General features: G+C 44.9%; 107 protein-coding genes (1 of these 107 running past the window's edge). 48 read left to right on the forward strand and 59 right to left on the reverse strand.

Annotated features, from left to right (window positions below):
* Nucleotides 1-167: 167 nt before the first annotated feature.
* Nucleotides 168-2204, reverse strand: coding sequence for a recombinase family protein (locus tag EX191_RS05475; RefSeq protein ID WP_193447308.1), 2037 nt, complete (start codon nt 2202-2204; stop codon nt 168-170).
* Entirely contained in the window at nt 2188-2415 is a 228-nt protein-coding gene (locus EX191_RS05480; RefSeq protein WP_029812086.1) for a DUF3820 family protein, read from the reverse strand. Before EX191_RS05480 ends, EX191_RS05475 begins: the two co-directional genes overlap by 17 nt.
* Before the next feature lie 143 nt (nt 2416-2558).
* Between EX191_RS05480 and EX191_RS05485 the strand changes: the two genes are divergently transcribed.
* A complete protein-coding gene (locus EX191_RS05485) occupies nt 2559-2867 on the forward strand; it encodes a cysteine-rich CWC family protein (protein ID WP_080955956.1) in 309 nt (102 codons plus the stop codon).
* 38 nt (nt 2868-2905) lie between these two features.
* On the opposite strand, the gene EX191_RS05490 is transcribed toward EX191_RS05485, so the two are convergent.
* Entirely contained in the window at nt 2906-3250 is a 345-nt protein-coding gene (locus tag EX191_RS05490) for a HopJ type III effector protein (protein WP_193447309.1), read from the reverse strand.
* A 199-nt stretch (nt 3251-3449) separates the two neighbouring features.
* On the opposite strand from EX191_RS05490, the gene EX191_RS05495 reads away from it, so the two are divergent.
* Nucleotides 3450-5219: a choice-of-anchor I family protein gene (locus EX191_RS05495; protein ID WP_193447310.1), complete on the forward strand. Its 1770-nt coding sequence runs from the start codon at nt 3450-3452 to the stop codon at nt 5217-5219.
* 69 nt (nt 5220-5288) lie between these two features.
* Here EX191_RS05495 and EX191_RS05500 read toward each other — a convergent pair whose 3' ends face one another.
* Nucleotides 5289-5627, reverse strand: a complete 339-nt coding sequence (locus tag EX191_RS05500) for a 4a-hydroxytetrahydrobiopterin dehydratase (RefSeq protein WP_054867569.1) — start codon at nt 5625-5627, stop codon at nt 5289-5291.
* Nucleotides 5617-6411 carry a phenylalanine 4-monooxygenase gene (gene phhA, locus EX191_RS05505; protein ID WP_193447311.1) on the reverse strand — a complete coding sequence of 265 codons (795 nt, stop codon included), beginning with the start codon at nt 6409-6411 and terminating at the stop codon, nt 5617-5619. Before phhA ends, EX191_RS05500 begins: the two co-directional genes overlap by 11 nt.
* A 222-nt stretch (nt 6412-6633) precedes the next feature.
* Between phhA and EX191_RS05510 the strand changes: the two genes are divergently transcribed.
* Nucleotides 6634-8628: an acetoacetate--CoA ligase gene (locus tag EX191_RS05510; RefSeq protein ID WP_193447312.1), complete on the forward strand. Its 1995-nt coding sequence runs from the start codon at nt 6634-6636 to the stop codon at nt 8626-8628.
* Nucleotides 8629-8781: 153 nt separating this feature from the next.
* On the opposite strand, the gene EX191_RS05515 is transcribed toward EX191_RS05510, so the two are convergent.
* On the reverse strand, nt 8782-9357 hold the full coding sequence (locus tag EX191_RS05515) for a class I SAM-dependent DNA methyltransferase (protein WP_006742039.1): 576 nt from the start codon (nt 9355-9357) through the stop codon (nt 8782-8784).
* Nucleotides 9358-9528: 171 nt separating this feature from the next.
* Here EX191_RS05515 and EX191_RS05520 point away from each other — a divergent pair, with 171 nt between their 5' ends.
* Nucleotides 9529-10407 carry a LysR family transcriptional regulator gene (locus EX191_RS05520; protein ID WP_006742040.1) on the forward strand — a complete coding sequence of 293 codons (879 nt, stop codon included), beginning with the start codon at nt 9529-9531 and terminating at the stop codon, nt 10405-10407.
* Between the two features lie 176 nt (nt 10408-10583).
* The gene (locus tag EX191_RS05525) at nt 10584-11480 is read left to right on the forward strand and encodes a cation diffusion facilitator family transporter (RefSeq protein ID WP_005391129.1); all 897 of its coding nucleotides are present in this window, start codon (nt 10584-10586) and stop codon (nt 11478-11480) included.
* 91 nt (nt 11481-11571) lie between these two features.
* Here the strand turns inward: EX191_RS05525 and yddG are convergent, their stop codons facing one another.
* A complete protein-coding gene (gene yddG, locus EX191_RS05530) occupies nt 11572-12474 on the reverse strand; it encodes an aromatic amino acid DMT transporter YddG (protein ID WP_048625236.1) in 903 nt (300 codons plus the stop codon).
* A 120-nt stretch (nt 12475-12594) separates the two neighbouring features.
* Here yddG and EX191_RS05535 point away from each other — a divergent pair, with 120 nt between their 5' ends.
* The 5 genes from EX191_RS05535 to EX191_RS05555 all read left to right on the forward strand — a co-directional run bounded on the left by EX191_RS05535 (nt 12595) and on the right by EX191_RS05555 (nt 16867).
* Nucleotides 12595-12744, forward strand: coding sequence for a hypothetical protein (locus EX191_RS05535; RefSeq protein WP_193447313.1), 150 nt, complete (start codon nt 12595-12597; stop codon nt 12742-12744).
* Between the two features lie 12 nt (nt 12745-12756).
* Nucleotides 12757-13407, forward strand: coding sequence for an isoprenoid biosynthesis glyoxalase ElbB (gene elbB / locus EX191_RS05540; RefSeq protein ID WP_046873691.1), 651 nt, complete (start codon nt 12757-12759; stop codon nt 13405-13407).
* 333 nt (nt 13408-13740) lie between these two features.
* Nucleotides 13741-14889 carry an L-threonine dehydrogenase gene (yiaY, locus tag EX191_RS05545; protein ID WP_005391135.1) on the forward strand — a complete coding sequence of 383 codons (1149 nt, stop codon included), beginning with the start codon at nt 13741-13743 and terminating at the stop codon, nt 14887-14889.
* 138 nt (nt 14890-15027) lie between these two features.
* Complete coding sequence (locus EX191_RS05550) at nt 15028-16104, forward strand: PQQ-dependent sugar dehydrogenase (RefSeq protein ID WP_012842470.1); 1077 nt, start codon at nt 15028-15030, stop codon at nt 16102-16104.
* A 142-nt stretch (nt 16105-16246) separates the two neighbouring features.
* Nucleotides 16247-16867, forward strand: coding sequence for an HAD family hydrolase (locus tag EX191_RS05555; RefSeq protein WP_074189932.1), 621 nt, complete (start codon nt 16247-16249; stop codon nt 16865-16867).
* Between the two features lie 99 nt (nt 16868-16966).
* Here EX191_RS05555 and EX191_RS05560 read toward each other — a convergent pair whose 3' ends face one another.
* The 9 genes from EX191_RS05560 to EX191_RS05600 form a co-directional block, all read right to left on the reverse strand.
* Nucleotides 16967-17446, reverse strand: a complete 480-nt coding sequence (locus EX191_RS05560; RefSeq protein WP_193447314.1) for a Dps family protein — start codon at nt 17444-17446, stop codon at nt 16967-16969.
* A 299-nt stretch (nt 17447-17745) separates the two neighbouring features.
* Nucleotides 17746-19746, reverse strand: coding sequence for a HAMP domain-containing methyl-accepting chemotaxis protein (locus EX191_RS05565; RefSeq protein ID WP_193447315.1), 2001 nt, complete (start codon nt 19744-19746; stop codon nt 17746-17748).
* A gap of 144 nt (nt 19747-19890) precedes the next feature.
* On the reverse strand, nt 19891-21099 hold the full coding sequence (locus EX191_RS05570) for a hypothetical protein (protein ID WP_193447316.1): 1209 nt from the start codon (nt 21097-21099) through the stop codon (nt 19891-19893).
* On the reverse strand, nt 21089-21805 hold the full coding sequence (locus EX191_RS05575; RefSeq protein ID WP_005391145.1) for an ABC transporter ATP-binding protein: 717 nt from the start codon (nt 21803-21805) through the stop codon (nt 21089-21091). Before EX191_RS05575 ends, EX191_RS05570 begins: the two co-directional genes overlap by 11 nt.
* Nucleotides 21805-23040 carry an ABC transporter permease gene (locus EX191_RS05580; protein ID WP_193447317.1) on the reverse strand — a complete coding sequence of 412 codons (1236 nt, stop codon included), beginning with the start codon at nt 23038-23040 and terminating at the stop codon, nt 21805-21807. Before EX191_RS05580 ends, EX191_RS05575 begins: the two co-directional genes overlap by 1 nt.
* Nucleotides 23030-24259: an ABC transporter permease gene (locus EX191_RS05585; RefSeq protein WP_005391149.1), complete on the reverse strand. Its 1230-nt coding sequence runs from the start codon at nt 24257-24259 to the stop codon at nt 23030-23032. The genes EX191_RS05580 and EX191_RS05585 overlap by 11 nt, the downstream gene beginning before the upstream one ends.
* 34 nt (nt 24260-24293) lie before the next feature.
* Entirely contained in the window at nt 24294-25040 is a 747-nt protein-coding gene (locus EX191_RS05590; protein WP_193447318.1) for an outer membrane lipoprotein-sorting protein, read from the reverse strand.
* A gap of 117 nt (nt 25041-25157) precedes the next feature.
* On the reverse strand, nt 25158-26600 hold the full coding sequence (locus EX191_RS05595) for a transporter substrate-binding domain-containing diguanylate cyclase (protein ID WP_193447319.1): 1443 nt from the start codon (nt 26598-26600) through the stop codon (nt 25158-25160).
* Nucleotides 26601-26787: 187 nt separating this feature from the next.
* Nucleotides 26788-27084, reverse strand: a complete 297-nt coding sequence (locus tag EX191_RS05600) for an alternative ribosome-rescue factor A (protein WP_193447320.1) — start codon at nt 27082-27084, stop codon at nt 26788-26790.
* A 365-nt stretch (nt 27085-27449) separates the two neighbouring features.
* On the opposite strand from EX191_RS05600, the gene EX191_RS05605 reads away from it, so the two are divergent.
* The 4 genes from EX191_RS05605 (at nt 27450) to EX191_RS05620 (ending at nt 29296) form a co-directional block, all read left to right on the forward strand.
* Nucleotides 27450-27659, forward strand: coding sequence for a cold-shock protein (locus EX191_RS05605; protein WP_005375625.1), 210 nt, complete (start codon nt 27450-27452; stop codon nt 27657-27659).
* 91 nt (nt 27660-27750) lie between these two features.
* Nucleotides 27751-28296 (forward strand): YaeQ family protein, encoded by a 546-nt coding sequence (locus tag EX191_RS05610; protein WP_005391156.1) that lies wholly within the window; start codon nt 27751-27753, stop codon nt 28294-28296.
* Nucleotides 28283-28825, forward strand: coding sequence for a hypothetical protein (locus tag EX191_RS05615; RefSeq protein ID WP_124007598.1), 543 nt, complete (start codon nt 28283-28285; stop codon nt 28823-28825). The genes EX191_RS05610 and EX191_RS05615 overlap by 14 nt, the downstream gene beginning before the upstream one ends.
* Before the next feature lie 111 nt (nt 28826-28936).
* Nucleotides 28937-29296, forward strand: coding sequence for a glutaredoxin family protein (locus EX191_RS05620; RefSeq protein ID WP_193447321.1), 360 nt, complete (start codon nt 28937-28939; stop codon nt 29294-29296).
* Nucleotides 29297-29487: 191 nt separating this feature from the next.
* Here the strand turns inward: EX191_RS05620 and EX191_RS05625 are convergent, their stop codons facing one another.
* Nucleotides 29488-30114 carry an OmpA family protein gene (locus tag EX191_RS05625; RefSeq protein ID WP_048625248.1) on the reverse strand — a complete coding sequence of 209 codons (627 nt, stop codon included), beginning with the start codon at nt 30112-30114 and terminating at the stop codon, nt 29488-29490.
* Nucleotides 30115-30393: 279 nt separating this feature from the next.
* On the opposite strand from EX191_RS05625, the gene EX191_RS05630 reads away from it, so the two are divergent.
* Together EX191_RS05630 and EX191_RS05635 are read left to right on the forward strand one after the other, a co-directional pair.
* Entirely contained in the window at nt 30394-31026 is a 633-nt protein-coding gene (locus tag EX191_RS05630) for a thiol:disulfide interchange protein DsbA/DsbL (protein ID WP_193447322.1), read from the forward strand.
* A gap of 13 nt (nt 31027-31039) precedes the next feature.
* Nucleotides 31040-31513, forward strand: a complete 474-nt coding sequence (locus EX191_RS05635) for a BamJ family beta-barrel-assembly machinery protein (protein WP_005391162.1) — start codon at nt 31040-31042, stop codon at nt 31511-31513.
* 81 nt (nt 31514-31594) lie between these two features.
* Here EX191_RS05635 and cyoE read toward each other — a convergent pair whose 3' ends face one another.
* The 4 genes from cyoE to EX191_RS05655 are packed head-to-tail and all read right to left on the reverse strand — an operon-like array spanning nt 31595 to nt 34842.
* The gene (gene cyoE / locus EX191_RS05640) at nt 31595-32494 is read right to left on the reverse strand and encodes a heme o synthase (protein ID WP_193447323.1); all 900 of its coding nucleotides are present in this window, start codon (nt 32492-32494) and stop codon (nt 31595-31597) included.
* On the reverse strand, nt 32487-33506 hold the full coding sequence (locus EX191_RS05645) for a COX15/CtaA family protein (protein ID WP_193447324.1): 1020 nt from the start codon (nt 33504-33506) through the stop codon (nt 32487-32489). The genes cyoE and EX191_RS05645 overlap by 8 nt, the downstream gene beginning before the upstream one ends.
* 12 nt (nt 33507-33518) lie before the next feature.
* The gene (locus EX191_RS05650; RefSeq protein WP_193447325.1) at nt 33519-34055 is read right to left on the reverse strand and encodes a cytochrome oxidase biogenesis cluster protein; all 537 of its coding nucleotides are present in this window, start codon (nt 34053-34055) and stop codon (nt 33519-33521) included.
* On the reverse strand, nt 34045-34842 hold the full coding sequence (locus EX191_RS05655; RefSeq protein WP_414718283.1) for an SURF1 family protein: 798 nt from the start codon (nt 34840-34842) through the stop codon (nt 34045-34047). The genes EX191_RS05650 and EX191_RS05655 overlap by 11 nt, the downstream gene beginning before the upstream one ends.
* On the opposite strand from EX191_RS05655, the gene EX191_RS05660 reads away from it, so the two are divergent.
* Entirely contained in the window at nt 34835-35071 is a 237-nt protein-coding gene (locus EX191_RS05660) for a DUF2909 family protein (protein ID WP_005391169.1), read from the forward strand. The two genes, EX191_RS05655 and EX191_RS05660, sit on opposite strands and share 8 nt — an antisense overlap.
* A gap of 13 nt (nt 35072-35084) precedes the next feature.
* Here the strand turns inward: EX191_RS05660 and EX191_RS05665 are convergent, their stop codons facing one another.
* Genes EX191_RS05665 through coxB form a run of 4 tightly spaced genes read right to left on the reverse strand, consistent with a single transcriptional unit; the run spans nt 35085 to nt 39372 of the window.
* Nucleotides 35085-35969 carry a cytochrome c oxidase subunit 3 gene (locus EX191_RS05665; protein ID WP_065645780.1) on the reverse strand — a complete coding sequence of 295 codons (885 nt, stop codon included), beginning with the start codon at nt 35967-35969 and terminating at the stop codon, nt 35085-35087.
* Between the two features lie 51 nt (nt 35970-36020).
* Nucleotides 36021-36560, reverse strand: coding sequence for a cytochrome c oxidase assembly protein (locus tag EX191_RS05670; protein WP_005391173.1), 540 nt, complete (start codon nt 36558-36560; stop codon nt 36021-36023).
* Nucleotides 36561-36580: 20 nt separating this feature from the next.
* The gene (gene ctaD, locus EX191_RS05675; protein ID WP_104973835.1) at nt 36581-38212 is read right to left on the reverse strand and encodes a cytochrome c oxidase subunit I; all 1632 of its coding nucleotides are present in this window, start codon (nt 38210-38212) and stop codon (nt 36581-36583) included.
* Entirely contained in the window at nt 38209-39372 is a 1164-nt protein-coding gene (coxB, locus tag EX191_RS05680; RefSeq protein ID WP_085344327.1) for a cytochrome c oxidase subunit II, read from the reverse strand. Before coxB ends, ctaD begins: the two co-directional genes overlap by 4 nt.
* Before the next feature lie 328 nt (nt 39373-39700).
* Here coxB and EX191_RS05685 point away from each other — a divergent pair, with 328 nt between their 5' ends.
* A complete protein-coding gene (locus tag EX191_RS05685; RefSeq protein ID WP_047008374.1) occupies nt 39701-41395 on the forward strand; it encodes a phospho-sugar mutase in 1695 nt (564 codons plus the stop codon).
* 100 nt (nt 41396-41495) lie between these two features.
* Here the strand turns inward: EX191_RS05685 and EX191_RS05690 are convergent, their stop codons facing one another.
* Entirely contained in the window at nt 41496-41918 is a 423-nt protein-coding gene (locus tag EX191_RS05690) for a GNAT family N-acetyltransferase (RefSeq protein WP_193447327.1), read from the reverse strand.
* 79 nt (nt 41919-41997) lie between these two features.
* On the reverse strand, nt 41998-42630 hold the full coding sequence (locus EX191_RS05695; protein ID WP_005375522.1) for a LysE family translocator: 633 nt from the start codon (nt 42628-42630) through the stop codon (nt 41998-42000).
* 230 nt (nt 42631-42860) lie between these two features.
* On the opposite strand from EX191_RS05695, the gene EX191_RS05700 reads away from it, so the two are divergent.
* From EX191_RS05700 to EX191_RS05710, 3 genes are all read left to right on the forward strand, one after another.
* Nucleotides 42861-43688: an AraC family transcriptional regulator gene (locus tag EX191_RS05700; RefSeq protein ID WP_006742070.1), complete on the forward strand. Its 828-nt coding sequence runs from the start codon at nt 42861-42863 to the stop codon at nt 43686-43688.
* A gap of 79 nt (nt 43689-43767) precedes the next feature.
* A complete protein-coding gene (locus EX191_RS05705) occupies nt 43768-44478 on the forward strand; it encodes an AzlC family ABC transporter permease (protein WP_046873712.1) in 711 nt (236 codons plus the stop codon).
* Nucleotides 44478-44789: an AzlD domain-containing protein gene (locus EX191_RS05710; RefSeq protein ID WP_047008376.1), complete on the forward strand. Its 312-nt coding sequence runs from the start codon at nt 44478-44480 to the stop codon at nt 44787-44789. Before EX191_RS05705 ends, EX191_RS05710 begins: the two co-directional genes overlap by 1 nt.
* Here the strand turns inward: EX191_RS05710 and EX191_RS05715 are convergent.
* Together EX191_RS05715 and EX191_RS05720 are read right to left on the reverse strand one after the other, a co-directional pair.
* The gene (locus EX191_RS05715; protein ID WP_065645772.1) at nt 44786-45400 is read right to left on the reverse strand and encodes a fumarylacetoacetate hydrolase family protein; all 615 of its coding nucleotides are present in this window, start codon (nt 45398-45400) and stop codon (nt 44786-44788) included. The genes EX191_RS05710 and EX191_RS05715 overlap by 4 nt on opposite strands.
* Nucleotides 45401-45621: 221 nt before the next feature.
* Nucleotides 45622-46680, reverse strand: a complete 1059-nt coding sequence (locus EX191_RS05720; protein ID WP_046873713.1) for a porin — start codon at nt 46678-46680, stop codon at nt 45622-45624.
* A 609-nt stretch (nt 46681-47289) separates the two neighbouring features.
* On the opposite strand from EX191_RS05720, the gene EX191_RS05725 reads away from it, so the two are divergent.
* The 3 genes from EX191_RS05725 to EX191_RS05735 all read left to right on the forward strand — a co-directional run bounded on the left by EX191_RS05725 (nt 47290) and on the right by EX191_RS05735 (nt 50243).
* On the forward strand, nt 47290-48261 hold the full coding sequence (locus EX191_RS05725) for a porin (protein ID WP_047008380.1): 972 nt from the start codon (nt 47290-47292) through the stop codon (nt 48259-48261).
* A gap of 465 nt (nt 48262-48726) precedes the next feature.
* Nucleotides 48727-49584 carry a DMT family transporter gene (locus EX191_RS05730; protein WP_053809570.1) on the forward strand — a complete coding sequence of 286 codons (858 nt, stop codon included), beginning with the start codon at nt 48727-48729 and terminating at the stop codon, nt 49582-49584.
* 44 nt (nt 49585-49628) lie between these two features.
* On the forward strand, nt 49629-50243 hold the full coding sequence (locus tag EX191_RS05735; protein ID WP_053809571.1) for a glutaredoxin domain-containing protein: 615 nt from the start codon (nt 49629-49631) through the stop codon (nt 50241-50243).
* Between the two features lie 126 nt (nt 50244-50369).
* Here the strand turns inward: EX191_RS05735 and EX191_RS23065 are convergent, their stop codons facing one another.
* The 3 genes from EX191_RS23065 to EX191_RS05745 all read right to left on the reverse strand — a co-directional run bounded on the left by EX191_RS23065 (nt 50370) and on the right by EX191_RS05745 (nt 52356).
* A complete protein-coding gene (locus tag EX191_RS23065; protein WP_005391196.1) occupies nt 50370-50504 on the reverse strand; it encodes a hypothetical protein in 135 nt (44 codons plus the stop codon).
* A 133-nt stretch (nt 50505-50637) separates the two neighbouring features.
* Nucleotides 50638-50985 (reverse strand): hypothetical protein, encoded by a 348-nt coding sequence (locus tag EX191_RS05740; protein ID WP_005391198.1) that lies wholly within the window; start codon nt 50983-50985, stop codon nt 50638-50640.
* 177 nt (nt 50986-51162) lie between these two features.
* On the reverse strand, nt 51163-52356 hold the full coding sequence (locus EX191_RS05745) for a multidrug effflux MFS transporter (protein WP_193447328.1): 1194 nt from the start codon (nt 52354-52356) through the stop codon (nt 51163-51165).
* A 105-nt stretch (nt 52357-52461) separates the two neighbouring features.
* Between EX191_RS05745 and EX191_RS05750 the strand changes: the two genes are divergently transcribed.
* The gene (locus EX191_RS05750; RefSeq protein ID WP_193447329.1) at nt 52462-53349 is read left to right on the forward strand and encodes a LysR family transcriptional regulator; all 888 of its coding nucleotides are present in this window, start codon (nt 52462-52464) and stop codon (nt 53347-53349) included.
* Nucleotides 53350-53532: 183 nt separating this feature from the next.
* Complete coding sequence (locus tag EX191_RS05755) at nt 53533-55353, forward strand: putative bifunctional diguanylate cyclase/phosphodiesterase (protein ID WP_152813991.1); 1821 nt, start codon at nt 53533-53535, stop codon at nt 55351-55353.
* A 107-nt stretch (nt 55354-55460) separates the two neighbouring features.
* Here EX191_RS05755 and EX191_RS05760 read toward each other — a convergent pair whose 3' ends face one another.
* Together EX191_RS05760 and EX191_RS05765 are read right to left on the reverse strand one after the other, a co-directional pair.
* Nucleotides 55461-56744 carry a peptidoglycan DD-endopeptidase ShyA gene (locus EX191_RS05760; RefSeq protein ID WP_145472100.1) on the reverse strand — a complete coding sequence of 428 codons (1284 nt, stop codon included), beginning with the start codon at nt 56742-56744 and terminating at the stop codon, nt 55461-55463.
* Between the two features lie 124 nt (nt 56745-56868).
* On the reverse strand, nt 56869-57498 hold the full coding sequence (locus tag EX191_RS05765; protein WP_193447330.1) for a hypothetical protein: 630 nt from the start codon (nt 57496-57498) through the stop codon (nt 56869-56871).
* A gap of 202 nt (nt 57499-57700) precedes the next feature.
* Between EX191_RS05765 and EX191_RS05770 the strand changes: the two genes are divergently transcribed.
* From EX191_RS05770 to EX191_RS05785, 4 genes are all read left to right on the forward strand, one after another.
* Entirely contained in the window at nt 57701-58102 is a 402-nt protein-coding gene (locus tag EX191_RS05770) for a GFA family protein (RefSeq protein WP_080955925.1), read from the forward strand.
* Between the two features lie 152 nt (nt 58103-58254).
* A complete protein-coding gene (locus tag EX191_RS05775) occupies nt 58255-58926 on the forward strand; it encodes a YoaK family protein (protein ID WP_005391213.1) in 672 nt (223 codons plus the stop codon).
* Between the two features lie 455 nt (nt 58927-59381).
* The gene (locus EX191_RS05780) at nt 59382-60746 is read left to right on the forward strand and encodes a YjiH family protein (protein ID WP_031780191.1); all 1365 of its coding nucleotides are present in this window, start codon (nt 59382-59384) and stop codon (nt 60744-60746) included.
* A 446-nt stretch (nt 60747-61192) separates the two neighbouring features.
* Complete coding sequence (locus EX191_RS05785) at nt 61193-63064, forward strand: methyl-accepting chemotaxis protein (RefSeq protein ID WP_046873719.1); 1872 nt, start codon at nt 61193-61195, stop codon at nt 63062-63064.
* Between the two features lie 153 nt (nt 63065-63217).
* On the opposite strand, the gene EX191_RS05790 is transcribed toward EX191_RS05785, so the two are convergent.
* The 3 genes from EX191_RS05790 to EX191_RS05800 all read right to left on the reverse strand — a co-directional run bounded on the left by EX191_RS05790 (nt 63218) and on the right by EX191_RS05800 (nt 65973).
* Nucleotides 63218-63559, reverse strand: a complete 342-nt coding sequence (locus tag EX191_RS05790; RefSeq protein ID WP_081441257.1) for a VPA0510 family protein — start codon at nt 63557-63559, stop codon at nt 63218-63220.
* A gap of 232 nt (nt 63560-63791) precedes the next feature.
* Nucleotides 63792-64949: an amino acid permease gene (locus EX191_RS05795; protein ID WP_005391218.1), complete on the reverse strand. Its 1158-nt coding sequence runs from the start codon at nt 64947-64949 to the stop codon at nt 63792-63794.
* Between the two features lie 712 nt (nt 64950-65661).
* The gene (locus tag EX191_RS05800; RefSeq protein ID WP_006742087.1) at nt 65662-65973 is read right to left on the reverse strand and encodes a hypothetical protein; all 312 of its coding nucleotides are present in this window, start codon (nt 65971-65973) and stop codon (nt 65662-65664) included.
* Nucleotides 65974-66114: 141 nt separating this feature from the next.
* Here EX191_RS05800 and EX191_RS05805 point away from each other — a divergent pair, with 141 nt between their 5' ends.
* Nucleotides 66115-66450, forward strand: coding sequence for a helix-turn-helix domain-containing protein (locus EX191_RS05805; RefSeq protein WP_005391220.1), 336 nt, complete (start codon nt 66115-66117; stop codon nt 66448-66450).
* A gap of 215 nt (nt 66451-66665) precedes the next feature.
* Here EX191_RS05805 and EX191_RS05810 read toward each other — a convergent pair whose 3' ends face one another.
* The 7 genes from EX191_RS05810 to EX191_RS05840 all read right to left on the reverse strand — a co-directional run bounded on the left by EX191_RS05810 (nt 66666) and on the right by EX191_RS05840 (nt 74148).
* Nucleotides 66666-67412, reverse strand: coding sequence for a phosphatase (locus EX191_RS05810; RefSeq protein WP_006742088.1), 747 nt, complete (start codon nt 67410-67412; stop codon nt 66666-66668).
* A 25-nt stretch (nt 67413-67437) separates the two neighbouring features.
* The gene (locus EX191_RS05815) at nt 67438-68172 is read right to left on the reverse strand and encodes a nucleoside/nucleotide kinase family protein (RefSeq protein ID WP_005391222.1); all 735 of its coding nucleotides are present in this window, start codon (nt 68170-68172) and stop codon (nt 67438-67440) included.
* 9 nt (nt 68173-68181) lie between these two features.
* A complete protein-coding gene (locus EX191_RS05820; RefSeq protein ID WP_193447331.1) occupies nt 68182-68700 on the reverse strand; it encodes an MltR family transcriptional regulator in 519 nt (172 codons plus the stop codon).
* 59 nt (nt 68701-68759) lie between these two features.
* Complete coding sequence (locus EX191_RS05825; RefSeq protein ID WP_193447332.1) at nt 68760-70031, reverse strand: zinc-binding dehydrogenase; 1272 nt, start codon at nt 70029-70031, stop codon at nt 68760-68762.
* 47 nt (nt 70032-70078) lie between these two features.
* The gene (locus EX191_RS05830) at nt 70079-71503 is read right to left on the reverse strand and encodes a PTS mannitol transporter subunit IIBC (RefSeq protein WP_081442488.1); all 1425 of its coding nucleotides are present in this window, start codon (nt 71501-71503) and stop codon (nt 70079-70081) included.
* A gap of 12 nt (nt 71504-71515) precedes the next feature.
* Nucleotides 71516-71959: a PTS sugar transporter subunit IIA gene (locus EX191_RS05835; RefSeq protein WP_005391226.1), complete on the reverse strand. Its 444-nt coding sequence runs from the start codon at nt 71957-71959 to the stop codon at nt 71516-71518.
* Nucleotides 71960-72390: 431 nt separating this feature from the next.
* Nucleotides 72391-74148 (reverse strand): SgrR family transcriptional regulator, encoded by a 1758-nt coding sequence (locus EX191_RS05840; protein WP_005391227.1) that lies wholly within the window; start codon nt 74146-74148, stop codon nt 72391-72393.
* 394 nt (nt 74149-74542) lie between these two features.
* Between EX191_RS05840 and EX191_RS05845 the strand changes: the two genes are divergently transcribed.
* Entirely contained in the window at nt 74543-74884 is a 342-nt protein-coding gene (locus EX191_RS05845; RefSeq protein ID WP_005391232.1) for an ArsR/SmtB family transcription factor, read from the forward strand.
* Between the two features lie 84 nt (nt 74885-74968).
* On the forward strand, nt 74969-76024 hold the full coding sequence (gene arsB, locus EX191_RS05850) for an ACR3 family arsenite efflux transporter (protein ID WP_005391233.1): 1056 nt from the start codon (nt 74969-74971) through the stop codon (nt 76022-76024).
* A 43-nt stretch (nt 76025-76067) separates the two neighbouring features.
* Here the strand turns inward: arsB and EX191_RS05855 are convergent, their stop codons facing one another.
* Together EX191_RS05855 and EX191_RS05860 are read right to left on the reverse strand one after the other, a co-directional pair.
* Nucleotides 76068-76847 (reverse strand): helix-turn-helix transcriptional regulator, encoded by a 780-nt coding sequence (locus EX191_RS05855; protein WP_046873725.1) that lies wholly within the window; start codon nt 76845-76847, stop codon nt 76068-76070.
* Between the two features lie 21 nt (nt 76848-76868).
* Nucleotides 76869-77402, reverse strand: coding sequence for a YbhB/YbcL family Raf kinase inhibitor-like protein (locus tag EX191_RS05860; protein ID WP_005391235.1), 534 nt, complete (start codon nt 77400-77402; stop codon nt 76869-76871).
* 188 nt (nt 77403-77590) lie between these two features.
* Between EX191_RS05860 and EX191_RS05865 the strand changes: the two genes are divergently transcribed.
* Entirely contained in the window at nt 77591-78382 is a 792-nt protein-coding gene (locus EX191_RS05865) for a PhzF family phenazine biosynthesis protein (RefSeq protein ID WP_193447333.1), read from the forward strand.
* Nucleotides 78383-78468: 86 nt separating this feature from the next.
* Here EX191_RS05865 and EX191_RS05870 read toward each other — a convergent pair whose 3' ends face one another.
* The gene (locus EX191_RS05870) at nt 78469-79503 is read right to left on the reverse strand and encodes a lactonase family protein (RefSeq protein WP_193447334.1); all 1035 of its coding nucleotides are present in this window, start codon (nt 79501-79503) and stop codon (nt 78469-78471) included.
* Between the two features lie 406 nt (nt 79504-79909).
* Between EX191_RS05870 and EX191_RS05875 the strand changes: the two genes are divergently transcribed.
* From EX191_RS05875 to EX191_RS05885, 3 genes are read left to right on the forward strand one after another with little or no spacing between them, the layout of a single operon-like run.
* Nucleotides 79910-80857 (forward strand): HlyD family secretion protein, encoded by a 948-nt coding sequence (locus EX191_RS05875; RefSeq protein WP_025442935.1) that lies wholly within the window; start codon nt 79910-79912, stop codon nt 80855-80857.
* Between the two features lie 4 nt (nt 80858-80861).
* Nucleotides 80862-81788: an ABC transporter ATP-binding protein gene (locus EX191_RS05880; RefSeq protein ID WP_193447335.1), complete on the forward strand. Its 927-nt coding sequence runs from the start codon at nt 80862-80864 to the stop codon at nt 81786-81788.
* Nucleotides 81788-82885 (forward strand): ABC transporter permease, encoded by a 1098-nt coding sequence (locus tag EX191_RS05885; protein ID WP_005498311.1) that lies wholly within the window; start codon nt 81788-81790, stop codon nt 82883-82885. The genes EX191_RS05880 and EX191_RS05885 overlap by 1 nt, the downstream gene beginning before the upstream one ends.
* A gap of 108 nt (nt 82886-82993) precedes the next feature.
* On the opposite strand, the gene EX191_RS05890 is transcribed toward EX191_RS05885, so the two are convergent.
* The 3 genes from EX191_RS05890 to fdhF all read right to left on the reverse strand — a co-directional run bounded on the left by EX191_RS05890 (nt 82994) and on the right by fdhF (nt 88839).
* Nucleotides 82994-83365, reverse strand: coding sequence for a hypothetical protein (locus EX191_RS05890; protein WP_005391248.1), 372 nt, complete (start codon nt 83363-83365; stop codon nt 82994-82996).
* A gap of 176 nt (nt 83366-83541) precedes the next feature.
* On the reverse strand, nt 83542-84489 hold the full coding sequence (locus tag EX191_RS05895; RefSeq protein ID WP_193447336.1) for an endonuclease/exonuclease/phosphatase family protein: 948 nt from the start codon (nt 84487-84489) through the stop codon (nt 83542-83544).
* Nucleotides 84490-84570: 81 nt separating this feature from the next.
* Nucleotides 84571-88839 (reverse strand): formate dehydrogenase subunit alpha, encoded by a 4269-nt coding sequence (fdhF, locus tag EX191_RS05900; protein WP_193447337.1) that lies wholly within the window; start codon nt 88837-88839, stop codon nt 84571-84573.
* 243 nt (nt 88840-89082) lie between these two features.
* Between fdhF and EX191_RS05905 the strand changes: the two genes are divergently transcribed.
* From EX191_RS05905 to copI, 5 genes are all read left to right on the forward strand, one after another.
* Nucleotides 89083-89502, forward strand: coding sequence for a hypothetical protein (locus EX191_RS05905; protein WP_005391253.1), 420 nt, complete (start codon nt 89083-89085; stop codon nt 89500-89502).
* 218 nt (nt 89503-89720) lie between these two features.
* Nucleotides 89721-91127: a TolC family protein gene (locus EX191_RS05910; protein WP_193447338.1), complete on the forward strand. Its 1407-nt coding sequence runs from the start codon at nt 89721-89723 to the stop codon at nt 91125-91127.
* A 103-nt stretch (nt 91128-91230) separates the two neighbouring features.
* Entirely contained in the window at nt 91231-92946 is a 1716-nt protein-coding gene (locus EX191_RS05915) for an efflux RND transporter periplasmic adaptor subunit (protein ID WP_193447339.1), read from the forward strand.
* Nucleotides 92947-92948: 2 nt separating this feature from the next.
* Entirely contained in the window at nt 92949-96089 is a 3141-nt protein-coding gene (locus EX191_RS05920; protein WP_139060437.1) for an efflux RND transporter permease subunit, read from the forward strand.
* 63 nt (nt 96090-96152) lie between these two features.
* Nucleotides 96153-96734, forward strand: a complete 582-nt coding sequence (gene copI, locus EX191_RS05925) for a copper-resistant cuproprotein CopI (RefSeq protein WP_193447340.1) — start codon at nt 96153-96155, stop codon at nt 96732-96734.
* A 98-nt stretch (nt 96735-96832) separates the two neighbouring features.
* On the opposite strand, the gene EX191_RS05930 is transcribed toward copI, so the two are convergent.
* Nucleotides 96833-98182: a ferredoxin reductase family protein gene (locus tag EX191_RS05930; RefSeq protein WP_193447341.1), complete on the reverse strand. Its 1350-nt coding sequence runs from the start codon at nt 98180-98182 to the stop codon at nt 96833-96835.
* 239 nt (nt 98183-98421) lie between these two features.
* Here EX191_RS05930 and blaCARB point away from each other — a divergent pair, with 239 nt between their 5' ends.
* Both blaCARB and EX191_RS05940 read left to right on the forward strand, forming a co-directional pair.
* Nucleotides 98422-99273, forward strand: a complete 852-nt coding sequence (gene blaCARB / locus EX191_RS05935; RefSeq protein WP_170891967.1) for a CARB family carbenicillin-hydrolyzing class A beta-lactamase — start codon at nt 98422-98424, stop codon at nt 99271-99273.
* Between the two features lie 292 nt (nt 99274-99565).
* Nucleotides 99566-100615: a sensor domain-containing diguanylate cyclase gene (locus tag EX191_RS05940; protein ID WP_048625291.1), complete on the forward strand. Its 1050-nt coding sequence runs from the start codon at nt 99566-99568 to the stop codon at nt 100613-100615.
* A gap of 118 nt (nt 100616-100733) precedes the next feature.
* On the opposite strand, the gene EX191_RS05945 is transcribed toward EX191_RS05940, so the two are convergent.
* Complete coding sequence (locus EX191_RS05945) at nt 100734-100886, reverse strand: hypothetical protein (protein WP_005375418.1); 153 nt, start codon at nt 100884-100886, stop codon at nt 100734-100736.
* A 245-nt stretch (nt 100887-101131) separates the two neighbouring features.
* On the opposite strand from EX191_RS05945, the gene speG reads away from it, so the two are divergent.
* A complete protein-coding gene (gene speG / locus EX191_RS05950; protein WP_041853120.1) occupies nt 101132-101671 on the forward strand; it encodes a spermidine N1-acetyltransferase in 540 nt (179 codons plus the stop codon).
* A gap of 48 nt (nt 101672-101719) precedes the next feature.
* Here speG and EX191_RS05955 read toward each other — a convergent pair whose 3' ends face one another.
* The 7 genes from EX191_RS05955 to EX191_RS05985 form a co-directional block, all read right to left on the reverse strand.
* A complete protein-coding gene (locus EX191_RS05955) occupies nt 101720-102517 on the reverse strand; it encodes a hypothetical protein (protein WP_046873738.1) in 798 nt (265 codons plus the stop codon).
* 175 nt (nt 102518-102692) lie between these two features.
* Nucleotides 102693-103793 (reverse strand): OmpP1/FadL family transporter, encoded by a 1101-nt coding sequence (locus tag EX191_RS05960; RefSeq protein WP_150917824.1) that lies wholly within the window; start codon nt 103791-103793, stop codon nt 102693-102695.
* A gap of 120 nt (nt 103794-103913) precedes the next feature.
* Entirely contained in the window at nt 103914-107054 is a 3141-nt protein-coding gene (gene vmeQ, locus EX191_RS05965) for an efflux RND transporter permease subunit VmeQ (RefSeq protein WP_193447342.1), read from the reverse strand.
* A 10-nt stretch (nt 107055-107064) separates the two neighbouring features.
* Entirely contained in the window at nt 107065-108207 is a 1143-nt protein-coding gene (gene vmeP, locus EX191_RS05970) for an efflux RND transporter periplasmic adaptor subunit VmeP (protein WP_005391278.1), read from the reverse strand.
* A 90-nt stretch (nt 108208-108297) separates the two neighbouring features.
* On the reverse strand, nt 108298-109089 hold the full coding sequence (locus tag EX191_RS05975) for a hypothetical protein (protein ID WP_193447343.1): 792 nt from the start codon (nt 109087-109089) through the stop codon (nt 108298-108300).
* A 530-nt stretch (nt 109090-109619) separates the two neighbouring features.
* A complete protein-coding gene (locus tag EX191_RS05980; RefSeq protein WP_193447344.1) occupies nt 109620-111779 on the reverse strand; it encodes a prolyl oligopeptidase family serine peptidase in 2160 nt (719 codons plus the stop codon).
* Between the two features lie 206 nt (nt 111780-111985).
* Nucleotides 111986-113557, reverse strand: coding sequence for an ATP-binding cassette domain-containing protein (locus tag EX191_RS05985; RefSeq protein ID WP_193447345.1), 1572 nt, complete (start codon nt 113555-113557; stop codon nt 111986-111988).
* 391 nt (nt 113558-113948) lie between these two features.
* Here EX191_RS05985 and EX191_RS05990 point away from each other — a divergent pair, with 391 nt between their 5' ends.
* The 3 genes from EX191_RS05990 to EX191_RS06000 all read left to right on the forward strand — a co-directional run.
* Complete coding sequence (locus EX191_RS05990) at nt 113949-114374, forward strand: universal stress protein (protein ID WP_005392539.1); 426 nt, start codon at nt 113949-113951, stop codon at nt 114372-114374.
* A 167-nt stretch (nt 114375-114541) separates the two neighbouring features.
* Entirely contained in the window at nt 114542-115159 is a 618-nt protein-coding gene (locus tag EX191_RS05995; RefSeq protein ID WP_005392538.1) for an NAD(P)H-dependent oxidoreductase, read from the forward strand.
* Nucleotides 115156-115343, forward strand: partial view of a monovalent cation:proton antiporter-2 (CPA2) family protein gene (locus EX191_RS06000; RefSeq protein ID WP_104972817.1) — the 5' portion only. 1771 nt of this gene lie beyond the right edge of the window; 188 of the gene's 1959 nt are visible here — the first part of the coding sequence; the start codon lies at nt 115156-115158; its stop codon lies beyond the right edge, outside the window. The genes EX191_RS05995 and EX191_RS06000 overlap by 4 nt, the downstream gene beginning before the upstream one ends.

The raw sequence follows: 115343 nt of genomic DNA on the forward strand, positions 1-115343 counted from the left end.
TGCTAGATGTACCTATAATCACCAATATTTAACAGTAGTGCTCCCATAATCGCCATAGTTAACGGGCTGCAATCTCAGAATCTCCAGCGAACTCTCGTCGAAAGAGTCATGGGTATTACATTTAATACTCCGTCGTACCATGCCCTTTAATTAGAATGAAAAGCTTACTAAGACATCAAAAAGTCGAGTGATGAATAAAGCTCACGATTGAAATTATTGTCTTGTAAGAATAATGAAAAATCACGATCCGCGACAAAACCAAACTTACAAGCTAACTCAACGAAGGTTGAGTCCGGATAGTCATACGAAAACTCTTCGGATGACGGATAGTTAAACATGAGAGAAAGATAGTTTGTAGTGACTCCATCAACTTTATTTGTGCCCCCATTATCTCGAACAGTATCAGCAATAACTTCCATTCCTTTTTCCATAAACATGGCCTTATCAAGTGGCGCCCAATAAGTTTTACCACACTCTAAACTCAATTTACTCCATTGATAACAACCTCTACTCGGATACAAGCACTTTGTTAAATCGAAAGCATGGAGTTTCTCAAAAATGCTTGGTAAGAATTGGCCACCATCATCAACTTTAATGTTACTCTTACTGCCATACATATATACAAAGGGTAGATAAAGGCTTTTCCTACCATCGTCAGCCTTTAAGTACTGATATGGCAACATTGCAAGCCTTCGCTTTTGTCCATTTTTGAAGTGCCAAGTAATATCGATACAGTTAGCGCTCTTGATCTTAGCGTCACTGCAATGCTCGACCACACGATTTAATGTAATTGAAGAAATAAAACGATAGAGATTATTACGGATTGTATACCTTTCTGGATGTAAATAGTCTGTTCGAACGTCGTCAGTAAAAATTTCGGGTAAACTTACCAACTCATCTGCATTTAAGACCACGTCAGCATTGTTAATGGCATCCAGTTTGGCTTCAAGTACGTCAATTTGGTTTTCACTATCTCCAATAAGATCTAAAATCGTATTCGATTTTTTTGCTTTAAAACGAGCTACAAGTTCATCTAGTACTTCTCGTTCTTCTACCAACTCTGTTTCAATTTTTATTTTTTCATTTTCTACAAATGTATTATTAGCCTTATCAGATTCTGCAAGGTAAGCATCCTTACATATTTCCAACGTCAAAAGATCCAGCATGTTTACATTATATACTTCCCTATCATGCTCTCCTTTCATCGCCAAATTACACACGTAGTTAACTCTATTATCACCCTTATCGACGAACACCATCGCCCCGCCGCAAATGCCGCACCGAGCAATACCTTTTAGCAATGGTATTTTGCCACTGCTTGTATTCCTTCCTCGTTTTTCGGATTTACACATTTTAAGCTTACGGAATGTGGCTTCATCAATTATGGGAGGATAGTAATTTTCAAAAACATGACTGACACCTTCTATATGAAAGTTTTTTTCCCCAATCAATGAACGATTAGCCCATAACTGACTGATAGTAGTATAATCCCATGTATTCGATTGTTTTACAGTACCCTTTGTTCGTGTTTGCTTGTACTCGAAATTAGCATCAAGGTACTGTTTAATTTTTAAGTCCCCGTAACCCGCAAGTTTCATTTCAACCGCTTTTTTTACACCTTCGGCATTGATATTAAGTGTATTTGTAGGTTGATCTATCCAGAATGGTGAGCGTCCAAGTGCTCCTTGTGGCTTACCTGTATCTTTCCAACGCTTTAAAGCGATCTTCTGTGCAGCAATTATACGCTTCGATTTAGTTTCAGATTCCTCATTTGCTCTCTGCATCGTAATTAACGAACCAATAAGATCTGCGGTCTGATTTTGGCTCTCTGAATCAAACATTTTGCAATCAATATGTGTATAAACACGTACGCCACGATTAATAATGCTAAGAAATTGCTCCATAGCAACGTTAACCGTTTCTCTTGAGAGGCGGTCTAGGGAGAAGACAACAAGGATACTGCCAGACGCTATTTCACCACTTTCAATTCGAGATAAAACAACTCCAAATGCACCATCCTTGTGTTTACCATGATATGCACTTAACCCCTGATCGACGAAATTCTCATCATGAATAGGAAGGTTATGCTCTTGCGACAGGTTTTCGAGGACGCTCCTCTGCTGCTGGGTTTCTAATCCCACACCTTTTGTTTGTTTAGTGGTGCTGACACGAGCGTAATTATAGATTTTAGGGGTAGTTCTCATACTTAAGGGGCTTCACTACAGAATCTAAGCCCTCAACCTTGAGAGCTAAACATAGCTGCATTAAATCACCCAACTCTCCCGAAGGAAACTGTTTTTTATTGGCGAACCACAGTAAGTATTCTTCAGGTAGGTCGATTAACACTCGCCCTGCATATTTCCCAAATGGCATTTGCATTCTAGCGAGTTTAATGAGGTTTTCTTTTTCTAACATAAGTGACAAAGATTTTAGGTAACTCGTCCAAGAATATCACTGCCGCCCTCTCCTCACCAGCAAATCGCACTCACGTTTATTTTGGCGGCTTTGACTCGCTTTGTGCTAGAGTACGCGGCATAAAAAATGAGAACGAGAAAGCAATGAAGTCACCTTGTCGAGCTGCATGTAAAAATAACGCCGGAATATGCTCTGGTTGTCACCGAACGATGGATGAAATCATCCAATGGAAAGACAAAACCGATCTCCAACGAGATACGATTATCGAGCAAATCGCAGGGAAAGATTCAACGCACAATTGTCCTGAGTGCGGGACTCAAGCCCATTGTGATATCGCCGCAGGCAAAGAAACCTGTTGGTGCTTTACTATTGAAACCCGTGATTTACCCAAGCCAAGCGCCAACCAGTTGTGTTTGTGCCGAAAATGTCTAGAAAAAAAGCCAGTCGCATAATACGACTGGCTTACTGTTCTGCGTTTTCTGACTGGTGTTTATTTAGCGGTTAAAGCGGGTGCTTCAAACTTAATACCATCCCACCCTGTTACCATAAAATTACGAATATTCTGGTGATCGCTATTCTCTGGATGCTGCAATACATCTTCACGATAAAAACGGCCAAAGCAGGCTAGCGTCGCTTCTTTGTCTAGGTTATTTAGCAAGCCGAAAGCGAAGATCTTACACGAACCGTTGTTCTCACCCGCGTTGTTTTGCGTCTCACCATTAACAAAAGCGGTTGGCTCAAACGTATAGCTTTCTTCGATCACCGCCATCGTTGCTTCAAATTCGACCTGCTCTGGTGAAGCTGCCAACAAATCTAAAAACGATTTTAATTCCATTATTCCTCTATCCCTACTTCATCATTTTGATGACACATTAGTTTCATAAAAAGCCAATATAAGAGTCATCAATCATACATATATTCAGAGCCTTACCAAATCACACGTCATTCAGCGTTCCATCATTCCAATTGCGGAAATGGACAGAAGCATAAACCCCATGCTGATTGACAACGTATCGGATTGATAAGGAGATATCATGATCACCCCTTTAAAGGCAATCGGTGCACTCGCATTGTCATCACTTGCCATCGCGTGTTCATCACAACCCGAAGATACCGTGGCTTCATTCGCTACACAATGCAAACCTACCACTGCGCCCGTTGCTGGGGAAACTTCAATTCAAGGGTTAACGTTTATCGGGACATCCGTTGCTGATGCCCCATTCGACACATCGGCAGCTGAAATCGTCAGTTATGACGCCTGTACGGATAAGCTCTATGTGATCAATGCTGAAGCAAAACGTGTCGATGTACTTTCTATGGATGACAACGGCGTACCAACGCAAACCGCATTCATTGATCTCAACAGCGCTGGCGAAGCAGCTAGCGTTGAAATTGGCGCTGCAAACAGTGTCGCTGTATTCAATGGTTTGGTCGCGGTTGCGATTGAAAACAGTAATAAACAAGCGAATGGTATTGTTGGTTTGTACCGCTCCGACGATTTGTCATTAGTCACGACGTTCCCAACAGGCGCATTGCCAGACATGGTGGGCTTCTCGAAAGATGGCCGATACATCGCAACCGCTAATGAGGGCGAACCAAACAGCGATTACAGCGTCGATCCTGAAGGTAGCGTCACTTTGATCGATCTGAGCCTTGGTGTTACTCAAGCAGAAGTGTCACAAATTGGCTTTAACGAGTTTGATGGCTCACGAAAAGCAGAGCTTCCAATGAATGTACGTATTTCGGGGCCAAACGCCACCATCGCACAAGATCTAGAGCCTGAATACCTCACTTTTGCAGATAACGGTAAAATCTATGTCGCGCTACAAGAAAATAACGCCATGGCAATCGTCAATCCAGTGAGCAAATCGGTAGAAAAAATTGTTGGCTTAGGTGAGAAGTCTTGGTCGGACGCTAAACTCGATGCATCTAACAAAGACAAAATTATTGGAAACTTGAAAAGCTACCCACAACTGGTTGGCTTATTTATGCCTGACACCATCGACAGCTACTCAGTGGATGGGACAACTTACATCGTATCTGCAAATGAAGGCGACGGCCGTGAGTACGGATTCAAAACCACTCAAGAACTGTGCGACAAAGCAGGCTTTATGTGGGATGAAGACGATTTCCTTGGAACAGATGAATATACTTCTGAGCAAGGAACCTGTTTAAGTCATGTTGACGAAGTGCGCGGTAAGAAGTTGAAAGTAGCAGCAGAGCACCCACTGGCAGAAGCACTAAAAGACAACAAACAACTCGCGCGTTTAAAAGTGATTAAGCCGGAAAAAACGCTTTCTGCACAAGGTAATGTTCAAGCATTTGGCGCGCGTTCATTCTCGATTTGGGATGAAAACGGCAAGTTGGTCTTCGATAGTGGTGACGATTTCGCGACCATCGCGCTGCTGAATGAAGGTAAAAACTTCAACAGTACCAACGATAACAATCACAGTGGCGATGACCGAAGTGATGATAAAGGCATTGAGCCAGAGGCGATTGAAGTAGCACAAATTAACGGTCGCCATTACGTGTTCATCGGCTTAGAGCGCCAAGGCGGTATTATGATTTATGACATTACCGATCCGAAACAAGTGCAGTTCCTACATTACGTAAACCGTCGTGATTACAATCAGCCAGTGTGTACACAAGTGGAAGATGGAGAATGCACCAACGACACATACAATCCAAAAGCAGGCGATTTAGGCCCAGAATCCATCAATTACTTTACCCGTAATGGTAGTCATTTTATCGCTGTTGGCAATGAGGTATCTGGCACGACATCCGTCTTCCGAATCAATCTATAAAGTAATGTAAAAGTCATTTAGAACCAAAACGCCCGACGTAAGCCGGGCGTTTTTTTATGAGGTAATGTCCTACTCTGCCGATGCTAGCGCGTCACATTTTGATGCGCAGATAAAATCGTTCTTATGCAGACCTTTGATCGAGTGACTCCACCAAGTTACGGTGACCTTACCCCACTCCAACATAATAGAAGGATGGTGGAACTCATCTTCTGCCAGTTCCGCGATTTTGTTACTGAAAGCCCATGCTTGTTTGAAGTTCTTAAATTTATACACCTTTTCTAGTTGAGGTATGTCTTCTCTTTCAATGATCTGCCAATCAGACAATTGCAGCAGCAGAGATTGTTGTTCTTCTTTGCTTAGTGCAATGGCATCGATACTACAAGCTTCGCATTTTTGTTCATTCAACATGAGCAGGTTCCTTTGGTTCAAAAAGTGGAGGAAGCAGTCCAGCTTCAATCGCTAGATCGGCTTGTTTCAATAAATTTAACTGACTGATTTTAAAGAGCTGAGAAAAGTCATCAATCACGTAGTACTTCGGTTGCATGATGTCGATACGATAAGGCGTTCTCAACACAGTTTGTAATTCAAATGGGTCGCGAATTGCTACATCACTCTCTAATGCGTAGAGGGTTTCGCCAGGAGATGAGAGAATACCACCACCGTAAATTTTGGTTTTGTCCCCTTCTTTCACCAAGCCAAATTCTACGGTAAACCAGTAGAGACGAGCGAGATACGCTCTTTGTTTTGGTGTAGCGGCTTGCCCTAGTTGACCATAATGTTCGGTAAATGCAGCAAAATCTGGGTTGGTTAACATCGCACAATGACCAAATATTTCATGGAAGAAATCCGGCTCTTGCAAGTAATCGAACTCTTCTCTGGTACGCAAGAATGTGGCGACGGGAAAGCGCTTATTACCGAGCAGATTAAAAAAACGGTCGAAGTCAATAAGCGCAGGAACGGGCTCCACTTGCCAACCTGTTGTCTCCATCAGGATACGATTAATTTCTGGCAATTGAGGAACGCGGTCTTGAGGTAAATCAAGCAGCGTTAAACCGTGTAAATAAGCCTTACAAGCTCTGTTTTGGATCACACCCATTTGTCGTGTTACCAAATCTCGCCAAATGGCGTCTTCTTCACGGCTCCATTCAACCCTGCCTTCCTGGTTTACGGGTTTAGAACGATACTGAGTCATGGCACATCTCCATTAACAAATCCTTTACATTAAGCCTATCTTCAGTCTTAAGAGCTTCCAATCCCCACACGATTTTCTCAGCATCAATCCGATGTAACATATTGTTTACAACACGTCGTAACTGCATGATTTTTATGACACGATATAATATCTAGCTTGTTTGACTTTATCGTGTATTCCTCTCAAACTAAAATCTGTTACCACTTTGTTATAGAGGGACCTATGCGCGAGAGCAGCAAAGTATGGCAACCGAGCGAAAGTCGTATCGAAGAAGCCAACATCACACAGTTTATTGAACACATTAATCGACTTATTGAACACATTAATCGACAAGGAAATACCATTGAAAACTTCGCCGATCTGCATCAATGGTCGCTCGATCATGTGGAAAAATTTTGGCAAGAAGTCTGGTTATTCTGCGACGTCATTGGTACTCAAGGAGAGACCGTAAAGGAGCAAGCAGAAAGTCGCTGGCAGCAACCCGTCGAAAATAGGGACATGAAATGGTTCCCAAACGCGCAGATTAACTACGCCGAAAACTTGCTAACCTACGCGTGTCACCAACCCGATGATCTCGCGATTTGGTTTGAAAATGAACGTGAAGAAAAGCAAACCTACACATGGAAACAATTGTGTGAAGAAGTTTCGAGTGTCCAGCAATGGTTGAAAGAATGTGGAATCAAGCAAGGTGATGTCGTCGCTGGCTATTTGCCTCACTTACCTCAAACGGTGATAGCCATGTTAGCAACCACCAGTTTAGGGGCAACCTGGACTTCTACCTCACCTGATTTTGGCGTTGAAAGCGTTTTGGAGCGCTTTGGTCAAGTGAAACCTAAAATCCTGTTTACTTGTGATGGCTATACATTCAATGGCAAAACTTTCGATATGTCTGAGAAAAACCAGCACATTGCGGATCATCTTGATGGTCTTAAACAGGTTTGCCAAATTAGCTACCTGAAACCACACATTTTTGAATGCGACGTCTGCACTCAAGATTGGCAAAACGTCCTGAATCAATACACACCCGAAGCGCTAACTTTTACTCGTGTTAATTTTAACGATCCGCTATTTGTGCTCTATTCTTCAGGCACGACAGGCAAACCGAAATGCATAGTGCATTCCGTCGGCGGAACAGTGCTTAACCATTTGAAAGAGCATCAACTGCATTGCGACATCCAACCGAACGACAGAGTGTTTTATTACACGACCTGTGGCTGGATGATGTGGAACTGGCACGTTTCTTCACTCGCGAGCGGCGCATGTTTAGTAATTTTTGATGGTAGCCCTGTTTATCCCACTCATAACGTGCTTTGGGACCTCGCTGAACAAGCCGAAGTGACGCTGTTTGGAACTTCGGCGAAATACCTAGAGGCATTGGAAAAAGTTTCTTTTTCTCCACCGAAAAGTGATGCATTTCCCGCTCTGAAAACCATTTGCTCAACGGGCTCAGTTCTGTATCCAGAGCAGTTTGATTATGTTTATCAGCACATTAAAGAAGATGTACACCTCGCATCAATCTCAGGCGGGACAGACATTTGTGGCTGCTTTGTGTTAGGCAACCCTATTTCTCCCGTTTATCGAGGAGAGTGCCAATCCGCAGGGTTAGGGGTCGATGTCAGAGTCTTTAACCCGCAAGGTAATAGCGTAATCGGAGAGCGCGGTGAGTTGGTTTGTGCCAATTCATTGCCCAACTTCCCTGCTGGCTTTTGGAACGATACCGGGGAAAGATATCATCGTGCTTATTGGGATAAGTTCGACAATATTTGGCACCACGGCGACGATGTTGAACAAACCAGCGTTGGTGGATACGTGTTTTATGGTCGAAGTGATACCACGTTGAATCCCGGTGGCGTAAGAATCGGCACAGCCGAAATCTATCAGCAAGTGAACAGTATAGACGGTATTCTAGATTCCATCGCAGTAGGAAAAGAAGTCGATCGCAACGAACAAATATGGCTGTTTGTCCAATTAATGAAAGGGATAGAGCTCAACGACGAGATGATCGCCTCCATCAAAGCACAGCTAAAATCTGCATGTTCTCCAAGACATGTACCTAGTGCAATTTACGTAATAAGCGATATACCTAAGACCCGTTCGGGAAAATTGGTTGAGTTAGCCGTTAAGCAAGTCGTTAACAATCGGAGCGTAGAAAATTTAGGCGCAATAGCCAACCCTGAAGTATTGGAGGAGATACGCAGGATAGTCGCCCAAAAATAACCTCAGAACACTTGATTGTTAGAGAACCACTTTGCTTGCGCCCGCAGCGATAGGTGAAGAACAAGTGAGGTTAACTTGGGACATCCCCTCAACCGATAAGAAAAAAGCGAGCTAGGTAGCTCGCTTTTATCATGTGGTGTTCTTTATTCAGTATTAACGGCGACCAAGCCCCATTAATACCGACATCGTTTTACCGTCAGATGTAATGTCAAAAACGTGTTGCGATTCAACCTCAGTAAAACCTGCATCTTTCAAAGCACGTTTAGACTTCGCAAGGGTAAAACCGTCTTGTTCAGATTCTGCAATCCAATCAAAATGAACAAAGTAACCGCCGTGGTTAAGTAAAGAATGCGAGATTTTTAATGACGCGTCTAAGTCTTCCACAAACGCTAAGACTGACGATGCAACTACTAGGTCAAACTGTCCACGAAACGCTGGATGCTGAGCGACCAAGCCGCGAGACAATGCATCTACGACAGGTTCTACATTGGCAAGCTCTTTTTTATCGAGTTCTTCAATCATGGCTTCCGATGCGTCTAATGCTACGATGTCTTTAACCATCGGTGACAATCGTTGACTTAACTGCCCGGTTCCGCATCCAAAATCTAGTACTTTAATGCCATCAAGCTGAGTTAGCTGTTGTAACTGCTCAAACACCGACTGCGCAAATTGCTCTGTTGCTGGATTTGATTCCCAGTTTTTTGCTAAGCCGTCCCAATCTTGTGCCATCGTGGCCTCCATGTTCACTTTTTGTAACCCACATAGATTACCGCAAAACCGTTAAAAGACCATAGACTTATCTGGCGGATTCGCGTTTTTTTCGATAATCTTTCACGGCTTTGGGAGCATATCTGCATAATACCCAAATTATTTGAATTCATTTATTGGTTGTGTCAAATCATGAACTTAACTCAAGTAGAAGCCTTCTGCACCATCGCTGAGTGTGGTTCTGTTTCTGAAGCAGCAAGGCAACTCGATTGTAATCGCACCAAACTCAGTATGTCGATTAAGGCTTTAGAGAAAGATCTCAACGTTGAGTTGTTTACCCGAACTGGCAATCAGCTCACTCTCTCTGAAGCTGGGAAAGCCATTTACAAAGATTGCGAACACCTACTTATCATCGCACAGCGGATAAGAAAAACCTGTGCTCAAATATCGGAAGGTTTTAACGCGGAAGTTTGGGTTGCACGTGACGACTCCTTACCTGATGATCTCTGGCAAGAGCTTTCTCATACATTGAATAACCGCTTCCCTTCCACAACCTTCAACTTAATCTTGGCATCCAGTGGTGACTTGGCAAACTTAGTCAGTACCCACCAAGTGGATTTTGCCTTTGGTGTTGATTATGAGCGCGTCGACGACCCTCGTATCGTGTATAACCCACTAGGCAAGATACGTATGATGTCAGTATGCAGTGCAGAACACCGCCTAAGTAAGATGCGCAGAGTCTCAGACGAAGACCTGCGCAGTCAGATGCAAGCGTTGATGGTGTACCTAAATGAGAAAGACAACCCTGAACTGCAGCCTTTCTCGACTCGATACATTGGCTTTTCGAGTTTTGACTACATGCTCAACACCATCTTAGAAGAAGACGCTTGGGGTGTACTGCCAGAACCATTAATCCGCCATTACCTTCGCCAGCAAAAGCTCGCCGTTATCAAGCATACATACGGACTGACACAAGAAGACTACTGTATGTTTTCACCTAACGGTCAAACTGAGCACCCAGCAATGACATGGTTAGCGGATAAATTGAGCGAGTATTTATTTGACTTCTAAACATTTTATCAGTGAGCGCCAATTTTATTGGCACCACAACCATACAGCAAGTCATTGTTTTATAAGAACATAAACAAAAACGCAACTTTTTAGATTAGAACCTGCTCACTTAGTGGTTGCCTAAATTACCTTATGCGAGAAGAATAGTAAGGTATTAAAATTTAAAGGCATCTTTTATGTGTGACAGGACAAGCAAAAACGAAAACCGTATTCTAACCATTTCAGCCCTTTTAGCATCTGGGTTCGCTGCTGGTGGTATGGTACTTGGCTTGCTTGTAGGATCAATTGTCATCGTTTTTGACGGTGTTTACTCTTTGGTCAGCTTACTGTTAACTTTATTGTCACTGGCCGCTTCCTACTATATTAACAAGCCCTCAAAATCTGTATTCCCATTTGGAAAAGCGGTCTTAGAGCCAATCGTTATTGCGATAAAAGCGGCTGTTATTTTAGTGGTTGTAAGCTTTTCTCTTTACTCTGCAATTTCAGCATTGATGTCCGGAGGCCGTGAAGTCGATGCTTCTATTGCCACTCTATTCGGCATCGTAAACGTCATCGGTTGTGGTTACGCTTGGTGGTTTATGGCGAAACGCAGCCGTCGCTTCTCATCAGGCTTGATTGAAGCAGAGAAAAAACAGTGGCAGATGGATACGCTATTAAGTGTAGCGGTGACGGTAGGATTTGTTGCTGCTTGGGTTGTATCACTAACGCCATTCGCTGAATATGCGGTTTATGCCGATCCTATGATGATGGTGCTAATGGGCTTCTACTTTCTGAAAGTTCCTTTTGATATGTTGGTTGGTGCACTACGTGAGCTACTAATGATGACACCAAGCAAAGAGCTATGTCAGGTCGTTGGCAATGATGTACTAGAGATAGAAAAAACATCTGACCACCAGCTAAAGTTAGCGGGTATCACTAAAGTGGGCCAAGAGCTTCGTATTAACATCGATTTGCACGTCGATGACGACACCATTGCATTGGATAAGTTGGAACAAACTCGCACTCAGTTAACGAAACGTCTGTCGAAGCACAGATTCAAACTGCAACTCCATTTAAACGTCGCAAACTGTTAGAACACGAAAGAAAAAAGCTCCCTCGGTCGGGAGCTTTTTTCTTTCTGTCATTTGAGCATACAGCGCAAAGATAAAATCAGATAATTTTGGTTTAACCTGCAGCTTCACGCTTCTCCTTGGTGACAACCCAGCAAAGCAAAGAGCCCACCGTAACCATCACAACCCCCTGCCAAAAACTCGGACTCAACGTCACACCAAGAATAATGGAAGAAAATAGCGCAGAGAAAATGGGCGTAAAGTAAGAAAGTGTCGCGAGAAAGACCATGTTTCCGCCAACAATCGCGATGTTCCACAAACCATAACCACCAGCCATCAACGCCGCTGAAGCAAAAAGGTAGCCCATTGCTTCCCATGAAAAAGTCATCTCTGGCTCATCAGCAAACGCATATTTCACCCATAACGAAACAGCAGTAGCAATGAAAAACAACGTAATCGCGTTATGTTTGGATTGCTGCCTCTGGGTTAAATTACAATAAAAAGCCCATATAACTGCTCCTGCGAAAGCCATAAAGTAAACCAAAGGGTTACTACTGACATTGGACATAATCTGAGTAACGGATAAGCCATTTTCACCACTCACCGTCCACGCGACTCCGATAAACGCCAGCGCAACCGCTGGATAAAGCAGCCAGTTTGTTTTTTTGTTACTGCCTAAAACCGCAAACAAAACGGTGAGTGCTGGCCAAAGGTAATTGACAATCGACACCTCAATAGCCTGCGCACGCGAGTTGGAATATCCCAGAGATAAAGCGAGAAATATTTCATAACAAACGAACATCGCGCCACCAAGCACGAGATATTTTGGAGAAAAGTACGATAACTTCGGAATGCCAACTACGATAAGAAGGAAAATAGAACTGAGAGAGTACAACATGGCTGCCCCGCCCACGGGACCTAGGCTCTCGGTTACCAACCTGGCAATGCCAAGTAAGCAACTCCAAGAGAGGATGGCAATACAACCATAAAGTGTGAAACGAAATTGCACTGATTTCATGTGACCTACCACTCACGAATGCCAAAGGAAACATCAGCTTAACTCAAAAATGATCAGGTTCAACGTACTGTTTTATAAAAATCAGTATAAAAATCACTCCATTACGCAGTTGGAGTCGATATGAAACATTTTCTGCCCTCGAGTGTTATGCTTACACCTTTTGTTGTGCGCTACTATGATGAAGAAGACGACGATAGCGAAACCGCCGAAACTGATTCGAGCACTCAACATCTAAAAGAAACAGAGCAACAAACGGAAACCTCAGACTAAAGGAATTCTCAAATGAAAAAAGTCGCAGTTATCTTCAGTGGTTCAGGTGTTTACGATGGCACAGAACTACATGAAGCCGTATTAGCACTCCATGCCATTGAAAAAGAAGGTGCATCATGGCATTGCTTTGCTCCTAACATCGATCAATTACACGTGATTAATCATCTAACTGGCGAAGAGATGGACGAAACACGAAATGTGTTGGTGGAATCTGCACGCCTTGCACGTGGCAATATTGATGATGTTGCAAGATTAAACCCAGATGAGTTTGATGCCCTACTCTTACCTGGCGGTTTTGGTGCCGCTAAAAACCTCACTGACTTCGCAGTATCAGGAGCTGAGTGCTCGATTAATACACACGTAGCTCAAGCATGTCGCGCATTCGCTCATGCGAAAAAGCCAGCAGGTTATCTGTGTATTTCACCTGTCATTATTCCGATGATTTATGATCAAGGCGTGAAAGGCACCGTAGGCAACGATGAAGCGATCTCGATAGCATTTAATCAAATGGGCGGTGAGCACATCACTTGCTCTGTCGAGGATATCGTTTTTGATGAAACACACCTCGTTCTATCAACCCCAGCTTATATGTTGGCAGAGAATATCTCTCAAGCGGCATCAGGTATCGAAAAGTTAGTATCAAAGCTGATTGATATTGCCTAATTATTGATAGATAACTTATAAACCTACCTCCCATCCCCATTGATAGTTAAGTTATTAATGGGGATTTTTTATACTTTAGTCTAATTTAGAGATATATCCGTATTAGATATCAATTTTTGCCAATCGATTGCGTCACTGGTTTCATATTTGTTCTACTTTATATCTGTGTTGCACCTATACGCTGTGCAACAAGATCACTGTCACAGTTTTTCTCTTGCAAATACCTCTAAATAGGTAAACTTGCTTCAGATCAACTTCAATCTGGAAACGAGTGTGCGACAGTAAATGGCAAATTAAGAAAGATTATTAAAAATAACGACGGAGCTATCCAATATGACAAGTGCATTTTTTATCCCTACGGTAAACCTAATGGGCGCTGGTTGTTTAAAAGACGCAGCAGACAGCATCCAATCTCAAGGCTTTAAAAAAGGTTTGATCGTTACGGATAAGATCCTTAACCAAATCGGTGTAGTCAAACAAGTTCAAGACCTTCTCACTGAACGCGACGTAGCAACCGTTGTGTACGATGGCACTCAACCAAACCCTACTATCACCAACGTTAATGATGGCTTAGCTTTACTAAAAGAAAACGAATGTGACTTCGTTATCTCACTCGGAGGCGGCTCACCGCACGATTGTGCAAAAGGTATCGCTTTAGTGGCGTCAAACGGTGGCAAGATCGGCGATTACGAAGGCGTTGATCAATCCGCAAAACCAATGCTGCCTCTCGTATCAATCAACACAACGGCTGGTACTGCTTCTGAAATGACGCGTTTCTGCATCATCACAGACGAAGAGCGCCACATTAAGATGGCGATTGTGGACAAACACACAACACCATTGATGTCAGTGAATGATCCTGAGTTGATGCTTGCTAAACCTGCGTCTCTTACTGCCGCAACAGGTATGGATGCGCTAACACATGCGATTGAAGCTTACGTATCTATCGCTGCGACACCAATCACTGACGCGGTAGCAATCAAAGCAATTGAACTGATTCAAGCTCACCTTCGCACAGCAGTGAAAAACGGTGAAAACCTTGAAGCTCGCGAGCAAATGGCATACGCACAGTTCATGGCAGGTATGGCATTCAACAACGCATCTCTTGGTTACGTTCACGCAATGGCGCACCAACTAGGCGGCTTCTACGACCTGCCACACGGTGTATGTAACGCGATTCTTCTACCTCACGTACAACGTTACAATGCGCAAGTATGTCCAGAGCGTTTACGTGACGTTGCTAAAGCAATGGGTGTTGATGTTGAAGGTATGTCAGCAGAGCAAGGTGCTGCGGCGGCCATTGATGCTATCGTTGAGCTTGCTAAAGATGTCGGCATCCCATCAGGCATTAAAGAGCTTGGTGCGAAGCTAGAAGATATCCCAACCTTAGCGGACAACGCGCTAAAAGACGCTTGTGGTTTCACCAACCCGAAACAAGCAACGCACGAAGAGATCTCTAAGATCTTCGAAGAAGCGATGTAGGCTCGCTAAGTAAACAATTCTCTAGTCTTAATTCAATCCCCGATCTCGTATTGGGGATTTTTTATGTTCGCATACCCTGCCAAACGTCCTCTTTTAGTGTTAGCTTTTAAGTATCTTGGATTCATATTGGAAGGAACCATGAGAACTATCACTGCGACCCTACTCGCTTGCCTAGCTTTTTCTATTGATGCTGCGGAATATCGTGCCAATGAGGTTGCCAATGGGTTTCAAATCCCATGGGGAATTGAATTTCTCGATAAGCAACAAATGATCGTGAATGAAAAAAACGGCACCGTTTCATTACTTAATATTGCTTCGGGAAAACAGCAAACCCTCTTCAAAGTACCGAATGTGAACACCAGTGGGCAAGCTGGTTTATTAGATGTAGCTCTAGTGCCGAATACCGCTCCACAAAATCCACAACTTTTCTTTACTTACAGCAAACGTACCGATAAAGGAAATACTGTGGCCTTAGCGACCGCACAATTGAAAAACAATCAACTTGTGGATTGGAAAGACGTCTTTGTCGCCGACGCAATCACGGACACCAGCCGTCATTACGGCAGCCGTATTGCGTTTGTCGATGACAAGGTTTACTTCTCAATTGGGGACCGTGGCGAACGTAATAATGGGCAAGACACTCAAACCCATGCAGGCACTATTCTTCGCCTCAACCTTGATGGCTCGGTACCACAAGATAATCCATTCAAGACTTCTGAGGCTCGCCCTGAAATATGGAGTTACGGGCACCGTAACCCACAAGGCATGTTTTACGACAAAGCAACAAAACAGCTTTGGTCGATTGAACATGGCCCTCGTGGTGGTGATGAAATCAACCTGATTAGGAAAGGAGCAAACTACGGCTGGGCAAAGGTCTCTCAGGGTAAAGAGTATTGGGGACCGTTAGACGTTGGAGAAGCGAAAAGCTTACCGAATATGGAAGACCCAAAGTTGGTTTATATTCCGTCTATCGCGCCAAGCAATATGGTGGTGTATCGTGGTGATAAGTACCCAGAGTTGGATGGAAAAATCCTCGCCGGTGCCTTGAAGCTGGCGCACATCAACGTGGTTTCTATTGAGAATGGCAAGCTCACCGAATCAAAAAGATTAATGGAGAATCTTGGCGAGCGAGTCAGAGATATCACCATCAGTCCGGATGGCTATGTCTATTTTTCAACAGATACAGGCAAAATTTTCCGTCTTGAAGAGAAGTAATCAAACACCAACATCATTGAGACTATTTAATTTGTGACGTATCAGTGATTTATTTTCGTACAAGTAACACGTTTGAATCTAAAATTAACAGTAACCTTTTGTTTTTAGAAAGATAGCTTGGTTTAAGTCGTACGAGGTCATCATGGTTCCTTTTCCATTAAAACTTGAAAGAGTCAAAGCCGTTATTTTCGACTTAGACAATACACTCGTCAGCTCCGATATGAACTTCAAAGATCTTCGTCAGCAACTAGGCTGTCCACAAAACGAAGATTTATTGGATTTTGTTGATAAGCTTGACCATCCACATCAGAGAGAGCATGCCCATAATGTCATCTTTGATCATGAAATTTCTGATGCCGAGCAGTCATCTCCGATGTTGGGTTGCCACGAGCTTTTGGCATACTTACATCAGCATAAAGTTAAAACCGCGATAGTAACGCGCAACTGTTTGATCGCTACGCAGCGCAAGTTGGAACATAACCGAATTAATGTTGAACATGTCCTCACTCGTGAATGCTATCCAGCAAAACCTGATCCTTTATCACTCCAAGTCCTAGCTAAAGAGTGGCGATTAATGCCAGATGAAGTACTTTATGTCGGCGATTTCCTTTATGACCTACAAGCCGCATACAACGCCCAAATGCCATCCTGCCTTGTTCACCACAATACGACTGCACAATTCCACGACTCCGCCTCTCTTGCTGTAACAGAACTGACCGATTTACTCGAACATTTTCAGTCTTTTAAGCACATTCACGACTAACTAGGTACTTTCATAAACAAAAGGAGCACTCGCGTGCTCCTTTGACTTATTCCCGATTTATTTATGCGCCCCCAAGTGAGTGCTCGGGTGATGCATCGCTTAGCTTTGTAGGTAAGCGTTAAGCATCCACATTAATTTTTCTTGCTCACGGATGTAGTCACCCATCAATGCCGCGGTACCTTCATCGCCTGCTTCACCCGCGTTTTGTAGAATCTCACGCTGTTTTAGAAGTAGAACGCTAAAGCCTTGAACCAGACCTTGTATACACTCCTCACCAGAAGTCGCGTTTTGATGTTCTTTAATTTCACTTGCTTCCAAGTAGTTGCTGAATGCGTGCGCTGGCGTATGACCCAAAGTTAGAATACGCTCTGCAAGCTCATCGATTTTTGTTTGTAGATCAGTGTAAATCTCTTCAAATTTTACGTGCAGTTCGAAGAATTGCTGACCTTTGATGTTCCAGTGGTAACCGCGTGAGTTCATGTACAACACTTGATAATGCGCTAGTAGTTGATTTAGCTGTTGAGCTAGTTGTGCTGATTGTTCGCTGTCTAGACCAATTAGGTTTACTTGTTTGTTCATAATCTTGCTCCTAGAAGGATGATACCAATCGTAGTAACGAACGATTCTCTTACCGGGATTGGTATAAAGTTTAAAAATTCTTTTGCAGTATTTGCTGCCGATGGAGCCATATTACGACTCCACCTCGGTGAAGAGAATTTGGTTTTAGCTATGATTTAAATAGCCAAATCCAATGAGCAAGTAGACGAATATCGGCGTATCATCCAACAGAAAGCCCCAACCCTTTTTGTGTAAAAAGGATTGGGGCTTTTTTACTATTTGGTTAACGTTCAAAAGTCGATGAACGATGTAAACCTTATCTACGCCGTTTTGAAAGTTGCCATCTGTTGATTCAGCTCGGTAACTTGCTCTTTTACTTGCAATGATGTTTCTGATGCACGTTGGCTGTTATTCGAAACCTCATCCACTGATTGAGTAATACCGGACATCAATCCAGTGATCGAATTGGTTGCATGAGATTGCTGCTCTGCCGCTGCCGCAAGTTCTGCCATTTGTTCATTCAAAGAACCAATTTGTTCAGTAGTGACGAGCAAACGAGTTACCGCTTTTTCAATGTGCTCAGCGCCTTGCTCCGCAAGTGATTGGCTGTGTTCAATTTCCTCAACTACCGAATTAGTCGAGCGTTGAATCGCATTAATGATACCGTTGATTTCTGTCGTCGATTGAGTAGTGCGAGTCGCTAACATACGTACTTCGTCCGCCACAACCGCAAAGCCTCGCCCTTGATCACCCGCACGCGCTGCTTCTATCGCGGCATTCAATGCCAGTAAGTTAGTTTGCTCTGCCAAGCCTTCAATTACTTCCGTCACTCGGCCAATGGCTTCGCTCTCTTTGCTTAACTGCGTCACTTGCGTACTCGCGGTTTCAATGCTGCCATGTAAGCTTTCCATCGTGACTTTGTTTTGCTCTAGCGCATCGCGACCTTGTTCAATCTCGCCTTTTGAATCAGAAAGCTTCTGCACCGATTGATTGGCTTGATCTAGGGTGTTACGCGCGGCTAAAGCGATTTCATCCAATTGGCGTCCCATTTCAACAATGCTGGTCTGTTGCTGTTTAACATTCGATGAGGTGACTTGCGCCGATTCCAACAAAGCTCCCATGCTGGTATCCACTTGGTGCGCTTTTTCACTCACCCCTGACACAATGCTCGCTAACGATTGGTTCATGCGGTTAATCGAATCGGTAAGGTCTGCCAATTCATCTTTCCCAACAACGGTGAGCGGAGGCTGTGAAACGTCCCCTGAAGCGATCGTCTTTGCACGCTCCGATAAGTTTTTCACTCGGCGACCAATGGTGTTGCCCATGTATTTTGAAATCGCTACTGCGGCAAACAAAACCAACGCTGCCGCAATCAGCATGGTGGTGAGTACGTTCTTGATGGACTGATTAATGCCCTGTCCGCTTTGATCAGCACGACTTTGCTGCGCCAATACGATCGTCTCTAAGCTTTGGTCTAGGGCATCTGCTGCTGGCAACAGTTCGTTCGCCATCAGCAAGTTTGATTCGTTCCATTCTGGTGACTGACGTAATGCAATCACCTGCTCTGCTAAGGGAAAGTACAGTTGCTGCATTTCTTTAAACAGTGACCACAGTGATTGATCGTTATCAGTAAGCCTGTCGAGTTTACTGTCGATTTCCGCCACAGACTGATTGTGGTACTTAATCAAGTCGTGGTATTTGTCCAGATGATCTTGTTGCCCGTACAACAGGAAATCTCGCAAGGCGGACAGAGCATTGGCGAGCGAGGTATAGCTGTCGGCGTAGACTTTAAACAGACGCTTTCTGTCTCCACCAAATGGGTTTCCTGACTCTTCGTTGATTAAGCTTTGAAGCTGATCAAGTGCCACTTCTGCAATGGGTGCCGCTTCGTTAATAAAGAGGTTGTGCGCGGGTAAGTTCTCATCACTGTGGCTAAGTTTAATCAGCTTGTTCAAAGAGACTTTTACCGCGTCCCACTGGCTTTGAGTCGCTTGAAAATCCTGTTCAGAGATCAAAGCCTGCAACGTTGGAAGCGACTCGTCTGTAGATGCCATGATATTGCGTACGTCCTCACTCAGACGTGCGCTCGCCTCTTCATCGCCACCTAGCAACATGTAGGCTCGAATAGAAGACAGCGACGCTTGAACGGACTGTTGGATACCGCGACTGGTGTCGACGGTCGGTAAATCGGATTTAAGTAACGAAGAGGCGTATTGCTCTACGGTGGTGACGTTGCGATACGTGAATACCGCTGATGCCATAAAAAGTACGGCTAGCAGCACAAAACTGAGCTGCAACTTCCCTGATATCGTAAGGTTCATCCATAAACTCCTGACAACGATGAGCCTTAAATATAACGATGTTTACAAAAATGTTAAATGCTTGTATCAAAAACAACTTCAGAACAAGGCATTATTTGTGATTGATTGCATTATTTAGGGATAGCAGCTAAATGAAAGGCGTCTCTAGTAACTATACCGGATATTAGCAAACACCAAAGTTGCAGGTGTTTCTCCAAATAAGCTGCCGTCCGTACCGTTAAAATGTTGAACTACAGTTAGCAGTTGCCAATTATCACTGAGTGAATAGCTGCTGGATAATCCAGCAAAGTAAGAGCCATCATCATAGTAACTAGCCGATAAGGTGACGCGGTTGAGCGCCGTTAAGTCGAAGCTAGCATCGGCATAAACAGTATGCTCCGTGAAGCTCAAGGTTTTCGCAGAGAGAGGGAGGTTTAGGTAAGTTAATGCGCTGCTCGCTGGCTTTGGTTCAGAAATAAACAACCAAGCCCCTCTCACCATCCAGTTACGCACACCACCAAAACTGTAATCTGACTCCAAACTAGCGACTGTCGTATCCTCAGTAGGCTGACCTTGACGCTCTGTATCAATAGGATCAAACCAGCTTAACTCGCCTCGAAGCCCGGCTTGATAGATATCAGTCGCGAACCCTGCTCCAAGAACATAGTCTTGCCGAGATCGACCCGCAATGATTTGATAGTCCCAACCAGAAACGTTGGAGAAATATCGTAGTGACGTGCTGTTTTCTTTAGACTGCTTTGACGGAGAGAAAACGAGATCTAACCCATCGGCAAACCCAAGTTTTTTACTCACCATGACAGCGTCGGTGCCCGCCCGCTCTTCGTAATCAAAGTCGTAAATAGAATAGGCGTTGTAGATGTCGTTTGGGTTCCAAATGGTGTTCATTGACCAATTGACCCGGAACCGCCCTAACCTTGCACTCCAATCTTGGTCACTCCAAGAGACGTAGAGTCGATCCAGTTGGGTATTGAGGATTACATTATCTTCTCGCCAGTTTTTGCTTAGATCAAAATACCCATTATCAAGCGCCACGAGTTCTGCATATCGAGGGTTCTCAAGCGCATCGCCCCACAATGCTCTATTCCTGATACCAAGATTTATTCGCCATTCAGGAGAAAAACGATATTCAACGTTAATACGGTTATGGAGTAGATGGTCAAGGGTATTACCCTGCTCGTCAGGTATACTATAGGTCGCCATGTATTTCACATAGCCATTGATATCCCATGCTTTTTCAGGCTCCAAACCCGGTATGCTGGCATTAGTTTTAATGCAAATTACCGCAGGACTTAACGCAAAAAAAAGCCGCAATAACTTGGATAGTAAGCTTACGCCTTCTACTCTACCACGCATGGCTCTTCTCTATGGTGTTATCAATGTTGGCAAAATCTCGTGCCAAACGCCCGTCCTCAAATACTATGATTCGATGTGCGCGCTTAATAACTCTAGGATCATGGGTAGAAAAGATAAATGTCGTGCCTTCTTTTTCACTGAGTTGTTCCATGATATCAAGCAGCTCGGCTGTACTTTTTGCATCTAAGTTGGCGGTAGGCTCATCTGCCATTACAAACCTTGGTTTTGGTGCCAATGCTCTTGCAACCGCAACTCTCTGTTGTTGGCCTCCAGACATTTTACTCGGACGTTTATGCATCTGCTGTGATAATCCAACCTGTTGCAGTAGCGCGCTGGCGCGTTCACGACATTCCCTTTCTGTTTTCCCTTGCAATTGCATAACAAACTCGACGTTTTCAAGAGCTGTCAGTACGGGGAGCAGACTATAATCTTGGAAGATAAAGCCAATGTTATCGCGTCGATAAGCGATCAACTCTTTTTCTGACATATCAGAGATTAAGCATCCATCAATTTCCACGCGTCCTGATGTAGGAGAATCGATCCCGCCCAACATGTTTAGTAGGGTCGTTTTCCCTGAACCAGAAGGTCCCATAATCGCGACAAACTCACCTTGCTTGATCTCCAAATCTACGCTCTGAACCGCATGTACCGGAAAGTCACTCTTTGGGTTGTACGTCTTGGATAAGCCTTCCAATTTAATCGTCATTACGTTTTCTCCGCCATGGCATCCGCAGGTCGATGTTTGAGAATTTGCCTTGCTGGATACAAAGCCGCAAATAAGCTCGCGACAAAAATAGCCACAATAATCAATTGATACTCGTAAAACGATACTCTTGGATAAAGCAAGGTATCGACGCCATAAGCACCTAATCCATCAGCAAGTGCGCCAAGCGATAAGCCAGTAATACTCAGTATTTTCAGCATGACTGCGCTTCCTAATAACCCTAACGCGCAACCACTCAAACCAAGGAATAGCGTTTCCAAAATAATCAGTGTGCGAATTTTATGCTGCTGCATGCCAACCGCCATTAACACCCCAAACTCTCTCGTTCTTTCAAAAACTGACATCAGCATGATGTTGATGATTCCGAGAGTCATGGCAAGTACGAAAACGACCAACATAATTTGGTTAGAGATATCCATTGAGCTCATCATTGTTGCGAGTAAAGGCTGTATTTCTTGCCATTTTCTCACGACCAATTGTTCACGGTTGACTTGTGGCAATATTGATAACGTAAATGCCTCTGCACTTTCTAGCTGTTTAGTCTCGTTGGAGTTCAACAAAACGCCAATTTCATGCGCACCCGACAAGCCTGCGATTGTTTCGAGATCGACTTTACGGACGTAGACATTACCGTCATCAAACGTGGTGGATGGCGTTTTAAAAATACCTCGAACGCGAAAAGCTGCGCCAGATACATCACCCTTGATGTCAGATAATGTTAAAACCACTTTCGATCCAACACGCAGCTTCAACCGATTTGCGGTTTTTTGCGAAACAAGAATGGGGTTTCTTCCCACTTCGTTTAACCATTCTCCGTCTATCACATGGCTTTTAAGCGGTGTGATACTTTGCTCTTGTTCAATATTGATGCCATTGATCCGAACGCCTCTCGTACTACGCGCAGAAGCAATCATGCCATCAGCAAGAAATCGCGCCGATACCGCTTTAGCATCTTGATGTGCAGCCAAAGCGGCCGTTATCGTTTGATAATTCGTTATTGTGTCACTAAGGTCAGGATTATTAAGGTAGGATTTCTGATGCACTTGTAGATGACTGGTTTGCCACGCAATCGCGTTTTTGATCATGCTGTCGACCAAACCGTTCATGAATCCAATCATGGCAACAACGCCCATTAAGCCGAACACCATCGCTCCCAGCATAATGGAAGTTCTGAGCTTGTTCCGCCATAAATTACGCCAAGCCAATTTAATCAACATGCGCGCCTCCTTTTAGCCCACTAGCAATGGGCAAGCGAAGAAGTCGAGCCATCGGATACATCAGACATAACGATAAAATAACGAGAACGACAAGAATTTGATCCATTAACAAATACGGGTCTAGCGAAACAGGTACGATTGGTTCAAAGCCACTCTCCAGCATCACTTGTGCAGCATCGCCTGTAATCTCAATCGGATTGATATAGAAATACGCAAGCACAGGCGCGCTGATCAAGACACCGAGCACAAGACCAATAACGGAGATAAACATCGATTCAATGGCGACGAGCCCCATCAGCTTGCTGCGCAACATACCCGTCGCGAGCATCACCGCAAATTCACGCTGGCGCTCTAACGTCATCATCAAAATCGTGGCAAACAGGCCAAAACCAACAATGCCGTACAAGATATAGATCAAAAAGATCCCACCCGCTTTGTCCAAGGCTATCTGTTGAGAAAGTTCTGGCGACAGCTCCTGCCAGCTTTTTACTGCGACGCCATTCCCGTAGTGGCGCTTTAGTTGTTTAACAATGTCAGGCAACACGCGTAAACTTTGAGTGTTAAGGACCCATGCGGTGACTTGGTTATCAAGCGAATACAACGCTTGTGCGGTATCAAGAGGCATGTAGACCAACTGAGAATCTAACTGCTGCAAAGGAAAGTGCAAAATACCGGACACCTGATACAGTCCAGCCGCCGTTTGACCACGATAACCCGAACCATACAACACCAGTTCATCACCAACGTTCAAATGAAGGTAGTTTGCCAAGCCCTCACCAACAAGCACCGAGTTTTGTCCAGATGCAATAAAGCGCCCTTGTACGATTTTGTCACTAATGCTGGAGTAGCTATCTTCAGCGTCAGGCTCAACGCCGAGCACCATCACGCCTTTGGATCGTTCGTCTTTGGCGGCAAGCGCAAATGACTCAATTCTCGGCAGAACGATGTCGATATCAGGATTATTTTTGGCAGATGCAATGAACGCAGGCGTTTGAGGAAGGACATCATCAATGCTAGAGGAGTCCCCAAAATCGGGATGTTGTAGCTGAATTAATCCCGTATAGAACTTCGCAGCGTTTTTAATATTTGAGGAGTAACTTCCTTCTTGGAACGCTCGAGTCAGTAAGGAGAGAAACAGAACAAGAGCTAACGCAGAAGCGGTTAACAATGTCCGCCGTTTTTGCCGCCATAGATTTCGCCATGCGAGCTTGATGAGCATCCGATCTCACCTCTTATCTAAACCAAAATCCACCCTAATCTCGCAGAGCCTTCATTTGCTGCTGGGAGAAAAAGTCATCATCGATATCAAAATCAAATTGCGCTTCGTGCGTAATTAAAACCGTTTTATTTCCTGGTTTATCTATCGGCTGCATCTCCATGCGAGTCGCAACGTCTCGCCCACCCAACGTTTGCACATCGTAAGTCGTCAAAACATTTACCAGTTCATCAAATTCATCGTAAAACTCGACTTTGCGCTGTAACAAGCTCGTTTGAGAGATCCACAGTCTGACTTTGCTCCAAACCACTGGGGCGTCAGGCTTGGCAAGTGCATCAATTACCCAAACTTTGTCACCATCAAAGGTTTCACTTGGGAGCAGTTGATGTTGATAATCGACAACAATAGAAGATTGGTTAATTAAATCATCATTCGTGAAGTCTGATCCCATCCAAGACTGACTGAGCATGGATGGCGCAATTTTAATCACTCGCTCGATACTCGGCACCCAATTCCACATTTCTCTATGACGTTTTAACGAGGCGCTACCTTTATCTTTCGCCGGAGCAGTCACCAAGACCAAAGATAATTCCGTACCTTTCGTCCAACTCTTCATAGTCATTGAACGTGACCAGTCAGGGCGAACAATTTTCATGGTGGCTTCGCTATAACTGGATTTTCCGCGCATCGCTTGATCAGACTTTTGGACTATATCGAAAGCGCTCTCAGCGTAAGAAAAAGAAGAGAGAAGTACACAAGCGAGAACACAAAACGTTTTATACATACCTTCCCTTTGTACCGACACGACCTAGAATTTGAATCGAAACGGGTATAATAATTTTAAATTCAATTGAGTATAGCAAGTGAGGATTTAGAAATAGCGATTGGTGACTCAAAAACGCTAAGGGACTTGACGAAGCTCAGGTTGAACCTGGCTGTCTGTTATGACTTGAAACACAGCGCGATTTTTACCTTCAGACTTACCTTGATACATCAGTTGATCAGCGTCTTGTAAATTCACGATGTGAGTAAATTCAGGGTAGTATGCGCAGCCTAAGCTAATGCTCAAATGAATCGCTTGCCCGCCAAGGATAATAGGTTGTTCGTACACGGCTTTGCAGAGCATTTGAGCAAAGTTGCGCGCTTCTCGCTCAGAGAGCGATGCCGTCACGAGTGCGAACTCTTCTCCGCCAATTCTCGCCAATGTCATACGTTCATCAGTCATTGATTTTGCTGTTTCAGCCACGGCCACTATCGCTCTATCTCCGACAAGATGACCGTATTGGTCATTAATTGATTTAAAATCATCAATATCAAATACCATTACCGTCAAGCTTCGCTGCAAGTGATTCAAGAGTGCCAATTGTTCAATCAAGTGTCTACGGTTGTAGAGTTTTGTTAGGGAATCCGTTAACGTCATCTCCAGCAATTGCTGGTTGGCAATCGTCAATTGTCTTGTGCGCAGCGCAACCATGCGTTTGAGTGCGAAGATATGATACAGCGTCGCGACCGCCATAATGAAAATCGCAATAGGTAGGAGATAAAGAGGATAGACCGTTTTCACCACACTCCAGCGATTGAGGATCCTTTCTCGATCTGTATCGATAACTTTTTCAAACGCTCGAGAGACATCCAAAATGGAAGCAGAACTATGCGACCCTGCTGCAATCCGAAGGTCTTTACTATATAAATTTATTACAGGAACAAACATGCCTGCTCCCGGCATAGTTGCCATATAAAAGTTAGCTACTTGAAGGTCCGCGACGAAATACAGCACCTTCTTATCGACAGCGGCCTGTATCATCGTGTCGTTATTAATGTACTCTGCAATAGGCGCATTAGGATAATTCGTCTTAATAAACTCAGACTCGTAACTTCCTTTAACGACACCAATTGGCAACGTCATTTCACCAGCTAAAACACTTTTGACATCAATCGAAAGCACGTCTTGATTGACATATAATTTGGTTTGAATGGACATGATAACTGCGCCAAAATCCAGGTAATCGGCTCTTTCCGATGAGTAAACTAATCCCGCGTGAAAGTCAGCACGCCCCTCTTTTACGGCCTGTAAAGAAGCCTCCCAATCAAGAAGCAGAAACTGAACATCAATTTGGTTGTCCGCCGCATACGCTTTCCAGAAGTCGATCAAAATGCCTTTGGGTTCACCGTCTGGGCTAAGGTAAGAGAATGGCTTCCAAGCTTTGGAGTTAGCAACAATTAAAGAATGAGACTCTGACTTGTGCGCATACGTCATCGGGCAAATAGACAGCCATAGTAGTAACAAAGAAGCACACGCTTTTGTACACTTGCAACCATAAGTACCATAACTCGTCGATGACATACCTACTTCTCACCAGTCTTTTTAAACCATAATCTCGGCTGTTTTGTCTGATCTAAAGATATAGCAGAGCGGTGTCGGACAGGAAGTGGCTCCTATTGATATGAATCTAACTTAGTAGGTTTTAGTACTTATTTGGTACTTTTCAGCGTCTAGTTTTAAGAAGAAAGCTAGCCAGTATAAGGTGAGATCAGAGTGATTTAACTAACACTAAACCATTGAATTTGAATAGTTTGATAAAAACCAGCATCATTAAAAAAGCCCTATTCAAAATCCACATCGGGGAGAACTTTGAATAGGGCTCTTTGCCTCTATGCTTCATTTTCCGACTGAAGCTGCCTTTACCTTTTTTCGCTTTTACGACTCGTGTTCTGAACAATTGACTGGTGACAACCGCTTTTAACGCATTGTCCTTGATTTCACCTCTGCCGAAATCGGTCTCGTGTTGTAACTCATTCGGCTGAGGACTGGTTTTAGGTTTTGCCATAAATCCTCCTTAATGGTCGAACCAGATTGGACAATAATTATATAAATAAGTCAAATTTATAGATTTAGTTGAATTTTATGCTAAAAAACTTCACATCACCGTCATTTATTTGAAATTTAATCAAAAACATGCTGGTTAAATAGTGACTAAATACAAATATTTGTCCATAAAGCACTAATATATGTTGACTCTTCGTGGAATTAACCTAGACTCAAACACGGCTAGAAAGAAAGTTCTTTGTTTTCACATTTCGTTGGATTACTTGTAACCCGTCGTCCTGTGGTACGCAATAGCAATTTATTTTTCCACGCTATAAGCGCCGTTGAGGCGAAAGATTACATTATTTAGATATTTAGGAAATAGACATGTCTAACACAGCTACTGGCACAGTTAAGTGGTTCAACGAAACTAAAGGCTTCGGTTTCATTCAACAAGAAAACGGTCCTGACGTATTTGCTCACTTCTCTGCAATCACTGGTGACGGCTTCCGTACTCTAGTTGAAGGCCAGAAAGTAGAATTTGTTATCTCTCAAGGTCAAAAAGGCCCTCAAGCAGAGCAAATCAAAGTACTTTAATTCTTAAAGAATTTGATACGATAGCCAGCTTTTAAAGCTGGCTATTTTTTTGTCTATAACTTATTTTTGCCAACAAAAACGATATAAATCCATGGCTCTTAAACCAACTATTTATAAATTTCGTATCGCCATTTCCGATATGAATAACGACTATTACGATTCTAAAAATCTAACTATCGCCCTTCACCCTTCAGAAAAACCTCAACGAATGCTGGCTCGTGTTTTAGCTTACTGCTTAAACGCTCAAAGTAACTTAGAGTTTACGAAAGGGCTTTCTACAATTGAAGAGCCTGATTTATGGCATGTTGGCGATGATCAAAGCATTACTCACTGGATTGAAATTGGCGAACCAGAACCAGAAAGAATTAAGAAAGCCTCTCGCCTAGCAAAACACGTAAAAGTCTACACTTATAACACTAAAGCGACGGTATGGTGGGATAAAATGTCAGGAAAGTTCTCAATGCTTCCCGTCAACGTAGAAAGCTTTGACTACGACGCTATCGACTTGATTTGTCAGCACCTTGACCGAGGCACTAGCCTTTCTGTTATGATTACCGGCAGCTCTATTTTTGTTGATATCAACGATCAACACGTCGAAGTAACGGTGAAGGAACTAAAAAGCCATGACGTCTCTTAGTGAACTGAGTCAAGAGATGGGATTCAAAGAAATTCCCTTCGTTAAAGAACATAAAGCGGCAAAGCGACGTTGGTTAAAAGAACAGTCACAACTGTTTACAAAAGTTTGTGAGAACAAACCCGCCACGGCGCCTACTCTTCACCTGCTTGGTCTTTTGACTAAGTCGCATATTGAAGCCAGCGCTAACTATGAGCAACATGCGCATTCTGCCCAGCAAATGCAGCAAGTGCTGACTGACTCCTTGGGTGATGAGCACGCGGATAAGTTCACTAACCAGTCCGCAGAAGACCTTATCTTGATAACCCACCTTTGGCTTTATACTCAAGGCTATTTGAATATGGACTTTAGCTTGGCGCACGATCATGCCGAGCAAACTCAGAATACATTGCAACACGAGCTTGTTGTAAAACGCATGGATGTTGATGCATTCAGAACCGAACTGATGCAAAGCTTTTATCTAGGTAGAGAAGCCAGTCCAGCTTCGACTAGCGGTTTTTGGGGCAGGTTAAAACGCTTGTTTTCCGCATAAAATACATGGTTTTATCCATTTCAAACAACTGATAGACTTCACGCTCAATGCAACAAGCATCATGATTGCATTTTTAAAGGACAATTACCCAATGAACATCAAGGGATCATTATGAAGTTTATCCGTTGGATTTTAGGCAAGGTTATCTTATTGCTGAACGCCGTGTTCTCACCTCGTGGTATTAAACGCAGTGCAGAAGAACAACAACGTATTGATGCAAAAGCAAAGCAATACGCACTTTACCAATTTGAAGCTTGCCCTTTTTGCGTAAAAGTCCGCCGTGCAATGAAGCGTCAATCAGTGAACATTGAGCTACGTGATGCAAAAAATAACCCGACTCATCGAGCTGAACTAGAGCAAGGTGGTGGACGAATTAAAGTCCCTTGCCTGCGTATCGAAAAAGATGGCGAAACACAGTGGCTATACGAGTCATCTGACATCGTCGCTTACGTTGAAAAAGAATTTGCCTAAGTTCCCCCTATGAACATTGGCGGATGTAAAAGAGGCACCATACAGGTGCCTCTTTTCTATTCAGTCTAGCTGCTCGTTGCTATGCCTAGCCTTTGGGTTCACTCTTCTTGCTCATTCCCAGGCGGAAACGCCAGTAAACACATAAGGGCTTAGTGAAAACAAACGACGTAGTTTATCGACCAACCATCGCCTTACTCATCAACGATCAGCGTTAGCTCTACGCGTCGATTACAAGCTTTGCCACTGGCTGTCGAATTACTGCACTGCGGCACATACTCGCCAAAACCTCTAGAAAACACGCGTTGACGAGGAATACTCGTCGCCAGCAGTTGCTTTTCCACTTCACGAGCTCGCTTTTCTGACAACGTGTCATTAAAGCTGGCAGCTCCCGTGCTATCGGCATGGCCATCGATCACGACATCCACATCCGTTCTTCCTGCTAGATAGTGACCAATGTTTCGAATCCAGTCTTGAGATTGCGCTGATAACTGAGCAGAGCCAGTTTGAAAATGCACTTGCTCTTTCAAACGTATCATTAAGTGACCGCCACTGAGTGTCTCATGAGGAATATTGTGCCTGTTCAGAAACATTTCCAGAGAGGTCACATTTTGCGACTTTTTTACTGATGCCCTCTCAGTCTGATACGTGCGAGGTGAAGAAGCCACACTTGAGGCGCTCGGATAGCCCCACTCAGGATGTCTCAGCTCGGTGTTTGTTTTAGGAGCTGTATCTAAAATGTTCCCGCCAGGAACCATGTCTTGATCAAGGCTACTGCACCCAGTCAGAATGCCGCAAACAATTAAAAACCACTGCTTCATACCATTACCAACGTAGAAAAACTCTTGTCCATTGTGTCGACAAAACACGCCGAATCTTTAGCGCTTTTATCCACCGATTGGTTTGTATACGCAGCGTTCATGCCACTGGAATCAATATCAAGTATCTCTCAAATTAAAAAGCGATGCCAAAATACCTCCCTGCAGCCTACACATCAGGAAAAGTCTGTTACCAATCGTCTCACTTTATTGTTATTTAATGGTTTTAGTCACTATCGTTAACCGATAAACTAACGCAAATTTCTTACTTAGAGCATTATTATGTTAAAAACCATATCGAAAGGCTTTGCTGTGATTGCCGCCATGATGGCCTTGTCGGCATGCGATAGCGGCAACACTCAGCCTCAGCAAGGCAAACAATACGAAGTTTTGCCTGTATCTCTTCAAGAATATGATTTGGCGCCATTGACAGAAGCTTTTGCCCTAACTTGCGGCCACTGCCGTTCAATGGAAGAGTTTGTCCCTCAAATCGAATCGCTAACTGAGCAAAGCGTTGAAAAAATGCATGTAACTTTCAATGAGAGTGCACAAGTAAGCGCCATCATCTTCTACACTGCAGTCATGCAACTAGAGTCGACACCTGACAAAGCATTTATGGCGGATCTTTTTGCTGCCGTACAAATGGGTCCTGATGCGACTGCTGAGGAACGTCAAATCGCCGTAGAGAAAGCCTTTGAGTCTCGCAACCTTATCAGCCCTTACCATTTAGATGAAGCACAGCAAAAAACGCTGTTTGAGTACATCACTAAGGCAGAAGCGATCACGACTCGCGGCCAAATTAACTCCGTTCCAGCCTTTATCGTTAATGGAAAATACCAAGTCATTACTGGTGGTCATGACAGCGTCGAATCCATGGCAGAAACCATTAACTATTTGCTAAAACAACCTAAATAGACAAGGAGCTTACGTGTCTAAATTTTTGTTTCCTCTCATTATTTTCATTCTGGCGGGCTTTTTCATTTACCGTACTTGGACAAACCATAAAGTAGCGGATGAAAACTTTGCGAAAGGCCAAGCATTCTTGCTCGAGAATGCGAAAAAAGAAGGCGTTATCACAACAGAAAGTGGTCTTCAATATATTGTTCTTGAAAAAGGCGAAGGTGAGGTTCACCCAACCGCGACAAGTAAAGTCAAAGTGCACTACCACGGCACGTTGATTGATGGCACTGTGTTTGATAGCTCCGTTAATCGCGGTGAGCCAATTTCGTTTGGTCTTAACCAAGTCATTAAAGGCTGGCAAGAAGGCCTACAATACATGGTCGAAGGTGAAAAAATCCGCCTTTTCGTACCAAGCACGCTCGGTTATGGCAAAAGTGGCTCAGGCCCAATTCCACCAGCAAGTGTGTTGATCTTTGATGTTGAATTGTTAGAGATTCAATAATTCTAGAAACTTTGCATTAAAGCCAAAGTATCAAAACAAAAAACGCCGCGAACCACGCGGCGTTTTCTGTTTAAAGAGAGGCTACAAGCCAATATAGTGATCCGAAAGCAATGCAATGAACAACGCCAAAAGGTGATAGATAGAAAATTTAAACGTCTCCATCGCGGTATTGGGCTCTGGCGCGTATTTTAGCTTCCATGCATGGTACATAAAGCCAGCGTTAAGTAGTAACGAGGCAAAAAGATAAACTACGCCGACCACTCCAACCAACACCGGCAGCACACAAACCAACGTCAACAACACCGTATACAACAGAATAGAAGTTTTGGTGTACTCGATACCATGTGTCACAGGCAACATTGGAATATCCACCTTACGATAGTCCTCTACGCGATGAATTGCGAGTGCCCAAAAGTGTGGTGGCGTCCAGATAAAAATGATCATCACAAGCAGCCAAGCATTCGCATGCAAGTGCCCTGTTACGGCAGTCCAACCGAGAAGAGGCGGCATCGCACCCGCAATACCTGCAATTACGATATTTTGCGGAGTAGCGCGTTTGAGGTACATGGTGTACACCATCGCATAGCCGAGTAAACTCATCAAAGTCAGCCATGCCGTCAGTGGGTTGACCAGCGCATATAAAAGAACAAACCCTATGACGCCTAACGCTGTCGCAAAGGTTATCACCGATAACGGCTTAGCTTCACCCGATGGCAACGGACGTTTGTGTGTGCGAGCCATTCTCGCATCAATGCGGCGGTCAATCAGGTGATTAAACGCTGCCGCGGAGCCTGCCATCAAACCAATGCCTGTTAGGCCAACCGCCGCCTGCAACCAAGGAAACTCAGTAACAGGCGCTAAACTCATCCCGACAACGGCCGTCACCAGCATTAATGCGACTACTTTAGGCTTCGTTAACTTCAAATAAACGGCACTTAGTCGCTTTCGCTCATTTAACGACAGTGCGATTTCTTTACTCATAGCGAACTCCTTTCGCGGTGTAACTCCAAGCTTTTTTGCCCTGCCACAAATAAAACTGACTCACACAAACAAGACTCAACATAATGGCGGCACCCAAGTTATGTGCCACGGCGACATAAATAGGAAGTTGGAATACAACGTTGCTCACGCCCAACATAACTTGACACGCTAAAGTGAGTAGTAACCATCCTCCAATGCGCTGTGAATGATGGGAATCTTGCCTCATGAGCATAATGCTATAAGCCAATACGACGGTAGCGGTGACCATCGCACCGAGGCGATGCGTAACATGTATGGTCATTCTTGCCGGATACTCCAATACACCAAACTCGTAATTCTCGAATCCGGTTTGCCAGAAAGAAAACGCCTCTTTCCATGAGAGATGACTCATCCAATCTCCCTCACAAATCGGCAGTGAGGTGCACATGAGCGCGGCATAGTTTGACGAAGTCCACCCTCCTAGCAGCACCTGCATAAAAACAACCAGAAAGACCAATAATGAGAAGCCTCGCAGCGAGCTGGAAGATGGAGAAAAATAGAGATTATTTTGCGCTTTTAACTGGCAGTAAAAAATCGCCTGCAGAACCAGTAAAGTAAATCCACCAAGCAGATGAAGCATTACGATGACTGGCATTAATTTGAGCGTCACGGTCCACATCCCCAAAAGTGCTTGCCCGACCACCAGTACACTGAGCAGCATCGGAATAGTAGGATTCACGCGCTCAGATCTCGTTGATATCACTGTCATAACAAAAATGACCAGACCCAGCGTTCCTGCAAAATAGCGATGAATCATTTCAAGCCATGCTTTCTCATGCTCGACAGCCCGTTCAGGGAAATTAAGATTGGCACGTATTACGTCTTCTTCTTGATGAGGCACAGCAAGATGCCCATAGCAGCCGGGCCAATCAGGGCAACCTAACCCTGCATCAGAAAGGCGAGTATACGCGCCTAACATGATCACCACGAAAGTTAGGAGCAAACTGAATTTAACCAACTGAATTAACTTCATATACGCCCCTTTCTAACCAACTCGTGACAATTTTAAGAGCTTGCGTAAATCCGCCAACATACCTTTGTTGAACGAGACTAAATCTTCATTCGGTTTTGGCGAGTAAGACATCACCAATTGCCCCAGAGGATCAACGATCAACATTTGCCCAGGTTTCACTTTAGCGGTAACCAATTCATTCATTTGCATCGCTAACATCGATACTTCTATGGGGTCTGAATGCTCAGTCTGCCAAACGACTGGCACTACTCGCTCTTGATACTTACCTAAAGCAACATGGCTTTGCTGAAGCAGGTAAAGCTGCTGTTTACACTGTTCAGTGCATTCGTTAGGCAATACATAAGCGAGTTGCCAACCATGGTCTTTGAGAGGTGACTCTTGACCAAGCTGCTCTAACGTCGTGTATGGTTCAACTAACACACCTCTATTGGTCACACCGCTTTGATACCACCCTTGGGTGAGAATGACCTTAGCGATGACGGCAGGAAGCGCAAACGTACACACCAACGCAATCAACATTAGCCGCCCTTTGGTTACTTTAGATGTCATGCTTCACCTCCATGTGACGCAACTTTCTTTGCCAACGAACAAAAACAATTAAGGTCAATAATAAGAAAACGCCCGCCATCGAAAACCACTGAATCGAATAACCGAAATGCTTGGCGCTGTTGAGCGGCAATGGGTTCCAAGGAAAGTCGTAAGGCCAATTTTTTAGATTGTCTGGCTGCAAGACTGCGGGCATAAGTTCAATATTAAGTAGCTGATTCAGTTGCACGATATTCAGGTTCTGCACACGAATGACATCGCCAACTTCTGGCATTAATTCAGAGCTCAACGGGTTAGCGGATTTTCGGTACAGACGTCCCGAGATAAAGGTCGACACTTCGAGTGTTGTGACGGTTGGTAATATTGAACGATCTGCTATTCCCTCCACAAAACCAAGCTCTAATAATGCATAGGTTCCTAGTTCATCACTCATAGAGACAATCTGAAATGCTAAATAGCCCACATTGCCCTGATGCGTTTGGTTATCCAGTAAAATCACGGGAAACGCCTGAGGAACAACATTAGCTTCCACTTTTTTCCCGAGAATGCTGCCTTCTCTCCAATCGTTTTCTTCAAGAACTTCGCCTAATGTTTGGTACGCACTATCCGCTCGCGCAAGAATGGCTTGTTCCAAAGCCTGTTTCTCTTGCCCTCTCTCAAGCTGCCAAAAACCCAGTTTGACCAAAAGAGAAAACACAACCACAGTTAAACCAACTGCAACCCAAAACCGTTTCGATAGCCATAATTGTCTTGATAACAACAACGATGAAACCGGAGGTTCTATGTCCACCGTATTTCTATTCAAACTGACGCTTGTCCTTTTGCTGCTTTTCATTATCTTCAACCTCGCAAAAGCGCTTATCGAAATGGTTCGTGAAGACCCAGATAATCCCGAAAAAAGAGACAAACCTATGAGTCATTACTTAGGCCGTCGAGTCATGTTCTCCGCTTTAGTAGTTATCCTTCTACTTATTGCGCTCAGTTCAGGCTGGCTGGCTCCGAATCCCCGTCCTTACTAATCGCCCAATGCACCTACAGCACGTACACAAACACAAACAGACATAACCAAACCACATCCACAAAGTGCCAATACCAACTACCTGCTTGGAAGGCAAAATGGTTCTTAGACGAAAAATGATCTTTAGCGATTCGGAGCAACAATACGATTAAGAAAATCGTCCCAAGACAAACGTGCAAACCGTGAAAACCCGTCAACATAAAAAAGGTGTTTCCGTAGATACCAGATTGCAACGTGAGCCCCATTTCTTGATAAGCATGAGCATACTCGACCGCTTGGTAATATAGGAAAAAGCCCGCAAGCACGATGGTGATTTCCAACCAAACAATCAGTGCCGTTCTTTTGTCTTTTTCAAGGTTGATGTGCGCCATATGTAGCGTAATCGACGACAATAACAGCAAAATAGTATTAGTAAGGGGAATGCCCTGCCACGGCATAGCTTGTGTTGTTTCTCCACCCGGAGTCAGTGTGAGTGGCCACATCGCTTCGAAGGTTGGCCACAAAACCTCGTTGGTCATGAAGTTGTTATCTGCCCCACCTAGCCAAGGCACAGAAATCATCCTGGCGTAAAATAACGCACCAAAAAAGGCACCAAAAAACATCACTTCAGAGAAGATGAACCAGCTCATCCCTTGGCGAAAAGAACGAGTAATTTGCGAGCTGTACTTTCCACTCAGTGACTCAGTAATCACATTACTAAACCAGCCCGCCAACATGTAAAGCAAGAACAGAAAACCTACCGCTAGCACAATACTGCCAATGGTTCCCACAGCCCCTTCACTTTGTGTCCCCTGAACGGTCATTCCTGCACCAACGGCAACTAAAAATAGAGCAAACGCACCGATGATCGGCCAGCTACTTTGAGCGGGAACATAATATGTTCCTGGCTTGTTACTCATAATTTCTCTCCTTACTGACCAGCCTTGGTCTGTATCTCTCTCCTCGAGTGGCTAAGAACCTGTAGGAGGGGGAAGTTTATAGAGTGTGTAAGACAGCGTTAACGTGTGTATCGACTCCGGTAAGTCCGGTTCGATATAAAAAATCAACGGCATTTGAGCTTGTTGTTTGCCATCCAAAGGCTGTTGGTTAAAACAAAAACACTCAATCTTATTGAAATAAGCGGCACCATTCCCGGGAGAAACAGAGGGAACGGCTTGCCCTACCAACTTCTGCCCGCTTTCATTAAATGCAAGGTATTCGGTTTGCACGACTTCTCCGGGATGAACGTCCATCGAAATCACTTTGGGTTTAAACTCCCAAGGCATATCGGGGCTTACATGCGCCATAAACTCCACGCGAATAGTTCGGCTCATATCTGGCTGCATACCAGTTGGTTGAATGGCGGCCACTTCACTTGTTTTTCCATTGATACCCAGTGCGTCGCACATTACGTCATACAATGGGACAAGTGCGTAGCCAAACCCGAACATCAAAAGGGTCGCTAAAAGCAACTTCACTGTGAGCTTTTTGTTTGATGGATTCGGTTTCATCTCACTCACCCTATTCGTATCTAATCGACTTTAGGCGGCGTAGTAAACGTATGATGGGGCGCCGGGCTTGGCACCGTCCATTCTAAGCCCTCCGCACGTTCCCACGGTTTTGCAGCGGCCTTTTCACCGCCACGAATACACTTAATCACCACCCATAAAAAGATCAATTGTGACAACCCAAACGCAAACCCACCAATAGAGACGATTTGATTGACATCAGCAAACTGAATAGCGTAATCCGGGATACGTCTTGGCATACCCGCTAAACCTAGAAAGTGCATCGGGAAAAACAAAACATTAACTGAAATAATCGAGCACCAGAAATGCCACAAACTCAGCTTGTGGTCGTACATATTGCCTGTCCACTTAGGTAGCCAATAGTACGCAGCCGCCATAATCGAGAATACAGCACCAGATACCAACACATAGTGGAAATGCGCAACCACGAAGTAAGTGTCATGATATTGGAAATCCGCCGGCACAATCGCCAGCATCAACCCTGAGAAACCGCCAATCGTAAAGAGCACAATAAAGGCAATGGCAAACAACATTGGCGTTTCAAATGTCAGAGCTCCACGCCACATGGTGGCAACCCAATTAAAGACTTTCACCCCCGTTGGTACCGCAATCAACATAGTGCAATACATAAAGAAGAGCTCTGCAAAAACTGGCATCCCCGTGGTAAACATGTGGTGCGCCCACACAAGGAAAGATAACAATGCAATGCTGCACGTCGCGTAAACCATCGAATGATAACCAAACAGCTTCTTACCACTGAAAGCAGGCAGAATGGCGGAGATGATTCCAAACGACGGTAAAATCATGATGTACACTTCTGGGTGACCAAAGAACCAAAAGATGTGTTGGAACATTACCGGGTCACCACCACCAGCTGCGTCAAAGAAGCTAGTCCCGAAATATTTGTCAGTAAGAACCATCGTCACCGCACCCGCTAGTACCGGCATAACCGCGATCAACAAGAAAGCGGTGATTAACCAAGTCCAAACAAACATTGGTAACTTGAACCAAGTCATTCCCGGAGCTCGCATATTTACGATCGTCACGATAACGTTGATCGCGCCCATAATGGAGCTGATACCCATGATATGCACAGAGAATACAAACAGCGCTGTGCTATCCGGGCCATAAGTCGTGGACAGCGGAGCATAAAACGTCCAACCAAAATCGGGACCGCCACCAGGTAAAAACAGCGAGCTCAATAAAATAAGAAATGCAAAAGGTAGAATCCAAAAGCTCAAGTTGTTCATGCGAGGTAGCGCCATATCTGGAGCACCGATCATCATTGGAATCATCCAGTTAGCAAGGCCCGTAAATGCTGGCATCACAGCACCAAACACCATCACCAAACCGTGTACCGTAGTCATTTGATTAAAAAACTGTGGATCAACCAGCTGAAGTCCAGGCTGGAATAATTCGGCACGAATGACCATCGCCATCGCCCCACCAGTCAGAAACATCGCGAAACTAAACCAAAGGTACAGGGTGCCAATGTCTTTATGGTTTGTGGAATACAGCCAACGAGTGATGCCTTGGGGAGCATGGTGATCATGGCCATCATCAATCGCAATGGTACTGTTTGCACTGGCTTCCGCTGGCGCAGACTTCACTGCCTTATCTATTGGCTTACTCATATTTCCTCCTTAGCACTGCCTTGTGCCTTAAAGGCATTCACATCGGATGCTTGCACCGTATCGCCAGTGTCGTTGCCCCATGCATTTCGCTGATATGTAATGACCGCAGCAATTTCTTTGTCACTTAACTGGTTCGAAAAAGACTGCATTGCAGTGCCCGGACGGCCATTCACAATCACATCAATGTGCTCTGAAATTGGGCCTGTTGCGATAGGGCTGCCCTTAATCGCGGGAAATGCACCCGGAATCCCCTCACCACTAGCCTGATGGCACACAGCACAACGCGACGTGTATATCGATTCGCCCTGCGACATCAACTCATCCATGGATAAGTCTTGAGAGAGCGCTTCTTGTGCCGCCGCTTTTTGAAGTGCGATTTCTTCCTTCTTACTCGCTAACCATTCATCAAACTTTTCTTCTTCCATCGCATGCACCACCACCGGCATGAACCCGTGTGCACGACCACATAGCTCCGCACATTGACCGCGATATACGCCTGGCTCATCAATTCTTGTCCATGCTTCATTAATAAAACCAGGGATGGTGTCTTTCTTGACAGCAAAATCTGGCACCCACCATGAGTGAATGACATCATCAGAAGTCATCAAAAAACGCACTTTGCGATTCACAGGCAACACCAAAGGGTTGTCTACTTCCAATAGATAATGCGCGCCTTTTGTCTCGATACCATCAATTTGCTTTTGGCTGGTGGCAAGCAAACTGAAGAACTCAACATCTTCACCAAAATAGCTGTAATGCCATTTCCATTGCGAGCCTGTGATCTTGACCGTGATATCTGATTGGCTTGTGTCTTCCATTGCGACTAAAGTTTTCGTTGCGGGAATCGCCATGGCGACAAGAATGATGATAGGTATGACTGTCCAAATAATTTCCACTTTTGTACTTTCGTGGAAATGTGCGGCAACTGCTCCTTTTGACTTGCGATGACGAAAGATGGAATAGAACATGACACCAAATACAATCAAAGCAATTACGCAGCAGATATAGAAAATCAGCATATGTAATTCATACACTTGCCCACTTATCGCTGTGACCCCTTTGGTCATGTTGTAGTCACTTTCCTTTGACCAACTGAAAGAGGAGAATGTGATTAAAATCACATTCAGTGATAAGGCTAGAGTAGTCGTTAATCTTTTCAAAAGATCTCTCCTCTGCTCAGCCGCTACGCTTGCGCGAGCTTCCTTGCGTCCCGATGCAAATATCGAACAACTTTACGAAAAATCACAAAAACTACGATTTCGACACGGTTTGTTATATTTATGTTAAAAGGCTAGTTATAGTTCCAAGGTTCTTCAAGAAATTAAATATGATTAAATTTTGTTCGGATAAAAAATTAATTCGGTTTATCGATTGCCCTCTTTGAAATGTAATTGAGAACCATTTACATTAATTTAAAAGAAAACATTGAGATACTTACAAAACGAAGTGTCCAAGAAAGTAGGCGCCCCCTACTAAGGAATGATTGATATGACAGCACTAATTACTCAATGGCTAGAACGAGACCCTGATCCTAAGACTCGCGAAGAGCTACAACACCTCGTCGATACAAATAATGAACAAGAGCTTACTGATCGCTTTGGATCGCGCCTTGCCTTTGGTACAGCAGGGTTACGCGGCAAAGTGGGTGCAGGTCCAAACCGAATGAACCGTTTGGTGATTCAAGAGACAGCCACTGGCCTAGGAAACTATTTGCTAGAGCAAGTCAAAGATGCCGCAAGTCGTGGTGTCGTTATTGGCTACGACGGTCGTCCTGATTCGAAACAATTCGCGCATGATACCGCGTCCGTACTGACAGCCCTTGGTATCAAGGTTTACCTAACGTACGATGTTGCAGCAACCCCAATTGTTGCGTTTGGTGTCCGAACATTGAATGCTGCGGCCGCTGTTGTTGTTACCGCTAGCCACAATCCACCAGAGTACAATGGCTTTAAAGTATATTGGGAGAATGGCGCACAAATCATTCCTCCACACGACTCTGGAATCGCAGCGAAAATTGATGACGCAACAACGAAGCCATTACCTTTAATGTCTCTCGATGATGCAAAACAGCACGGTTTGTTAGTTTGGTTGGAAGACGACTACTACCAAACTTACCGTAAGACAATGAATGAAAACGCACTGCTTACTCCTGACAACAATACCGATATATCTATTGCTTACACCGCAATGCATGGCGTTGGGGCGAATATGGCGGAAACGCTCCTCGCAGACGCTGGCTTCAAAAAAGTGGCAAGTGTTAAGGAACAGCGCGAACCTGATGGCAGCTTCCCAACCGTCAACTTCCCAAACCCTGAAGAAGCCGGTGCAATGGATATGGTGATGGCGTTAGGTAAGTCCGTAGATGCTGATATCGCTTGTGCTAACGATCCAGATGCCGACCGTTTTGCAGTGGCGGTCAAACGCCCAGATGGCGAATACCAAATGTTAACCGGCGACCAAGTGGGGTCACTGTTTGGCGATTACTTGCTAGAACAGCAACCTAACGCTCTGGTTGGCAACACCATCGTATCATCAAGAATGCTGAGTAGCATTGCCAAAGCGCATGGCGCCCAATACTACCAAACGTTAACAGGCTTCAAATGGCTCACGAACGTTGCAATGGAGCAAGAGACAGAAGCCAATCCATTCTTGTTTGCTTATGAAGAAGCGCTCGGTTATACCGTGGGTAACAAGGTCTGGGATAAAGATGGTTTATCTGCAATCGTCGCATTTGCTCAGCTAACAGGTAAACTTAAAGCTCAAGGCAAAACACTATGGGATAAACTGGAAGAACTGTACCGCGAGCACGGTTTCTACTTTAACGCGCAGCGCAGCATCGCTCTCGACCCGAACTCTCCACCAATCGGCGACAAACTCCGAGCAAATCCACCAACAGAGATTGCTGGTAAAAAAGTTGCAGTAACCGAAGATCTAAAAACATCGGTTCGCATGTTTGACGACGGCTCTGAAGAATCCATTGACTTACCAGCAAGTGACGTATTGATTTATCACCTAGAAGATCAATCTCGCGTGATTGTTCGTCCATCTGGTACTGAGCCAAAACTAAAATGTTACTACGAAGTTATCAACCTCTTCCCTGCCGATATGAGCTACGCACAAGCACAGCAAGCGGCAGAGGCGAAGATGAACGAACTTATCGACGCGCATCAGACAAGTTTGTAAGTCAAAGAGAAGCAGAGACACCTGATACGATAAGAGGCGCAAATTCGCGCCTCTTTTTTTGATTTTGACTAGAACAAGTCAAGCTAACCAGTGCTTTTCCCTAGCTTACAATTTCCTTTTGTAGAAAGTACTTGTGGATGCCCTCTGCAGGATAGCCTGAGTACTGCCCTACTTTTTCAAAACCTAATTTAAGATAAAAATCAAGAGCTTGAAAACTGTAAGTATCCAAATAAACATGGGTAACCCCGTGAGGCTTTACTTTTTGTTCTAACATCGCCATTAACTGGCTACCGAGACCGGAGGTTCGACTTTCAGCATCTACCCACAAAAACTCAACAAACACCGTGTTTTTAAACATTTCGCCAGTCAGACCACCCATGATCTTGCCATTCTCATCTTTAGCAAAACATCCCACAGCATGCACCTCCCCTTCAGGCAAGTGCATTCGGTTATAAGATCGAATACCTTCACGAACAGAATCAAGGTCTGTTTGATCTGGATTTAAACAAAATTCAAGCTTCATACATCCTCTCCTTAGGAAACACCAATATCCTAAAACAAAAAGCCAGCAATTGCTGGCTTTCTGATGGAATATGATAACTTTATAAGGCGAAACTGCTCAGCATCCACAACGCGAGAATAACGAACACTAAACCCATTAGTTTATGTTGATACGTGCGGAATTTTTCGTTCTCGAGCAGCCCCTTACCCAATGTGCCTGCCAGCCCAACAAGTAATAAATTGAATGACAAGCCAAGGACGTTTAACAATAACCCTAGTGCTAGCATCTGCTCACCAGAAGACGCTGTAATATTGCTTGAGACAAACTGCGGCAAAAACATCACAAAAAATACCAACGCTTTAGGGTTAAGCAAATTACTCATCAAAGCACGTTGATAATAAGTTGACGCCATTTTGTTTTGACCATCAAGCTCTGGAGCCGAAGATGCCTCAGCTCGTAAGCAGTCCCAGCCCATTTTTAGCAAGTAAGCGCCACCTAATAGATGAAGGACTTTAAGGGCGATTGGGCTCATTGCAATCAGGGTAGATACGCCCATTGCAGCAAGCAAAGTAAGAATAACACCAGACGTCGCATTGCCTAAGCTAGCAAAAAGACCGACCTTCTTACCGTAACTCATACTAGAGCTCGCGATCAGCAACATATCGGGCCCTGGTAACAGCAACAAAGCCACTACTGCGGTGAGATAAACAGGAAGTACAGATAAATCAATCATGATGGAACCGCTTTTTCTACAACAAAGCGGCGAATGTTATACCAACAAAATAACAACAGCCAGCCCAAAATCACCAAGATGATTCAGAAAATAAAAATCATAGTTCGCTAGATTGCAAAATAACAATCAATTCGCCTATTTATAAAAATCGAATAGCAATTTTGTACAAAAATAAGCACGATGGATCCGTTACACTTCTAAGATGACTTTCTTGAGCAGACCGGATAAAGATGAAAGAAAAGAATAAGGAAATCGCTACCTTCAAGATAGCTCAAGAGCTCGGCGGTTTAGAACTTCTCGATGCAAAGTATGAGAAGCAGAATTTCTCACGCCATAGTCACGAGGGTTACACTATTGGCGTCATCGAGAAGGGAGCACAGCAGTTCTTTCGAACAGGCGGAAATCATATCGCGCCACAGGACAGCATCATCCTTGTAAATGCAGATGAAGTACACAACGGGCATTCGGCCTCAGAAGGCGGTTGGGAATACAAAGCAATGTACCCCGTACCACAGCAGTTTCAGACCTTGGGGCAAGAGCTTGGTTCACCAAATGTAGCTCTGCCCTATTTTCCTCAACCTGTGGTTTACGATCCTGAGCTGGCTAGTCAGTTGCGATTGGTGTTTGAAACGCTAGAAAAATCAGACAACCGACTACTACGAGAAACTTTGATTTACGGCACGTTGATCAAACTAGCCAGCAAACACAGCACCCACCGGGCACCGCTCAAAGAATCAACCAGAGCTCAGCGACAAATACAGTTGGTCAAAGAGTTTTTGGAAGACTTCCCGCAAACGGACGTCTCGCTAGAAGAGCTCGCAAAACTGGCTGGGTTAAGCCCTTTTCATTTGCTAAGAGAGTTTCAAAAACAGTTTGGCTTCCCTCCCCATGCTTATCAAATTCAGCAGCGTTTACGTATGGCGAAGAAGCTACTAAAAATGGGACAAAAAATTTCAGATGTGGCACAAGAATGTGGCTTCCATGATCAAAGCCATCTGCATCGACACTTTAAAAAAGCCATGGGCGTCACTCCCGGCCAATACGTCCGTCACAGCTAAAGCAGCAATATTGTACAAGGCGTTATGCGACTACCGAGCTATCTTGGTAGCCTGATTTAGGAATAACTAAGAAGAAACTATGGACCACACTTTGCCGTTACAAGAAGAATCAAAAGCCACGCTATTTTGGCAAGGCACACTTGCGATGATGCCACTGAGTATCGCGGTGTTACCTTGGGGTTTGCTCGCAGGTTCATTCGCGATTGATACTGGGCTTCACCCTTTGGAAGGACAAGCACTATCCGCCATTCTGTTCGCAGGTTCCGCGCAGCTCGTCGCGATGGGGATGATTAAATCGGGGGCAGGTCTAGTAACCATGTTACTAACAACGTTTTTTATCACCTCTCGACACTTCCTCTACAGTGTATCGATGCGCAGTAAAATTGCACCACTTCCTCTTAAATGGCGGTTATCACTCGGATTCTTACTCACTGATGAGCTGTTTGCGATTGTAGGTCATCATTCCGATAAACAATTTAATCGCTGGTATGCGCTTGGGGCTGGTTTGAGTTTTTACCTGTTTTGGAATATCGCGACATTGACGGGCATTATTGCGGGAAGCCTGATCCCTGAACTGAACGAAATGGGATTGGAATTTGCTGTGGCCGCGACTTTTATCGCAATTGTAGTTCCGACTATTAAAAATATGGCGGTGCTCGCGAGTGTTGTCGTGGCATTAGTGAGCTCGGTCGCCCTAACCTATTACCAAGTAGAAGGAAGTTTGATGATTTCGAGCATTTTAGCCATGCTTACAGGCTACTTTGTGGAACAAGTACAGGAGAAACACTAATGATCATGTTGTCTATTTTACTGATGACGGTGCTTGTTTTCACCAGCCGCTACTTGTTTTTAGAACCCAAGCTACCACTGCGATTAGGGACACGTACACAAAAAGTGCTCAACTACGCCAGCCCTGCGGTACTCACTGCGATCTGGGCGCCTATCGTTTTCATTCCCGATGGAGCACTCAGCGTGAATGTGCACAACCCATTTTTATTGGCTGCCTTGCTGGCTGCGTTAATCGCGTACTTTACTAAAAATGTTCTTTTAACGACGGTGATCAGCATGGTGGTATTTCTCGTTCTGCGAATTTGGCTTTAATCCGCCACCCACTCAATCTCCAACAAGGTGACATCACCACACTTTAATCGTCCAAGGAAGATGTCACCTTTATGCACCTCACCAACTCCTTTTGGTGTGCCAGTCATTACCACATCGCCATCTTGAAGTGTTGTGTAACTCGTTAATTCATCCAAAATGGTTAGCGGCGGATAGAGCATCTGGTTAACGTGACCTTTTTGTACACGAACGCAGTTAATCAAGAGCTCTAGGTTAAGATCATTAATATCAATGTTATCCAAAGAGACAAATCGACTAAACACTGCGGAGCCATCAAACGCTTTAGCACGCTCCCAAGGCAACCCTTGTTGTTTAAGTGAAGACTGCAAACCGCGCTTGGTCAGATCCAATCCCAAACCGACTGCTGAATAGCGTCCATCTTTGATCAGAAAACAGATTTCAGCCTCGTAATGAAGAGGCTCTTGATGAAATGAACGCAGAGTCGTCGATACGGAAGTCGCGGGTTTATTAAATACCACCATTTGCTCAGGTATCGCATTATCAAGCTCATGAATATGTTCAACGTAATTTCGCCCAACACAAAGCACTTTACCCACTTCTACTTTCTTTTCTTCAACTTGAATAACGCTCATCGCTCTTCCCTGCAAAACAAAAACCTCATCATAATCTAACCTATTGACTTAACGACACTAAATCCCATCCTCTAGTGTGAAAAATAAGACATTCACCCCGTTTTGAGTTTTGTATCATCTAATTGAAACATCACGGTATTTACAAAACAAATAGACAAAAAAGCCAGCACGAGGCTGGCTTTAAATCAATAAGGGTGAATGATTGTTCTCGCTAAATCCTATTATAGGTAGTAACGAGCACCTATCGCCCATTTGTCATCAGTTTCACGACCATGGTCATCATTTAGGTCAAACTGGTAACCCGCGTAACCAACAAATTTAGGCGTGAAGTTGTACTCTGCCTGCAGTGCCATTTCTTCACGAGCGGTTTCTGTTTTAGAGTTTTTGAACTCTTTACCTTCAACCATCTCGTAGTTAACGCTCAAGTTTAAGCTGTTCGCTAGAGCGTATGCGATGATCGCTTCGTACGCATCACTTTCCGCCAAACGGTCGCCATTTACACTGAAGTTCATATTTTCATTTGAACCATATACCGCGGCAAGGAACAGACCTTGGCCGTAAGCGCCGTAAGATGCAGACACAACATGTGATTCTGCGGTGTGTTTACCTGTGTAAGCAGGGTGTTGGAAGTCACCACCGTTGTATGAGTAGCCAATTTTCGCGCCCATGATTGCGTAAGAAAGCGCAACTTGCATGCGGTCATCGTATTTAAGACCACCAGTGATAGTACCTGCGTCGTTACGCGTGTATTCATCATTTGCGCCTTGCCATCCAAGACCAACGTTAATCGCACCTGCTTCGCCTAAATCAAAGCCATTTCGATAAGACAGCATTTTATCCGCACGACCTGTGCCTAGGTTTCCGTGATCGTCGTAAATGAAGTCATTCGCAAACGCAATTGGCATATCCGCTATGCCTGCTACATCATAGTAAGGTGACCATTGCGTACCACCTACTGCACGACCGTAAACCTCATGCGTTAAACCTAAGTAACCGAGACGAGTTTTAAACGACTCTTCACCGCCATCTAAGTAGTTTAGAGCCCATTCACCACGGGCGTCTGCGGTGAAGCCATTGCCTAAATCTTGTGTCGCAGAGATATTGATACGAGGAGAGTTAGTACCAACATCCGTGTCACCTTGCTCTGAACCATTTAAGTTAACAGAAACGTGGCCGCCCATCGAAAATGTTGTGCCATCGTTATTATAAAGTTCCACTGCCACTGCTTGAGTGCCGAAAGTTGCTGCTGCGATTGCCGCTGCTAATAATTTTTTATTCATTTCTAAATCCATTACTTATTAGTTGGTTAGTCAGTTTTAGACCCAGCTCTGATTCACTTTCGTAAAACGAAATGATGAACACAGAAAGGAATACAAAGGCCCTCTGGGGCATCTTTTCCGCCAGAATGGATTTACCTTTGTGTAACAACTGCCGACACTTTATTTGATTAGTTCCTGATAACCGAGTGAAAAATTCTCAGCAAAAAACTAAAAAGCAAACGTTTACTTATCCGAAAAAAATCCAGGCGTAAAAACCTTACAAAAAGAAATGCTTTAACGAGATAGTGCTCACAAATACTTGATGAACCCCAACTTTTGAAAATAACTTTTCCGTCAAAATGAAATATTTACTTACATTTTGGAACAAAAATAGGTTCAGGAACTTTTTGAAAAAAGCACGGTCTCCAATAGAAGGCAGAAAAACCTCAAAAAAGATAAAACCTTTCTTTTTATAAGAGATATAAGAAGGGGCACTTATTCTCGCCAGCAATAAAAGTGCAATCAAATCATAACTTAACAGAAATCTATCTTTCATTTTCAGGGTTTACCTTAGCGTCATCAACACATCGGGCAAGAAAGCCCATCGATTACAACTAGGGTAATAAGAAAATGAAAAAGGCAGCACTAACTACTGCAATTCTTACAGCATTGGTATCAGCACCATCATTCGCAGCAACAGTATACAAAAACGACGGTACTGAATTAAAAGTTGGCGGCCGCGTTGAGTTCCGTGGTGACTTCATCGGTTCAGGTGGTGCTGAAGTTGAAGGCTCAATGGAAGATAAAAGCCGCGCTCGTCTTAATCTAAAAGGTAAAACGGACATCGGCAATGGCCTTTCTGCATTCGGTGTTTACGAAGCCGAGCAAAAAACGGGCAAGAGTGAATTCAAAAACCGCTACATGTATGCAGGTGTCGACTCTGATATCGGTGCTTTCTCTGTAGGTCGTCAAGACATGGCTGCAGTCATCATCTCTGACATGACGGATATCACTGAGTTCTCTGGTGTTCAGCAAGTTATCGATTCGTCTTCTGATAAGCAAGACAGCGTTTTCGCATACCGTGGTGCGTTTGATGCACTACAACTGCAAGCAACCTACCAAGCAAACTCTAGTGATAACGAAGATAAATACGGCATCTCTGGAATGTACTCACTGCCAATGGGCCTAGACCTCGGTCTTGCATATTCTGGTGGCGACGTAGATAAAGACAACTCTGAAGATCAAATTCTAGGTGGTATCGCTTACTCGATGGATAACCTTTACCTAGCAGGTACTTATTCTCAAGGGTCCCTGACTGACTCTGAAGACTTTACGGCTTACGAGCTAGTCGCAAGCTACAAAGTAGCGAGCAAAGTGACACTTGCTGCGCTATACACAGCTCAAGAGAATGATCCAGACAACGGTTCAAAGTACGACACCGTTGAAGGTATCGAGCTTGTTGGTTACTACAAACTAAACAGCAACTTCCGTACTTACCTGTCTTACTACATCAACCAACTTGATGAAGCAAAAGATCCAGCAACAGGTCTAGTAACAGAAGGCGAAGATACACTGCGCCTAGGCGTACGTTACGATTTCTAATTCACTCTTGTCCTAAGAGCGAGTCCACTTGGCCAGCACCTTTGCTGGCCATTTTTTGTGTAACCCAACACAACTCGATAAGTTTTCACAATATCCAAGCATCGCTCTGCAATGAAAAACGAGCGTAACGACTCCTGCTTCTGCCCTCTTTTAATGCGATTTGTCACTAAGTTAGTGCATTTCTCCTAATAGCCAACCGAACTAAAACAAAAAAGCCAATTAAAATCAAACAGATAAAAATTGGCACGCGTTCTGCAACACTAATTATGCAAATGCATGGCAGCGTTTGTGCTTCTCGTTCTTTGTACCTGTTATAACAGGCACGTCCTTTGAATTGGTAATGTCGCCTCCCTCTGGGAGGCATTTTTTTATTGGCGCGAAAAACAATAGGACGTATGATCCCGCCACCTCTATCAAACTGGAATTTTTCAATTGAATCATCATCCTGTTCAAGGTGCTTCCTGGATGCTAACAGCTGGCTTGGCATTCGCCATAGTGAACAGCTTCGCCCAAATTGCTAGCATCAACTTTGGTGTATCTTCCACCACATTCGCATTATTCCAATACGCTATTGCCTTATTTGTCATTCTCCCCTATCTGCGTACACTTGGAATTAGACGCTCACTAAGAACCCAACACTTTGGTTGGCATGCCTTCCGTATTTTTCTCTCTGTTATCGGGATTCAGCTTTGGCTTTGGGCACTCGCTTATCCAGTTCCGATTTGGCAAGGCATTGCGCTGCTGATGACCTCTCCGTTATTTGCAACGGTTGGATCTGGCTTGTTACTCAAAGAGAAAGTAGGTACTGCACGCTGGTTAGCGACATTAACAGGGTTCGTTGGTGCTATGATCATTCTTGAGCCGTGGGCAGATTCATTTACATGGGCGACCCTGCTTCCTGTTGGCGCCGCATTTTTCTGGGCAGCGTATTCTCTGATGGTAAAGAAAATGTCGGTCAACGATCCGCCCTCAACCATGGTTGTCTATTTATTACTGCTGATAACGCCGTTTAATATCTTATTGGCAATACCGACATTTACTATGCCAAATACCTGGACGATATGGGGCGTACTTTTAGCCGCAGGCGCGCTTACTGCACTCGCTCAATGGGCTATCGTTAAAGCATATGCAGTAGCAGACGCCTCGTTTGTGCAACCATTTGATCACGCAAAACTGCCTTTGAATGTCGTTGCTGGCTGGTTGGTGTTTGGCTGGGTACCACCTGGTCGTTTATGGCTAGGCGCCGCGATTATTATTGCCTCCATTGCGTTTATTACGCACTGGGAATCGAAAAAGACAAAGCTAGTTGAAAGAAAAGTCTAATTTCAAGGTTCTATATTTTCAGGAAAGGAAATGAGGAACACCATATGAGTCAACCAATCAAAATTACACTGTACCGCTGGGCTGGTAGTTGGGGTCCATTCAAAGTCAATATTCCTTGTGGTGAATGTACGTTAACTAAAGATATTTTGACGGATACTTTTAAAAACGAACTCGCTGATGTCCCCGTTGAACTGGAAGTAAAAGATTGGTTATCACATTGGTGGGAACCATTAAAAGCAGGGGCCTGGCATGCACCGATTCTTATTGTCGAAGGAAAAGTGGTCAGCCAAGGAGAAGCGCTAAACCGGGGCGTGCTTGTGCAATCAGTTATCGCTGAATGGGTCAAACGCGATGAGCTAAAAGGCAACATTGTTTATGGTAAAGCCACCTGCCCTTACTGTGTCAAAGCGAAACAACTACTTGACGATGCTGGTGTTCAATACGAGTATCATGACGTGGTTAAAGACAGCGCCGCTTTGTATCGCATGATCCCCGAAGTAAAAGCCATCATTGGAGAAAAAACGCCGGTAACAGTGCCGCAGATCTGGTTGGATGGAAAGTATGTTGGAGGCGCTGACGATTTAGAAAAGTGGTTAGCAGCAAAGGGGCTAGATAAAGTGCCTAATAATGTCGTGGAGATACCAAGCCAATCCGCTTAGCGTTTGATTCAAATGCCATCTGTCTTTGAGTAGTGGTTTACCAATGTTGTTCAATATGTAGGCTGCCACTAAAAACAAGACAGATAAAAGCAAAAAGCCCTGATTCTTCAATCAGGGCTTTTTAAATTATTTCGCCAGTTTTTTCATAACACGAGCAAAAACAGAAGCTTTTTTCTTCTTCGCTTTACCGTAAAGCGCTTTGTGCATCGCGTCTTTTGCAATCATCTGGCCAATATAAGCACCACCAAGTTCGTTACCCATGACCTTCTCCTGAATGTATTGACTTAACTATGTTGTAATTTTACACCACAATTAGATAAAAACAAGACTGACGTCACATTTGTTTTGTAATTAACTTTCAGGTCAGTTCTGATTACTTTTTCGAAACGGGCGCCTATCGCTTAGGTTGCTGGTATGTTTTACCCGCTGCGACGTACGTATCTTTCTGTTTGATTTCAAAGAATGTTTCAAAGAACCACGCAGCAAATTTGATCAAGTGATCGCCTTCATTCATGACGTGCTCCACGTATTCTTGCTCTTCTCCGGACTCGTCTTCTTGAGTGGTAATATGGTAAATACGTTTCTCGCCATCAACTTCTGCAAGACCAAACTGACCCGTTAGGGATTGTGCCGCTTGTGCAACTTCTTCTTCCTCACACGCCTTCAAGACTTCGAGTGCCTTTGGCATGCTTTCTTGCTGAGTAATTTCTTTTACCAGTGTTTCAAATTCGTTTTGTTGCATTCTTTCACCTAACGATTAGAGATCGGATAGTCATTTGGGCAGAAAGGTATCCCCAAGCTGAGAGGAGCATCAGGCATTGCCCTCTTCCTCTCAAACTGAGTCATTCAATATACACAATGATCCTGACTTAATTTAGCAGCGCATTTTAGAAAGCTGCCTCTTTCGTTGCAAGTATATTCAGGTGGAAGTTTCTGCTTGAATCGTCCCTTCTGGTACTTTACGAAATTGGCTTAGTACGAGAACAAAGCAAGAAAGTAACGCAATAAACAAATAAAACACCCCAAGCTGGTTTTGATTCGTGACCCAAGAATCTACCAAGTATCCGCCAAACAACCCGGCTAAACACATTTGAATTGATCCAGATAGCGCAGAAACCGCTCCGGCCTGTTGCTTATGTGGCGACAGCAACAAACTAATTGATACCGGAAACGACATGCCTTGGGCAAAACTTAAACACGTAAATGCCACTAGTAATGAAAATACACTGAAGGGTGTAACCAACAATATGAAGCCAGCAATAGCAACAATCGAGAAACTCATCAGCAAGATTTGCTGAGCTTTGTAACGAGCGTTGATCAAATTAAGCACCAAGCTGCCCGTCAGCAAACCAACTGACGGTATGATCATCAAAGAACCGTAATCTGCCGCCGTTAAGCCTAACTCTTGTTGCATTAAAAATGGATACAAGGAAAGCGTTACCAGAGCCGACAAATAACTAAGCCAGTTGTAGCTCGCACTAACAATCACTTGAGTATTCGTTAACAGGCGCAAATAATTTGCACTCACCTGGCCTACTTTAAATTTTCGCTTCGGGTAAGGCAGCGTTTCTGGCAGCACCAATAAACCAAGCGTAAAAATTGCCATTAAGTAAATCAGCACAAACACAAAGACAGCATGCCAGCTCAGGTGAAAAGCAATCCAACCACCAAACAGCGGAGCAATAATTGGCATCACAGATGCCGTGACTGAAATATAAGATAGCGCTTTGGTTAATTGCATACCGTCATAACTGTCACGCAATACGGAGCGACCAAGCACCGAGGCACTGCCCGCTCCCAAACCTTGAAGTAACCGCCCCGCTTCAAGAGCAATAATGTTGTCCGAAAACGCGATACAAATAACCGTACCAACTAGGTACACACTTTGGCCCAGAATAAATACTGGTCGACGACCAATCGCATCAGACAATGGGCCATAAAAAAGCTGAGAGATACCGAAGCCAACGAGAAATAGTGTGACGAGATTCTGAATCGAATGTTGCGGCAAATTCAAGTCATGACCAATCAATGGCAAAGAAGGAAGATAAATACTAACGCCAACTTGGCCTGTGGCAATGATCATCATCGCTAATAACAATGGTGTTTTACGCAAACGTTCCTCCTACTTTGTGACAGATTGATGGCAAACAGTGTATATTTGATACTCAAAGATGATAATCAGCTAAGTTGGAAAGGAATTAATTCCCAAGGAGACACAATGGACTGGATTCAAAGCGTGAAGAGTTATATTCGTGTGGTCGAAGAAGGTAGCTTTAATGCCGCAGCGCGGAAACTCAATACCACCAGCTCAGCTATCAGTAAACGAGTTCAATGGCTAGAAGATAAAATTGGCGTTCAACTACTTAAACGCACGACCCGCTCTATTAGCCAAACTGAAGCTGGTGCGCTGTTTTATCAACGAGCAAAAAATCAGTTGGATTCATGGCAATCGGTATTAGATGAAACTCGCTCAGTCAATCAATCACCAGCGGGGTTATTGAAAATTGGCGCGACACTGGCGGTTGGTTCTAAGTTTTTGGTGCATTACCTAGATGATTTTCTTGAGAAATATCCAGACATCACGCTTCAATTAACGACAACGCTACCAGGCCAATTGCCAGAGCTAAGCTTAGACCTGTTTATTAGCCGGGAATTAGAGCAACTGAACTCTCTGAGTTTCAAAGCCACCGCACTTTTCGAACATAAAGCCCAGTTTTACGCCGCGCCTAGTTACCTAAAAAAATATGGCACACCACAATGCGTTGAGGATCTGACAGAGCATAATGTCCTGATTTGGGGTGAAAAGCCCTCACGAGAAATCAAAACCAATCGAGGTAAACGTATCAGCTTGTCCGGTAACTTTGCCACGACCAACCCAGAAGCGCTGTTTCATGGTGCCAAAAGAGGCATGGGTATTCTGATGACGAATAACGTCATGATCAAAGATGATCTCAAATCCGGCGCGTTAGTGCCTATCTTGCCCGATATCACAGCGGATAAAGCCACTGTATATGCCTACTATCCAAAGCTGGATTATCAGCATACCCGAACTAAGCTGTTCCTCTATTATCTCAAATCGCGATTAGAAGAGGAGAAGCGCGCCTAGCTTAGCGTTTTTATCGCTATACCTTTAAAAGGTTCAAGCATAAAAACATGAAAATAATGATTTGTTCGTTCACAAAATTTGAAAAATTCGCCTTAGTAACCGATAGTTTATTTGATGCATATCAAATAATAATTCTTCGTGTCTCACACGATATGGTAATCACAACGCTAGGTGAAATGCTCAATGGGTCAGGTACAAATCAGTTTCCACAAAATTGATGAAATATTGAAACTAAACGGCACGGCTCAGCTAAACCGAGTCACGTTAGATATTCATCAACAATTGCAGAGCCATTGCACTTGCGTTGTAGAAGTTGCGCATCTTCAGCATTCGGCTCATACCATCTCCTTCGCTAGCAATGGAAAAATTACAGACAATCTAAGCTACCATCTTTCAGGCACCCCCTGTGAAAAAGTGGCAAAAGACATTGGCGAACATATTTTCTATCAGGACCAAGTTTACAAACGCTTTCCTGAAGATCAGATGTTTCAAGAGGATGGTATTCAAGCTTACATTGGTCTGCCATTAAAGACACAAAATGGCGAGGTTCTGGGAATTTTATTGTCCACCTTTACCCGAAGCATCCACGCTAAGGAAGCGCAAGATATCCTCGACTTCCACCGCTTTTATGCCAATGTCATTATTCACAGCTTACGTGAAAAGTGGGTCAGTGAACGTTCAGATAAGCTTCTTAATCAGCTTAGCTATGAAGTATCGCATGATAACCTAACTGGACTGCTCAACCGTAGCTGCTTAGCTGACACCTTGGAGACATTGACGCAACAGGCCACTCGTCCATTCAGTTTGGCTTACCTAGACATCGATAACTTTAAATCGATCAATGATATCAACGGAAACTACATCGGCGACCAAATCATTAAGTTTACGGCGAACGCCATTCAACAAAGCTTGTCATCGCCAAACAACGCTTTTCGTGTAGCAGGAGATGAATTCGCCTTCATTACTTACGACGAAGATCCTGTCGCCGTGTGTCAGGAAGTACTCGACAAAATTGAAAGCGGCTACAGCGACAAATCTAACCGAATTTCTTTCACTGTTAGTATTGGTATCGCGCGCGCACCAGTACATATGTTGAACAGCGATGAGCTAATTTTGAATGCCAGTCTCGCTCTCAAAGACTGTAAAAAACATCGCGATACACGAATTCAGCATTACGACACACACCTTAGCGCCCTTTATCACCGTAGAACGCAGCTTATTGAAGCTATGCGCATTCAACTTAGCGCTGACATACATGATAGCGAAGAGTTGTATGTCGTTGTTCAGCCAATCGTAGATATCACAAGCGATCGCTGGAATTACTTTGAAATCCTAGCCCGCTGGAACAGCAATGTTTACGGAAACATCTCCCCTGCGGAATTCATTGAAGCTGCCGAACAATCAGGCCTGATTATCGAGTTGGGTGAACGTATTATTGAGCTCGCATGTATCGCAAAACAAGAGCTAGAGGCCAACTTAGGATACAAAGTTAAACTCTCTATCAATTGCTCTGCGTATGAGCTGGTCGACTCTAACCGCTATATTAACCACCTAACTAACATGGTTGAAAAGTATCGGCATGAAGCAAAAGACTTTGTTATAGAGCTCACCGAGACCGTTTTACTCTCGCAAAGTGGCCGTGAACAGATGGTACTTAACTCATTGCGGTACTTAGGTTTTAAGGTCGCGTTGGATGATTTTGGTACGGGATACTCCAGCTTGAATTACATACACAATTATCCGATTGATAGCATTAAAATCGATGCAACCTTCGTTCAAAACATGCTCTCAAATACAACCTCTGAACAAGTGGTGTTTTTGATAGCGCAATTAGCAGAACTGCTTGATGTGGATTTGATTGCCGAAGGCGTAGAAGACGATAGAGCACTACAAAAGTTAATTGAAATGGGCTGCCACTACATTCAAGGCTATTTCTACTCTCGCCCACACAGTGTTGATGAAATCGTACACCTGATAAATGAACGTGAAGTGCGGAGCGCCTAAGAGCTCTAAACAAGCCACGGTCATGGAATGTAAATCTAGCTAATGCATAAAGTAAAAGAGACCAAGCTATGCTTAGTCTCTTTTTATTTTTTGAGCGAAGTACTTTGTTACAGCACTGCTTTCTCTTTATCGCGTAATAGCTTATCCATTTCATCTCTGTTCGCGACAAAGGTTGCCATCTCTTTCTTAGGAACAGAGCTCGCCATTGGGATGTTTGCTCGCATAGCGTTAACTGGACGGCCGTATTCAATCAATTCATAGTGAAGGTGTGGCCCTGTCACTCGACCTGTTTTACCGGAAAGACCGATACGCTGGCCTCGAGAAACCTTTTGCCCTTTCTTAACCAGGATCTTACTTAGGTGTAAGTAACGGGTTTTGTATTTGCTGCCGTGCTCAACAACCACGTAGTTACCCGCATAAGGGTGTTTACGAGTCATGATTACTGTACCGTCACCAGTGGAAACGACTGGTGTACCGGTTGGCACGGCAAAGTCAGTACCGTTGTGCGGTGCGACACGCCCCGTTACTGGATGTAAACGATTAGGATTGAAGCCAGAACTGATACGCCAACGGCTACTTACAGGATAACGCTGGAATGCGCGCTGTAAGCTCTCGCCTTTAGCATTGTAGAATTGACCATCGGTATGAAGGTAAGCTGTGATTTCACGTCCGCGATTGTAGATCTTAATCGCCTCAATTTCGTTCTTGCCCGTTGGTATACCATTGATGCTTTGCGAACGACGAACGACTTCAAATCGATCACCTGCACGAAGATCACGCCCAAAGTTGAGTTGCTCTTTGAGTAAGCTCACAACTTGACTCACTTCTGCCGACGTTAGACCTAATCGACTTGCAGAAGAAGAGAAACTGCCTTGAATAACACCAACCAATGGTTCTTGGCGCCACACGCCAGGAATCGAGATATCGGTAAAGTCATAGCTACCATCACTATTTAGTTGGTAGACCACTTTATCTGCAATAGAAAATTGCAGTTCCATTTTCTCTAACTCGCCTGTCGCATCATCACGCCAAAAGCGGAGCGTGTTGCCCGGCTTTAGTGTATCAAGTGCAAGGTAGTTCAAATCCGTTTCCATTACTTTCATTAACGAGCTGTAACCGAAACCGAGCTGGCTAAAAATAGTGCTTAGGTTGTCACCTGCTTGGATTTGATATTCGAAGTTCGGGGGAGTGACAACTTCGGCAGTTGTCGCATCAAGAATTTTTTCAACGACCTGAGATTCAGGCAGGTTCAATGCGATGGTTTTGGTTAAAGATGACTCTTTGAGAGAGTGAGAAACACCAATCGCAACTAAAACTGGCAAGGAGTATAACAGCAGCGCTCTACGACTTGTCAGATTCGGCAACCGTCTTGTAATTTCATTTGTAGACACGGGAATTACTATCTCCTTTCAAACAAGGCTCATAGCTTATGCATTCCCGTATAAGAAATCACTATGAAATTTCGAGATCTAGCGCAGAAAACACTGAATTTTTACAGAACTCAAAAAAAATTCATCACTGTTGCATATGTAAGTTATTCCCTACACGCTTTAATGTGGATGAATTTAATTGATTTGGCGTATCTGCCATTGCTTGATCGTCACCATGCGCTAAATATGAAAGCGCGATAATGGCATCACTTTCCCATGTAATTTGGGTAAATTTAACGCGGTCACCGACAAAAATACTGTCTAAAAGGACAACTCGGCTCGGCACGGGGTCAAACTTAAACAAGCCAACATAGTTAAACGAACCGCTACCTTGTGTCGTTACAATCATCGGTGCAGCAATCCATGAAACACTCTCAATCTCACGCTGACTAATAAACGCAGTTGGAACAAGTACCTGACCTTTTGTCGCACCTGCATCATAATCGCCTATCAAATAGCCGTTTTCTTTATCCCACTCATCAAGAAAAGTGACCGCTCCCTGCTCTGGTACTTGAATCGTCCATGGGTTGCGTGAAGTAATTCCCAGCGTCTCTTGCACAATAACATTGGTTTCTGCTTCCGTTTGAGGGAACTTAGCCATGATGTCTTCATCAGACAAACTAAAGCGATAAACACCCGCGATCACAACCACGACCAATAATACGATCGGAATAAGAAGAATAAGTGGTATCGGCAGGATTCTTTTGTGAGCCATGAAGACTTCCTTGTTTAAAGGTATAAATGAAAAGCGAGTATAGCATTGTATACCCAAATGATTTCATCCCTTCAAGTGTTTCAAAATTAAACTAAACTGACTGTATCCAAATGATTTTCAAGCCCAGATTTCATAACTGGCCACTGACACTGCTCTCAGTGTTCCAAATTCATTGGTGTATTGGGAAGAATAGGTAATCACGATGACAACAACCATTCATACATGCGAATGCGCCTGCGGTTTAGTTGAGATCCGTTGTAAGGGAGAACCCATCCGTACATCTGTCTGCCATTGTTTTGAATGCCAAAAGCGGACAGGTAGTGTGTTTGGGGTACAGGCTCGCTTTGATAAAGAGCACGTAACCTTAAACGGTGAAGTCACCTGCTATACCCGAATGGGGGATGATGGCAGCGAGGTTCAGTATGAGTTTTGCCCTTCTTGCGGCACGACAATGCGCTTATTGGTCTCTACATTTCCTGAAATCATGATCATTCCCGTCGGTCTTTTTACTGATAAAGAGTTCCACCAACCAACGGTTTCAATCTATGAACAGAGGAAACATGGATGGGTGAGTTTCGAATGTACAATGGAACACATCAGGTAGGGGAAATCCCCCTCTATGTCGTTATCATGGTCAAAGCAAAAGCTCGATAAATGAGATTTTTTTGAGAATGATCAACCGAGTTTTACTGTAAGGGGTTTCGTAACGCGGTGTGAGCGTTATAATCGGCTCCTAACATTTGGTGGGGTTTTATTGTGATTTCCAGACTTCCTCGTTGGGTGGAATATGGCGCGTTTCTACTTGCCCTTCTCGCGGGCTGCGTCAATGCCGTTGGTCTTCTCGGCTTTCAACATCAAGCGATAACACATCTTTCGGGAACCGTAACTCAGCTAGGGAACAGCTTGCTAACAGGTGTGGATAGCTCCATTCACCTGCTCTTCATCGTATTTAGCTTTTTGATCGGTGCTGCCTTTAGCGGCTTTTTTATTGAGAGCAGTGCGTTAAAACTAGGGCGAAGATATGGTGTTGCACTGTGCATAGAAGGGAGCTTGCTCCTACTCAGTTTGGGCTTTTTGGTGCAAGGGGATTTGTACGGCCAATATCTAGCGTCAGCAGCATGTGGATTACAAAACGCAATGATCACTACATTCAGCGGCGCAGTAGTCAGAACCACACATATGACTGGGATCATCACCGATCTGGGGATTATGATTGGAGAAAGCTTAAGAGGTCGTCAATTTGATCGACGTAAAGCAAAGCTATTCCTATTCATTTTCTTCGGATTCTTGCTTGGCGGGGTCGCAGGAGCCGCACTGTTCGTGGTGTATGGATTATATACGCTCGTTTTCCCTGCAATATTGGCTTTCGCTACGGCTCTGATCTACTGGAGTTACCTTTACGTGCTTAGTCGCCAACAAAAAGCATAAAATCTCGAACCGATTGAGGCCGAATGCTTCAATCGGTTGTAGCTCAACTTTCTCACCGCTGCACATCATAATAAACGTTTTATCGTGTTGTAACGCAGCTAAAAAACCTTATAAGAGCTAGGGCTAACAGGGCTTCCGGCAAAAAGTTAGTTAGATCAAAGTCACATTTGTTTACCGTTTTATTATTCCAGTCACAATGCGCCCCATAATTCTCTGCGCTGCCCTCGCTCCGTGCTACAATTTTCTAACACAAGCAACATATTCGTATACACTTATACGTTATTTGACCAATTATCCGACAAATCGGCTGAATAACTAGATGTATTTAATGAATAGTATTGCAATGGATGCAGTTTGCGGGTACCCTCCGCAAAACTGTGATTAAATACGGATGTTTAGTGAATATTTATGTCATGGAAATGGCAAGTATTGACTAGTAGTAACACGAGACAACTATGCATAATACCACTAATGCTACTGAAGCACCTAAGGGCAACTTTTGGATGTTTTTCATCCCTTCCCTTATCGGTCTTCTACTCTTTATGGCTCCGATCTCATACGATGGCGGCCTAACTATCCCTGTTGCGGTTATGGCAAAAGTCATCCCGGCAGTATTAGGCGATACCTTGATCGCTATCGTCACCAGTATCATCGCTTTCATGGCAGTCGCTTCTGTTCTTTGCAAAATTTTCAAGCCTGCAGCGATTTTACGTAATGGATTTTTAAACGGTCTTTTCAATCCATCGCCACTTTGGCTTATTGTTCGCTTAATCGGTGGTGCAGCCGTATTAATGACATTCTTCCAAGTGGGCCCAAAAGCGATTTGGGAAGAAAATACAGGAGGCCTTGTTCTTACCGGTCTTCTACCAACTTTGTTTGCGGTGTTCATTTTTGCGGGCCTACTCCTTCCGCTTCTTCTGAACTTTGGTCTTCTTGAGCTGTTTGGCGCGTTACTGAGTAAAATAATGCGCCCGGTATTCAACCTGCCTGGCCGTAGCGCAATTGACTGTATGGCGTCTTGGTTAGGCGACGGCAGTGTTGGTATCTTGCTAACCAGCAAACAGTACGAAAATAAGTTCTATACTCAGCGTGAAGCCGCTGTTGTCGGGACAACGTTCTCAGCAGTATCGATCACGTTTAGCTTAGTGGTTATCGCTCAGGTACAGTTAGAGCATCTGTTCCTACCTTTCTACGGCGCAATCTGTTTAGCAGGTATTGTCGCTGCGGTTATCATTCCTCGCTTACCGCCGCTAAGCCTGAAGAAAGATCGCTACATTGATGGCAGCAACCCAGATAAAGATGCTGACGCCGTACCAGAAGGCCACACCACATTCTCATGGGGTATGGATCTAGCACTTAAGCGCGCGGGTCAGGTAACATCTGTTCAGTCTGTATTTAAAGAAGGCGTACATAACGCAATCGACATGGTGTTTGGTGTACTGCCTGTGGTTATGGGTCTAGGTACCGTGGCATTAGTGATTGCAGAGTACACTCCTGTATTTGAAATTCTAGGTCAGCCATTCATTCCATACCTAGAGCTACTGCAAATTCCAGAAGCTGTCGCCGCATCACAGACTATTGTTGTTGGCTTTGCGGATATGTTTATTCCAGCAATTTTAGCGGCATCAATTGATAATGAAATGACACGTTTTGTTATTGCAGCAATGTCAGTAACTCAGCTTATCTACATGTCAGAAGTTGGCGCCCTACTACTAGGCAGCAAAATTCCAGTAAACATTGTAGAACTGTTCGTTATTTTCATTCTGCGTACGCTAATCACATTACCTGTGATTGCTGGTGTTGCTCATCTGATTTTCTAAAATCAAAGCATCAATCAACAAAGGCTCCGCATTGTCGGGGCCTTTTTTATGTCTAAAACTCTATCTACAGCTCTATTCAGATCACTTAATTAGCAAACGCTCATAACTTACAACGAACAGCTCCAATCACGCCCCCTTTTACGACAGTTAAGTCGCTCTCATCTCACCAATAACGCCAACCTGAAACACTATGCTTTACGCAATTCTTTTCATTATGACGCTTTCATTAACGGAGCGCACAAATCTGATCAAACTCACGGTTTTTGTCGTAACTTACCGTTTTGTTTAAATTTGGTTAAAAAAGACAACAAATAGACTCATGTTTTTGACAAAGATGTCGATAAAAAGATAACCAAACACAATAGGTTTCTCTTGATGCCGAATTCGCCCGTTCAAAAAGAGGTGAAAGCATAGTGAAGCCAACCGGGAGAATCAGAGGAAAGCTCATGAAATTTAGACATAAGGTTGTCACAGCCTCGTCATTTTTGCTGCTAATTACCGTGTCACTACTGTCGACGCAACAAGTTATGACGATCCGCTCCCAAACGCAGGAGCACATTGACTCGAGTGTGAACGAGATATTGACCAGTGTTGGCAATACCGTGCAATCAGAAATGAATGCTAAAAAGGATCTCGCTCGTTCTATTACTGAAGTTATCGAACTTAATCCAAGTTCACACAACTACGTTCAGAACATTCTTGAGCGACCAACACCAAAAGCCAGCTTTCTTGCGATTGGCTTTGGTTATGAAAGCAATGGCTTCGTGATTGAAAATGACGACGGCTGGGAAGCAGGACCAGACTACGATCCGCGTCAACGTCCTTGGTTCATCGCAGCTAAAAATAAAGGCGATTTGGTCGTAACAGACCCATACGTCGATGCGTCTTCAAAAAACGTTATCATCTCTGTTGGTACACCTGTAAAAGAAAACGGCCAGTTCTTAGCTGGTATGTTTTATGACCTCGAGCTCACTACCCTTTCTGACCTCGTCAACCAAGTGAATCTGTTTGACGCTGGTTACTTATTTTTGGTCACCGCTGATGGGACAACCATTGCCCACCCTCAAAGTAAGTACAACGGTGAAAAAGTTGGTAGCTACCTGCCACAGGTTGATCTTACACAATCAACGCAACACATTGAGATCGATGGCGATCGTTATATGATTAACTTGACTCACATCCCGGGCGAGAACTGGTACGTGGGTTCAGTTATTGATGAAGCTATCGCCTACTCTGCCGTAGGAGAGCTTCGCAACAGCGCTATTATTTATTCAATCATTGCCGTGATTGCTTCTGTTATTGCACTGACTCTACTCATTCGCACGCTCATGCGTCCGCTGGACACTTTAAACAACGCGATTAAAGATGTTGCGTCAGGGAAAGGCGATCTTACACAGCGCCTTGAAACTGATACTGACCAAGAATTCTCAGAGCTTGCTACAAACTTCAATACGTTCATGGAAAACTTGCAACAGCAAATTATTGAGTCGAAGAGTATTTCTGATCAAATTTTGAATGGCACTCAAATCACCGCTGAGGGTGCAAAAGATTCGGCTGGTGCTATTCAAACTCAGCTACAAGAGCTAGAACAATTAGCCACCGCGATGCACGAGATGTCTGTTACCGCGACTGAAGTTGCCAATAATGCGCAAGGCGCAGCAAGTGCAGCCAAAGAAGCTGATCAAGCAACGGTTGAGGGCTCTTCTGTGGTCGGTGAATCGACACAAACGATCAACATGCTTTCCGATAGCATTGACCTTGCTGTCGAAGAAGTGCAAGTGCTTGAATCGGCAACCGCCAACATCGAAACGATTCTAAAAGTCATCAACGATATTGCGGACCAAACGAACTTACTCGCGTTGAATGCCGCGATTGAGGCTGCACGTGCGGGAGAATCTGGCCGAGGCTTCGCCGTCGTTGCTGATGAAGTTCGTACACTGGCACAACGAACTCAAGAATCAACAACAGAAATTCGTACTATGATTGAGCAGTTGCAATCTGGCGCATCATCTGTGGCAAATGCTATGCATCAAAGCAAGGGTAGCGCTGTAGAAGCCGTAGAAAAAGCAGACTTGGCAAACAACGCGCTACAACGTATTCGTGATGCGATTCAGCGTATTTCTGATATGAACTTACAAATCGCCTCAGCGGCGGAAGAACAAAGCTTAGTTGCGGAAGAGATCAACAACAATACGGTGAATATTAAAGACCTATCGACTCAAGTCGCCGAATCTGCAAATCGAACTAACGATGCTATGCAGGCACAGCAAGAAGATGTGCATAAACAAGATCAAATATTAAACCGATTTACAGTCTAGTCTTCACCTAAACAAAAACAGCGAGCCAATGCTCGCTGTTTTTGTTTTTAGACCTCTATCGCAGTGGTATCTAGACTTAGAGCGCCTAGTTTTTAGTGTTGTCGCCACTCGGCTCAAAACTGTTATCACGCTTGCTATGCTGCCTTTCCCACTCTAGTTGAATTCAACATGGATATAGCGGTCATTGGAGCGACGATAATAACGATCATCCACTTTTAAATAGGTGAAATCTCCAATCTTTATATAGGTACTATTACGAGGAATTCGGTCGTGGTAGTAGTAACTGCGTCTTGGTCGTCGAGACTCCACATAAATAACGTCACGATGTTTATACTTATGTTTATGCTTGTGCTTGCGTTTATGATGATGGTGATGCTCATGATGGTGATCATATCGATGACCATGCCTATGTTTCGGGTCAGCCATCACTTCTGTACTAAACACACCTAAAGACAATATAACGCCAACCATGGCAAAAGATAATTGCTTTGACACAACAGAGCCTCTTATTCATATCAACATCGATATAATAGAAGGGTGAATCACTGTACATGTCAGCCTTTCGCTAAGGAGTTTTACTTAAAAGTCAGAGCTAACCGTGATTATCAGAGAAACGTCAAACTTCAAAAATGCTGATGACTTTGAGTGGCCTGGATTCGGCTATGAATACAAAAAAACCGCCCGTTATACAACGAGCGGCTCAGTTTTTAAATCAGCTAGCGTGATTTTATACTGCTTGGGCAAACAGCAAGAAACAGCCGAACAGGAAGATCATGCTCATTCCCATTACGCCGCCACCAGCTTCATAAATATTGTCATCTTCTACTGGTACTCGACGCACTTTCATTGTCATTGATAATGGGACAAAGACCGCGAGAAACACAAGAATAATCCCCGCGTAGCTAAGAATAGCCAAGAAGTGTTCTGGCGCAAATACAGCACCTAGTAGTGGTAGCACAAAGGTGGTAACAAAAATCACCGGCTTGCTTGCTTTCAGTAGGTCTGCATTTTGATCGTATAGCGCCATTGCCACACCTAAGAACGACGTTAGCAGTGCTAACCCAGTGAACATGGATAGGATAAACTCCAAACCTTCGTATTGCTGACCTAATACCGAGATTAACTCTGTTACATTGGAGTATTGAACAAGCTCATGAGGTGGTAGGTTACCGACAACTGCTAACAACCATAATAGGTAACAAACAAGCGGAATAGTTGAACCCACGATAATCATATTACGCAGTTGTGTTTTGCTCGCCTCTTTGTTGTAAGTTACAAGCGATGGGATCACGACCATAAAACCGAAACTGGTGAAAAGCACCGAGCTTGTCTTAATTAGCGCCATCTTATCGTCACTCACGACTTCATCAAGTCCCTCAAACGAGACGCTTGGTGCAAGCGCAAAAAGTGTCAGGATCAACGCCACGATCATGCCTAGGAACAAACCGCGATTAAGCTTATCTACAACCCCTGTACCTGCCGAAACAATGATACCGACTAAAAGAGTAAAACCGACTTGGCTTGCGATCGTAGATGTTGGCAGCCCAATTGAGGCTGTTACTTTTTGTACGAGATCACCCGCACCAATGATATAAGCCATCAATAGACAAACTAACAGGGCGTAAAGCAAGCTGTTGGTTACCAACTGGCCACCTTTACCTAGCGTTTCGCGAGCAATTGCATTCATGCTCACGCCGCCGCCTACTTTGCAACTGGCCTCAAGAAGGAGCAGCGCAGCGTAAGTCGTCCCAGCCCAGATGAATAACATAAGAAGAGTGCCCCAGAGGAGGCCAAATTGAGCAAGCACCATTGGTATAGCAAGCATACCAGCGCCAAGAGCAGTACCTGCAACGATCAGGGAGCTGCCGACAAGTTTTAGGTTCACGGTTAATACCTCTAAATTCAATCCGTTTATTTCTCGCCAGTTGTGCTACATCCAAAGCACACCCAACAAAACGCTCTACTCAACCAAAATTTGGTTACAAGAGCACTATGTTACAAGAGCCTTGTATGGCTAAGAAAACATGCAGCAAAAGGTGGTTAATTCAATTGCACATGAACACTTGAGAGTCGTTTTGGGCGATGTCATCGTTGATGAAATGCGCACAACTTTGGGTTCGAAGCAAAATTGTTCATCTTAATTCATCAACCCCATTCGTTGTGAATGGATTTGGTTCGAAAAGATTGTAAGGCATAAGCAGGACGATTGAAAAGCAAAAGGTCAATCTTATAGCGATATATTTTAACAACTCTCCTCATTCACCTAAGATGTGTTGTTATTTTCATCACTAATCAGTCTTTTATCGCCTAATGAGAGTAAGAACATGCTCAACCGCTCAATTTTGGATGGGTGTACAAATTAATTTACAGTTCAAGTAAAGGTGTTAGATTCCAGGGGCGTAGCCTAGATCGGACAATATCGCTATTATTCGCTGCGTACCGACACCGTTCGGTTCACATACCTCTAAACACTGATTTACGGTTCGAAACTATAGGTAAATGAGTGTCCGAATGCTGGGTGTGGTTCCCCAGCATTTGCATCCTTTCTTTTAGGTGTTATCCAAACTGTCTAAATCTAAGCTAGCCTGCCCATTCTATTAATACGCTTTATCTAACGCTCCGATGATATAAGTTAATGCTGAAACGCCCATATCCGCGACCTGCTTCTCAGTCACACTCATATTTTCATACGCAATCTGCAACTCTACCTCACCTATCGATTCTTTATGAAGATAAAGCTCTTTGTAGTTCATCAACCTCTGTTGAGACTGTCGAGTCAGAGCGACAACATTTTCTTTAGTGACACGATGCTGCTCATTAAGCTCGCTAAATAATTGATCTAAAATGCGTTGCATTTTGCGAATTGAGGATTTTGTCTCGATTGATTTGTATGATTGATACTTTTCCATTGAGTTTATAACTGACTAAAATATGTACATTTTTATTAGATAGCTATTCTTATACTGATTGCAAAACAGGTAAATATGAGATGGTTAAACTGGTCCACTTCTTGCTTTATTTAGGTCAAAACTGTCCTTTCAGGAGAGCACATGCAGGTCGATCCTATTATTGAAGCACTGATTGCGAGAAGGAAAGCGAGTGGCCTCTCCCGTGAACAAATGGCAAACATCGCAGGGATGAGCGTGAAAACGTATCAACGGATAGAGCGTGGAGAATCCGACCTGAAACTTTCCCAATATCGCTCCATACTGCGCTCTCTGCATTTGACCGATCTCGACATCGCATTGGATATAAGAGACGTTCAACACGTAACAGCAGATGATCTAATGGCCGTTGCACGCTTGCTGTCTCCTGAAGCTCAGTCCCTACTTGTTCGCCTGTTATCGCTCGTTATTGAACAGCGGAACACAAAAAGCGGCTCATAACCTTATGACTGATTAAGAGCAATAAAATTCCCGCTCGGCCTATAATATTCTCGAATTATGGCCTTCGTTCCCTTTTTCATTGATTCCTCTTTTCACGCTTTATATGACAGTCGCGTTGTCTGTTCTACGCCTCCCCAAAACGAATAAAACCCGCAGCTTGGCGGGTTTTAGGGCTGTATAAGAAAATACTTCGTTTAATGTGTTTGGGATTTTACTTAGTAAAAATCCTTAAACTCTGGAATCCTCGCCTTACCTCTCAGCAATAAGAAGTTCAAGAATCGGCTCGTCGACGTAGTGAGTATCTTCTCTTCTTCCACACCGTGTTTTTCCAGCAAAGCAATCGCCAAATCTAACTTAGAGATCTCTTCACAGAAGTGCGCATCAGATCCGGTACTGAAGTAAACGCCAATCTCTTTGCCCAGCTCGACAATGCGATCACAACGGGAATCACTACCCTTACGGCTTTTGCCTGTCAAAGATGTATTGTTAACTTCAACCGCAACATTGTGCTCTTTAGCACAGCGCAGCACCTGTTCCATATCGAATGGGTAATTTGGGTTGCCTAAGTGACCGAGAACATCCACCCTGCCGCTTTTAATCGCATTTATCAGAGCGGCAGTATGCTCAGCTTCGGTTGCGGGCTTGAATACGGGTTCATGGAAACTCGCAATCACCCAGTCAAGATGTTGGTCAGAAGACGATGGTAAGTCTATCTCCCCTTTCACATTCAGCGTGTTGGCTTCGACACCACGGAGAATACCTACATCGTGTAAAAAGCGGGGCAAAATTCTTTGATTATTGAAATGCCAGTAGTGAGGGGCTCCTGGCATTTCGGGAGCATGATCGGTGGTACAAAGAAGTTTTAGCCCCTTATTCTTGGCTGCCAATGCGTTCTCTAAAATGGTGCTGTAGGCATGTCCACTGGCAATAGTATGGGTGTGGCTATCAACGACGATATCCATGGTGACCTCCTAAATTGTGGACGAATTATCGAATTTCGAACGAACCGTTTTGATTGAGAAACAGCGTGAGATCCGCTGGAATTGAGTGATTTAAAACCTTATCTACATTTACGGCATCTGAGTTCAAATAAAACTCCAATGCAGCTTCTGGCTCAGTACCACCACGAATCTTACGATTGACTAAACGCTCTTGTAGAAACTCAGGCTGTGTATCTACAAAGACGGTAAAATCGGCCAAACGATGCAGTTCATTCCACACCGGTTCATTAAGCAGTAACCAATTCCCCTCAACGACAACCACATTCCGATTTACCAAAATGGCGTCGTCGACTGGATCATGCAAATTGCGGTCGTAGTATGGCCATTTTGTATCTTTCATTTTGAGCTGTTTGAGCTTGTCGATAAGCTCCGTCAGATTAAATGTTTGATAGGACCCCTTAATACTGCGCAGAGGCACGAGCTCGCCATCTCGTTCAATCGTATTGTTGTCGAGGATCTCATTTGGATAGTGGAAACCATCAAACGGCAGCACTTGTAAAGGCTCTTGGCTTTCATCATGTTCAGAGAGATATTCCCAGAACGCAGCAAGGGTTGACTTACCGCTGCCCGGAGGGGCACACAAGAACACCACAATGCGTTCCTGCTTCTCATGATAAAGACGGGTAAATTTTTCGATAAGAGGTTGATGGATTCGCTTTACGTCGGCATCAGGAAAGGTAGCTTCGGTTTCAAAACCACTGACGTTTAAATTCACTTTCATGGTGAACCCTTATTGATTGATCTCCCCTTCGATTCTTTCTATCAACATTTCACACGACAGCTTCAACACTGTTTTGATGAGAGATTCGTATCTCATTTGCGAAAAGGACTCAAACGAAGAGAACTTAAGCTGATTGATCGACTCAAGATAAAAGCTGTCTTGCTGAGAAGAGAGTACCGCTTGGTTTTTGATGAAGTCATAAATCACGTCATCCGCGAATTCGACTTTCTCCGGTTGGCTAACCACATACTCCAACACCTGATCGTACAACCCGATATCGGCGTAAGTTTCCAAAGAGATTTTGCCCATCGCAAACATCAGCTTCGATACCACATCGGTTGTTGCTAACGGACCATCTTCTTTCAATAAAGGATCCACAGCATACTCCTTCACAAGGTCGTCTTGAACGAACACTTTCGGAAGCAGTGCTTTTAACTTGAGGTTAATTATTTTGTTAGAAACCTGAAAAAACGCAGTGGCATTTTCGCACTCGTCCAGTTTCTCCAGTAATTCATCTTCACGTGACAACGTATTATGACCTCTCCATTGTGTGGCAGCGCAAAGGCTACCACACAAATTCGTTGCAACTAAACCGTTAAGCTCACGTCATAAAACTCAAGTAACGCTTTTTCTGCATGTGTGTTCCACACATAGTTATTAGCGTTCAAAATTGCGTCTAATTCGGCGAAGAACGGGTCTTGGTCTACCAACGATAAGAAATCATCAATCGCGGTCAATGGCAGGTCAATATGCGGGTAAATCAACTTCTTACCGCCCGGAATATCCAACTGATTCAAAATCGTATGGGGTGCAGCTTGTAAGCCACCAACATGCGTGATCATGAACGATGGATTGATCTTACCTTGTGAGGAAAGCTCTATAGATTCCACCATGTCACCCTTTGAACCACCGGACGTCCCTACAATATGGGTTGATTCGTAATGCACGTTGTAAAAGTTAAACGGCACTTTGAAGTTCTTATCCGTTGGGCCAGCAAAGAAATTCAAGCAACCATCATTGCCAAGTAGCTCATCCGCTTGCTCAAGCACTTGAGCAACCGCCGCGTAGACCATTACATCGTCATAACCATTGCCACCGTTGAGTGCTTTGAGATACGTGACCGGGTCGTCGATTTGAGCCGTGTTCACGTAGTGCAGTTCTACGCCCTGCTCTTTGGCTTTTGCAACGGGAATGAGGCTTTCAGCTCGGTCTAAACGCGCGGCGTCGATGTCCGTCACCACGATCAGTTTTGGCTTTACAGGGCCGTTGATCGCATAGTCAATCGCACCAATGCCCATTGGGCCAGCACACGCAAGTAGCGCTAATGCTCCGCCCTCTTTGATGCCCATATCGTGCTCGTACACGTATTGCGTGGTGTGGTAGCTCGCATGGTACGCACCGATAATGCAAGACATTGGCTCAGCCAGCGACGCATCAGCAAAGTAATCGCCGTGGTAAGGCAGCACGCAGCCTAGGTCGATAGCGATTTTAGGAATAATGGAATACGTCGCGTTGCCGCCAAATGTCTCATAGCTGTAGCCCGCCGAGTAGCCTGTTGGCAAGCCCATGGCAGGTTGCAGAACAAAGTAATCGCCAGCTTTGAATCGGTCTTTTAGATTCTCACCGACTTCAACAATCACACCTGCGTATTCATGACCTGTCATCACTGGCACTTCGTCAATGTTTTCAGGAACGCGTTTGTGTTTGCTACCTAACAATGCTGCTTTGTAAGTGGATAGACAAATGCTGTTTGAAATGTTTTTAACCAGAAGTTCATCGGCTGAAATGCTTGGCAAATCAAAAGTTCTTAGTTGAACGTTTTTCTCACCACAGATAACCGCTGCCGTTGTTTGTACCATGATTTATCTCCTAAATGGGGCGATACCTGCCGCCCCAAACTGCATTGTTAGGCTGGTTGCTCAGTCGCGACCGCTTGTTGCTTAATCTTGTCCATCAGCTCGTCAAGCGCTGGGTCGTTGAGGAAGTTCTTGATCGTTACGACTGGTAAACCTGTCGCGTTGACTGCGCGGCTTTCTAAGCTCTCGTGCGTCACGACGATGTCGGCTTCACTCGGGACTTTCTCGATGGCAAAGTTCTTCACTTCAATCTCTATCCCAGCTTGTACTAGCTTGCGTTTGAAGGTCGAAGCGCCCATTGCACTAGAGCCCATACCTGCATCACAAGCGAATGCGACGAATGAAATTGGTTTGCTTAGTTCTTGCGTCGTAGCAGCTGCAACTGGCTTAACTGCGCCTTCCGCTTTCATCTCTTTCATGTCAGAAACTGACTTCTCAAACTCGCTTTCTTTTTCTTCTGATTTGCTCACCTTCAGAATCGCACTTGCTACCAAGAAAGAGACAATCGTTGCACTTGTCACACCTGCGATGGTCGCGATGAAGCTACCTTTCGGAGTAAGAGCAAGGTAAGAGAAGATAGAGCCTGGACTTGGACCCGCGACCAAACCGGCATCGAATAGGTTGAAGGTTGCGATGCCTGTCGCCGCACCAGCAATCATTGCCACAATCATGATTGGTTTCATGAGTACATATGGGAAGTACAGCTCATGAATGCCACCAAAGAAGTGAATGATGATGGCACTTGGCGCAGAACGTTTAGACAAACCCTGACCAAACTTTGCGTAAGCCAGCAGCATACCAAGACCTGGGCCTGGGTTAGACGCCACCATAAAGAAAATGGACTTGCCCGTTTCTGCGGCCGCTTGCAGGCCTAGTGGGTAATAAATACCTTGGTCAATGGCGTTGTTCAGGAACAACACTTTTGCTGGTTCGTTAATGATCGCTAACAGAGGCAGGAAACCCGTCGCAACCAACGCTTCGATGCCTGATTTCACAAACAAGTTTGCTGCGGTGACTGAAGGGCCAACAATCTCGTAGGCGAACAAACACAACAACATACCGACGATACCCAACGAGAAGTTGTTGACCACCATCTCAAAACCAGAAGGGATGCGGTGTTGAATACGTTTATCCACTTGCACCACAACCCAAGCACTCAGTGGGCCCATGATCATTGCGCCAACAAACATCGGTATGTCAGCCCCGACAATCACGCCCATCGTACCGATAGCCCCCGCTACCGCGCCGCGTTTTTCACCAACAATCTGACCACCAGTGTAACCAATTAAAAGTGGCAGCAAGTAAGTGATCATTGGCCCCACGAGTTCGCCAAAGGCTTCGTTTGGCATCCAGCCCGTAGGAATAAAGAGTGCAGTAATAAAGCCCCAAGCGATAAAGGCTCCGATATTTGGCAGCACCATGGCGGTCAAATGACCTCCGAAGGCTTGCACATTGGCTCGCATGTTTGCTTTCACGTTATGTTCCTTTTAGTATGCTTTTATTATGTCTAGCACTTGTTCTTTGGAAGAGGCTTGTGCCAGTTTTGCAATGTTCTCTTCATCCACAAACATCTCGCTCAACGCTTGAATCACCTCAATGTGGGTATCAGAGTCTTTCGCAGCTAAGGTAATAAGAATATTGGCCGGACCGAGATCCGATCCAAAATCAACAGGTGATGGGAAAATATGAATGCCTAAGCCTGTTTTTAAAACACCAGTTTCAGGTCGGGCATGAGGCATTGCCAATCCAGGGCATAACACATAGTAAGGACCGTTTTCTTCCGTTGAACGGATGATTGCATCAGCATAATGCTGGGAGACGTAACCTTTATTTTCTAGGTATTGAGTGGTCTTTTTAACCGCATCTTGCCATTGGTAAGCGCGATCATTAATTACATCTACTAGTTCGTGGTCGATTAACTCGTACAACATATTTAACCCTATCAACAGTTCGTCATCTGATGGGTTAATTATCAATAACAGAGTCCCAACCGCGCAACCGAGCTACTTTTGCGCTTCGAGTCACACTTTAAAGCCTGTCAATTTGTTTAAATGGACAGAGCTCAAAAATCCCACACGTAAAAAATCTACAAATTTTATTTGAGCAACAAGTCAATAGACGAATTTTGAATACAATCACCTTCTCGAAAATATTCTTAAAGTTACATTATTTAAATCAGATCACATTAGACCTATTGACTCGATATAATTCGTGATTAATTTCAAAGTTCATTTCGGGCTGTTTCTTGATCACTCGCGCTCAAACGTAGATAAGCATCACACTTGTTGGCTAGAAAAAATAAAAAAGTCACTGGCTTTCAGCAAATTGCAGACACAAAAAACCGCCATTCAGGCGGTTTTGATCAGTCCGCAGACCAAACGGATCGTATGTCTGGCCATCCCCAGTTTGTGAGTGCGACATCTTCCAAGACCCCTTGAAAACGTAGCGTCTGAGTATGGTGAAACATCGGTGCAATCCAATATTCGCTAATCAATGTGGACGCAATCGGCTCTAACGCGCTCAGATAATCTTCAAGCGGTGAGAATGCGCGGACATTTTCCATTTGAGCATCCAACCACGCCGCATTTTGCGCCCCTAAGGTGTGGTAAAGCACGGCGTTGCTAAAGAAGTTGCTAAACGCAGACGCATGACGGTTATCGTCCAAGTTAATATTGGTGACAACCAGAGTCTCATCAAGCGTACCGTTTTTGGCTTTCTCGCTCAGTTCACGGTAGGAGTACATAACGATCTCGACTCGGCTGCCCGCATGTTTTAGACGCGAAGAAATCGCTCGTGCACACCGGCGTAGTGCCGTGTAATTGTACCCTGCGATGGTGATCAGCTTTGGCAACTTGACCGCTTCTCCAAATGGACGCAACACCGGTTTCCAGTTAGGCAATAAGTTATAAGCAGGTATGCTCCCAAATATAATGTTTTCATTACGCATCACTTCAGCTAGCTGTTCAGGTTGAATCAATTCACTGATGTATCGGCGCTGGGCCTGAGACAAAGCGTGCTTTGCATGATGGTTAAACAGCGCGAACAAACAACCGTCTTCCGTTCGACTGCGTTTACTCGCTGGTGATACTTCACTGTTTGGCGTCGACATATAGTGGCTGCACATGTCATCAGCAGAATCAGGTTCTGGTTGCAATGTGTTTGCGGCAAGCGATGGATTTTCCATCTGTTCATCGTTGACGATCCATATCGTCACAAAATCCGTTAATACTCGACACGCGTAATAGCCATCAAACGCTTGCAGTTTCAAACGGTTTTCACTGTGCTCAACGACGGAAAATGGACCACTCCCCACCACCAACTTGTTGTTAGCAACGTTCACCTGACTCACGGGCTGAATGCCATATTTCACGCCAGAAATAAGTCCAGCAAAACCCAAGTCAGGTCGGTTAAGCTTAAAAACAACCTTCAATGGATTAAGTGCCGTAATGTTGGCAACATGCGCCAGCTCTTTTTCGTAGTATTCCAAAGAGCTTAATTTGGCGAACAAACTGACAACCGTTTCAGCATCAATTGGGTTGCCATTATGAAAAGTCAGACCCGGACGAAGATAAAATGTCCATTCGTACAAGCTGTCATCATAACGCCAATGATGAGCCAGCTCTGGCTGCACCTGCCCGTTGTAATCGCTCGAAACCAAACAACAATAAATTTGGCGAAGCAAAAAACGTTCACTACTTCGCTGCAGTTGATGCGGAACCACACGCTCGAACATACGTTTGTAGGTCAGTTGAATGTTGAGCTGACCTTCTTGAACCGATGCGCCTGACGTTGTTTTCAATAAACGTCCAAACGCAACTTCATCCTCATCTAATATCGCGAGCGCTTTCTCATACTTACCTCGCTTAATACGCGCGAGAGCTAAGCTTTCTTTTAAAGCCTCTAACTCGATATTGAGTACGAGGGTCGAACGCTGATTTCTTCCTGCTTTCGGATACCAACTCAACCACATTTTATCCTGCATTTGCGATAACAGGCTGCGCGCATGCCGAGGAGAGGTAAACAATAAATCGGCGATTTCTTGCAATGTAGTTTTCGTTTCATCACCAACATTAAACGAAAGCAAGCGTTGGTAATAACGAAATAAGTTGAGATCAGACACCGTACGTACCTTAACTCTAGGAGGCCATTGAATAGGCGTATTTTACTGAACTTGGCGGCAATAAAATAAGAAAACTTCCAAACACTTTGTTCCCCTTTTACTAGCATTTCGTCCCTATATTGTAGGAAAACCCCACCAATTCGGTTTTATCAGGAATAAAGCGAAGAAATCTACTCTCTTTTTCGCCTCCCCTTTTTTCACCATACTGATTTAGCGAGCAGGAAATATAGAAAATTGTTCATAACCTAACCCCCAAGCAGAACTTAGCTCCTGATACCACACCCCCAATTCGTCGTATCTTTAAGTTCTGCTTTTTTACTGCCAACAGTTGCGCCTTAGAAAAAGCACACGTACACTTAATCGTAATTCGACGATTAACTATAAAGGTCTGCTCATGAGCAACAAATGCAGCGAAACATGCGAAATTGCTTTTGAAGCCACACAAAAACAACTGGATAAAGAGCAAGCACTCGCCGCTCAAGCAAAAGCGCTGTCTCATCCTGCTCGCTTACGCATTCTGCATATTCTTCACACTTTAGACACTATGGGCGGCTGCTTAAATAGCGATTTAGTCTCTGAGTTAGGTTTAGCGCAATCGACCGTATCAGAACACTTACGTATTCTAAAACAGGCAGGGTTTATCAGTGCAGAACCTAACCCGCCAAAGGTTTGTTACCGCATTCAACGTGAAAAACTGAACGCGTTTAACGCTCAATTTTCCGGTTTATTTAGCTAAGACACGTTGCGCGCTTTCCATGCGCGCAAAGATAAACTATAACCTTATATATCGCCTTTCGACGATAAACGAATAGAGACCACTATGACGACTGAAGTTTTAAATAGTGCCAGCGAAAAAATGAGCTTTCTTGACCGCTACTTAACGGTTTGGATCTTTGTCGCAATGGCCATCGGCGTGGGGATAGGCGCAGCCTACCCGCAAGTAGCAGAATGGAACGAAGCAATGTCCGTTGGTAGTACGAACGTACCACTCGCCATTGGTTTGATTTTGATGATGTACCCACCACTCGCCAAGGTGAACTACGGTCTATTAGGAACGGTAACGAGAGATAAAAAAGCCATCACGCTGTCTCTGGTTATGAACTGGATCATCGGCCCAATCCTGATGTTCGTTCTTGCTTTAACCTTTCTTGGTGATCATCCAGGTTACATGGTCGGTATTATTTTGATTGGCCTTGCACGCTGCATCGCTATGGTTTTAGTGTGGAATGATATTGGCGGCGGCAACAAAGAATATGGCGCGGCCTTGGTGGCATTAAATAGCGCATTTCAAATTCTGACTTACAGCGTTATGGCTTGGCTATTCATCACCGTACTTCCACCGTTCTTTGGCTATGAAGGTTTTGTGGTTGATATTTCCATGGGAGACATTGCGGAAAGCGTATTGATTTACTTAGGTATTCCGTTCCTCGCTGGTTTTCTCAGTCGTAAATGGTTAGTCGCTGCAAAGGGTGAGAAGTGGTACAACGATGTGTTTATTCCTCGAATTTCACCCATTACTTTGATCGCTTTGCTCGCCACCATCGTGCTGATGTTCAGCCTCAAAGGAGAGATGATTTTACAGCTACCAATGGATGTGTTCCGCGTGGCAGTCCCACTAGCGATCTACTTCGTATTGATGTTTTTTACCAGCTTCTTTATCGGGAAGAGAATGGGCATCCCCTACGATAAAAATGCCTCCATTGCTTTTACGGCGACGGGCAACAACTTCGAGCTGGCGATCGCGGTTTCCATTGCTGTATTTGGCCTGAACTCCGATCAAGCATTCGCTGGCGTGATTGGTCCGCTAATCGAGGTTCCCGTTCTGATTGCTTTGGTTAACGTCGCACTGAGGATGAAAACCAAATACCAGAGCTAAAATTGGAAACATAAAAGATCGAGCCAAACAGCAATATTAAGTACTAACTGACGACAGTTTTTATGTACTCACTGGGCGTTAAACCAAACTTCCCTTTAAATCGTTGGCTAAAACGGCCTTCCGATTGATAGCCACACAACTGCGCGAGTAACGCAACGTTGTATGAACCATTTTGCATCAGGTAGAGTGCGTGATTTAAGCGCACTTCTGCCAGCACTTCGCGATACTGAGTGCCCTCTTGCTTGAGTTTGCGTATCAACGTTGCTCGGCTCATAGCAAAGCGCTCAGCAACAAATTCTAAAGGGTGGTCATCGCCCGGAGAGCGTGACAGATAGCGGCTGAGTTTCTGACTGAACGAGGTATTGGAACTCGAGAAAAGCCGATGCAATAGTCCTCGCTCTGCTAACTGCTGATACAACCCCATCATCCAATAACGTTGCGTCGCTTCACTTAAACTTTCCCGTTCAAAAGAAAACAAGGCATTTAATGTCGCTTGCAGTGCTTTGTCTGTCTCCACCGCTGGGACGTAATTTCCCAATGCATTACTCATACTCAGCTCTAACATTTCATCGCTAGGTACGCAGTGAAAACTGAACATTCGTGAAAGAAAACGCCCTTGTTGAGGAAGGTTTTCAAAATTCAGCGAAGCGTTTGCTTCACAAAGCATGATGTTAGGATGAAGAATATCAAACGCTTCGTCTTTCCAAAACAGACGCTTACTCCCTTTAATGATCTGGATAATACTCGGGGAGTGAATCCTGACGTTACGTAGCTTTTGCTGCTGCTCCGCACGAAACAGCGTCACTTGATATTGATGCCCCATCTTCTCCCCTTAAGCATTTAATTATCGCGTGTAAGTCGCGGTTAACTTCGCGTTGTCCAATGCGACACTATTCAACGTAAATCCCACAACCGCCGCTGGCGTGTTCTCATCCAAGTTCAACTTATCACTCGGCAGCGCCCAAACGGTAAACTGGTAGCGGTGCATACCATCTTTTTCTGGAGGACATGCGCCGCCAAAACCAGTAGTACCGTAATCGATACGAGACTCCTTACCGCCGAGCTTGCTGATATCAACGCCACGAGGCAGCTCGTTAACTGAGGCTGGAATATCAAACGCTATCCAATGCCAAAAACCACTGCCTGTTGGTGCATCAGGATCGTACGCGGTAATCGCAAAACTTTTTGTACCCTTTGGAACGTCTTTCCACATCAGTTGTGGAGACTGGTTCGCACCATCACATCCCCAACCTGAATATTCAAATGTCTTCGCCATTGGATGACCTTCTTGAATATCTTTGCTCGTTAGTTCAAAAGCATGGGCAGAGCCGATAACTAAAACGCTAAGGGCCAAAACAGACTTGTGAATCGCTTTCATGTGTTTATTCCTTTCAATGAGTTCAATTCAAGTCTATTCATCAACCCAAGCCAAGATACATCAATAAGTATCACAAAATATAAAACCATCGTCTATTTTGATACTTTAAGATTCAAACATAAATTTCTTATTCTCTGAGTTGCATCTGGTTTATGCTAACCAACCGCTCAGAGAACAAGGAAGACAAAATGGAACTGGATATCTACGTCGTTGACGCATTTACAGACACGCAATTTAAAGGCAACTCAGCAGCAGTCGTACCCTTGCAAGAGTGGTTAGAACCAGAGCTAATGCAAAACATTGCAGCGGAAAACAACCTCTCTGAAACCGCGTTTGTTAAAACGATTGGAACGAATCAATATGAAATACGCTGGTTTTCGCCACTCACAGAAATCGACTTTTGTGGACATGCAACGCTCGCCGCTTCTATGGTGTTGTTCGACCAACTAGGCGTTACAGGAAGTATTGAGTTTCACACATTAAAAGTGGGCACCTTAACCGTAATTAAGAACGCACTTGGCAAGATTGAAATGACATTTCCGACAAGAGCGCCACACCCCGTCAACGCCATTCCTACGCAATTAATTGAGGGATTAAACTGCGAAGTAACACACGTACTGCTTAGCCCGCAAGCTTACTTCGTCATCGTGGAAGATGAGCAAACCGTTTTCGATGTTCAATATCGATCCGACCAACTGAAACAACTCGCCCCTTACGATGTCGTCGTCACATCAAAAAGCAGTCAATACGACTTTGTATCTCGCTACTTTTGGCCAGCAAACGGCGGAGATGAAGACCCTGTCACAGGATCAATCCACGCAGGCTTAGCACCATATTGGGCGCAAGAGCTCGGCAAAGCATCTTTAGTGGCGTATCAAGCATCAGCGCGTGGTGGCGTTCTGTACTGCGAAGTCAAAGAGGATTGCGTCAATGTATCTGGTGATGGTGTGTTGTATATGAAAGGCAAAATTTACGTCTAAGTGTGCCTCGAAGATTGGCGTTAACTGTTTTTATCCTTGAGAGCCTAGCCGCCCGCTAGGCTTTTCTATTTCCTGCTGCTTCTGCGTTAATCGTTACAAAGGTGTTCGACAATACACACTGGAGAGCCTATCTCACAGTCATAACCCGTTGCAGTAATTTCCCCTGTTTGAGGATTTCGACGAAAGCTCACCACATTGTTGGAATGTTGATTGGCAACCAACAACCACTTTTGATCATGAGACAACACAAAATCTCGTGGAAAAGCCCCTTCACAGTGAATGGCTGCTCGCCTTTTTGGCGTATCGCCAGACACATCAAACACACTGATTTTGTTCTGAGCTCGGCAAGAGACATACAAAAACGTTTCATCTTGCGAAAGACGAATCGCCGCCGCCGCTTGCTGATTCTCTTCCCCTTCTAATAATTCTGTTTGATTCGAGATAAGCCACTTATCTTGGTGCTTAACCAGAACAATCAAGGTTTCTGACAGTTCGCAAACCACATACGCTGTAGACTCTTGTTGGTTAAACACCACATGGCGCGGTCCCGAACCTGCGGGCAAATGAATCACTTGCGACAGTGAAAAATCCGGCGGCTGGGCATCGTAATCATAAATAAGGACGCTATCGCTGCCTAAGTCTACGACAACCAATTGATCACTGTGCTTTAAAAACGTGACTTGATGAGCATGAGGAGAAGTTTGGCGTTCTAAATTCGGCCCGCATCCATCAACGTATAAATCCGTCAATAAACCTAGCGGTTTACCATCGCGATCCAATTGAAATACGCTAACATTTCCAGAGCCATAATTAGCGACCGCCAACAACGGTTTTTTGATATCCAAATGACACGGATAATCGCCATTAATCGGCAAAGAGACGGATTCACTACCGCGAAAAAACGCGAGCTCTGCACCTTCATTTCTATCCATTTCGCTAAACGTATACAGCCCGTGTTCGGTGGTCGTGAGATAGGACGGATTACGTTGAACTACAACATCGTCAAGCCGAGTCAGTTCACCCGTTTCAGTGTTCAGCAATAGACACGCAATGCCCGTGCTCGTACTCGGAGGGTTGGTGTAAGTGCCAATATAAAAATGCACGTGACCAGTTGTTGTCATGGATGGCCTTATATGAGTGATTCGTATTATTCAACACCTTGCCTATTGTCATGGCCGACCGCAATCCATTTTACGAATCAACCACTTAAAATGTGAAGTGATTTCTAATTCAGAATCAATTGACAACTTGCAGCCTCAACTAGCCTAGTGTTTATCGCTGGGCATTTAATTTTACTTATCAGGAAAAACCTGACCTCGTTCAAGGTTTTTTCATTCCACCTCGCGACAAGCTTGTTCCAACGCTAAGCCTCTCTATTTAAAAAGAATCGCTTGTAGATAAAATGCTAAGCTCTAAAAAGAAATCGTCATGGATGGCAGTTAGCGACGGGTTGGCGGGCTCAATCAACACGCTCCCGTTCACAAGTTATCTATTCATGCATTACTTCTTCAAAGGAAGCACCGCACTATGAAGCGAATCATTTTTGGCACATTGGTTATTGCCCTTTTAAGCGCCTGTTCAAAAGATAACACGCACCAAGCGCTTGGCACTTTAGAACGTGACCGCGTAACGTTTACTGCCACATCTAATGAGATAATTAGAGCCCTTCCTGTCAAAGAAGGCAGCTTGGTCAGTGAAGGGGAAGTGTTGGTTCAGCTCGATACCAAGAATCAACAAGCCGTTCTTGCACACGCCGTTGCCGAGCAAGCCAAAGCCGGAGCGTATTTGCTTAAATTGACCAATGGTGAACGTCCAGAAGACATTGCTGCCGCATCGGCACGCGTAGCCCGAGCGGAAGCGCAGCTCACCGAAGCGCAGAAAAACTATCAACGCAAAGCCGAACTGGTGCGTAAAAAGCTCATCAGCCAATCCGAAAAAGATTCCGCTCTTGCGGCAAGGGACTCGGCGAGAGCGGAATTAGACTCAGCAAAAGAAGAGTTCAGTAAGCTCACCGCAGGTTCTCGCCTAGAAGACATCGAACAAGCTAAAGCCGCTTTAATGGCGGCAAAAGCCGAAGTGGCGTTGCAAGAGCAAAAACTGGCAGAACTCACCATCACGGCTACGCGTGACGGTACGCTCGATAATTTGCCTTACAATCTTGGCGAACGCGTACCAGTGAACGGTGTGGTTGCCGTGATTCAAGCCAACCGCGTGCCGTATGCGCGAGTGTATGTTCCTGCCGATTATCGAATCGGGTTTATTCCTGGGAAAACCGTGACGGTAAATGTCGATGGCCTGGAGAGTCCATTACAAGGCACCGTTCGTTGGGTGGCTAGTGAGCCGTCATTCACGCCCTACTTCGCACTAACCGAAGAAGAACGTTCACGATTGATGTATCTAGCAGAAGTTGATTTACCTGAGTCTGCAAAAACGTTGCCGTCCGGTGTGCCTGCCCAAGTAGATTTGGTGGAGTAAGCCAATGACCGAGTATGCAATTCAAGCTCAAAATGTGGTCAAAAAGTTCGGCGACTTTACTGCCATTAATAACATCACACTCAACGTGCCCAAAGGCAGCATTTACGGATTTTTGGGGCCAAATGGTTGTGGTAAGTCGACCACCATTCGTGTGCTCACCGGCCTTCTTAGCCCCAGCGAAGGCAGTGTGGATGTGCTTGGGTTAGAAGTCCCAAAACAATCCGAACAACTGCGGCTCAAAATTGGCTACATGACACAAAAGTTCTCGTTGTACGATGACCTATCCGTTCAAGAGAACCTTGAATTTATTGGGCAAATTTTTGGTTTAAGCAGCAAGTCGCTGAAAGAGCGGATAGAAGAGCAGCTCACCACTTACGGGTTGGATCAATTGCGCAAACAGCGCGTAAGCGGCATGAGCGGCGGTCAAAAGCAGCGCCTTTCACTCGCCGCGGCGACCATGCACAAACCCGAACTGCTATTTTTGGATGAGCCGACATCCGCCGTTGACCCCGAAAATCGACGCGATTTTTGGGAGCAGTTGTTCGACTTGTGCGATCAAGGTACGACGATTTTGGTCACCACGCATTACATGGACGAAGCGGAACGCTGCCACCGTCTGGCGATCATGGAATCGGGCGAAATTCGTGCCGATGGCGAACCCGAACAGTTAATGGAACAGATGGGCGTTAATATCATTGAGGTGAAAGCCGACAAACTTCGTGAACTCAAAGAAAAGCTGATTCAACGTGACGAAGTTCGCTCTGCGGCGCAGTTGGGGATTCGTTTACGCATCCTTATCCACCAGCATGTCGAGCAGCCGATTGAATGGTTAAAGCAGACGTTTCCTGAACTTCAAAACGCTGAAATGAACCACGCTCGCCCAAGCTTAGAAGATGTTTTTGTCAGCGTGACAGGGAAAGGCCGCCAATGATGAAACCTATCGCTCGCATGAAAGCCGTCATGATCAAAGAGATTCGCCAACTTTCCCGTGACCGAATCACGTTTGGCATGGTGGTGATGATCCCGCTTATCCAGCTTTTGCTGTTCGGCTTCGCAATCAATACGGACATTCGCAACATTCCGGTAGGTGTTGTCGACCAAAGTGGCAGTACCGCCGGGCGGATCATTACCCAGTCCGTCAAAGTCACTCAAGTGGTGGATATCAAAGAAACCTATGCCACCGCGCAAGAGGCTGAACAAGCGATTCAAGATGGTATTGTGCGCGCTGTGCTGATTTTGCCAAGCGATCTCACACAACGCATGATGCAAGGTCGAGAGCTTGGGCAATGGATTGTGGATGGGTCAGATACCATGATCAGCTCGGCAATATTGTCGTTGCAAACCATGCCATTGACCGATTTTGATTTCGAGATTCGCCCAGCGCCAAGCAAAACATTCGAAGTCGCACTCTACTACAACCCAAGTCGACGTTCTGCGGTCAATATCGTACCCGGCTTACTCGGTGTGATTCTCACCATGACGATGATTTTGTTCACCAGTGCCGCGATTGTACGAGAACGTGAACGGGGAAATTTGGAGCTATTGATCACCACGCCCATCCACTCGATAGAGCTAATGGTGGCGAAAATCGTGCCGTATATCTTTGTCGGCTTAATTCAGGTTTTCATCATTCTAGGATTGGGACATTGGATTTTCGGCGTACCTATTAACGGTGCAATCAGCCAAATTCTGTTTGGAACCTTGTTGTTTATCGCCGCCAGCTTAACTTTAGGATTAGTCATATCCACCATCGCCACAACACAGCTTCAAGCGATGCAAATGACGGTGTTCATTCTTCTGCCTTCGATTCTGCTGTCTGGATTTATGTTCCCTTACGAGGGTATGCCAGTCGCAGCACAGTGGATTTCAGAAGCCCTGCCCGCCACTCACTTTATGCGCATGATTCGAGGCATAGTGTTGCGAGGAGCGGATCTGATGGACTTATGGCGAGATACCCTTTGGTTGCTCGGGTTTACCGTATTTGGATTGGTCGTTGCGTCACTGAGGTTTAAGAAATCGCTCGATTAAACTTGCCAATTTTTCTCTTCCGCAGAAACAAAAATAGCCTCGACAATGAGGCTATTTTTGTTTGGATATTCAAATTTAGTTTTACCGGACTTAACTAAGCAACTCACCTTAATAATATTCGCCGTACGAGCAGTCTCGTAAGTCTGAAATACTGTAGTTTTTCAAAGAGTTGATTTTAAAGTTAAACACCACCTGTTTACAGACGACACCTTCACGATCAGTATAGGTAATAAAGCCTTCACTGTAAGCACGTTTGCCATCAGAAGACGTAACATCGGCCACGAGCTCTAAATGCCCTTTGTGCGCCTCTACGCGATTCATCATCTCAAACACATCCATCCATTCTTCGCGATTTGCCATTTGTATCAACATGGATTTGGCCTGTGTTTCCAACTGCTGCGGATACACGTAATAACGGTTGTAACCAAAGTATGCGCACATCAGTAATAAAACGAGTGCAAATGAGGTTGTTCTTGTCATGCAAGCGGCCTCTTGTTGTTATAAAAATCCTGCTTCGTTAGTTCAGTATAGGAAGCGAGCAAAGTTTAGGTCATGGAACTTGCTCAAATAACAGAGAACAGTCAGAGACAGTCAATTCTATGAAAAGCTCAGTACCGGTTTTACTTATGAAACATGACAAACTCTAAGGGCTTGAACTATGGGATATGCACACCGATCTGGGTTGTCACCATGCGGTGATCTGAGCCTTGAGGAAAAGCAGAGGATTCACGAGAGCATATGATTCGCTGTTCTTGCTCAGATTTTAGCCACAAATGATCAATGCCTATCATCATCGGCTCTGGCACGTTGATGCCTTTGATGTTAGTTGGCCAGCTCGTCACTGGCGCAGTTTGAAAACTCGGGAATAGCGCAGAAAAACGAGGGCTAACCGAGGAGAGATTGAAATCCCCCACAACCAACACCTCTGGCTCGGGATAAAGCGCGATCAGCATTTCTATGGTTCGCACCAGCGCATTTCTTTGATGCCAAAGCTCGCTGGTTCTTGGTGACGGTGGATGAGCCGCAAACAAAGAGATCGGTGCTTGACCTTTAGGCAGCCAAACCGCTCTGATGACTTCTTGTCCATTTGGCGCACGATAAACCGAAACCTCCGTGATGGGGTGTCGGCTAAGAATCATCAAATTTGAAGGGTATCCCACGTCACGTTGACCACCATAATAATGCGGATAGACATCATCCAACATGTGCAAAAGGCTGCCAACACGAGGCGTCAGTTCTTGCATTACAACCAGATCAGCAGGATGCCTCAACAGATAGTTGATGAACTGATTGATGTCTGAGTTTTCGTAAAAAAGATTGAATTGAATGACGCTCAAAGACTGCGAGCAAGACGCCACATGGCTGCGCTGCGGCGGAACAAGTAACAAGACAAACAAAATAGCGACAAAGGCAGAAAATGCACTTTGCAACCATCGGTGAGCGATAAAAAACGCCGAGGCTAAAACAACGTAAGTGAACACAATGAGGGCGGGAATCGAGGTAAGATTCTCCGCCCACCAAATATGTTCAATTTGCCTGACCGCCAGCCAAATAAGAGCGGGTAGGAGCAATATGACCCACTTAAAAACACTCGACACACGCACTGCTCGTTTCGCTATTACATATCATAAGCTTAAATGCAATTTCTCAACTCGCCAGTGCGTGAAGCGTTGATGTCGTTGATGTTAGACGTGGTGTACCGCCTCCTCGACAGGCTCTGGTTGACCGGCCGTTTCACTGATTTCAATCTTCACCGCTGCGACTTTGAATTCAGGAATTTTCGCATGCGGGTCCGTTGCCGTAGTCGTCAAGCGGTTGACTGGCGATTCAACGAAATGGAACGGGATAAACACGACGCCTTTTTGCATTCGCTTGGTCACAAACGCATCAATTTCGATGCAGCCACGACGAGTCGACACTTTTAAGCGCTGACCATTATGGATACCAATTGCTTCAGCATCTTCAACACTGATCATCGCTCTTGGCCCAGCAAGGTTATCCAACCCTTTCGTTTTGCGTGTCATCGTACCGGTGTGGAACTGTTCTAGCACACGCCCTGTTGTAAGCACCAAAGGATACTCTTCATCAGGCAACTCCGCTGCATAACGGAAAGGCACGCCCACCATTTGCCCTTTCCCTCGGGTAAATTGGGTTTGGTGCATAATACGAGTACCGTTTGGATTGTTCTTGTTACTTGGCCATTGAACACCGTTCGGCGTGATCGCGTCCCAACGTAACCCTGCATATTGCGGCGTTACACGCGCGATCTCGCTAGTGATTTCAGAAATGCACTGGTAATGCCAATCGCTGCCCATCGCGTTTGCGATCGCTTGAATGATCCACCAATCTTCTTTCGCCTCATCCGGCGCTTTCACTGCCGCATTAACGCGCTGCACGCGGCGCTCAGTATTGGTGAAGTGACCGGATTTTTCCGCAAATGAACAAGAAGGCAATACCACATCGGCGTACTGCGCCGTCTCGGTGAGGAAGATGTCTTGCACGACCAAGAAGTCGAGTGCTTCCAACCCTTCAATCACGTGTGCTTGGTTTGGATCGCTCAGTACTGGGTTTTCGCCCATGATGTACATCCCGCGAACTTCTCGTTTGCACGCCGCATCGATGATTTCCGTTAGGGTAAGCCCTTGCTCAGAAGGTAAGTTCGGCGCATCCCACTCAATCGCGAATTTCTGACGAACAATCGGGTTATACACTTTTTGATATCCCGGATAACAGTTCGGTAAAGCGCCCATATCACACGCACCTTGTACGTTTGATTGACCGCGCAGTGGGTTAATACCACCCCCCTCAATACCGATGTTGCCACACAACAATTGCAGGTTTGCAATCGAACGAACGTTATCGTGCCCTGTTGTATGCTGGGTAATACCCATTGAGTAATACACCGCCGTGCGTTTTGCCGTACCGATCATTCGCGCCATCGCGAAAATATCGTCCGCTTTTACGCCCGTCACTAACTCAACTTTGTCTAGGTTGTACGCTGGCGACATCACCTCTTGAAGCAAGGTATCAAAGCCGTCGACGCGCTCTTCGATGTATTCTTGATCATACCAACCATTTTTGATGATTTGCTGCATCACGCCATTGAGCAACATAACATCCGTACCCGGTCGATGCGCTAAGTACAGCTCTGCATGTTCGGCCATGTCCACTCGTTTCGGGTCTGCCACAATCAAGCGTGCCCCGTGATGACGAATCGCCTGCTTGATGTGCGAAGCGATGATCGGGTGCGCAGATGTGGTGTCAGAACCGATAATAAAGATCACATCGGAATGCTTAATGCTTGGAATGTCGTTGGTCATCGCACCACTCCCCAACGATGCTTCAAGCCCTGTCACACTTGATGCGTGACACAAACGTGCGCAGTGATCAACGTTGTTCGTACCAAGTTCACGACGGATGAATTTTTGAAATGCGTAGTTATCTTCGTTAGTGGTTTTCGCTGAAGAGAATCCGGCCAGTGCGTTGCTACCAAAATCTTGCTTGATCGTCGAAAGCTTCGAAGCCACGAGCTGAATCGCTTCGTCCCAACTTGCTGGCTGCAACCAACCATCTTTACGAATCAGTGGTGTCGTTAAACGCTCTTCGCTGCTAATGAAATCAAAACCGAAACGGCCTTTCACGCACAGCATACCTTGGTTAACTGGCGAATCCGCACCTTTTACATAGCGGATTTTGTTTTGTTGCTCATCGACAAACATGGTCAACTTACAACCCACACCGCAGTAGGTACAAATGGTGTCGACGGCTTTTAGATGTTCGGTTCTACCTTGAGAACGATCACGGCTGTCCACCATCGCGCCCGTTGGACACGCCTGAACACACGCCCCACATTGCACGCATTTTGAATCGCCCATAAGCGTCAAACCGCTGCAACTTGCGCCTTTTTCATCGGAGCGGAATCGTGGACGATCATCTGGTCGTAAAGCTGGTCGGCCATTTTTATCCGACACAAAACTCAACACACCATGTACCGCTTGCTCACGGCATGCTTGAATACACTGACCACAACTGATGCAGCGGTTAGCATCAAATTCAATGAACTCAGAACTGCGGTCTACTTCGTATTTGTGACGAAGATCTTTCGCACGTAAATCGAGCCAATCTTGATGACCAATCACGTTAGCAGAGGAAACGTCCACGGAAACATCGAAATGTTGCTCGGCATGATATTCCGTTGAGTAATCTCGCAAGGCACAGTCGGTATTCGCTTGGCAACCACACTCTAAGCAGCGCGCCGCTTCTTTCATGGCCTCTTCGTTATCAAAGCCCAGTTCCACTTCAGCAAAACTCTGATCACGCTGTGCTGGCGTCAATTCCGGCATGATTGAACGAGCAACTTTTTGGATATTTTCGAAATGAAGTGGGTCAACCTGCGCCAGTTTTTTCTCTTTACGAGAGTTGAACGCAGGTTTCGGCATATCCGCCATATCACCATTGAGGAACAGATCAATCGCTTTTGCCGCAACTCGCCCATCGCCCACCGCTTCAACCGCTGTTGCAGGACCACGACGAAAATCACCGATACTGAAGATATTGCCCGTACCCGTGTGCATGGTTTGAGCATCGGATTCAGATGTGTTCCAACGCGTTAGAGGAATGGAGAGCTCATCGTTTTCTAAGAAGCTGAGATCCGGCTTTTGCGATACCGCTGCAATCACGGTATCAAATGCTTCAGTAAAGAACTCACCCGTTGGTTTCGGACTACGACGACCAGACGAATCTGGCTCACCTAACGCCATTCGTTCTAATCGAATTGCCTTCACGCGGCCGTTTTCATCCGCGATGTTTTGCGCCGGATTCGTTAAGAAATGGAACTTCACACCCTCATGTTCAGCTTCGACGATTTCGTAGTCTTCGGCTGGCATTTCGTCGCGAGTTCGACGATAGATCAAAGTGGTATCGGCACCCGCACGACGCGCCGTACGCGCACAGTCGATCGCAGTGTTACCACCACCAATCACGGCAACTTTGCTGCCCGTCGCGTAGTTTTGTTCTGTAACGTAATCTTTCAGGTAATCAACACCGAGATAACAGCCGTCCAAGTCGCTACCAGGATAATTCATTTCTACCGCTTGAGACGCCCCCACTGCCAAACAGACAGCATCGTAGCCTTCACTCAATTGAGACAGCGTGAAATCAACACCAAGCTTTTTGTTGGTTTCAACTTGCATACCGTTGCGGCACATCAATTCGATTTCTTTGTCTAGAATGTCTTTAGGTAGGCGATATTCAGGAATGCCATAGCGTAGCCAACCGCCTGCTTTTGGCATGGACTCAAATACGGTGACGTCATAACCTTCATTCGACAAGTAATAACCTGCCGTTAAGCCACCGGGGCCACTACCAACAACGGCGATCTTGCGATGCTTCGCTGGTTTTTTCTCTGGGACATACGCTTCATGCGCCGCTAAATCTGCGTCTGCGGCATGGCGTTTGAGTTGGCGAATGGCAATCGGCTCATCCACCAAAGAACGGCGACACTCACTTTCGCAGAATGCCGGACACACACGCCCAATCGATAACGGCATTGGTAGTGTGCGTTTAATAACTTCAATCGCTTTTTGATGATCGTTTTGCGAGATATGGTAGAGATAAGATTGGATGTCTACCCCAGCAGGACACGCCGTTTTGCATGGAGCTTCACAGTCTGCGTAGTGGTCCGTCATGATTCGGTTGAGCGCTTTTCTGCGGTGCTCACTAAGTTGTTCTGATTGTGTGACGACATTGAGACCGCGGTACACTTTGAGATCACAGGCGCGCTTAGTTCCGCCACTTTCCACTTCGACCACACACAAATCACACGGAATTTTCTCGTTACTTTTGTTCATTCCGCACAGTGAAGGGATTTCGACCCCGCACACTTTGGCTGCTTCCAGAAGGGTTAGCCCCTCTTCTACAATTCTATATTTTCCATCGATGACAATTTCTATCATACAACCCCCGAAGCAGGCACACTAAACCTTACATTCTATAAGGATAAACCCTACCATGGAAAGTTCGTGTGACAAAAAACTCACTAGCGAGATATTTCTTAGCGATTAATATGTCCAATTGACTTTAAGATGTAGAACTCATTATCTCGAAGGGGGTCGGTATAATCCTTGACTTTACCCCTAGGGTAACCTTTATTATTTAGTGGTTACTCGATATATAAGCTCATTTTGACTGGAAACCGTATGCGTCTGAAATCATTGCATACAATTTGGCTAACGTTATGTACAACGCTGATACTGCTGGTATCTAGCGTGGTAAATAGTGCGCCTTTAATGAGCCTAAAAATGATGTCGAGTGATGCCATGATGTCTGCTCACATGACGGAAATGGCAAGCGAGAACGATCACTGCGGCTCCCCGAGTATGAGCATGGAGATGGCCTCATCGTTGAGCTCCGACTCTGCAGAGATTACCATGAGCTGTGTTGATGGCTCCGGTATGATCCACAATTGCTGTACAGCATCTTGCTCATTCGTTTTTGTCCCATTACCAGTCACTGACAGCCAGCTCTCCCCATTGGCTTGTCGCGCATCCATTGCCTCAGAAATTACCGCACCAGTGGTACAAGTCACCCATGATTTGTATCGGCCTCCGATAGTTTAATCCATACAAAGCATTCGACCCTGCATCGCTTTGCAGGCAGTTTCTTTGCGCCCAACTGATAGCGTGCTCACCTCAGCTATTCGCTCGTAACTCCATTTGTTACCTGCTATTTAGTGATAAAAAAGTGCGTCATCCGTTTGGCAAATACCAACGCTCTCCCGCTCGGTTCAATCGATCCCGAAACGCAAAAGAGCTTGGTATCAATTTGGATGTAAATTATGGAATTCAACCCAAATCGCTTAGTGGCACCAGTATGCTCACTGGCTCTGGTTGCCCTACCTGCTTTCAATGTGGTGGCACAATCGCCAGCCAATACGAAAGCACAACAAGAAGCGCAAGCTCAATCAACCAATGAGCTAGCAAACCTCATTAGCGTTGCGTTGAGTAACGATGGCAACCGTAAGCAGTTCTATGCTCAATCGGAAGCAATGCGTGAAACAGGCGTAGCCAGCGCAACCTTGATGGACCCGAAACTGAAAGTCGGTTTTGGCGGTTTGCCTGTCGATAGCTTCAAATTTGACGAGGATCCGATGACCAATATCTCCGTCGGTTTGATGCAACAGTTCGAACGTGGCTCGACGCTCGATCTTCAACAAAAGAAAGCCAATCAACAAGCCGATGGTTTGTCTCTGCAAGTTCACGCACGGGAGCTTGAAGTGGCAAACAGCATGACTCAGCTTTGGTTGGAGCTGGGCTATCAGCAGAAGGCAGAGCAAATTTTGCTAGAAAACCGTCGGCTCATGACGGAAATGGAAAACTTCATTCAAACCAATTACTCAATCGGCAAAAGCGAAGCGCAAGATTTACTGAATGCACAGCTTCAAGTGAGTAAGTTGGATGAAAAGCTGCAAGCCAACGCACAAATGCAGCGCCGTTTGGTCTCGCAACTCTCAGAATGGTTGGGCTCTGACTGGCTCAATACCTATATCCACAACGGACGCTCAACACTTCAAGCCAGCAACACACTGACTTGGGCGTCATTGAACCAAAAGTTGTCGGCAAATAGCGAAACGACCAAGCACTACCAACAGTTGAGTGATCACCCGATGGTGAAAATGGCAGACGTAAGTATTTCTGCCAATGAAACTCAAGTGGATATTGCAGAGCAAGCTTACACGCCTCAATTCGGTGTGGAAGTGATGTACGCCTATCGTCAAGCCAACAATATGAAAGGCGAACCTGCATCGGATTTGGTGAGCGCGTATCTAACGATGGACATTCCCCTGTTCACTGGCAATCGCCAAGACCGCAACTTAGCTGCCGCCCAGTATCAAGTGGGTGCCGCTCGTTCACAAAAAGATACGTTACTGACTCAGATGAACGCAAAGGTCAACACATTGCTGGTTGATCGCGCCAACTTGAGTCAGCGTTTAGAGCGTTATCAATCCACCTTACTTCCCCAAGTTCAAGCTCGTATTCACGCGGTAGAAAGGGGCTATCAAAACAACACCGCACAGTTTAACGACGTGATCATGGCAAGCACAGACGAGCTGGCGCTAAAGCTCGAACAGCAACGTCTTATTACCGATTTAAACATCGTAAACAGCAACTTAGCGGCTTTATTGGGTGGTTTCGAATATCAAGTATCCGCACCCAACATCACGCCTGAAGCAAGCGCGAACTAAAACAAAAACATGAGAGAACCCAAGTTTGGGGACGATGGCGAATTCACACCAATAAACAATCAACATCGCTGTCATGCCTCATGGGGAAAATAAGGAATTAGGAATGAGTTCAAATTCAATCAAGATAGCAACCATCGCTCTGCTTGTTGGCGGGGCACTAGGGTTTGGCGTTAATCAGTACCTATCTGGTGCAAACCACGACATGAGCGGCACAGGCGGTAGCGCTGCGAGCAGCTCAAACGAGCCACTCTATTGGGTTGCGCCAATGGATCCAAATTATAAGCGCGACAAACCGGGCAAATCGCCAATGGGCATGGACTTGATCCCAGTGTACGCCGAAGATCTCGCAGGTGAACAAGACAAACCCGGCACGGTAAAAATTGACCCATCAGTTGAAAACAACTTAGGTGTAAAAACCGCTCAAGTCTCTTTAGAGCAACTTTCACCTCGAATTGAAACTGTCGGCTATATCGCGTTTGACGAAAGTCATTTGTGGCAAACCAACGTTCGCGTGGCGGGCTGGGTTGAAAAGCTTTACATCAATGCCGTGGGTGAAAAGGTCAACAAAGGCGACGTGCTGTTCACGCTGTATTCGCCTGAGCTAGTCAAAGCACAAGAAGAGCTGCTGAACGCCTACCGAACTGGGCGTAATGGCCTGGTGAAAGGCGCGACAGAACGTTTAGTGACACTGGGTGTTGATCGTTCTCAAATCAGAGCCATCACTCAACGCGGGAAAGCATCGCAAACTATTGAAATTAAAGCTCCGGAAGATGGCGTCATCGCGAGTTTGAACGTTCGTGAAGGTGGTTACCTATCCCCTGCTCAAGCGGTAATCAGCGCGGGCCCACTTGAAAACGTATGGGTGGATGCCGAAGTATTTGAGCGCCAAGCTCACTGGATGAAAGCAGGAAGTAGCGCCACTATGACGCTTGATGCTATTCCAGGCAATGAATGGAAAGGGGTTGTCGACTACGTATACCCTATTCTGGATCCTAAAACTCGTACCTTGCGTGTACGCCTCAAGTTCCCTAACCCGAATGGCGATCTTAAACCTAATATGTTTGCCAACATTGCCCTTCAACCAGTCACTGATAACGCAGTTATGACGATTCCTAAGTCTTCCGTTATTCGATCCGGCGGTATGACCCGAGTCGTGTTGTCTGAAGGCGATGGTAAATACCGCTCAACGCGCATCAAAGTTGGGCGTGAAGCCGACGACAAAATCGAGGTGCTACAAGGTCTGTCTCAAGATGATCGCATCGTAACCTCTGCACACTTTATGTTGGATTCGGAATCGAGCCAAACGGCTGATCTATCCCGTATTTCATCACCTACTGAAGCCAAAGCAGAAACAGTTTGGGCTAAGGGTGAAATCACCGATGTGATGAAAGATCACCGTATGTTGACCATTAATCATCAGCCCGTAGCAGAGTGGGATTGGCCGGGTATGGTCATGAACTTTACCCTCGCAGATGACGTTGATTTGGGCACTCTGCAAAAAGGCCAAGCTATCGAGTTTGAAATTCAGAAAACAGAGTCCGGTCAATATGAAGTCGTTGACTACAAAGCCGATGACAGCGTTGTCGTGACTGACGTATGGATTACCGGAGATATCAGCATGTTGATGGCGGATTTTGGGATGATAACTCTCAACCACCTCCCAGTTGCAGAATGGAACTGGGAGGCAGGAGAGATGAACTTCTCTGTAGGTAATGAAGTGGATCTATCCGGATTCAAAGAAGGTCAGAAAGTACGGTTTTTAGTTGAAAAACAAGGAGCTGACTACGTCTTGAAGCAACTTGAAGCGGTTGAGGGCTAACTATGATTGGAGCAATAATCCGCTGGTCGATCAAAAACCGTTTCATGGTTTTGATCGCAACCTTAGCGCTTGTTTTAACCGGACTTTACAGTGTAAAGAATACACCTGTAGACGCCATTCCGGATCTTTCTGATGTTCAGGTGATCATCAAAACAAGCTACCCAGGCCAAGCACCTCAAGTGGTGGAAGATCAAGTTACTTATCCGCTAACCACCGCGATGCTCGCCGTACCGGGTGCAGAAACCGTTCGTGGTTATTCATTCTTTGGTGACTCATATGTTTATATCATTTTTAACGATGATACCGACATGTATTGGGCACGTTCGCGCGTTTTAGAGTACCTAAGCCAAGTAGCACCTAAATTACCACCGAGTGCAAAACCGACATTAGGACCAGATGCAACGGGTGTGGGCTGGGTCTACAGCTATGTACTGCAAGATAAAACTGGCAACCATGATCTTGCTGATCTACGCAGTATGCAAGACTGGTTCTTGAAATATGAGCTGCAAACCGTCGATGGCGTCTCTGAAGTCGCAACCGTTGGCGGTATGGTGAAGCAATATCAAGTTCAGATTGACCCAGCTAAGCTACGTGCTTACAACCTGACACTGCAACAAGTGAACATGGCGATCCAAAACGGCAATCAGGAAACGGGCGCCTCTGTTGTTGAAGTAGCAGAAGCGGAACATATGGTTCGCACTACAGGTTACCTAACGAGTATTGAGGATATTGAATCACTCCCGCTCAAAGTGACAGAGAAAGGTACACCGCTCTTATTGGGCGACATTGCTGACATCAACTTAGGTCCGCAAATGCGTCGCGGCATCTCTGAGCTTAACGGCGAAGGTGAAGCGGTTGGTGGCGTTATTGTCATGCGATTCGGCGAAAACGCGAGTGAAGTCATCAGCAAAGTAAAAGACAAACTTGAAGATTTACAGCGTAGCTTACCGGATGGTGTAGAAATCGTTCCTACTTACGATCGCTCCACGCTGATTAACGCTGCCGTAGAAAACTTGTGGAAGAAATTGGCGGAAGAATTCATCGTCGTGGCGGTTGTTTGTGCCCTTTTCCTATTTCACATCCGTTCATCTTTGGTTATCGCACTGAGCTTGCCCGTCGGTATTTTATCCGCGTTTATCGTCATGCATTCTCAAGGCATTAATGCCAACATCATGTCGCTCGGGGGGATTGCCATCGCCATCGGTGCTATGGTGGATGGTGCCATCGTAATGATAGAAAACGTCCACAAGCATATTGAACGAACGCCTCTCACGGATAAGAACCGCTGGCAAGTGATTGGCAAAGCCGCTGAAGAAGTGGGCGCGCCCCTGTTCTTCTCACTGCTTATCATCACGTTAAGCTTTGTGCCAGTATTTGCACTGGAAGGTCAAGAGGGCAAGATGTTCTCCCCTCTCGCCTTTACTAAAACTTATGCAATGGCCGCAGCGGCAGGTTTGGCAATTACCCTCGTACCTGTGCTCATGGGTTATTTCATCCGTGGCAACGTATTACCAGAGCATAAGAATCCAGTAAATAGAGGCTTAATTGCGCTGTATCGCCCGTTGCTGAATACCAGCCTCAAGTATCCTAAGAGTATGATCGTTATCGCTTTAGGCCTAATGGCGTCAGCTTACTATCCAACCAGTCAACTGGGTAGCGAGTTCATCCCACCATTGGATGAAGGCGACTTGATGTACATGCCGACTACGTATCCGGGAATCTCGATTGGTAAAGCACGTGAACTAGTTCAGCAAACTAACAAACTGATCAAAACCGTACCGGAAGTCAAAACGGTTTGGGGCAAGATTGGCCGTGCAGAAACGGCTACCGACCCTGCGCCACTCACTATGATTGAAACTGTTATTCAGCTAAAACCTCACGATCAATGGCGTGAAGGCGTGACGACAGAGTCGTTACGCAAAGAGTTCGATGAACTGATTCAGTTCCCGGGACTCACCAACGCATGGGTAATGCCGATCAAAACGCGTATCGACATGCTTGCGACGGGCATTAAAACGCCAATTGGGATCAAAATCGCAGGCCCAGACCTGAAAGAGATCGAAAAAATTGGTGCTCAGCTGGAACCTATTCTTAATAGCGTTCATGGCACCTCATCTGTATATGCGGAACGTGTCGCGGGTGGCCGTTACGTAACGATTGATATCAAACGCCGCGCAGCTGCGAGATATGGATTGAGCATCAAAGACGTTCAGCAAGTCATCTCAACCGCTGTCGGTGGTATGAATGTTGGAGAAACCATTGAAGGCTTGGAACGCTACCCGATTAACGTCCGCTATCCGCAAGACTACCGTGACTCGGTTGTTAAACTGCAAAACCTACCACTGGTAACTCCCAACGGCGCACGCATCGCACTCGCAGATGTGGCAGATATTCGTTATGAAGATGGTCCACCGATGATCAAAACCGAAAACGCGCGTCCAAACGGTTGGGTTTTCGTGGATATCGAAGGTCGTGACCTAGGCTCATACGTCGTGGAAGCACAACAAGTAGTAGCAGATCAACTTGAATTACCTGCGGGTTATTCGCTGGCTTGGTCAGGTCAGTACGAATACATGGAACGCGCCAAAGACCGCTTAAGTGTCGTAGTACCAATCACTATTGCGATCATCATGATGCTACTTTACTTCAGCTTCCGCCGTGTGGGTGAGGTGCTGATCATCATGCTGACGCTGCCTTTAGCAATGGTTGGTGGCTTATGGCTGATGCATTATCTGAACTACAACTTCTCTATTGCCGTGGGGGTTGGGTTTATCGCACTCGCCGGCGTTGCGGTGGAGATAGGCGTCATCATGCTGGTGTATCTCAACCAAGCATGGCACCACCGAAAACTGGATGCAGAAGAGAAACAACGACCGCTTCAAGCGCGGGATCTTACAGACGCAATTCGCGAAGGTGCTGGCTTACGTGTGCGGCCTGTCATGATGACCGTATTAACGGTAATCATTGGTCTTATTCCAATCATGTACGGTGAGGGAACCGGCTCTGAAGTGATGCAACGCATCGCTGCACCGATGATTGGTGGCATGGCCTCTGCCCTGCTGTTAACGCTGCTTGTGCTACCTGCCATCTTCAAGCTGTGGAAACAGCGTGAAGTGAAATCAACTCAACACCAAGATAAATAACAACGAGCGCCATTATTCAGAGAGTAATGGCGCGATAGCTCATTGATAGTAAAGGAAATCAACATGAAAAAGACTCTTATCACTTTTGCTCTAACCATGGTATCGGGTGGCGTATTTGCTCAAATAGATAACTCAAACATGAACCACGAAAATATGGAGCATGGTCAAATGGATCACGGTTCCATGAACATGGATAAAATGCCGATGGCTCATGGAAAAATGGACCACGGTAAAATGGATCATTCTGGTATGAGCGGCATGCCGGGCATGTCAGCGGTTGGTATGCCTGCAAATGGCGCAAAACCAGACAAAGTCGTTCATGTACTCTTAACGGATGATATGAAAATTACATTCAAAAAAGATGTGACAATAGAACCGGATGATGTGGTTCAATTTGTGGTAATGAATACAGGCAAAATCAATCACGAATTTACCATTGGCTCAGCAGAAGAACAGCTTAAACATCGTGAAATGATGAAAACCATGTCTGGCGATCACATGCATGACTCCGGCAATGCTGTCACTGTTGAACCAGGCAAAGCGAAACAACTCTTGTGGCACTTCCATGGCGATAAAAATGTAGAGTTCGCGTGTAATATCCCCGGACATGCAGAAGCCGGCATGGTCAAAAAAGTGGAACTGTAGTGAGACCGGATTAACGTATTAACACGGTTCATAGACGTTAAACGTAAATACAAAAGGAGCTAATATCAGCTCCTTTTTATTTCGCCCCAAATGCTAGATTATCGCATCACAAACAGCTCTTCATGATAGTGATGTTCTGTATCAAAACGATATGCCTCTAACTCTTTTTTCAGGGTTCGAGAAAATACCTCCGGTCCACAGAAATAAAACTCATAACGCGATAAATCGCCGCATTCCTTCGCAATTTGTTCAACATTAAGTCGAGGTGAAATCGCAGTATCTATCACGTTCAGTTTCACTTGTGCCTGACGCGCAGCATTCCATAGTTCATCCACTAAATGACTATCTAAGCCACGTGTGCAATAAAACAAATGCACTGGCGGATGTCTTTTTAACGCTTTCAATGAAGATAAGATAGCAAAGAACGACGCTATCCCGACACCACCAGCAACCCAAACTTGCGGCTTGTTGACATCAAACTCTAAACGCCCATACGGTCCTTCAACAACAACCTCATCGCTCGCTTTCACGCGCTGGTACAAATTGGTCGTGAAATCGCCTAGCTCTTTGATCAAAAAGCGAATCTCTGGATCGTGCTCACCTGAAACAATCGTAAACGGATGCGGATCTTCATTACCAAAACGAACATAAGCAAACTGCCCGGCTTTGTGTCCTTGCCAAGGTTTTCCTTGACCGTTATTGCTTGGCGCCAAAACCAGCTCCATCACGCGCGCTTGAGGGAAGTAGCGAGTCGACACCACTTTGGCGGGATAGCGATTCGCTCGTCCGACAAAGCCAAACAAGCTATAAACGGCAGCCGCAGAGCCCATCAATGCAAAACCAAAAGCGATAAAATGAATGGGATCGCCCCAGTACGCGTGCTTGATCAGCAAAACGGAGTGAACAGCAACCATCAAATACACCACAGCCATTAAACGATGGGATAACTTAAACGGTTTGTATTTAACAACAGCCCAGAGTGACACTGCCAGCAATACCAATAGCAAATAAAAGCCCCACTCACCTAAATCCAAGCCTATATCACGCAGTTCTTTAACCCATAACTCAAAACCAACGAAGTTATTGCCTGATGGCCCTGCTCCAGTGTGTTTTACTGGTTTTTCCAACCAACCAGCAGCAACGAGCCACTTCGGCACTTTATACATAAGCCAATGGATCACACCCAAACTGACGCCTGCTATACCTAACCACTTGTGTACTCGATATGCCTTGTCCATGCCATGAACCCATTGCTCGATCACAGGTAAGCGCAGCGCCAGCACCATCGCAATAGACATCAAAGCTAACGACAAAACACCAGAATATTGAATAAGCGCGGAGCGCCATTGGAAGAATTGGGTCGAGGACAGCAGTTGCGGTTCACTCATCCACCACAACACAGACACGGCGGCAACTATCATCCATACAAAATTTCGTACAGTTTTCATGAACATCACTCTCAAATTGACGACAACTCTAGTTTAGTTTTTCTAGCGTAATGCAACGTCAATATTCGTAAAGTTGAGTAAACCCACAATATAATTAAGGTCAATAACAAACTTGGAGGTATTGCGCAGAATCCTACAAAAAATCGACATGGATTTAACAGTGGTTAGAGTATTCGCTCGTTATAGTTTGCGTAACATCGCCACAGTGCGAACCAAAACCAAAATGAAGAACACGACGCATGAAAAAGTTATTTTTGTTGGCTGGGCTAATGGTTTGCTCAACCCTAAGTTACGCTTCCCAACTGAATGAAGACATTTCTCTCATCGAACAACAAACCTCAAGCAGGGTTGGGGTCTCGGTTTGGGATACGCAAACCGATGAGCGCTGGGATTACCGCGGCGATGAACGCTTCCCACTCATGAGCACATTCAAAACCTTGGCTTGCGCCACAATGCTAAGTGATATGGACAGCGGTAAGCTAAGTAAAAATGCGACCGCGAAAGTCGATGAGCGCAGCATCGTTGTGTGGTCTCCAGTGATGGACAAACTCGCAGGCCAAAATACACGCGTAGAACACGCTTGTGAAGCCGCGATGTTGATGAGTGATAATACTGCTGCCAACTTAGTATTGAATGAAATCGGCGGTCCTAAGGCCGTGACAATGTTTCTGCGCTCAATTGGTGATAAAGCGACTCGCCTAGATAGATTAGAACCACGTTTGAACGAAGCGACACCGGGAGACAACCGCGACACAACCACACCTAACGCCATGGTAAACACTCTGCGAACCTTGATTGAAGGAGAAACGTTGTCTTACGAGTCTCGCGTGCAATTAAAAATCTGGATGCAGGACAACAAGGTTTCAGACTCGTTAATGCGTTCAGTATTACCAACAGGTTGGTCTATCGCCGACCGCTCTGGTGCGGGTGGTCACGGTTCGCGTGGTATTAACGCAATCATATGGAAGGAAAACCATCGTCCTGTTTACATTAGTATCTATGTCACAGAAACCGAGCTATCACTTCAAGCCAGAGACCAGCTCATCGCGCAAATCAGTCAGTTGATTTTACAGAAATACAAAGATAATTAATTCACTGCTTACGTATTTACTTTCCTAGGTTCACCCTCTTTGCCCTTCTCTTCCCTGAAGGGCTTTCTTATTCTTTGGTTCTACCTCAAAAACACCCCTTATTGAGTAATGACTTACTTATAAATAGGTATAACATTTATTCATTTAGGCGTGAGTTAACGCCCACATTAAGCAATTGAACACACATAGATGGCGATAAATAAACCATAATCTTACGTGGAAACGCATTTTTCTTGAAAATAGCTTCGTGTAACTTATTGTTGGTATTTGCAACATCGCAAGGAGATGTCTATTGAGACTTGAAAGAACTTTTAACCCTGATGACTTATCGATGCAGAATATGGAAAGTCCGATCTGTATGCCGATAGGGTTTGTTCACTTTTTAGCTCAATCGGAAACATTGCAGCAGGTGCTTGATACGGTCGCAGAATGGATAAATCGTATATTCAATTCCGACCGCGCGAGTATCACGCTTTATGAAAATGATGATCATCTAAAGGTCTACTCTTTCTCTGGTAATAAAGCGATTCCGGCTGAATTCTTGGTACCTATTCACCGAGCTTTTGTTGGCCGAGTGTTCAAAAAGCAACAACTGATGATCTGTGACGATGTCACTCAATCTGATGAGGTCGATTGTGTGATGCTGGCATCCAATGGCATGGGGACGTGTATGGATGCACCTTTAATGCACGGTAAAGTCTGTTTGGGCACGCTTAATGTTGCACATCATCAAACGCACACTTATACAAACGAACAAGCGGCACAGCTTCAGTGCATTGCTAACTGGATTGCTTTAAACATTGCTCTTCATATACAAATTATGAAAATGGAGCATCTTGCCACAACGGATGATCTGACTGGCATTCCAAACCGCAGAGAATTCATGCGACAAATCGAAAGCCGCCTGAATGAATACCGCACCCAAGGCATTGACTTCCATGTTGCTATTCTAGATTTAGACAACTTTAAAAGCCTTAATGATCGGTTTGGTCATGATGCTGGCGATAAATCGCTGATCCATGCAGTCAACACCATTCAAAGTCATCTACTTGACTGTGACTTACTTGCCAGAGTTGGCGGTGAAGAGTTTGCCATCGTACTACGAAGCCGCTCATCGCAAGAAGCCCTAAACACATTAGAAACGATTCGCAATGCGTTAGAAACTACGACGATTCAACACTCAGGTCGTGATATGAGCTTTACCGCTAGTATTGGTGTAACTCAAGTCTGTAGCTTGGATGACTCGTTTGAACCACTCGTAAAACGCGCCGACTTAGCCCTTTACAAAGCCAAAGAAACCGGTAGAAACCGTGTTGAGGTTCATAAAACAGAAGAAAACTAGAAAAGAGAGTGATAAAAAAGGTAGCGACTTGTTGCGCTACCTTTTATAAATTCTAACCCGCCTAAAATAAGTAATACGAACTTTAAGCCAGTTTAGAAATAAGAGTGAGCAAATTTAATTATGCTTTCTTAAGATCTTTAGCTGGGTAAGTTAGCGTTTTCTCGCCTGCTTTTACGTGTGTGTAAAAACCGCCACTGCTTAAACCTGTAACAACCATTTCGCCAAGATCGATACCTTTAGTCGCTACTACTACGTCACCGATTGAAAACATATTGAATACCTTGTTTATTTAGATTAAGACACTAAGTCGTTGCGCGGTATTTAATATGATATTAGGCAAACCACCTAATCGAATTTTTTATCGTAAAGATTAATTTTTATTTGGCGTGAACTCTAAGTTTCCATATTGAAAAAACCACAATATTTCCCAAAAACAGATGCGCTATTCTTGTTAAATACGTTAAGATTTTCTAGCATCAATTGCGGAGGTTTACTCCGCCTCATTGGAGATAAATGATGAAGAAAGGCCTAAAAATGCGTGCACTAGAACGCTCTGATTTGCGCTTTATTCACGAACTAAATAACAACCGAAATATCATGGCCTACTGGTTCGAAGAGCCTTATGAATCTTATGATGAGCTCGAAGAACTGTACCGAAAACATATACATGATGACGCAGAAAGACGCTTTGTGGTTGAAGATGAAGACGGCATAGTGATTGGATTGGTCGAACTTATTGAGATCAACTACATTCACCGAAGCGCTGAGTTTCAGATAATCATCGCCCCAGAGCATCAAGGACGAGGTTATGCGACAGAGATGATTAATCGAGCATTGGATTACTCCTTCTCGATTCTTAATCTACGTAAAATATACTTATTGGTCGCTGTGGATAATGAAGTCGCTATTCATTTATATAAGAAATGTGGTTTTATTGAAGAAGGCCATTTAGTAGAAGAATACTTTATTAACGGAGCCTATAGCGATGTTAAGCGTATGTATATATTAAAACACCAATATCAGAAAAAGATCGAAGAAAAGAACGCGATTCACTAATTTATTCCATCAAAGTAAAAACGCAGCCATCGTTGCTGCGTTTTCAATTTACTCAAATTGATATTGGTAAGATAATGCGACGCGCCTATCTGCCTCATCTAAATAGGTATTGTTGTCCATGACAAACGTCATTACGTTAAACGAGTGACGTTTATTCACGAGATAACCAAGGCCGATACCACCAAAGAAGCCTTTGTAGTTCTCTCCTTCACTGTTTTCTGAGCCGTAAGTGCCTGCTGCGAAGCTGATTAACGTCAGCTCTTTGGTAAACGATTTCAGCGCAAATGCACCAACGTAACCGCTGCTGCCTGAAGAGCTCATCATATTGAAGCCATTCTCTGCACTTGGAGTGCCCGTAAAGTTAGGCTCGCTACAGTTGCTGCCTGCTGCACCGTCACAAACAGGAACATCACCAGTGTTGTACGTATAGCCTGCCATTGGGAAAATTTGGAAGCCTGCTGGCTCAATCCCGAAATAACTTAGCGGCATAAAGGTACCAACGCTGTAGTTGGTTTGATCCGCGCCGTTTACGTATTCATTTTTACCGAAGTTGAAGTTCACGATACCGACCGGAAACAACCACGAGCCACCAATACGCCACTCGCTCGCATCATCATTGATACGCAGGTTAATTTTGCGCGCTTGGTCAAGAGCAAGTGAGCCCGAGAATGAGATGTTTTGATCATCAAAATCGTAGTTGTTTGCGTACGACGCGCCAAATTTCGTAATGACTTTTGTTGGGTCATCCGCCAACTTGTTTTTATTGTCTTTTACTCGGTGCTCGGCACCATGAGCCAGCGTACTGACCAACAAAGTCGTACACACTAACGCTAGTTTATTTTTCATTTTTAGTCCTTTGAGATGTTGAATACCCGCACTTTGCCGCGCAGATACTTTTTAAATCATCACTCACCGGGTGTGACAGAAGCGCCCTAACTACCTTAGATAGCGTGACAGCATCCAGTGCAGGTAGTTAGGGTAGAATGGCCTGTAAGGAAGGCGTTTTAGCGATTAGGAATGATTAGTTTTTCCAGTTGTAGCTCATGCTCATGAAGTACAGAGCAGGCTCATCAAAGCCAGCTTGTAAGCTTGGCGTTTCTGACGATTCCATCAAGATCGCTTCAAACGCGAAACCAATTGAGTTTTCTGAATCCAATGTGTAATCAATGCCTGTACCAATGCGGTACGCCTTGCCAGTAGGAACGGTAATATCACCGTTTGATTGGCTCTCATACATGCTGGTATCGAATGCAAAACCTGCATTCCACATCATTTTTTCATTCAGTTTGTACTGAGTACCCAATGCGATTTGGTAAGTGTCTTGTGTCTCTACGTTCAGCGTGGTTGTGTATTCGCTCCAGTCTTGCCAGTTCACGTTCCACATCACCGCTAGGTCATCATTCAATTCGTGGTAAGCACTGAAGATAAGTTGTTGTGGAGCAATGGAGTTGCTGTTGTCGAATTCAAATTCGGTTTCAGAAGAGTAAGACAGACCAAGACGCGTGCCTGGTGTTGCCTCATAAAGCACACCTACTCGGCCATTAACCTGAGTATTTTGGTCTTCGTCTAAGTATTTTTTATGCACGCCATAGCTAGCCAACGTCCCTTCTACTTCATACATACCGTACTGAATACCAAGCCCCGCACCCACAGACCAGTGATCATTGATGCGGTAAGAAGCGGAAGGTTGAATGGTCAAGGCTTGCGTCGTTGCTGTAGGAATATCTAAATGATTATCCAAAAGACCTTCGTACTCGAGGCCAAGACCGTAGTTGCCATATAAACCAATACCCAGCGTCCATTTGTCGTTCACTTGTTGGCTGTAAAATGCCGACGCCATAGGAACAAAACCAATCACGTTGCCAGCATCGCCAGTCATCGTGTCTAGTTGCGCGTCACCGTAAAGGCCAATCAGGTTACCAGAGAAAGATTTACCAGAAACATTCGCCAGACCAGCCGGGTTTGCAGCCATTACTGAGGCATCTTGCGCACGAGCCGCCATACCAGCGGATGCCAAACCAATATCCGATGCTGTTGTTTCGTAAAGGTATAACCCACCCGCTTGCGCAGCAGCACACGTCAGTAGAGAGCTCGCTACGACGATTTTTGAAAGATTTTTCATGCTAAAACCTATTATTGTTAGGGGAACCCACGCTGCGACGGTGGTTGTATATCAATGAAAGGCATTGGCCAATCGCACACAGCGTGGGGGTGTTGTGGAGTCAGTCGGTTGAAATCAGCGTTATTGCTCGCTCACCTCAAGTTGAGTGGGTTTCTTTCGCTTAAACTTCTCGCGCAGAGATTGCATCATCACGAAGAACACTGGCGTCAGCAACGTGCCTACAAACGTAGAGAGAATCATGCCGCCGAATACCGCAAAGCCCAGTGAGTGACGAGATGCCGCACCAGCACCCGATGCAATCACCAACGGGAATACCCCCCAGATGAAGGCGAATGCGGTCATCTGTACTGCTCGGAAACGGATTCGAGCAGCTTCTTTGGCAGCATCAATGATGGATAAGCCCTTTTCTTCTCGCAGAACTTTGGCAAATTCCACGATAAGAATCGCCACTTTGGCGGACATACCGATCAAGATGACCACACCAATCTGCACGTACAAATCGAACGGTTGTCCCACCAGCAGTAGCGTGCCCATTGCGCCGAGAATCGCGACTGGAACCGCCATCATTACCGCAGCAGGAATAGTCCAACTTTCGTACTGAGCCACCAAGAACAAGTAGGTGAACAGCAAAGACAATGCGAACGCGATTGGTGCCATGTTGCCTGCTTTCATCTCTTGGTAAGTCATGCCTGACCACTCGTACGAGTAACCACTTGGCAAAGACTCTGCAGCCAGTTTTTCAATGGCTTTTACAACATCACCCGAGCTGTAACCTGGCGCTGGCGCACCGTTCACGGTTGCAGAACTGAACATGTTGTAGTTCGACAAGGTATCAGGGCCGAAGATCGGCTTCACTTTCACTAGCGTTGCCAGTGACACCATTTTTCCAGAGCTAGAACGAACAAACAGATGGTCGATGTCGTCGATGTTGTCACGGTATTGCTCTTCTGCTTGCACTTTCACTTGGTACGAACGACCAAACAAGTTGAAGTCAGAAATGTAGGCACCGCCCAACTGTGCTTGCAGTGTGCTGAAGATTTCATTCAACGGTACGCCCATCGAAATCGCTTTATCGCGGTCAATATCGATGTAACGTTGCGGAATGTTCGCACGGAAAATCGAGAACGCACGCGCCACTTCTGGCAGTTGATTGATTTGGGCAACAAAATCAGCGGTTGTTTTTGCCAACTCTTGTGGAGAACGGCCCAAGTTGTCTTGCAGCACAAGGTTGAAACCATCCACCGCGCCCATGCCTTTGATTGCCGGCGTCGCGAAAACGAACGAAGCGGCATCTGGCGTTGAGTTCAGCATTTGGTTAACTTTATTCATCAATGCGCGTTGGTGTAGCTCAGGGGCTTTACGTTTGCTCCAGTTATCCAGTTTGATGATCAACATGCCCGAGTTTGGAATCGACGCCATGTTAATTACCGAGAAGCCCGCAACCGCAACCACGTTCTCCACACCTTCCATCTGTTTTAGCTCATCAACGTACTTCTTCATTAATGGTGCAGTACGCTGCAATGCTGATGCGTCTGGCAAACGCATTTCGACCATGAACACGCCTTTATCTTCGTTCGGTACGAAAGAAGAAGGTACGGTCATGAACGCAAACGCCAGCACCGCAATAAGCGCGCCATACACACCGATACTCAGCACAATGCGGCGGCTCAAGAAGCCAACTAAACCTTGGTATTTGCGCGTTATTGCTTCAAAACCTCGGTTAAACGCACGCAAAGGCGCAATAGGTTGCGAGTGAGTAGATTTCAACATCAACGCACAAAGCGCTGGCGTTAACGTTAATGCGTTGATCGCAGAGATCAGCACCGACACACAGATGGTGACCGCGAACTGGTTGAACATTCGACCAGAAATACCCGGCAATAGCGCAACCGGTACGAATACCGCCAACAAAATAAGCGTTGTTGCCAATACAGGACCCGTCACTTCTTTCATGGCTTGGATCGTGGCCGGAATCGGGTCTAAATGCTCTTCATGGATAACCCGCTCCACGTTCTCCACCACGATGATCGCATCGTCCACCACGATACCGATGGCGAGGATCAAGCCAAACAACGAGATGGTGTTAATGGTCATGCCCATCACGCCCATGATTGCGAACGTCGCAATGATGGAAACCGGAATCGCTAAGGTTGGAATGATGGTCGCTCGCCAGTTCTGCAAGAAAACGTACACAACGAAGGTGACAAGAAGTACCGCAATCACCAGTGTCTCGTACACTTCATCAATAGACGTCTCTACGTATTCGGTAGAGTCATACGCGATGTCGTAGACCAAATCATCTGGGAACGATTTCTCGTACTCTTTCATGGCCTCTTTCACGCGTTCCATCACGTCTAGCGCGTTCGCTGTCGGCAACTGGTACAAGGCCAGAACGGCGGCTGGTTCGTTATTCATACGACCATCAGCTTCGTAACCTTGTGCGCCAACTTCCACACGAGCCACATCTTTCAAGCGAATCAAAGAACCTTTCTTGCTCGCGCGGATGATGATGTTCTCGAACTCTTCCGCAGAAGTAAGTCGACCTTTGGTTTGCAAAACATATTGATATTGCTGGTCACCTGGAGCTGGCATACCACCGATCTTACCCGCCGCCACTTGGATGTTTTGCGTTTTAATTGCGCCAATAACATCACTAGCGGAAAGCTTCAAGGTGGCCAGTTTATTTGGGTTCAACCAAATACGCATTGAGTAGTCTTTCTTACCCAGCAGCGTAATGTCACTCATACCTTCGATACGTTTTAAACGCTCAACAATATTGAGATCCGCATAGTTAGAGAGGTAGATACTATCGTGAGACTGTTTCGGGGAACGCAGTGTAATAACGCCCAACATGTCAGAAGATTTCTTCTTAACCGTCACACCGATTTGGTTTACTTCTTGTGGGAGAGAAGACGTCGCTTGCGCCACCAAGTTGTTCACACGAACTTGCGCCATATCGCCATCTGCGCCCACTCGGAAATAGATACGTAGTGTGTATGAACCATCGTTACCAATCACAGAAGACATGTAAATCATGTCTTCAACACCGTTGACTTTGGCTTCTATCGGCTGTGCAACCGTCTTTTTAACCACGTTCGCGTTTGCACCCGGATACATGGTGCTCACCGTAATTACCGTCGGAGAGATTTGAGGATACTCAGAAATTGGCAAGACTTTCAGGGCGATCATACCCATCAATGTCATCGCCAGTGAGATCACCAAAGCAAACTTCGGCCGGTGAATGAAAAATTTACTTAACATCAGTACTCACTCAGCCTTGTTCACTCTGTAGTTCAACGTCTTTCACCGTTGCACCCGGACGCACTTTTTGTAGACCATTGACGATGACTTTTTCGTTAGCCGCCAAACCAGTCAGCACAGCACGTTTCACACCGTAGGTCTGACCGAGTTCAACGTTACGACGAGACACCACGTGATCATCACCAACCACCATGACGTAGTCACCCGCTTGGTCTTGCTGAACAGCCGCCGATGGGATAAGCAAACCATCAATAGTTTTGTTGCGCAGCTTGATGGTCAAGTTGCCATATTCACCCGGCATAAGCGCGTAAGTTGGGTTATCGAATTGTGCTTCTGCTCGAATTGAGCCTGTTTCTAAATCGATCTTGTTGCCAACAGCGTAGATCTTGCCATCAAGTGGATACAATGAGCCGTCTGAAAGCGTCAGTGTTAAATCAACATCCAGTTTGTCATCGTTACGATGGGCCACATCAATCGCACTTCTTACGCGGCGGTAGAGCTTCTCATCCACATCAAAGCCAAAGCGAATTGGGTCGATTTGAGTGATCGAAACAAGAGGAACGAGTTGAATTTTCGAAATACGGTCACCCACTCGGAAGTTGCTGAAACCCACGCGGCCAGAGAAAGGAGCACGCACAGAGCTAAACTCAAGATCGAGCCTTGCTGAAACCAGCGTCGCTTTCGCCTCTTCTACCGAAGCAATCGCTGCGGCGTGCGCGGCAATGGCGTCATCGTATTGCTGTTCACTGATGCTTTTATCTTTGATGAGTTTCTTCACACGTTCTGCATCACGCGTAGTTTGAACGAGTTGTGCTTTTGCTTTTTGCAACGACGCTTTTGCATACGCCAGTGCCGCTTTGTAAGGACGGTCGTCGATTTCAAACAGCAATTGGCCTTTTTCGACCATATCGCCATCTTTAAAATGAATCGCGGTTAATTCGCCACCGACTCGAGGCATAATATCAACGTCATTTACCGCTTCAGTTCGACCGATAAAAGTATGATAAGGAGTGATTTTTGTTTCGGTTAGGGTAACGGTTTCAACAGAGGGTGCTTGGGCAGTTTTCGTTGCGATATCGCCAGTTTTGCATCCTGATAGTAATGCAGAAGATATAGCAATAGATACCAACGCAAATTTATATTTGGCTTTCATGATAAACCTACTTTATGTAGAAAGTGCCCTAGCCTAAATATTTAAATATATGGATAAACACACTTTCTATTCTGGAAATAAACGAGGGAGTTAGAATTGGTAGTTAAATTCGATACGGTGATCACCATCACCGAAATTAACGTGCTCATTCCAGTTTGCAAAGTAACGAATATTTGCGCGAGGATTAATTTGATAAGACAACGCAAACTCATGAGTTAAGATATTATCTTCACCCGCGTAATAATTATCTTTATATTGACTAGACCCTGACAGTGTATGCATATACATTGGGTTGTAGTTAATCCAGATTTTATCGGTTAATTCAATTTTTGAGTACATACCGACAACGGTGAAAGTACCTGGAATTTCATAACCTTTGTCATCACCACTAAAATCATTAGCAATAGTGACACCCGCACCAGCCAAAGGAAATAGCTGCAACATACCAAACTTAGGTAGGCCTTGAATAAAGCTGTAAGATGCATCTAATTTATCGTTATCAACATCGTAGTTTACATCCAATTGACGGCCTAGACCTTTTGCGACTTCTACTTGGAAATTACGTAGTCGGAAAGAGTCAATGCTGTCATCAACATTGGCATACATTGGATCGTCATTGTCGCGAATGCCAAATAGCTCACCACCAATGCCTTTCATTTCGATGATGTTCATCGCCATGGTGCCAGGCTGGCTAGATTGGTAAGTTTGACCGATTTTGATGTTCGCGCCTTTGTCAGTAATACCAAAGCCCACTTGGGTGTAAACCGCAAGTGGGTCAGACATATCTTGTAGTTCTTCGTCATTATTTGTCTGAGCATAAGCAGAAGACGCGAGTTGAAGGGCTGCTGCCATGATAACAACAGACGGTTTCACTAAATTCATAAAACTGTATCCATTTTAATGATTATAAAATTATTCACGTCATGAGGTCATCATAAATAGCAAGCAACACAACTCGCTTTGGATAATATAAATTATCAAAGCAAATTTAATAATGACGAAACATTAGACGTTTTAATTAAAATAAAATAAAGCGTCGTAAAAGTTCAATCACTGCTACTTATATCTTATATAACTTGAAATTTGGTAAGCTTTACGAAGAAGGGAATATTAAAACTTATGAAAATTAAATTATCATTAGAACAAATGATTAATTAAATTTACCATATAAATTAGGAGTGCAATGGTGTTAGGTGATCGCGATCAATTTTTATTTTTATCGCATATTACTCTTCAGGTAAAGAAGAGAGTTGTAATAAATTGCAAATACCTTAATTTAATTAGCCTTGCGGTCAATTTAGAATAGTTACTCCACAATAAATTGAAAGGAAATCACACTCTGTGATTCCCTTTTATTTTCGAGTGCAAAAGCACCAATGCATTTCGTTAACTAAAAACGCAAACGATTCGCACTATTGCAGTTTCTCTATTCCCATATTGAACAGTGCAAAGCTATAAATATCTGCATTTGTCTCAATTATTTTACGCGTTGGTGTGCCAGCACCATGCCCTGCATTGGTTTCGATGCGAATCAAGGTCGGATTTAAACCCGCCTGTTTTGACTGCAACTCAGCAGCAAATTTGTAAGAGTGAGCAGGAACAACACGATCATCATGGTCACCCGTTGTAATCAATGTTGCTGGGTATTCCACCCCCGCTTTTACATTGTGCACTGGCGAATAACCTTTCAGATACTGGAACATCTCTTTACTTTGCTCTGCCGTACCGTAGTCATACGCCCAACCAGCACCTGCGGTAAAAGTATGATAACGCAGCATGTCCAGTACGCCGACTGCTGGCAGCGCCACTTTAAACAGCTCTGGATGTTGCGTCATAACTGTCCCCACTAACAAGCCACCATTCGATCCACCGTTAATGGCTAACTTGTTTGATGACGTTACCTTTTCATCAATTAGAAATTCAGCCGCAGCAATAAAGTCATCAAACACATTTTGCTTTTGCATTTGAATGCCAGCGTTGTGCCACTCTTTACCATACTCCCCACCGCCACGAATGTTCGCTACCGCGTAAACACCACCAAGCTCCAGCCAAGCCGCACGTGTCGGGCTAAAAGATGGTGTGAGGCTAATGTTGAAACCACCATAACCATATAGGATGGTTGGTGCGCTGCCGTCCATCGGTGTCCCTTTTTTATAGGTGATGATCATCGGCACTTTTGTTCCGTCTTTTGAGGTGCAAAACACCTGGCGAGATTCATACAAAGCAGGGTCAAATGGCGCTTTAGATTTGTAGTACACCTCGCTATCACCATCTTTGATGTTCAGACGATACGTAGTGCTTGGCATCTTGTAGTTGGTGAAAGAATAGTAGACTTCGGTTTCTTCTTTTTTACCCGTGAAACCGTATGCGCTGCCAATATCAGGCAATTTGATTTCTCGGATGCGTTTGCCTTTCATGTCGTATTGCTTCACCATCGAGATCGCATCAACAATATAGCTCGCAAACAAGTTGCCACCCGCGGTAGAAACACGTAACACGTTCTTTGTTTCAGGTATCAAATCTTTCCAGTTTTTGGGCTGCGGCTGACTCGCATCCACCGTCACGACGCGTTTGTTCGGCGCATTAAGGTTCGTAACCAAGTACAGTTTCGTGCCTTGGTTGTCTATCACCCAAGTATCAGAACTGGTGTTATCTAAAATGGTTTTCAGCGGGCTGTTTGGCTTACTCAAATCTTTAAAGAACAGTTTGTTACCCGATGTCGATACGCTGGCTGAGATAAACAAGTAGCGTTCATCATCTGACGTATAGCCGCCAACATAACGGTATTTCTCTTCCTCAAAGCCGCCGAAAATCAGCTGGTCTTCACTTTGCTTCGTTCCAAGTTTATGAAAGTAGAGCTTGTGTTGATCTGTCTTCGCGGAGAGTTCACTCCCCTGTGGCTTGTCATAACTTGAGTAATAGAAACCTTGATTGCCGAGCCAACTGATGCCGCTGAACTTAATATCCACCAGCGTTTCACCGACTGGCTTTTTGGTTTCTGTGTCTAACACAATGACTTTGCGCCAATCGCTACCGCCTTCCGAAATGCTGTATGCGACCAAAGAACCGTCTCGTGAAAAACTCACTCCCGCTAACGATGTGGTGCCATCCTCACTAAAAGTATTTGGATCGAGGAAAATTTCTGCTTCACCATCACCTAGCTGCCGATAAAGCACATCTTGGTTTTGTAAACCGTCATTTTTGTAGAAATAAGTGAACTTACCCTCTTTGAACGGTTGGCTTTGCTTTTCGTAGTCCATGAGCTTAGTGATGCGCTCTTCAATCTGCTCGCGGTAAGGGATTTTCGACAGATAATCAAACGTCACTGCATTTTGTGCCTTCACCCATTCTGCGGTTTCTGGGCTGAGATCGTCTTCCAACCAACGATAAGGATCACTCACTTTTGTACCAAAGTAGTCATCGACAACATTCACTTTTTGTGTGGTTGGGTACGTGATGGCTTTCGGGGTTACCTGTTCAACCGACGATTGCGCCGCTTCATTTGCATGCGCCACAGACAACACACTTCCGAGTGCGAGAGCCGTTGCGAGTGCTAGGGTGTTCTTTTTCATGAAATTCCTTTTTATTTTTCTGTTGTCTTTTTGTGCAATACATCAGAACTCTACGATATATCGACAAAATGAATCTAATTTCATTAAACGAGTTGTGAAAGCCATCCTAACTCCCTTATTTCCCGCCAATTCTACATATCGGTAAGTGGAGGTGTAGAGCTTAGGAACAACGCTGAAGAGCTACGATGGCGTTTACTCTCTTTCGTCTAAGTCAGTTCGATTTGACGCAAAACCCCAGACTCAGAAGCGAAATCTTGGTCGTGACTAATCAGAACAAATCCACCTTTGTATGCATTTAACGCCTGACTAAGCATTATTTTTGACTCGAGATCGAGATGGTTATCTGGTTCATCAAGCAGCAGCAAAGGCTGGGAGTGTTGATGGCTGACGATCAGCATTGCGAGCTTCATTTTCTCGCCACCGCTTAGTACGCATCCCAACCGAAACACAGCGTCTCGACGAAAACCGATCCCCGCCAGTAAGGTTCTCGCTTCACTTTCCGTCATCTCTTGGCAGGTCTCCATTACGTTCTCAAGTAACGAAAGATTTGGATTCACTGCGCCAAAGTGTTGGTTGAGATAATACAAGGGTGTATTCACTTGCAGCTCACCACTCAGCAACGACAACTCGCCAAGCAACGTCTTTAACAAGGTTGACTTTCCGCAGCCATTTTTCCCTTTGAGATGGACTTTATCGTTCGCAAAAATCTGCAAAGTGATAGGAGTAGAATCCCCAAAAGGCAATATACCTTCTTGTATCGACAACACTTTTCTCGAACGGTTCGGATTATCTGCAAGATAAAACTTTTGCGCTTTGAGCTGCTCATGTCGCGATTGCAACGCCCGCTCTTTGGCTTGTAAATGCGCTTGTCTGAGTTGCTCATTCTTATTGCGATTTGAGGCGCTGGCGGTCGCGCTATCCTTTTTGCCATCAAGCAAAATTTTGGGCTGACTGCCGTCTTTGCGCAGTTTGTTCCCTTGCGCGGCGCGTTGGTCTGCTTTTTCGCGATTTTTCTGGGCTTGCTCAGCTAACCGTTTTTTGTGTTTATCGACCTGCGCTAACTGCCTTTCGACCGCTTGTAACTCAGTGCGTTTTTGCTCGGCATACACATCGTAATTTCCACCAAAAACCTGTAAGCCTAGGCCCGAGAGTTCCCAAATTTCCTCCATTGCTCGAAGCAGCTCGCGATCGTGACTGATGAGTAAAATCGCGCCACCGAAATGCCTCATAGACTCTATCAACCATTGTTTCGCCTCGGTATCGAGGTGATTGGATGGCTCATCGAGAATCAAAAGTTCCGTTTCGTTTTCAAACAACTGCCATAACTGCAAACGCGCCAACTGACCACCACTGAGCCGAGCACAAGAGAAATCAGGGTCTTGCGGTAAGCCCATCGCAGCAAGCTGCTGTTTGAGTTTCAGTTCAATATCCCACTGTTCGCCAACCAGTTCGAACCAATGCTCAGAAACATCACCTTGTTCAATCTGCTTTAAAGCATGTAAGACCGAGTCTGTTCCCAGAAACTGGGCGATCGATTGCTGACCTGAAAGCAAATCAGACGGCTGCTGGCGATACATCATGAAAGAAGAGGGAGAAGTCACAACACCGCTGGCAGGTTGAGTTTCGCCCGCCAAAATGGAAGCCAAAAGCGACTTACCGATGCCATTGCGCCCAATCAAACCAACACGTCGTTTAGTCATGGAACAAGAAATAGACTGGAATAGCGTCTCGCCATTATCAAACTGATGGCTAACATTAAAAGCTTGTAAAACTGGCATAATTTGCCTCCTGTATGACAGGGACAACAGCCGTAGCTATGATTTGAGATTGAAACAAAACGCGTGCACAAACGCATTAAGCTTTATGTACAGCTCGACGATAAACGTCAAATCAAAAAGTCGTCTTGTTGCAAAGAAATATCGGAAAGTGAGCTACGCCTACTAACCCTGCAGATCCAAAAAATAAGTAAAAATATGGATAACAGGTTTAGTTCTTCATGTTGGCGTAATCTCCTAGAGAAATGATTTGCGAAGTTTAGCGGGTTTTCTGACTAAAAAGCAAGCAGCATTATTTATCAAAACTTTGAACGATTTCGAGATCTTATCTACACAAATTTTGCCCAAGCCATACTATGCTTACAGTAAAGCTAATCCACATAAGGGCGTGGTAATGAAATACAAACATATCCTTGTTGCACTCGAACTGTCCGATGAGAGCACTGTTCTGATCGACAGAGCCGTAGCGATGGCTAACTATCTCGACTCCGATATTTCATTCATCCATATTGATGGAACTCACGGGGAAATTTATCGTGAGCTCGTAGACATTAAAGAGAACCCAGACCAAAGGCCGCTGAATGAGCACTCTATGGAATGTTTGAGAACATTCAGTGAGTACATGGATTATCCACTCAAACACTTCTTCGTGGGTACTGGTGATTTAGCCGATAAGCTCGAAATTACCATCAAAGAGCAAGAAGTGGACTTGTTGATTTGTGGACATCATCAAGATTTCTGGAGCAAAATCATTTCCTACTCAAGACATCTTATCAACAAGTCACCAGTCGATATTTTAGTCGTTCCTATTCATGATTAATTAGAATTTGACGCTTGCCAAAACCACCAACTTATTTGGTGGTTTTTTATTGATATTGAAACAGCTTAAGCACTTTTCCAAGCTAGCTTGACGGCCATTTATGAGTTACATTTTCTAACCAACCTGCGCTCCTACCGGGCATGGTTATTTAGATAGCAAGGATCCTTATGGCGAATAAAAAAGTATTAATTCTCTTTGCTCATCCTTCCCAGCATCGTTCAGAAGTGAATACTCCACTTTTCAAAGAAGCTCAAAAAATTGAAGGCGTGACATGTGTTGATCTCTATGGTGAATACCCTCGTTTCGATATCAATATCGACCGTGAACAACAACGCTTGCGCGAGCATGATGTGGTGGTTTTTCAATTCCCACTATATTGGTATTCAACCCCAGCAATTTTAAAAGAGTGGCAAGATCTGGTTTTGGAGTATGGCTTTGCTTACGGCACTGAAGGAACCGAACTACAAGGTAAAACCATGCTGTGCGTGCTTTCGGCCGGCGGCAAGGAAGAAGCTTATAAAGCCGAAGGCTACAACCATTTTACGATTCGGGAACTGCTCGCTCCTATCGAGCAAATGTCAGCGCTCACAGGTATGCACTACATTGCGCCTCTTGCTTTGTTCGGCGCACGTACAGCCGAAGAAGAAGGACGAATTCCCCGTCATGTCGAACGGTACAAAAGCCTGCTAACAGCATTAGTCGAAGATAGACTGGATGTTGAAGCAGCTGCGTCATTAATCAAACTCAACAGCGCACTTCCGAAGCTCATCAAGGAGGCTTCATGACAGGGATATTCTTACAAGCCTTCGTGTATTTGATTGCCGCTGTAATTGCGGTACCACTTGCCAAGCGTTTAGGGCTCGGTTCCGTTTTAGGTTACCTCATCGCTGGTGTGGTAATTGGTCCAATTATCGGTTTAGTCGGTGAAGAAACAACGACAATTCAGCACTTTGCCGAATTTGGCGTGGT

The organism is Vibrio chemaguriensis, assembly GCF_012275705.1.
Lineage (GTDB): Bacteria > Pseudomonadota > Gammaproteobacteria > Enterobacterales > Vibrionaceae > Vibrio > Vibrio diabolicus.

What these genes read in the sequence shown, in the direction of transcription:
- EX191_RS05500 (WP_054867569.1), bottom strand. Translation starts at nt 5,627, where the DNA reads ATGTTGAATGAACAAAAATGCGAAGCTTGTAGTATCGATGCCATTGCA.
- EX191_RS05845 (WP_005391232.1), top strand. Translation starts at nt 74,543, where the DNA reads ATGAGCAACAAATGCAGCGAAACATGCGAAATTGCTTTTGAAGCCACA.
- EX191_RS05730 (WP_053809570.1), top strand. Translation starts at nt 48,727, where the DNA reads ATGCTAACAGCTGGCTTGGCATTCGCCATAGTGAACAGCTTCGCCCAA.
- EX191_RS05810 (WP_006742088.1), bottom strand. Translation starts at nt 67,412, where the DNA reads ATGGATATCGTCGTTGATAGCCACACCCATACTATTGCCAGTGGACAT.
- EX191_RS05910 (WP_193447338.1), top strand. Translation starts at nt 89,721, where the DNA reads ATGGAATTCAACCCAAATCGCTTAGTGGCACCAGTATGCTCACTGGCT.
- EX191_RS05995 (WP_005392538.1), top strand. Translation starts at nt 114,542, where the DNA reads ATGGCGAATAAAAAAGTATTAATTCTCTTTGCTCATCCTTCCCAGCAT.
- EX191_RS05650 (WP_193447325.1), bottom strand. Translation starts at nt 34,055, where the DNA reads ATGACATCTAAAGTAACCAAAGGGCGGCTAATGTTGATTGCGTTGGTG.
- EX191_RS05590 (WP_193447318.1), bottom strand. Translation starts at nt 25,040, where the DNA reads ATGTATAAAACGTTTTGTGTTCTCGCTTGTGTACTTCTCTCTTCTTTT.
- yiaY (WP_005391135.1), top strand. Translation starts at nt 13,741, where the DNA reads ATGACAAGTGCATTTTTTATCCCTACGGTAAACCTAATGGGCGCTGGT.
- EX191_RS05495 (WP_193447310.1), top strand. Translation starts at nt 3,450, where the DNA reads ATGATCACCCCTTTAAAGGCAATCGGTGCACTCGCATTGTCATCACTT.
- EX191_RS05885 (WP_005498311.1), top strand. Translation starts at nt 81,788, where the DNA reads ATGAAACCTATCGCTCGCATGAAAGCCGTCATGATCAAAGAGATTCGC.
- vmeP (WP_005391278.1), bottom strand. Translation starts at nt 108,207, where the DNA reads ATGAAAGCCAAATATAAATTTGCGTTGGTATCTATTGCTATATCTTCT.
- EX191_RS05510 (WP_193447312.1), top strand. Translation starts at nt 6,634, where the DNA reads ATGCGCGAGAGCAGCAAAGTATGGCAACCGAGCGAAAGTCGTATCGAA.
- EX191_RS05770 (WP_080955925.1), top strand. Translation starts at nt 57,701, where the DNA reads ATGACAACAACCATTCATACATGCGAATGCGCCTGCGGTTTAGTTGAG.
- blaCARB (WP_170891967.1), top strand. Translation starts at nt 98,422, where the DNA reads ATGAAAAAGTTATTTTTGTTGGCTGGGCTAATGGTTTGCTCAACCCTA.
- EX191_RS05660 (WP_005391169.1), top strand. Translation starts at nt 34,835, where the DNA reads ATGTCCACCGTATTTCTATTCAAACTGACGCTTGTCCTTTTGCTGCTT.
- speG (WP_041853120.1), top strand. Translation starts at nt 101,132, where the DNA reads ATGAAGAAAGGCCTAAAAATGCGTGCACTAGAACGCTCTGATTTGCGC.
- EX191_RS05785 (WP_046873719.1), top strand. Translation starts at nt 61,193, where the DNA reads ATGAAATTTAGACATAAGGTTGTCACAGCCTCGTCATTTTTGCTGCTA.
- EX191_RS05480 (WP_029812086.1), bottom strand. Translation starts at nt 2,415, where the DNA reads ATGTTAGAAAAAGAAAACCTCATTAAACTCGCTAGAATGCAAATGCCA.
- EX191_RS05475 (WP_193447308.1), bottom strand. Translation starts at nt 2,204, where the DNA reads ATGAGAACTACCCCTAAAATCTATAATTACGCTCGTGTCAGCACCACT.
- EX191_RS05960 (WP_150917824.1), bottom strand. Translation starts at nt 103,793, where the DNA reads ATGAAAAATCTTTCAAAAATCGTCGTAGCGAGCTCTCTACTGACGTGT.
- EX191_RS05605 (WP_005375625.1), top strand. Translation starts at nt 27,450, where the DNA reads ATGTCTAACACAGCTACTGGCACAGTTAAGTGGTTCAACGAAACTAAA.
- EX191_RS05665 (WP_065645780.1), bottom strand. Translation starts at nt 35,969, where the DNA reads ATGAGTAACAAGCCAGGAACATATTATGTTCCCGCTCAAAGTAGCTGG.
- EX191_RS05565 (WP_193447315.1), bottom strand. Translation starts at nt 19,746, where the DNA reads ATGAACCTTACGATATCAGGGAAGTTGCAGCTCAGTTTTGTGCTGCTA.
- EX191_RS05880 (WP_193447335.1), top strand. Translation starts at nt 80,862, where the DNA reads ATGACCGAGTATGCAATTCAAGCTCAAAATGTGGTCAAAAAGTTCGGC.
- EX191_RS05815 (WP_005391222.1), bottom strand. Translation starts at nt 68,172, where the DNA reads ATGAAAGTGAATTTAAACGTCAGTGGTTTTGAAACCGAAGCTACCTTT.
- EX191_RS05525 (WP_005391129.1), top strand. Translation starts at nt 10,584, where the DNA reads ATGTGTGACAGGACAAGCAAAAACGAAAACCGTATTCTAACCATTTCA.
- EX191_RS05710 (WP_047008376.1), top strand. Translation starts at nt 44,478, where the DNA reads ATGATCATGTTGTCTATTTTACTGATGACGGTGCTTGTTTTCACCAGC.
- elbB (WP_046873691.1), top strand. Translation starts at nt 12,757, where the DNA reads ATGAAAAAAGTCGCAGTTATCTTCAGTGGTTCAGGTGTTTACGATGGC.
- EX191_RS05610 (WP_005391156.1), top strand. Translation starts at nt 27,751, where the DNA reads ATGGCTCTTAAACCAACTATTTATAAATTTCGTATCGCCATTTCCGAT.
- EX191_RS05870 (WP_193447334.1), bottom strand. Translation starts at nt 79,503, where the DNA reads ATGACAACAACTGGTCACGTGCATTTTTATATTGGCACTTACACCAAC.
- EX191_RS05805 (WP_005391220.1), top strand. Translation starts at nt 66,115, where the DNA reads ATGCAGGTCGATCCTATTATTGAAGCACTGATTGCGAGAAGGAAAGCG.
- EX191_RS05595 (WP_193447319.1), bottom strand. Translation starts at nt 26,600, where the DNA reads ATGTCATCGACGAGTTATGGTACTTATGGTTGCAAGTGTACAAAAGCG.
- EX191_RS05580 (WP_193447317.1), bottom strand. Translation starts at nt 23,040, where the DNA reads ATGTTGATTAAATTGGCTTGGCGTAATTTATGGCGGAACAAGCTCAGA.
- EX191_RS05855 (WP_046873725.1), bottom strand. Translation starts at nt 76,847, where the DNA reads ATGGGGCATCAATATCAAGTGACGCTGTTTCGTGCGGAGCAGCAGCAA.
- EX191_RS05975 (WP_193447343.1), bottom strand. Translation starts at nt 109,089, where the DNA reads ATGAATTTAGTGAAACCGTCTGTTGTTATCATGGCAGCAGCCCTTCAA.
- EX191_RS05555 (WP_074189932.1), top strand. Translation starts at nt 16,247, where the DNA reads ATGGTTCCTTTTCCATTAAAACTTGAAAGAGTCAAAGCCGTTATTTTC.
- EX191_RS05735 (WP_053809571.1), top strand. Translation starts at nt 49,629, where the DNA reads ATGAGTCAACCAATCAAAATTACACTGTACCGCTGGGCTGGTAGTTGG.
- EX191_RS05560 (WP_193447314.1), bottom strand. Translation starts at nt 17,446, where the DNA reads ATGAACAAACAAGTAAACCTAATTGGTCTAGACAGCGAACAATCAGCA.
- EX191_RS05705 (WP_046873712.1), top strand. Translation starts at nt 43,768, where the DNA reads ATGGACCACACTTTGCCGTTACAAGAAGAATCAAAAGCCACGCTATTT.
- cyoE (WP_193447323.1), bottom strand. Translation starts at nt 32,494, where the DNA reads ATGAGTAAAGAAATCGCACTGTCGTTAAATGAGCGAAAGCGACTAAGT.
- phhA (WP_193447311.1), bottom strand. Translation starts at nt 6,411, where the DNA reads ATGACTCAGTATCGTTCTAAACCCGTAAACCAGGAAGGCAGGGTTGAA.
- EX191_RS05615 (WP_124007598.1), top strand. Translation starts at nt 28,283, where the DNA reads ATGACGTCTCTTAGTGAACTGAGTCAAGAGATGGGATTCAAAGAAATT.
- EX191_RS23065 (WP_005391196.1), bottom strand. Translation starts at nt 50,504, where the DNA reads ATGGGTAACGAACTTGGTGGTGCTTATATTGGCCAGATGATTGCAAAA.
- EX191_RS05725 (WP_047008380.1), top strand. Translation starts at nt 47,290, where the DNA reads ATGAAAAAGGCAGCACTAACTACTGCAATTCTTACAGCATTGGTATCA.
- EX191_RS05620 (WP_193447321.1), top strand. Translation starts at nt 28,937, where the DNA reads ATGAAGTTTATCCGTTGGATTTTAGGCAAGGTTATCTTATTGCTGAAC.
- EX191_RS05685 (WP_047008374.1), top strand. Translation starts at nt 39,701, where the DNA reads ATGACAGCACTAATTACTCAATGGCTAGAACGAGACCCTGATCCTAAG.
- EX191_RS05550 (WP_012842470.1), top strand. Translation starts at nt 15,028, where the DNA reads ATGAGAACTATCACTGCGACCCTACTCGCTTGCCTAGCTTTTTCTATT.
- EX191_RS05865 (WP_193447333.1), top strand. Translation starts at nt 77,591, where the DNA reads ATGGAACTGGATATCTACGTCGTTGACGCATTTACAGACACGCAATTT.
- fdhF (WP_193447337.1), bottom strand. Translation starts at nt 88,839, where the DNA reads ATGATAGAAATTGTCATCGATGGAAAATATAGAATTGTAGAAGAGGGG.
- arsB (WP_005391233.1), top strand. Translation starts at nt 74,969, where the DNA reads ATGACGACTGAAGTTTTAAATAGTGCCAGCGAAAAAATGAGCTTTCTT.
- EX191_RS05800 (WP_006742087.1), bottom strand. Translation starts at nt 65,973, where the DNA reads ATGGAAAAGTATCAATCATACAAATCAATCGAGACAAAATCCTCAATT.
- EX191_RS05835 (WP_005391226.1), bottom strand. Translation starts at nt 71,959, where the DNA reads ATGTTGTACGAGTTAATCGACCACGAACTAGTAGATGTAATTAATGAT.
- EX191_RS05515 (WP_006742039.1), bottom strand. Translation starts at nt 9,357, where the DNA reads ATGGCACAAGATTGGGACGGCTTAGCAAAAAACTGGGAATCAAATCCA.
- EX191_RS05980 (WP_193447344.1), bottom strand. Translation starts at nt 111,779, where the DNA reads ATGAAAAAGAACACCCTAGCACTCGCAACGGCTCTCGCACTCGGAAGT.
- EX191_RS05520 (WP_006742040.1), top strand. Translation starts at nt 9,529, where the DNA reads ATGAACTTAACTCAAGTAGAAGCCTTCTGCACCATCGCTGAGTGTGGT.
- EX191_RS05535 (WP_193447313.1), top strand. Translation starts at nt 12,595, where the DNA reads ATGAAACATTTTCTGCCCTCGAGTGTTATGCTTACACCTTTTGTTGTG.
- EX191_RS05670 (WP_005391173.1), bottom strand. Translation starts at nt 36,560, where the DNA reads ATGAAACCGAATCCATCAAACAAAAAGCTCACAGTGAAGTTGCTTTTA.
- EX191_RS05585 (WP_005391149.1), bottom strand. Translation starts at nt 24,259, where the DNA reads ATGCTCATCAAGCTCGCATGGCGAAATCTATGGCGGCAAAAACGGCGG.
- EX191_RS05720 (WP_046873713.1), bottom strand. Translation starts at nt 46,680, where the DNA reads ATGAATAAAAAATTATTAGCAGCGGCAATCGCAGCAGCAACTTTCGGC.
- EX191_RS05630 (WP_193447322.1), top strand. Translation starts at nt 30,394, where the DNA reads ATGTTAAAAACCATATCGAAAGGCTTTGCTGTGATTGCCGCCATGATG.
- EX191_RS05750 (WP_193447329.1), top strand. Translation starts at nt 52,462, where the DNA reads ATGGACTGGATTCAAAGCGTGAAGAGTTATATTCGTGTGGTCGAAGAA.
- EX191_RS05700 (WP_006742070.1), top strand. Translation starts at nt 42,861, where the DNA reads ATGAAAGAAAAGAATAAGGAAATCGCTACCTTCAAGATAGCTCAAGAG.
- EX191_RS05490 (WP_193447309.1), bottom strand. Translation starts at nt 3,250, where the DNA reads ATGGAATTAAAATCGTTTTTAGATTTGTTGGCAGCTTCACCAGAGCAG.
- EX191_RS05905 (WP_005391253.1), top strand. Translation starts at nt 89,083, where the DNA reads ATGCGTCTGAAATCATTGCATACAATTTGGCTAACGTTATGTACAACG.
- EX191_RS05875 (WP_025442935.1), top strand. Translation starts at nt 79,910, where the DNA reads ATGAAGCGAATCATTTTTGGCACATTGGTTATTGCCCTTTTAAGCGCC.
- EX191_RS05765 (WP_193447330.1), bottom strand. Translation starts at nt 57,498, where the DNA reads ATGGCTCACAAAAGAATCCTGCCGATACCACTTATTCTTCTTATTCCG.
- ctaD (WP_104973835.1), bottom strand. Translation starts at nt 38,212, where the DNA reads ATGAGTAAGCCAATAGATAAGGCAGTGAAGTCTGCGCCAGCGGAAGCC.
- EX191_RS05625 (WP_048625248.1), bottom strand. Translation starts at nt 30,114, where the DNA reads ATGAAGCAGTGGTTTTTAATTGTTTGCGGCATTCTGACTGGGTGCAGT.
- EX191_RS05740 (WP_005391198.1), bottom strand. Translation starts at nt 50,985, where the DNA reads ATGCAACAAAACGAATTTGAAACACTGGTAAAAGAAATTACTCAGCAA.
- EX191_RS05825 (WP_193447332.1), bottom strand. Translation starts at nt 70,031, where the DNA reads ATGGTACAAACAACGGCAGCGGTTATCTGTGGTGAGAAAAACGTTCAA.
- EX191_RS05955 (WP_046873738.1), bottom strand. Translation starts at nt 102,517, where the DNA reads ATGAAAAATAAACTAGCGTTAGTGTGTACGACTTTGTTGGTCAGTACG.
- EX191_RS05715 (WP_065645772.1), bottom strand. Translation starts at nt 45,400, where the DNA reads ATGAGCGTTATTCAAGTTGAAGAAAAGAAAGTAGAAGTGGGTAAAGTG.
- EX191_RS05890 (WP_005391248.1), bottom strand. Translation starts at nt 83,365, where the DNA reads ATGACAAGAACAACCTCATTTGCACTCGTTTTATTACTGATGTGCGCA.
- EX191_RS05645 (WP_193447324.1), bottom strand. Translation starts at nt 33,506, where the DNA reads ATGAAGTTAATTCAGTTGGTTAAATTCAGTTTGCTCCTAACTTTCGTG.
- yddG (WP_048625236.1), bottom strand. Translation starts at nt 12,474, where the DNA reads ATGAAATCAGTGCAATTTCGTTTCACACTTTATGGTTGTATTGCCATC.
- EX191_RS05915 (WP_193447339.1), top strand. Translation starts at nt 91,231, where the DNA reads ATGAGTTCAAATTCAATCAAGATAGCAACCATCGCTCTGCTTGTTGGC.
- EX191_RS05575 (WP_005391145.1), bottom strand. Translation starts at nt 21,805, where the DNA reads ATGACGATTAAATTGGAAGGCTTATCCAAGACGTACAACCCAAAGAGT.
- EX191_RS05985 (WP_193447345.1), bottom strand. Translation starts at nt 113,557, where the DNA reads ATGCCAGTTTTACAAGCTTTTAATGTTAGCCATCAGTTTGATAATGGC.
- vmeQ (WP_193447342.1), bottom strand. Translation starts at nt 107,054, where the DNA reads ATGTTAAGTAAATTTTTCATTCACCGGCCGAAGTTTGCTTTGGTGATC.
- EX191_RS05945 (WP_005375418.1), bottom strand. Translation starts at nt 100,886, where the DNA reads ATGTTTTCAATCGGTGACGTAGTAGTAGCGACTAAAGGTATCGATCTT.
- EX191_RS05755 (WP_152813991.1), top strand. Translation starts at nt 53,533, where the DNA reads ATGGGTCAGGTACAAATCAGTTTCCACAAAATTGATGAAATATTGAAA.
- EX191_RS05695 (WP_005375522.1), bottom strand. Translation starts at nt 42,630, where the DNA reads ATGATTGATTTATCTGTACTTCCTGTTTATCTCACCGCAGTAGTGGCT.
- EX191_RS05600 (WP_193447320.1), bottom strand. Translation starts at nt 27,084, where the DNA reads ATGGCAAAACCTAAAACCAGTCCTCAGCCGAATGAGTTACAACACGAG.
- EX191_RS05990 (WP_005392539.1), top strand. Translation starts at nt 113,949, where the DNA reads ATGAAATACAAACATATCCTTGTTGCACTCGAACTGTCCGATGAGAGC.
- EX191_RS05860 (WP_005391235.1), bottom strand. Translation starts at nt 77,402, where the DNA reads ATGAAAGCGATTCACAAGTCTGTTTTGGCCCTTAGCGTTTTAGTTATC.
- EX191_RS05780 (WP_031780191.1), top strand. Translation starts at nt 59,382, where the DNA reads ATGCATAATACCACTAATGCTACTGAAGCACCTAAGGGCAACTTTTGG.
- copI (WP_193447340.1), top strand. Translation starts at nt 96,153, where the DNA reads ATGAAAAAGACTCTTATCACTTTTGCTCTAACCATGGTATCGGGTGGC.
- EX191_RS05930 (WP_193447341.1), bottom strand. Translation starts at nt 98,182, where the DNA reads ATGAAAACTGTACGAAATTTTGTATGGATGATAGTTGCCGCCGTGTCT.
- EX191_RS05485 (WP_080955956.1), top strand. Translation starts at nt 2,559, where the DNA reads ATGAAGTCACCTTGTCGAGCTGCATGTAAAAATAACGCCGGAATATGC.
- EX191_RS05570 (WP_193447316.1), bottom strand. Translation starts at nt 21,099, where the DNA reads ATGCGTGGTAGAGTAGAAGGCGTAAGCTTACTATCCAAGTTATTGCGG.
- EX191_RS05920 (WP_139060437.1), top strand. Translation starts at nt 92,949, where the DNA reads ATGATTGGAGCAATAATCCGCTGGTCGATCAAAAACCGTTTCATGGTT.
- EX191_RS05690 (WP_193447327.1), bottom strand. Translation starts at nt 41,918, where the DNA reads ATGAAGCTTGAATTTTGTTTAAATCCAGATCAAACAGACCTTGATTCT.